77 protein-coding genes and 1 tRNA gene are annotated in these 102300 nt (G+C 71.5%); 40 read left to right on the forward strand and 38 right to left on the reverse strand.

The genetic code is table 11. From position 1 onward, the window contains the following. Window positions 1-57 precede the first annotated feature (57 nt). From ACFWU9_RS24770 to ACFWU9_RS24780, 3 genes are read right to left on the reverse strand one after another with little or no spacing between them, the layout of a single operon-like run. On the reverse strand, window positions 58-294 hold the full coding sequence (locus ACFWU9_RS24770; protein WP_384321953.1) for a hypothetical protein: 237 nt from the start codon (window positions 292-294) through the stop codon (window positions 58-60). Window positions 295-352: 58 nt separating this feature from the next. Further along, complete coding sequence (gene malQ / locus ACFWU9_RS24775; protein WP_384321955.1) at window positions 353-2563, reverse strand: 4-alpha-glucanotransferase; 2211 nt, start codon at window positions 2561-2563, stop codon at window positions 353-355. Then, window positions 2564-2818 (reverse strand): hypothetical protein, encoded by a 255-nt coding sequence (locus ACFWU9_RS24780; protein ID WP_384322094.1) that lies wholly within the window; start codon window positions 2816-2818, stop codon window positions 2564-2566. Between the two features lie 261 nt (window positions 2819-3079). Between ACFWU9_RS24780 and ACFWU9_RS24785 the strand changes: the two genes are divergently transcribed. After that, on the forward strand, window positions 3080-6097 hold the full coding sequence (locus ACFWU9_RS24785) for a beta-N-acetylglucosaminidase domain-containing protein (protein ID WP_384321957.1): 3018 nt from the start codon (window positions 3080-3082) through the stop codon (window positions 6095-6097). 111 nt (window positions 6098-6208) lie between these two features. Here ACFWU9_RS24785 and ACFWU9_RS24790 read toward each other — a convergent pair whose 3' ends face one another. Further along, window positions 6209-6745: an HNH endonuclease gene (locus ACFWU9_RS24790; protein ID WP_189107091.1), complete on the reverse strand. Its 537-nt coding sequence runs from the start codon at window positions 6743-6745 to the stop codon at window positions 6209-6211. Between the two features lie 289 nt (window positions 6746-7034). Between ACFWU9_RS24790 and ACFWU9_RS24795 the strand changes: the two genes are divergently transcribed. From ACFWU9_RS24795 to ACFWU9_RS24860, 14 genes are all read left to right on the forward strand, one after another. Next, window positions 7035-8111, forward strand: coding sequence for a mechanosensitive ion channel family protein (locus ACFWU9_RS24795; protein ID WP_384321959.1), 1077 nt, complete (start codon window positions 7035-7037; stop codon window positions 8109-8111). A gap of 275 nt (window positions 8112-8386) precedes the next feature. Further along, window positions 8387-9553: an ROK family protein gene (locus tag ACFWU9_RS24800; protein ID WP_384322096.1), complete on the forward strand. Its 1167-nt coding sequence runs from the start codon at window positions 8387-8389 to the stop codon at window positions 9551-9553. Between the two features lie 83 nt (window positions 9554-9636). Beyond that, window positions 9637-10971, forward strand: a complete 1335-nt coding sequence (locus tag ACFWU9_RS24805) for an ABC transporter substrate-binding protein (protein WP_384321961.1) — start codon at window positions 9637-9639, stop codon at window positions 10969-10971. Between the two features lie 18 nt (window positions 10972-10989). Then, a complete protein-coding gene (locus ACFWU9_RS24810; protein ID WP_384321963.1) occupies window positions 10990-11931 on the forward strand; it encodes a carbohydrate ABC transporter permease in 942 nt (313 codons plus the stop codon). Window positions 11932-11933: 2 nt separating this feature from the next. Continuing rightward, window positions 11934-12839 carry a carbohydrate ABC transporter permease gene (locus ACFWU9_RS24815; RefSeq protein ID WP_384321965.1) on the forward strand — a complete coding sequence of 302 codons (906 nt, stop codon included), beginning with the start codon at window positions 11934-11936 and terminating at the stop codon, window positions 12837-12839. Between the two features lie 8 nt (window positions 12840-12847). Continuing rightward, window positions 12848-14122 (forward strand): 6-phospho-beta-glucosidase, encoded by a 1275-nt coding sequence (locus tag ACFWU9_RS24820; RefSeq protein ID WP_384321967.1) that lies wholly within the window; start codon window positions 12848-12850, stop codon window positions 14120-14122. Continuing rightward, window positions 14119-15126, forward strand: a complete 1008-nt coding sequence (locus tag ACFWU9_RS24825) for an N-acetylglucosamine kinase (protein ID WP_384321969.1) — start codon at window positions 14119-14121, stop codon at window positions 15124-15126. The genes ACFWU9_RS24820 and ACFWU9_RS24825 overlap by 4 nt, the downstream gene beginning before the upstream one ends. A gap of 438 nt (window positions 15127-15564) precedes the next feature. Then, window positions 15565-16968, forward strand: coding sequence for a hypothetical protein (locus tag ACFWU9_RS24830; RefSeq protein WP_384321971.1), 1404 nt, complete (start codon window positions 15565-15567; stop codon window positions 16966-16968). 11 nt (window positions 16969-16979) lie between these two features. Beyond that, window positions 16980-18044 (forward strand): glutamate ABC transporter substrate-binding protein, encoded by a 1065-nt coding sequence (locus tag ACFWU9_RS24835; RefSeq protein WP_384321973.1) that lies wholly within the window; start codon window positions 16980-16982, stop codon window positions 18042-18044. Window positions 18045-18137: 93 nt separating this feature from the next. Further along, window positions 18138-19466, forward strand: a complete 1329-nt coding sequence (locus ACFWU9_RS24840; RefSeq protein WP_384321975.1) for a hypothetical protein — start codon at window positions 18138-18140, stop codon at window positions 19464-19466. 61 nt (window positions 19467-19527) lie between these two features. Continuing rightward, window positions 19528-22329, forward strand: a complete 2802-nt coding sequence (locus tag ACFWU9_RS24845; RefSeq protein ID WP_384321978.1) for a tetratricopeptide repeat protein — start codon at window positions 19528-19530, stop codon at window positions 22327-22329. Window positions 22330-22332: 3 nt separating this feature from the next. Next, window positions 22333-23829, forward strand: a complete 1497-nt coding sequence (locus ACFWU9_RS24850; protein WP_384321980.1) for a PP2C family serine/threonine-protein phosphatase — start codon at window positions 22333-22335, stop codon at window positions 23827-23829. Window positions 23830-23975: 146 nt separating this feature from the next. Beyond that, complete coding sequence (locus ACFWU9_RS24855) at window positions 23976-25331, forward strand: VWA domain-containing protein (protein WP_384321982.1); 1356 nt, start codon at window positions 23976-23978, stop codon at window positions 25329-25331. 66 nt (window positions 25332-25397) lie between these two features. After that, window positions 25398-26558 (forward strand): FHA domain-containing protein, encoded by a 1161-nt coding sequence (locus ACFWU9_RS24860; protein ID WP_384321984.1) that lies wholly within the window; start codon window positions 25398-25400, stop codon window positions 26556-26558. 19 nt (window positions 26559-26577) lie between these two features. Here the strand turns inward: ACFWU9_RS24860 and ACFWU9_RS24865 are convergent, their stop codons facing one another. Beyond that, a complete protein-coding gene (locus tag ACFWU9_RS24865) occupies window positions 26578-27600 on the reverse strand; it encodes a methyltransferase domain-containing protein (RefSeq protein WP_384321986.1) in 1023 nt (340 codons plus the stop codon). 212 nt (window positions 27601-27812) lie between these two features. Between ACFWU9_RS24865 and ACFWU9_RS24870 the strand changes: the two genes are divergently transcribed. The 5 genes from ACFWU9_RS24870 (at window position 27813) to ACFWU9_RS24890 (ending at window position 36189) form a co-directional block, all read left to right on the forward strand. Beyond that, window positions 27813-28211, forward strand: a complete 399-nt coding sequence (locus ACFWU9_RS24870) for a globin (protein ID WP_384321988.1) — start codon at window positions 27813-27815, stop codon at window positions 28209-28211. Between the two features lie 202 nt (window positions 28212-28413). Continuing rightward, entirely contained in the window at window positions 28414-31809 is a 3396-nt protein-coding gene (locus tag ACFWU9_RS24875; RefSeq protein WP_384321990.1) for an FtsX-like permease family protein, read from the forward strand. Window positions 31810-32056: 247 nt separating this feature from the next. Further along, the gene (locus ACFWU9_RS24880; protein ID WP_384322098.1) at window positions 32057-34873 is read left to right on the forward strand and encodes an ABC transporter permease; all 2817 of its coding nucleotides are present in this window, start codon (window positions 32057-32059) and stop codon (window positions 34871-34873) included. Continuing rightward, the gene (locus tag ACFWU9_RS24885; protein ID WP_384321992.1) at window positions 34870-35991 is read left to right on the forward strand and encodes an ATP-binding cassette domain-containing protein; all 1122 of its coding nucleotides are present in this window, start codon (window positions 34870-34872) and stop codon (window positions 35989-35991) included. The genes ACFWU9_RS24880 and ACFWU9_RS24885 overlap by 4 nt, the downstream gene beginning before the upstream one ends. 12 nt (window positions 35992-36003) lie before the next feature. Beyond that, window positions 36004-36189, forward strand: coding sequence for a hypothetical protein (locus ACFWU9_RS24890; protein WP_384321994.1), 186 nt, complete (start codon window positions 36004-36006; stop codon window positions 36187-36189). Window positions 36190-36529: 340 nt separating this feature from the next. Here the strand turns inward: ACFWU9_RS24890 and ACFWU9_RS24895 are convergent, their stop codons facing one another. The 7 genes from ACFWU9_RS24895 to ACFWU9_RS24925 form a co-directional block, all read right to left on the reverse strand. Next, window positions 36530-37222, reverse strand: coding sequence for a hypothetical protein (locus ACFWU9_RS24895; protein ID WP_384321996.1), 693 nt, complete (start codon window positions 37220-37222; stop codon window positions 36530-36532). Next, window positions 37219-37644, reverse strand: a complete 426-nt coding sequence (locus tag ACFWU9_RS24900) for an acyl-CoA thioesterase (protein ID WP_384321998.1) — start codon at window positions 37642-37644, stop codon at window positions 37219-37221. The genes ACFWU9_RS24895 and ACFWU9_RS24900 overlap by 4 nt, the downstream gene beginning before the upstream one ends. Before the next feature lies 1 nt (window position 37645). Then, window positions 37646-39310 (reverse strand): energy-dependent translational throttle protein EttA, encoded by a 1665-nt coding sequence (ettA, locus tag ACFWU9_RS24905; RefSeq protein WP_384322000.1) that lies wholly within the window; start codon window positions 39308-39310, stop codon window positions 37646-37648. Between the two features lie 302 nt (window positions 39311-39612). Then, the gene (locus ACFWU9_RS24910) at window positions 39613-41037 is read right to left on the reverse strand and encodes an LAETG motif-containing sortase-dependent surface protein (protein WP_384322002.1); all 1425 of its coding nucleotides are present in this window, start codon (window positions 41035-41037) and stop codon (window positions 39613-39615) included. A 215-nt stretch (window positions 41038-41252) separates the two neighbouring features. After that, a complete protein-coding gene (locus ACFWU9_RS24915; protein ID WP_384322004.1) occupies window positions 41253-41807 on the reverse strand; it encodes a single-stranded DNA-binding protein in 555 nt (184 codons plus the stop codon). A 202-nt stretch (window positions 41808-42009) separates the two neighbouring features. Continuing rightward, the gene (locus ACFWU9_RS24920) at window positions 42010-43953 is read right to left on the reverse strand and encodes a GTPase (protein ID WP_384322007.1); all 1944 of its coding nucleotides are present in this window, start codon (window positions 43951-43953) and stop codon (window positions 42010-42012) included. 5 nt (window positions 43954-43958) lie between these two features. Continuing rightward, the gene (locus tag ACFWU9_RS24925; RefSeq protein ID WP_384322100.1) at window positions 43959-45551 is read right to left on the reverse strand and encodes a dynamin family protein; all 1593 of its coding nucleotides are present in this window, start codon (window positions 45549-45551) and stop codon (window positions 43959-43961) included. Between the two features lie 326 nt (window positions 45552-45877). On the opposite strand from ACFWU9_RS24925, the gene ACFWU9_RS24930 reads away from it, so the two are divergent. Next, a tRNA-Arg gene (locus ACFWU9_RS24930) sits at window positions 45878-45953 on the forward strand. Window positions 45954-46360: 407 nt separating this feature from the next. On the opposite strand, the gene ACFWU9_RS24935 is transcribed toward ACFWU9_RS24930, so the two are convergent. The 3 genes from ACFWU9_RS24935 to ACFWU9_RS24945 all read right to left on the reverse strand — a co-directional run bounded on the left by ACFWU9_RS24935 (window position 46361) and on the right by ACFWU9_RS24945 (window position 49719). Continuing rightward, on the reverse strand, window positions 46361-47671 hold the full coding sequence (locus ACFWU9_RS24935; RefSeq protein ID WP_384322009.1) for an MFS transporter: 1311 nt from the start codon (window positions 47669-47671) through the stop codon (window positions 46361-46363). A gap of 335 nt (window positions 47672-48006) precedes the next feature. Then, a complete protein-coding gene (locus tag ACFWU9_RS24940) occupies window positions 48007-48813 on the reverse strand; it encodes an APH(3'') family aminoglycoside O-phosphotransferase (RefSeq protein WP_384322102.1) in 807 nt (268 codons plus the stop codon). A 126-nt stretch (window positions 48814-48939) separates the two neighbouring features. Continuing rightward, on the reverse strand, window positions 48940-49719 hold the full coding sequence (locus tag ACFWU9_RS24945) for a hypothetical protein (protein ID WP_384322011.1): 780 nt from the start codon (window positions 49717-49719) through the stop codon (window positions 48940-48942). 418 nt (window positions 49720-50137) lie between these two features. Between ACFWU9_RS24945 and ACFWU9_RS24950 the strand changes: the two genes are divergently transcribed. Next, window positions 50138-51469 (forward strand): monodechloroaminopyrrolnitrin synthase PrnB family protein, encoded by a 1332-nt coding sequence (locus tag ACFWU9_RS24950; RefSeq protein WP_384322013.1) that lies wholly within the window; start codon window positions 50138-50140, stop codon window positions 51467-51469. On the opposite strand, the gene ACFWU9_RS24955 is transcribed toward ACFWU9_RS24950, so the two are convergent. From ACFWU9_RS24955 to ACFWU9_RS24965, 3 genes are all read right to left on the reverse strand, one after another. Then, window positions 51364-51903, reverse strand: a complete 540-nt coding sequence (locus ACFWU9_RS24955; RefSeq protein WP_384322015.1) for a DUF6630 family protein — start codon at window positions 51901-51903, stop codon at window positions 51364-51366. The two genes, ACFWU9_RS24950 and ACFWU9_RS24955, sit on opposite strands and share 106 nt — an antisense overlap. Window positions 51904-52205: 302 nt before the next feature. Continuing rightward, window positions 52206-53474 (reverse strand): DUF4032 domain-containing protein, encoded by a 1269-nt coding sequence (locus ACFWU9_RS24960; protein ID WP_384322017.1) that lies wholly within the window; start codon window positions 53472-53474, stop codon window positions 52206-52208. A 32-nt stretch (window positions 53475-53506) separates the two neighbouring features. Next, window positions 53507-54787, reverse strand: a complete 1281-nt coding sequence (locus ACFWU9_RS24965) for a damage-control phosphatase ARMT1 family protein (protein ID WP_384322019.1) — start codon at window positions 54785-54787, stop codon at window positions 53507-53509. Between the two features lie 165 nt (window positions 54788-54952). On the opposite strand from ACFWU9_RS24965, the gene ACFWU9_RS24970 reads away from it, so the two are divergent. Next, window positions 54953-55426 (forward strand): PaaI family thioesterase, encoded by a 474-nt coding sequence (locus ACFWU9_RS24970; protein ID WP_384322021.1) that lies wholly within the window; start codon window positions 54953-54955, stop codon window positions 55424-55426. 45 nt (window positions 55427-55471) lie between these two features. Next, complete coding sequence (locus ACFWU9_RS24975; RefSeq protein WP_384322023.1) at window positions 55472-56332, forward strand: class I SAM-dependent methyltransferase family protein; 861 nt, start codon at window positions 55472-55474, stop codon at window positions 56330-56332. Here ACFWU9_RS24975 and ACFWU9_RS24980 read toward each other — a convergent pair. Both ACFWU9_RS24980 and ACFWU9_RS24985 read right to left on the reverse strand, forming a co-directional pair. Further along, on the reverse strand, window positions 56313-56786 hold the full coding sequence (locus ACFWU9_RS24980; protein WP_384322025.1) for a DUF1772 domain-containing protein: 474 nt from the start codon (window positions 56784-56786) through the stop codon (window positions 56313-56315). The two genes, ACFWU9_RS24975 and ACFWU9_RS24980, sit on opposite strands and share 20 nt — an antisense overlap. A gap of 188 nt (window positions 56787-56974) precedes the next feature. Continuing rightward, the gene (locus tag ACFWU9_RS24985; RefSeq protein WP_384322027.1) at window positions 56975-58603 is read right to left on the reverse strand and encodes a von Willebrand factor type A domain-containing protein; all 1629 of its coding nucleotides are present in this window, start codon (window positions 58601-58603) and stop codon (window positions 56975-56977) included. Between the two features lie 388 nt (window positions 58604-58991). Here ACFWU9_RS24985 and ACFWU9_RS24990 point away from each other — a divergent pair, with 388 nt between their 5' ends. Then, the gene (locus ACFWU9_RS24990) at window positions 58992-59891 is read left to right on the forward strand and encodes a DNA-binding response regulator (RefSeq protein WP_384322029.1); all 900 of its coding nucleotides are present in this window, start codon (window positions 58992-58994) and stop codon (window positions 59889-59891) included. 14 nt (window positions 59892-59905) lie between these two features. Here the strand turns inward: ACFWU9_RS24990 and ACFWU9_RS24995 are convergent, their stop codons facing one another. After that, window positions 59906-60784, reverse strand: coding sequence for an ABC transporter permease (locus ACFWU9_RS24995; RefSeq protein WP_384322031.1), 879 nt, complete (start codon window positions 60782-60784; stop codon window positions 59906-59908). After that, window positions 60781-63429, reverse strand: a complete 2649-nt coding sequence (locus ACFWU9_RS25000) for an alpha/beta fold hydrolase (RefSeq protein ID WP_384322033.1) — start codon at window positions 63427-63429, stop codon at window positions 60781-60783. Before ACFWU9_RS25000 ends, ACFWU9_RS24995 begins: the two co-directional genes overlap by 4 nt. A gap of 174 nt (window positions 63430-63603) precedes the next feature. Here ACFWU9_RS25000 and ACFWU9_RS25005 point away from each other — a divergent pair, with 174 nt between their 5' ends. Next, window positions 63604-64020 carry a GNAT family N-acetyltransferase gene (locus ACFWU9_RS25005; RefSeq protein WP_384322104.1) on the forward strand — a complete coding sequence of 139 codons (417 nt, stop codon included), beginning with the start codon at window positions 63604-63606 and terminating at the stop codon, window positions 64018-64020. Window positions 64021-64043: 23 nt separating this feature from the next. Here the strand turns inward: ACFWU9_RS25005 and ACFWU9_RS25010 are convergent, their stop codons facing one another. The 7 genes from ACFWU9_RS25010 to iolC all read right to left on the reverse strand — a co-directional run bounded on the left by ACFWU9_RS25010 (window position 64044) and on the right by iolC (window position 72270). Then, on the reverse strand, window positions 64044-64895 hold the full coding sequence (locus ACFWU9_RS25010; protein WP_384322035.1) for a class I SAM-dependent methyltransferase: 852 nt from the start codon (window positions 64893-64895) through the stop codon (window positions 64044-64046). A 126-nt stretch (window positions 64896-65021) separates the two neighbouring features. Further along, a complete protein-coding gene (locus ACFWU9_RS25015; protein ID WP_384322037.1) occupies window positions 65022-65654 on the reverse strand; it encodes a DUF4291 domain-containing protein in 633 nt (210 codons plus the stop codon). Between the two features lie 125 nt (window positions 65655-65779). Continuing rightward, entirely contained in the window at window positions 65780-67279 is a 1500-nt protein-coding gene (locus ACFWU9_RS25020; RefSeq protein WP_384322039.1) for a CoA-acylating methylmalonate-semialdehyde dehydrogenase, read from the reverse strand. A gap of 50 nt (window positions 67280-67329) precedes the next feature. Next, window positions 67330-69216 carry a 3D-(3,5/4)-trihydroxycyclohexane-1,2-dione acylhydrolase (decyclizing) gene (gene iolD / locus ACFWU9_RS25025; RefSeq protein WP_384322041.1) on the reverse strand — a complete coding sequence of 629 codons (1887 nt, stop codon included), beginning with the start codon at window positions 69214-69216 and terminating at the stop codon, window positions 67330-67332. Next, window positions 69213-70202, reverse strand: a complete 990-nt coding sequence (gene iolB / locus ACFWU9_RS25030; protein ID WP_384322043.1) for a 5-deoxy-glucuronate isomerase — start codon at window positions 70200-70202, stop codon at window positions 69213-69215. The genes iolD and iolB overlap by 4 nt, the downstream gene beginning before the upstream one ends. A gap of 74 nt (window positions 70203-70276) precedes the next feature. Next, window positions 70277-71158, reverse strand: a complete 882-nt coding sequence (locus tag ACFWU9_RS25035; protein WP_384322045.1) for a deoxyribose-phosphate aldolase — start codon at window positions 71156-71158, stop codon at window positions 70277-70279. Then, entirely contained in the window at window positions 71155-72270 is a 1116-nt protein-coding gene (gene iolC, locus ACFWU9_RS25040) for a 5-dehydro-2-deoxygluconokinase (protein WP_384322047.1), read from the reverse strand. The genes ACFWU9_RS25035 and iolC overlap by 4 nt, the downstream gene beginning before the upstream one ends. Before the next feature lie 126 nt (window positions 72271-72396). Here iolC and ACFWU9_RS25045 point away from each other — a divergent pair, with 126 nt between their 5' ends. Both ACFWU9_RS25045 and ACFWU9_RS25050 read left to right on the forward strand, forming a co-directional pair. Next, window positions 72397-73308, forward strand: a complete 912-nt coding sequence (locus tag ACFWU9_RS25045; RefSeq protein ID WP_384322049.1) for a sugar phosphate isomerase/epimerase family protein — start codon at window positions 72397-72399, stop codon at window positions 73306-73308. 254 nt (window positions 73309-73562) lie between these two features. Then, window positions 73563-73760 (forward strand): helix-turn-helix transcriptional regulator, encoded by a 198-nt coding sequence (locus ACFWU9_RS25050; RefSeq protein WP_384322051.1) that lies wholly within the window; start codon window positions 73563-73565, stop codon window positions 73758-73760. A gap of 126 nt (window positions 73761-73886) precedes the next feature. Here ACFWU9_RS25050 and ACFWU9_RS25055 read toward each other — a convergent pair whose 3' ends face one another. After that, a complete protein-coding gene (locus tag ACFWU9_RS25055; RefSeq protein WP_384322053.1) occupies window positions 73887-76208 on the reverse strand; it encodes an MMPL family transporter in 2322 nt (773 codons plus the stop codon). A 153-nt stretch (window positions 76209-76361) separates the two neighbouring features. Between ACFWU9_RS25055 and ACFWU9_RS25060 the strand changes: the two genes are divergently transcribed. Next, on the forward strand, window positions 76362-77096 hold the full coding sequence (locus ACFWU9_RS25060; protein ID WP_384322055.1) for a TetR/AcrR family transcriptional regulator: 735 nt from the start codon (window positions 76362-76364) through the stop codon (window positions 77094-77096). 143 nt (window positions 77097-77239) lie between these two features. Next, complete coding sequence (locus tag ACFWU9_RS25065; protein ID WP_384322057.1) at window positions 77240-77494, forward strand: heavy-metal-associated domain-containing protein; 255 nt, start codon at window positions 77240-77242, stop codon at window positions 77492-77494. Between the two features lie 646 nt (window positions 77495-78140). Here ACFWU9_RS25065 and ACFWU9_RS25070 read toward each other — a convergent pair. The 5 genes from ACFWU9_RS25070 to ACFWU9_RS25090 form a co-directional block, all read right to left on the reverse strand. Further along, window positions 78141-79430, reverse strand: coding sequence for a citrate synthase (locus tag ACFWU9_RS25070; RefSeq protein WP_384322059.1), 1290 nt, complete (start codon window positions 79428-79430; stop codon window positions 78141-78143). A gap of 277 nt (window positions 79431-79707) precedes the next feature. Further along, window positions 79708-81930 carry an ATP-dependent RecD-like DNA helicase gene (locus ACFWU9_RS25075; RefSeq protein ID WP_384322061.1) on the reverse strand — a complete coding sequence of 741 codons (2223 nt, stop codon included), beginning with the start codon at window positions 81928-81930 and terminating at the stop codon, window positions 79708-79710. A 325-nt stretch (window positions 81931-82255) separates the two neighbouring features. Further along, the gene (locus ACFWU9_RS25080; RefSeq protein WP_384322106.1) at window positions 82256-83047 is read right to left on the reverse strand and encodes a sugar phosphate isomerase/epimerase family protein; all 792 of its coding nucleotides are present in this window, start codon (window positions 83045-83047) and stop codon (window positions 82256-82258) included. Between the two features lie 128 nt (window positions 83048-83175). Continuing rightward, window positions 83176-84405 carry a dihydrodipicolinate synthase family protein gene (locus ACFWU9_RS25085; RefSeq protein ID WP_384322063.1) on the reverse strand — a complete coding sequence of 410 codons (1230 nt, stop codon included), beginning with the start codon at window positions 84403-84405 and terminating at the stop codon, window positions 83176-83178. After that, window positions 84402-85553 carry a Gfo/Idh/MocA family protein gene (locus ACFWU9_RS25090; protein ID WP_384322065.1) on the reverse strand — a complete coding sequence of 384 codons (1152 nt, stop codon included), beginning with the start codon at window positions 85551-85553 and terminating at the stop codon, window positions 84402-84404. Before ACFWU9_RS25090 ends, ACFWU9_RS25085 begins: the two co-directional genes overlap by 4 nt. 124 nt (window positions 85554-85677) lie before the next feature. Here ACFWU9_RS25090 and ACFWU9_RS25095 point away from each other — a divergent pair, with 124 nt between their 5' ends. The 3 genes from ACFWU9_RS25095 to ACFWU9_RS25105 all read left to right on the forward strand — a co-directional run bounded on the left by ACFWU9_RS25095 (window position 85678) and on the right by ACFWU9_RS25105 (window position 88749). Next, window positions 85678-86739 (forward strand): LacI family DNA-binding transcriptional regulator, encoded by a 1062-nt coding sequence (locus ACFWU9_RS25095; protein ID WP_384322067.1) that lies wholly within the window; start codon window positions 85678-85680, stop codon window positions 86737-86739. 221 nt (window positions 86740-86960) lie between these two features. Continuing rightward, complete coding sequence (locus ACFWU9_RS25100) at window positions 86961-87935, forward strand: GNAT family N-acetyltransferase (protein ID WP_384322069.1); 975 nt, start codon at window positions 86961-86963, stop codon at window positions 87933-87935. Window positions 87936-87948: 13 nt separating this feature from the next. After that, window positions 87949-88749 carry a sugar phosphate isomerase/epimerase family protein gene (locus ACFWU9_RS25105; protein WP_384322071.1) on the forward strand — a complete coding sequence of 267 codons (801 nt, stop codon included), beginning with the start codon at window positions 87949-87951 and terminating at the stop codon, window positions 88747-88749. Window positions 88750-89154: 405 nt separating this feature from the next. Here the strand turns inward: ACFWU9_RS25105 and ACFWU9_RS25110 are convergent, their stop codons facing one another. Beyond that, a complete protein-coding gene (locus tag ACFWU9_RS25110) occupies window positions 89155-89832 on the reverse strand; it encodes a class I SAM-dependent DNA methyltransferase (RefSeq protein ID WP_384322073.1) in 678 nt (225 codons plus the stop codon). Window positions 89833-90128: 296 nt separating this feature from the next. Next, a complete protein-coding gene (locus ACFWU9_RS25115; RefSeq protein WP_384322075.1) occupies window positions 90129-91556 on the reverse strand; it encodes a S28 family serine protease in 1428 nt (475 codons plus the stop codon). A gap of 2130 nt (window positions 91557-93686) precedes the next feature. Here ACFWU9_RS25115 and lxmK point away from each other — a divergent pair. The 7 genes from lxmK to ACFWU9_RS25150 all read left to right on the forward strand — a co-directional run bounded on the left by lxmK (window position 93687) and on the right by ACFWU9_RS25150 (window position 101917). Continuing rightward, window positions 93687-94745, forward strand: a complete 1059-nt coding sequence (gene lxmK, locus ACFWU9_RS25120) for a class V lanthionine synthetase subunit LxmK (RefSeq protein WP_384322077.1) — start codon at window positions 93687-93689, stop codon at window positions 94743-94745. Next, the gene (locus ACFWU9_RS25125; protein WP_384322079.1) at window positions 94742-95953 is read left to right on the forward strand and encodes a T3SS effector HopA1 family protein; all 1212 of its coding nucleotides are present in this window, start codon (window positions 94742-94744) and stop codon (window positions 95951-95953) included. The genes lxmK and ACFWU9_RS25125 overlap by 4 nt, the downstream gene beginning before the upstream one ends. 63 nt (window positions 95954-96016) lie before the next feature. After that, on the forward strand, window positions 96017-97996 hold the full coding sequence (locus tag ACFWU9_RS25130; protein ID WP_384322081.1) for an ABC transporter ATP-binding protein: 1980 nt from the start codon (window positions 96017-96019) through the stop codon (window positions 97994-97996). Continuing rightward, window positions 97993-98676, forward strand: a complete 684-nt coding sequence (locus ACFWU9_RS25135; protein ID WP_384322083.1) for a flavoprotein — start codon at window positions 97993-97995, stop codon at window positions 98674-98676. The genes ACFWU9_RS25130 and ACFWU9_RS25135 overlap by 4 nt, the downstream gene beginning before the upstream one ends. Continuing rightward, on the forward strand, window positions 98673-99476 hold the full coding sequence (locus ACFWU9_RS25140; RefSeq protein ID WP_384322085.1) for a class I SAM-dependent methyltransferase: 804 nt from the start codon (window positions 98673-98675) through the stop codon (window positions 99474-99476). The genes ACFWU9_RS25135 and ACFWU9_RS25140 overlap by 4 nt, the downstream gene beginning before the upstream one ends. A 72-nt stretch (window positions 99477-99548) precedes the next feature. Continuing rightward, a complete protein-coding gene (locus ACFWU9_RS25145; protein ID WP_384322087.1) occupies window positions 99549-100601 on the forward strand; it encodes an ABC transporter ATP-binding protein in 1053 nt (350 codons plus the stop codon). Further along, on the forward strand, window positions 100598-101917 hold the full coding sequence (locus tag ACFWU9_RS25150; RefSeq protein WP_384322090.1) for an ABC transporter permease: 1320 nt from the start codon (window positions 100598-100600) through the stop codon (window positions 101915-101917). The genes ACFWU9_RS25145 and ACFWU9_RS25150 overlap by 4 nt, the downstream gene beginning before the upstream one ends. 165 nt (window positions 101918-102082) lie before the next feature. On the opposite strand, the gene ACFWU9_RS25155 is transcribed toward ACFWU9_RS25150, so the two are convergent. Then, window positions 102083-102300 (reverse strand): hypothetical protein (locus ACFWU9_RS25155; protein WP_384322092.1); only part of this gene is annotated, 218 nt, incomplete at its 5' end.

The following is a 102300-nucleotide window of genomic DNA, read 5'->3' on the forward strand; positions in this document are numbered from 1 at the left end:
GCACGGCACACCTGTGCCGTGCGGCGCCTTCTTCGAAGAGGAAGGGCGTCCGGGTCGTCAGACCCGATGCTGCTTCTTGGACTTGTCGAGGACCATCACCAGGCCGGCGATCACCGCGAACGCCGCCAGCGGCGTCAGTACGTACAGGCCGAGGGTCTCCGCGACGGTCAGGCCGGGACCCGGGTCGTCGCCGTCGTCGCGGTTGACGGCGAACACGGGAGACGACATGAGCAGCATCATCAGCGTCGTTCCGGCCATCACGGCGCCGGCGCGCAGGGCGTTCTTCTTGTCCACGGTGCCAACGTAGCGAACCCGTGGGGCCGCCGCGCGCCCGGGGGTCCCGTACAAGGTGTCAATCCCCGACAGAGGGGCGCAATACGCCCATCAGGCCGTGCAACCGGGGCGAGGCGGCCAGTTCCTCCAGCGTCATCGGCCTGCCCTCCGCGTCGGCGACCGGCAGCCGCCAGTTCGGGTACTGGTCCCAGGTCCCCGGCAGGTTCTGGGGCCGGCGGTCGCCCACCGCGTCCGGCAGCCAGACCCCGACCATGCGGGCCGGGGTGCGCAGCAGGAAGCGGTAGACGGCGCGGATCTGTTCCTCCTCGTCGCCGCCGTCGGGCGGCAGCAGGCCGAGCCGGGTGAGTGTGCCGAGCCAGTCGGCGACCTCGGCGGAGTCCTCGCGCTGCTCCTCCTCCAGCGGGCGGCCGAGCAGCCCCAGCCGGTGCCGCAGCTCCACATGCTCGCCGGTGAGGCGCGCGGCGGTGGACGGCAGGTCGTGGGTGGTGGCGGTGGCGACGCAGCCCTCGCGCCAGCTCTCCGGGGCCAGCGGGCGGCCGGTGCCCTGCCAGTCGCGCTCGAACCAGAGCACGGACGTGCCGAGCACCCCGCGGCGGTGCAGGGACTCCCGTACGCCGGGCTCGACCGTGCCGAGATCCTCGCCTATGACGACGGCGCCCGCGCGGTGCGCCTCCAGGACGAGGACGGCGAGCATCGCCTCGGCGTCGTACCGCACATATGTGCCCCGGGTGGGATCCGCGCCGGCGGGGACCCACCAGAGCCGGAAGAGGCCCATCACATGGTCGATCCGCAGCGCGCCCGCGTGCCTCAGCAGCCCGCGGAGCAGTCCTCGGTAGGGCGCGTACCCGGTGGCGGCCAGTACGTCGGGGCGCCAGGGCGGCAGCCCCCAGTCCTGGCCGTGGGCGTTGAAGGCGTCCGGCGGGGCGCCCACCGACATGCCCCCGGCGAAGGCGTCACGCTGCGCCCAGGCGTCGGCGCCGTCCGGGTGCACGCCCACCGCGAGGTCGTGGACGATGCCGACGGCCATGCCCGCGTCGCGGGCGGCGCGGTCGGCGGCGGCGAGCTGTTCGTCGGTGAGCCAGGCCAGCCAGCAGTGGAAGTCGACGCGGTCGATCAGTTCGCGCCGGGCCCGGCCGGTCTCGGCCGAGCGGGGGTCGCGCAGCCCGGTGGGCCAGTCGTGCCACTGGGAGCCGTGCACCTCGGCGAGCGCGCACCAGGTGGCGTGGTCCTCCAGCGCCTGGCCCTGCTCGGCAAGGAAGTGGTGGTAGGCGGCTCGCCGGCCGGGGGCGAGCGGGACCTCGCGCACGATCTCCAGCGCCTCGCGCTTGAGCCGCCACACGGCGTCCCGGTCGATCAGCGCGTCCTTCTCCAGGACGGCGGCACGCAGGCCTGCGGCCTGTTCCAGCAGCCCGGCGAGGCGCGCGGTCCCCGGGCCGGTGACGTACGCGTACTCGGGGACGGCCTCGACCCGCAGATGGACGGGGTCGGGGAAGCGGCGCGACGAGGGGCGGTAGGGCGAGGGGTCGGTGGGGTCGCCGGGGACGGCGGCGTGCAACGGGTTGATCTGGACGAATCCGGCTCCCAGCTCCCGGCCGGACCAGACGGCGAGCTCCGCGAGGTCGCCGAGGTCGCCCATGCCCCAGGAGCGGCCGGAGAGCAGGGAGTAGAGCTGGACGAGGAAGCCGTGCGTACGGGGCGGGGGCCCCGGCACCTCGTGCGGGGCGACGACGAGCACGGCGCCCGCCGTACGGCCGTCCGCGGCGACGGCGGCGAGGCGGTGCACCCCGAGCGGCAGTCCGGGCCAGGAGCGGCCCACGGGGGCCGTGAGGGGCGTTCCGGACGCGGGGGCGGGTGCGGCTACGGGTGCGGACGCGGGCGCCGAGGCCTCCGGCGCCGGCCACTCGACCGTGTCGCCCTGCTCCGTCTCGACCCGCAGGAGCGTGTCCGGGGGCAGATCGGCCAGCGCCCGCGGAAGCGAGGGAGGCAGCACCGGCGCGGGAGGCCCGGAGCGCTCCCCCGTGCCGCCGGGACCGGCGGCGGGGGTCTCCGGAGTGGTCCACACGACCACGGTGGGCGGCAGCAGGCGGTCGGCGGCGTCGGACTCGGCACGGGTCAGGGCGTCGTGGATCGCCTCGTCCGTGGACGCGTCGACGCCCAGCGCGGCGAGCACCGCGACGACCGTCTCGTCGGGGACCGGGACGGCGACGTCGGGGCCGGGTGTGTGGACGGTGGCGACACCGTGCAGCGCCGCGAGCCTGGCCAGGCCCATTCAGACTCCTGAGAACTCCGTGCCACCGGCCGTACCGGGCGCGGTCGGCTCGCTGGTGAGGGGCGCGGCGTCGGCGAGCGGGGGCTCACTGGTGAGGGGCGCGGCGTCGGCGAGGGGCGGTTCGCTGGTGAGCGGGCCCGGGGTGTCGCCGGTCAGCGGTCCGGGCAGCGTGACGGCGAGCGGTTCGTCGTCGGCCGGTTCACCAGGAACCGCCTGTTTGGAACGGACGGGGGGAAGCAACTGTGCGGCGGCCATGGCGGGCGCCTCCAATGCTGGCTCGGACAACGGGACACAGCAGCCCTACCCAGTCGGCACGGCCACAGACGTACTGCTCCGGTTAACGTGCCCCGGCTCACGTCGCGTTCCCCGAGCGGCAGTTGACCCTCCCTGCCTATCACAACCCGGCAAATCGGTCACAACGGCCACGCGCATTGACACCTTCACCCCGGGGTGGTGGGCTCGACGCCGATCGGCCGGACGGACATGGATTCGGGGAGCCACGAGGGGAGCAGGGGCGTGCAACTCGGGCGCAGCAGACGGACGGCGACAGCGGTCGCGGTGGCCGTGATCGGCGGACTCCTGGGCACGGCGCCCGGTGCGACGGCGGCACCCGCCGATCCGGGCTCCACCTCGGCCAGCACACCCGACGGGGAGGGCGAGGCGGCGCTGCCCTCCGTCTGGCCCCGCCCCCACTCGCTCAAGGCGTCGGGCCGGACCGTCACCCTCGGTGACGACGTCACCGTCGTCGCGGCCGAGGACGCGGACCCCTACGCCGTCGAGACCCTGACAAAGGCGCTGCGCGAGGCGGGGGTACGTACGGTCCGTACGACCGTGCCCCCGGCATCGGGCCGCCCGGCGCCACCGCCGACCGGCGGTGGCCCGGTCGTGCTCGCGGGCGGCGGCGGCGCCCAGGAAGCCCTCAGGGCCCTGCGGGCACGCGAGCGGACCGATCTGCCCTCCGGCGGCTACCGGATCGCCGTGGGGACCGTCCGGGGCCGCGAGACGATCGCGCTCGACGGGGTGGGCGACGACGGCCTCTTCCACGCCGCGCAGACCCTGCGTCAGCTGATCGTGGGCGGACCCGGCCGGGCCGAGGTCCCCGGTGTCCTCGTACGCGACTGGCCGGGCACCGCCGTACGCGGGATGACGGAGGGCTTCTACGGCGATCCGTGGGGCCATCAGGAGCGGCTGTCGCAGCTGGACTTCATGGGGCGCACGAAGCAGAACCGCTATCTGTACGCGCCCGGCGACGACGCCTTCCGCCAGGCGCTCTGGCGCGAGCCCTACCCCGCCGCCCGGCGGGCCGAGTTCCGCGATCTGGCCGAACGCGCGCGGCGCAACCATGTGACGCTCGCCTGGGCCGTGGCTCCGGCACAAGCCATGTGCATGTCCTCCAAGGACGACGTGAAGGCCCTCACCCGCAAGCTGGACGCGATGTGGGCGCTGGGTGTGCGCGCGTTCCAGTTGCAGTTCCAGGACGTGAGCTACAGCGAGTGGCACTGCGACGAGGACCGGGACACCTTTGGCTCGGGTCCCCGCGCCGCCGCGAAGGCGCAGGCTCGTGTCGCGAACGCGGTGGCCGACCACCTCGCGCGACGGCATCCGGGCGGCGAGCCGCTGACGGTGATGCCCACCGAGTACTTCCAGAACGGGGCGACCGACTACCGCACGGCGCTCGCCGGGGACCTCGACGCCCGCGTGCAGGTCGCCTGGACGGGCGTGGGGGTGGTGCCCCGCACGATCACCGGAAGCGAACTGGCCGGTGCCCGCGAGGCGTTCAGGCACCCGCTGGTGACGATGGACAACTACCCGGTCAACGACTACGAGCGGGGACGGATCTTCCTCGGCCCGTACACGGGCCGTGAGCCCGCAGTCGCCACCGGCTCGGCCGCGCTGCTCGCCAACGCGATGGAGCAGCCGTCGGCGTCCCGCATCCCGCTCTTCACGGCCGCCGACTACGCGTGGAACCCGCGCGGCTACCAGCCGCAGGAGTCCTGGCAGGCGGCGATGGACGACCTCGCGGGCAACGACCCCGAGGCGCGCGAGGCGATCGGCGCGCTCGCCGGGAACGAGTCCTCCTCGATCCTGAGCAAGACGGAGTCGGCGTATCTGCGCCCTCTGCTGACGGAGTTCTGGCGTACCCGTACGGGGGCGCGGGCCGCGGAGAAACCGAAGGCCAGGGACGCGGCGGCGAGCCGGCTGCGGGCGGCCTTCACCGTGATGCGGGAGACCCCGGACCGGCTGTCCGGTACGGCCGAGGGGCGGCTCGACGACGAAGTACGGCCGTGGAGCGAGCAGTTGGCGCTCTACGGGCGGGCCGGCGAGCTGTCGGTCGACATGCTCCAGGCGCAGTCCCGGGGCGACGGCGACGCGGCCTGGCAGGCCTCGCTCAGCCTCGAACCGCTGCGGGAGGCGGTGGCCGCGAGCACGGTCTCCGTCGGCAAGGGCGTGCTGGACCCGTTCCTCGACCGCGCGGCGAAGGAGTCGGCGGCCTGGACGGGCGCCGACCGCTCGGCCGGCCCGGAGGCGCGCGCGACCAGGAGCACCGACGCGTACACGGTCGGGGTGGGCCGTGCCCGCCCCGTGGGCGTGATCACGACCATGACGGAGCCGGGCACGGGCGACGGCGCCTCGGTGGAGGCGCACGTCCCGGGCGAGGGCTGGCGGAGGCTGGGTCCCGTGTCGCAGAGCGGCTGGACCCAGACCGACGCGAAGGGGCTGCGCGCCGACGCCCTACGGGTCACCTGGCCGGACGTGCCCGGCGCGACGACGCCGTCGGTGCGGCGGCTCGTGCCGTGGTTCACCGACGAGCCGCGCGTCCGGCTCGATCTCGCCCGCACCACGGTGGACGCCGAGATCGGCGGGAAGGCCGAGAGCGTGGAGGCGGAGCTGGAGGCGCAGCGCCCCGGCCCGATCAGCGGCGCGCTGACGGCGAAGGCACCGAAGGGCATCGAGGTCACGGTGCCCGAGCGCGTGACGGTGCCGCGCGGCCTCCGTACGACGGTGCCGGTCCGGGTCACCGTCTCCGAGGACACGCCGGCGGGCACCTACCGGGTGCCGCTGTCCTTCAGCGGCGAGGAGCGCACCCTGACGGTGCGGGCTTCGCCGCGTACGGGCGGCGGCGACCTCCTGAGGACGCCGGGCGCGGTGCCGTCGTCGTCGGGCGACGAGACACCCGCGTTCCCGGCCACCGCCGCGAGCGACGGCGACCCGGCCACACGCTGGTCGTCACCGGCCGAGGACGGCGCGTGGTGGCAGGTGGAGCTGGCGGAGCCGGTCCGGCTCGGCCAGGTGGTCCTGAACTGGCAGGACGCCTACGCGAGCGCCTACCGGGTGCAGGTCTCGGCGGACGGCCGTGTGTGGCGGGACGCGGTGCGCGTGGCGGACGGCGCGGGCGGGCGCGAGTCGGTCCGCATGGACGAGAAGGACACCCGCTTCGTCCGGATCCAGGGCGAGCGCCGGGCGACACGCTTCGGTTACTCGCTGTGGTCGGTGGAGGCGTACGCGGTGACGGAGGCGGCGCCGCCCCCGTAAGGGCACCGGTGCGGGTCCCCCTCCGTAGGGAGGGCGCCGCCGGACGCCGGACGGGCACGTGGGAGCGCGCCGGGGCCCGCACGCGGCCCCGGCACGACGAAGGCCCGGATCCTAGGCAGAGATGCCGTCGATCCGGGCCACCGCGTCCTCGGCGCCGAAGGGTTGCAGATACGGCATCCAGCGCGGATCCCGGTGTCCGGTCCCGATGATCCGCCAGGCGAGTCCCGACGGCGGCGCGGGCTGGTGGCGGAGTCTCCACCCCAGCTCCCGCAGATGCCGGTCGGCCTTGACGTGGTTGCAGCGGCGGCACGCGGCCACCACGTTGTCCCACACGTGTTTTCCGCCCCGGCTGCGCGGGATGACGTGGTCGACGCTCGTGGCGACGCTCCCGCAGTACATACAGCGCCCGCCGTCCCTGGCGAACAGCGCACGACGGGTCAGCGGGACGGGCCCTCGGTAGGGGACCCGTACGAACCGTTTCAGCCGTACGACGCTGGGCGCGGGCAGCACCCGGGTCTCGCTGTGCAGGAAGGCGCCGGATTCCTCAAGGCAGATGGCCTTGTTCTCCAGAACGAGGACGAGCGCGCGACGGAGCGGTACGACGCCGAGCGGCTCGTACGACGCGTTGAGGACCAGGACATGTGGCACGGTGCCTCCTTGTACGCCGGCGGCGCGTGGCTCGCGCCGGGACGATCTGTCTCAGTCTCTCCTCATGCCTGGTCGAAACGCCACCACGTCTTGGTAACGGGCTCGGAGTGTTTTCGCCCACACCCGCTCCACAACCCCTGACCTGGCGTGTCCTCGCCCCCGTACCTTCCTGCGACTTCGCCCGCCACCCGCGCGTGAGGAGTGTCTCTGTCTCCCGGACGGCACCGGAGTACTCGCGATGCCCCGTTAGTGTGGTTGGTCCCCGCCCGTGTTTGCAGGAGGTCCCGCCGTGTCCCCGTCCGCCCCGCCGGTCCCTGGCCCGTCGCCCGAGCCCGCCACCCTCGACGAGGCGGCGGACCGTGCCAACGAGGCCGCGGGCTGGGTGGAGCAGAACTGGTCCACCTGGCTGAGCATCGGCCTGCGCATCCTGCTGATCGTGATCATCGCGCTCGTCCTGCGGCACGTCCTGCGGCGCACCATCACCAAGCTGATAGCGCGGATGAACCGCAGCGCCACGGCCGTGGAGGGCACGGCCCTCGGCGGCCTGCTGGTCAACGCCGAGCGGCGCCGGCAGCGCTCCGAGGCCATCGGGTCGGTGCTCCGCTCGGTGACCTCGTTCCTGGTGCTCGGCACGGCCGCGCTGATGGCGCTCGGGGCGCTGAACATCAATCTGGCCCCGCTGCTGGCCTCGGCGGGTGTCGCCGGTGTGGCCCTGGGCTTCGGCGCGCGCAATCTCGTCACCGACTTCCTCTCCGGCGTCTTCATGATCCTTGAGGACCAGTACGGCGTGGGCGACACCATCGACGCGGGCGTCGCGTCCGGAGAGGTCATCGAGGTCGGACTGCGGGTGACGAAGCTGCGCGGCGACGACGGCGAGATCTGGTACGTCCGCAACGGCGAGGTGAAGCGGATCGGCAATCTGAGCCAGGGCTGGGCCACGGCCGGTGTCGATGTGACGGTCCGGCCGACCGAGGATCTGGAGAGGGTCCGCGACGTCATCACGGCGGTCGCCGAGAAGATGGCGAAGGAGGACCCCTGGGCCGAGCGGCTGTGGGGTCCGGTGGAGATCCTGGGGCTCGACTCCGTCCTGCTCGAATCGATGACGGTGCGGGTGAGCGCGAAGACGATGCCGGGCAAGGCGCTGGGCGTGGAGCGGGAGCTGCGCTGGCGCATCAAGCAGGCGTTCGACGCGGCGGGCATCCAGATCGTCGGCGGACTGCCCCTGATGGGCACGGAGGCGGCCCCCGGCGACCCGACGGCCGGTGTGGCCGCGCCGTCGGCCCTGGCGAGCCCCACGTCGCCGCAGTCCCTCGCCGCGGCGCCGATAGCGCCGCAGCAGTCCCCCAACCCCAATCTGACCAAGTAGCCCGCCGACCGGCCCACCGGCCCACCGGCACCGATTCGAAAGTCCGTCGCACACGCGCCCCCGCAGGTAACGCTTTGGTTGCCTCGGGGGCGCTGCCCGTGAACGGGTATTGACTGCCCCCTGACGCCAGGCCTACTTTCCTCCCATCAAATAGGAAACTTTCCTAACAGTGTCGCGAAGTCCGACACCGGGAGAGCAGTCGCCGAAGGGCAGGTGCACACGCCGTGAGCGATCCGTCCACGCCGTCCCCGGGCACACCACGCGTCCTGCGCGCCATGAACGACCGTGCCGCGCTGGATCTCCTGCTGGCGCACGGCACTCTCTCCCGTACCCGGATCGGCAAACTGACAGGCCTCTCCAAGCCGACCGCCTCCCAGCTGCTGGCCCGGCTGGAGGCGGCCGGCCTCGTCGTCGCCACCGGCACCACCGAGGGCCGTCCGGGACCCAACGCGCAGCTCTACGCGGTCAACGCGGGCGCCGCCCACGCCGCCGGGCTCGACGTGAACCCGGAGCGCATCCTGGCCGCCGTCGCCGACATCACGGGCGCCACCGTCGGCCGCTTCGAACTGCCCACCCCGGGGCGGCGCTCGGCGGACAGCGTGGTCACCCGGGTGACCGACGCGCTGGGCGGCGCCGTGAAGGCCGCCGGTCTCGCGCGCGCCGACGTGCACCGCGTCGTCATCGGTACACCGGGCGCCTTCGACCCCTCCACGGGCCGGCTGCGGTACGCCTCGCACCTGCCCGGCTGGCACTCCCCCACCCTGCTGGACGAACTGGCCGCCGCCCTGCCGATGCCCGTCGAGTACGAGAACGACGTGAATCTCGCGGCGGTCGCCGAACAGCGGCTGGGAGCGGCCCGCGGCCACGACGACTTCGTCCTCCTGTGGAACCAGGAGGGCCTCGGCGCCTCCCTGGTCATCGGCGGCCGGCTGCACCGCGGCTTCACCGGCGGCGCGGGCGAGGTCGGCTTCCTGCCGGTGCCGGGCACTCCCCTCGTACGCCAGGTGGTCAAGGCCAACAGCGGCGGCTTCCAGGAACTCGCGGGCGCCCAGTGCGTACCGCGCCTGGCCCGCGGTCTCGGTATCGAGACGCCGGAGCAGCCGTACGCGGACGTCGCCGCCGACCTCCTTACGAAGGCCGCGGCCGGACACGAGGACGACCCGCGGCTCGCCGAACTGCTGCGGCTGTTCGCGCAGCGGCTCGCCACCGGTCTCGCGTCCGTGACCGCCGTGCTCGACCCCGAACTCATCGTCCTCGCCGGCGGGGTGACCGCCGCCGGCGGAGAGCCGCTGCGCGCGCTGGTCCAGGCGGAGCTCGCCGAACTGGCCGCCTCCAGACCCCGGCTGCTCATCGGTGAGGTGCGACGGGACCCCGTGCTGCGGGGCGCGCTGGAGAGCGCCCTCGCGACCACCCGCGACGAGGTGTTCGACACCTCCCGCTGATCCGCCCCTCCCCCGGCCTCCGGGCCCCCTCGACACCCCCCGACCCACCCCTTCAGGACCCGACCGACACCGGGAGTTCCGTCATGCCCACAAACCGCCGTCTGACCGTCTCCGCCGTCGCGGTCGCCGCGCTGTCCGTCCTCACCGCCGCGTGTACGGGGCAGTCGGGCAACTCCGCGTCGGACGACCCGAACGCCAAGACCACCATCACCTTCTGGCACGGCTGGAGCGCGCCGGCCGAGGTCGAGGCGATCAAGGACAACATCGGCCGCTTCGAGGACGCGCACCCGAACATCAAGGTGAACGTCGTCGGCAACATCAACGACGACAAGCTCAACCAGGCGCTGCGCGCGGGCGGTTCGAAGGGCCCCGACGTCGTGTCGTCCTTCACCACCTCCAACGTCGGCAAGTTCTGCTCCTCCGGCGCCTTCGCCGACCTGGAGCCCTTCATAAAGAAGGACAAGATCGACCTGGAGAAGACGTTCCCCAAGGTGCTGCTCCAGTACACCCAGTTCGAGGGCGACCGCTGCGCGCTGCCGCTGCTCAGCGACGCGTACGGGCTGTACTACAACAAGGACGCCTTCAAGGAGGCGGGCATCGAGGCCCCGCCGAGGACGATGTCCGAGCTGGCCGACGTCGCCAAGAAGCTCACCAAGCCCAAGGGCGACAGCTACGAGCGGGTCGGCATGATGCCGACGTACCACGGCTACGAGACGGTCGTCGACCACTACATGTCGAGCTGGGACCACGCCTACTTCGACAAGGACGGCAAGTCCAACATCGCCAAGGACCCCGCCTTCGCCGAGATGTTCACCTACCAGAAGAAGCTGGTCCAGGACCTCGGCGGCTTCCAGAAGCTGGACAAGTTCCGCAGCACCTTCGGTGACGAGTGGGGCGCCAAGCACCCCTTCCACACCGGCCAGGTGGCGATGCAGCTGGACGGCGAGTGGCGGCTCGGCATGGCCGAGGACGCGGGTGTCGACTTCGAGATAGGCGTGGCGCCGATGCCCGTCGCCGACGACGAGGCCGACAGCTACGGCAAGGGCTTCCTGTCCGGCACGATCATGGGCATCGCGCCCCAGAGCAAGAAGCAGAACGCCGCCTGGGAGCTGGTGAAGTACATGACCACCGACACGGAGGCGGTCGTACAGTTCGCCAACGGCATCCGCAACGTGCCCTCCACCTTCGCCGCGCTCAAGTCGCCCGACCTGAAGTTCGACCCGCGCTTCAAGACCTTCCTCGACATCGCCCAGCACCCGAAGTCCAGCACCCCCGACGGCGCGATCAACGGGGCGACGTACCAGCAGACGCTCCAGGACTTCGGCTACCAGTACGAGAAGGGCTCCGTGAAGGACCTCCAGGACGGTCTGGAGAAGACGGCCCGGCAGATCGACCGTGACATCGAGCAGGCCAAGTAGCGGGCGGGGATCTCGCTGATGTCCAGCAACACGCTCCGTGCGAAACGGCGCAGGAGCGCGCTCCGTACGGTGGCGTTCCTGTCCCCCTGGTTGATCGGGTTCTCGGTCTTCTTCGCCTATCCGCTCCTGTCGACCGTGTACTTCTCCTTCATGAAGTACGACGGTTTCAACGCCCCCGTCTGGAACGGGCTGGGGAACTGGTCGTACGTCTTCGGCGACTACCCCATGTTCTGGCCGTCGCTGCGCAACACCCTGTGGCTGGTCCTGGTCATGGTCGCCTGCCGGGTCCTGTTCGGTCTCGGTGTCGGTCTGCTGATCACCAAGATCAAGACGGGCACCGGGGTCTTCCGGACCCTGTTCTACCTGCCGTACCTGGCACCGCCCGTCGCGGCGACGCTCGCCTTCGTCTTCCTCCTCAACCCCGGTACGGGGCCGGTCAACACGATCCTCGGCGATCTCGGACTGCCCACGCCGGGCTGGTTCAACGAGGCGTCCTGGTCCAAACCGGCGCTCACGGCGCTGGCGGTCTGGGGCATCGGCGATCTGATGGTGATCTTCATGGCCGCGCTGCTCGACGTGCCGAAGGAGCAGTACGAGGCGGCCGAGCTGGACGGCGCGTCACCCTGGCAGCGGTTCCGCTTCGTGACACTGCCGAACATCTCGCCGATCGTACTGTTCGCCGTGGTCACCGGGGTGATCCAGGCCATGCAGTACTACACACAGCCCCTGGTCGCGGGCAAGGTCGCCTCCGGTGTCATCGGGGGCTCGGGCCAGCAGTTCGAGCCCGGCTACCCGGACAAGTCGACGCTGACCCTGCCGCAGCTCGTCTACAACCTCGGCTTCCAGCGCTTCGACTACGGCGCCGCCTGCGTCGTCGCGCTCGTCCTGTTCGCCCTGGCCATGATCTTCACCGCGTTCCTGATGCGGCGCCGCGGCGGACTGATCGGAACGGGTGACTGACCATGACCCAGCGACTCCTGGACGCGCCCACACCGCCGGTGAGGCCTTCGCACGCCACCACACCGGCGGCCCGTACGGCGCGGCGCAAGGCGGTGCTGCACTGGATAGCCGTGCACGCGCTCGGTGTGGCCGCCGCGCTGTTCTTCGTGCTGCCGTTCGTCTTCCTCTTCCTCACCTCGGTGATGAGCGACCAGCAGGCGCTCACCCGCGACCTCACCCCGAACAGCTGGGAGTGGGGCAACTACGCCAAGGTCTTCGACACGCCGGGCTTCCTGACCTGGTGGAAGAACACCCTGCTGTACGCCGGGCTCGGCACACTGCTCTCCGTGCTCTCCTCGATCCCCGTGGCGTACGCGCTGGCCAAGTTCCGCTTCCGCGGACGGCAGTTGTCGCTGATGCTCGTCATCTCGATGATGATGCTGCCGCCCCAGGTGATCATCATCCCGATGTATCTCTTCTGGGCGAAGCAGTTCGACCTGTCGGGCACCCTCTGGCCGCTGATCATCCCGATGGCCTTCGGTGACGCGTTCTCCATCTTCCTGCTGAGGCAGTTCCTGCTGACGATCCCCGACGAGTACCTGGACGCGGCGCGCGTGGACGGCTGCGGCGAGTTCCGTACGCTGCTCAGGGTCGTCCTGCCGATGGCGAAACCGGGCATCGCCGCGGTGGCGCTGTTCCAGTTCTTCTACGCGTGGAACGACTACTTCGGCCCACAGATCTACGCGTCGGAGAACCCGGCGGCCTGGACGCTCAGTTACGGGCTGGAATCCTTCAAGGGCGCACACCACACCGACTGGAATCTGACCATGGCCGCGACCGTACTGGTCATGGCCCCCGTGATCCTCGTCTTCTTCTTCGCACAGAAGGCCTTCGTCGAGGGCGTCACACTGACCGGAGTGAAGGGCTAGAAGAACACATGAAGCTCGCAGTAGTGGGTGGCGGGTCCACCTATACACCTGAGTTGATCGACGGCTTCGCCCGGTTGAGGGACACGCTCCCGATCAGTGAGCTGGTGCTCGTCGACCCGGCGGCCGACCGGCTGGAGCTCGTGGGCGGCCTCGCGCGGCGGATCTTCGCCAAGCAGGGGCACCCCGGCACGATCGTCACCACGTCCGACGTGGACGCGGGCGTGGCCGGCGCCGACGCCGTCCTGCTCCAACTGCGTGTCGGCGGACAGGCCGCGCGCCTCCAGGACGAGACCTGGCCGCTGGAGTGCGGCTGTGTCGGCCAGGAGACGACGGGCGCGGGCGGTCTCGCCAAGGCGCTGCGTACGGTGCCGGTGGTGCTGGACATCGCCGAGCGGGTACGGCGCGCCAACCCGGACGCGTGGATCATCGACTTCACCAACCCGGTCGGGATCGTGACGCGCGCCCTTCTCCAGGCCGGCCACAAGGCGATCGGGCTGTGCAACGTGGCGATCGGCTTCCAGCGGAAGTTCGCGAAGCTGCTGGACGTCGCCCCCTCGGCCGTCCATCTGGAACACGTCGGGCTCAACCATCTGACATGGGAGCGCGGCGTACGGCTCGGCGGACCGGACGGCGAGGACGTGCTGCCCAAGCTGATCGCCGAGCACGGCGACGCGATCGCGGCCGATCTGCGGCTGCCGCGCCGGGTCCTCGACACCCTCGGCGTGGTGCCCTCCTACTACCTGCGCTACTTCTACGCGCACGACGAGGTCGTCCGGGAGCTGGGCACCAAGCCGTCGCGGGCCGCGGAAGTGGCCGAGATGGAGAAGCAGTTGCTCGCCATGTACGGGGACCCCGCGCTGGACGAGAAGCCCGAGCTGCTGGCCAAGCGCGGCGGCGCCTTCTACAGCGAGGCCGCGGTCGATCTCGCCGCCTCGCTGCTGGGCGACGCGGGCCGCGTGGGCAGCCCGGTGCAGGTCGTCAACACCTACAACAACGGCACGCTGCCGTTCCTCGCCGACGACGCGGTGATCGAGGTCCAGGCCGGGGTCGACGCCTCGGGGGCGACGCCGCTGGCCGTACCGGAGCTCGACCCGCTCTACGCGGGGCTCGTCGCGAACGTCTCCGCGTACGAGGACCTGGCGCTCCAGGCCGCGCTGCACGGTGGCCGCGACCGCGTCTACAAGGCGCTGCTGTCCCACCCGCTGATCGGTCAGTACGAGTACGCCGAGGGCCTCACCGACCGACTGATCGCGCACAACCGGGAGCACCTCGCGTGGGCGTGAGCCGTACCGAGCCGGCGGCGGGGCGCGGCAGCGTCCTGGCCGTCGACGCCGGGAACAGCAAGACCGATGTGACCGTGATTGGTGCGGACGGATATGTGCTCGGGGCGGCGCGCGGCGGTGGCTTCCAGCCGCCGGTGGTGGGCGTGGAGCCGGCGATCGACCGGCTCGCCGCGATCGTCGCCGAGGCGGCGGCCGACGCCGGCCTCCGTACGGAGGGCATCGCCGGACATGTCTCGGCGTGTCTGGCCAACGCCGATCTTCCGGTGGAGGAGCGGGAGTTGGCGTCGGCCGTGCAGCGGCGCGGCTGGGGCCGTACGACCGACGTGCGCAACGACACCTTCGCGATACTGCGTGCCGGGCTGCCCGGCGGCGCGGAGCCGCGCGGGGTGGCCGTCGTGTGCGGCGCGGGCATCAACTGCGTGGGCATGCTGCCGGACGGCCGTACGGCGCGCTTCCCCGCCATCGGCCGGATCTCCGGCGACTGGGGCGGCGGCTCCGGGCTCTCCGAGGAGGCGCTGTGGTTCGCGGCGCGGGCCGAGGACGGGCGGGGCGAGCCGACGGAGCTGACGCGTACGGTGCCGGGGCACTTCGGCCTCGACTCGGTGTACGCGCTGATCGAGGCGTTGCACCTGGGGCACATCCCGTTCGCCCGCAGGCACGAGCTGGCGCCGGTCCTCTTCGCGACCAGTGCGGCGGGTGACGCGGTGGCCAGGTCGCTGGTCGACCGGCTCGCCACCGAGGTCGTGGCGCTGGCGGGGGTGGCGCTGGAGCGGCTGGGGCTGCTGGACGAGGAGGTTCCGGTGCTGCTGGGCGGGAGTGTGCTGGCCGCCAGGCACCCGCAGTTGGACGACGGGATCCGGGAGCTGCTCGCGGCCCGCGCGCCGAAGGCGGTGCTGGGGGTGGTGACGGCGCCGCCGGTGCTGGGGGCCGGGCTCCTGGGGCTGGATCACACCGGGGCCGGACCGGACGCGCACGCCAGGCTGCGCGCGCACTACGACGGCTGAGCCCATCGGCCGGCGGCCTCTGATCGGCGGGCGTTCGGCGGGCGCTCGGCGGGGTCCGTCGAACGGCCGTCGGGTGCCCGCTCCCTGACACGGCGACAGGTGCGGGCGGCGGTGCGCGCGAGGGTGCGGCCACCGGTGCGGGCGCGGGCGCCCGAAGCGGGTTCGGAGCCGGGCGCCCGAGCCCGGGCGCGCACCGGGCGCGTAGGGCCCGTGGGGCCGCCGGCCCGGCCCCACGGCCGGGAACCGATCAGGGGTTCCTGACGTATTCAATGGGGGGAGCACGGTAGGGGGATCGTGCTCCGCCGGCGCTTGGTCCGCACAAGATCGAGTCAAGGCTTGTGTGGATGCCGGTCCCTGCGGCCATACTGCTGGCCGGGAACCGTCCCTCCGTCCGCCGAGGGGCGCGACGCCGTCGTCAGTGACCGAGGGGGAGGTCAAGTGACATACCCGCCGAATGTGCGCACAGCGCCCGTTCCGGCGCCGACGCACGCGCCCGCGCAGTCGGCTCCACCGCCCGCGCCGCCGCCACCCGCGCGGCACGGAGCCCGGGCCGAGATCAGGGAGCGCCTGCGCGCGGCGGCGACGACGGAGCCGGGCCGGCTCCAGATCATCGGGGCGGTCCTCGCCCTGCTGGTCGTGGTGTTCGGGGCGGTGACGGCCTTCCAGGTCTCCGACCGGGCCTCCGCCGCGCAGGACGTCGTCGGCCGCAGCCAGCCGCTGAGCGCCGACGCGGCGAACATCTACCGCTCACTGGCCGACGCCGACACGGCCGCGGCGAGCGGCTTCCTGGCGGGCGCGCAGGAGCCCGCGACGGTCCAGAAGCGGTACAGAGCCGACATCGACACCGCCTCCCGGCTGCTGGTCAAGGCCGCGACGAACACCGACAGCACCAGCGACTCCGGCCGCCAGATCGCCACCCTCAACGAACAACTCCCGCGTTACACGGGCCTGATCGAGCGGGCGCGGGCCAACAACCGGCAGGGGCTGCCGCTGGGCGGCGCCTATCTGCGGTACGCCAACCAGCAGATGACGAAGGAGATCCTGCCGGCGGCCGAGAGGCTGTACGAGTCGGAGACGGCCCGGCTCGACCAGGACACCGACAGCGCGCGGGTGTGGCCGTTCCTGGCCCTCGGCGCCGGCGTCGTCGCGCTGGGTGTGCTGGCGTGGGCGCAGCGCCGTAACTTCGAGCGGACGAACAGGGTGTTCAACCACGGGCTGCTGGCGGCGACGGCCGCGTCCACCGTGGTGCTGCTCTGGCTGGCGGTGGGCCACACGGTCGCCCGCACGGACCTGAACAACGCCACCGCGCACGGGCAGGCGTCGCTGAAGGTCCTCAACGACGCGCGGATCAGCTCGCTGAAGGCGCGGGCGAACGAGAACCTGACCCTGGTGGCACGTGGCGCGGTCCTCACCAAGGACGGCAAGAGCGACCAGTACGAGACGGACCATCTGAGCAACATGAAGGCCCTCGGCACCGCGCTGGAGGACGCCCGGAAGCTGGCCGACGACCAGGCGGGGTCCGGGCCGGTCGGCCAGGCGCGCGCGGCGGCCACCGAGTGGCAGGAGCGGCACAAGTCGGCGAACGACACCGACAAGGCCGGTGACTACGAGGGCGCGCTGGCGAAGGTCATCGGGGACAAGGACTCGACGGGCGACTCCTTCGACCAGGTGGACAAGGCGCTCGCGAAGGCGATCCAGCACGAGCAGGCGGAGTTCACCGACTCCGCGGAGGGTGGGCGCGACGCGCTGACCGGTCTGGCGGTCGGGGCGGTCGCGCTGGCCCTGCTGGGCGCGGTCGGCGCGATCCTCGGCATCAGCCGCAGGCTTTCGGAGTACCGGTGACAGGGGGAGGCATGACAACCGACGCCACGGACACCAACGGGCGCGAGCCGTACGGATCGCCGGAGACCGGCGGGCGGCCGGCCGGCCGTCGTACGGGGGTCACGATCGCCGCCGCCCTCGCGCTGACGGCGACGCTCGCCCTGCTGCCGCTCTCGCGCGACGACCGCGCGACGGACGCGCGGGAGCCGCAGAAGGTCGCCGCCGACGCGGCGCCCGGAGCCGCCGCAGCCCCGGAGTGCGTCGAGCCGGAGCGCAGTCTGCGGCCGTCCTCCGCGGACGGCGCGAGCATCGCCCGCATCAAGGCGCGCGGCGCCTTGATCGTCGGCATCGACCAGAACAGCTTCCGCTGGGGCTACCGCGATCCCGCGTCCGGCACCATCGAGGGCTTCGACATCGACCTCGCGCGTGCCATCGCCGCGAACATCCTCGGCTCCCCGGAGGACATCATCTTCCGTGCCATCCCGACCAACCAGCGGGTCGGCGCCCTGGAGAACGACACGGTCGACCTGGTCGTACGGACCATGACGATCAACTGCGCGCGGATCGAGCAGGTCGCCTTCTCCACCGCCTACTTCCAGGCCGGGCAGCAGGTGCTCGCGCCCAAGGGCTCGGGCATCACGGGGTACGACGAGTCGCTTTCCGGCAAGCGCGTCTGCTCGGCGGAGGGCTCGACGGCCTACGACGCGCTGGTGAAGAACTCGTTCGGCGCGACGTTCAAGGACAAGGGCGACGAGACCGACCGGGACGAGGACAGGCTGACGGTGCCCAACCAACTGGACTGCTTGGTAAGGCTCCAGATGGGCGAGGTCGACGCGGTCGTCACGGACAACGCGCTCGCGGCCGGTCAGGCGGCGCAGGACCCGGCGGTCGAGTTGGTGGGCAAGCCGTTCACCAAGGAGTACTACGGCGTCGCGGCCAAACTCGGCAACAACGATCTGGTGCGCAGGGTCAACCAGGTCCTCGTGGGGTATCGCGCGGGCGGCGCCGACAGCCCCTGGATGAGGTCGTACAACAAATGGCTGGAAGCCGGGCTGCCGGGGATAACCGCGCCGCCCGCGGCGACGTACAAGGACTGAGGACGGGGTAGCGAGACCGAGGGACATCGGAACGAGGACCGACGACCGAGCGCCGGTGACGGAAGCGGTCAGAGCAGAGCGGAGAGGTGATCGATGGGCGACGCGGGCTCCTTCCCCGGTTCGACGGGGAGGTCGGCCGGTCCGGCGATGGACCGGGACGAGGCGGACCGCGCCCTCGCGCGCCTCGGCGCCGAGCACGAGGCGATCGAGACGTCCCTGCTCGCCCTCCAGGACCACGCGGGCCGCCGGCTCCTCGAAGGGGCGGCCCTCAGCGGTGTCACCAAGGACCGCTGGGCCTCCACCGAGCAGACGATCACCCTGCTGTGGAACTATTTCGACGCCTACTCCGCCGCCCTGCGCGGCGCCCGTGAGGCCCGCGCCCGGCTGCGCTGGCTCAACCAGCAGGATCTGGTGGACCTGACCGAGAGGCTGCGGGGCCGCAGCGTCACGGTCGCGGGCGCCGCCGCGGCCACCCCGTCCCTCGCGGGGCCGGCGAAGCTCTCCGAGCAGTTCACCCTGGCCGAGCTGGTCGCGCGGATGAACGAGCTGTACGCGCAGTCGCTGGACATGGTGGTGGCGTCGGACTCCGTCTGGTCGGCGCTGCCCGCGCGGATAGATCTGCTGGCCGCCGAGCTGAACCGGACCCGTTCGCTGGCGCACTCCGCCGGGGTCCGGCCCGGTGAACACCCGGCGGGCGACGAGCTGGAGGCGATCACCGACGAGCTGAGCACCCTGCGCGCCCAGGTGATCTCCGATCCGCTGGCCTTCTGGCAACCGGTGCACGGCAGTTCGGCGCCGGGCGGCGGGAAGCCCGACACCGAGCGGTACGACCGGGCGGCCCGCGCCCTGGAGGACGTACGCCGGGAGATCGACGCGGTCCTGACGGTGCGTCAGGACTCGGAGGCGCGTCTGCTGCGGCTGCGGGACGTGCTCTCGCGCGCCGACCGTACGCTCACCGAGGCCCGGTCCGCCCGGGGCGAGGTGCTCGCGAAGATCGCCGCCTCCGAGGTGCCCGCGGTGAGCGGACCGTCGACGGCGCTCCAGGAGCGGCTGTCGACCGCCGCCGAGTACCGCAGACACGCGCAGTGGCACCGACTCTCACCGCTCCTCGAGTCGCTGGAGCGGGAGGCCGAGGACGAACTGCACCGGGCGCGCGAGTCGTTGACGGCCGTCACGGCGCCGCTCGCGGTCCGGGCCGAGCTGCGCGGCCGGCTCGACGCGTACAAGGCGAAGGTGGCCCGGCACGGGCTCGCCGAGGACATGGTGCTGACCGAGCGGTACGACGCGGCCCGCCGGATGCTGTGGAGCGCGCCCTGCGATCTGCGGGTCGCCGAGCAGGCGGTGCTGCGTTACCAGCAGGCGGCGGCCGAGGCAGTGGCCCAGCGGGAGTCCGGGCCCACGGACCGCAGGGGGCACGTATGAGCGCCGGCCGGGCACGACACGCACCGCACGGGCTCAAGGGTCTGATCGAACGGGGGGAAAGATGAGCGGGTCGAGGAGTTGTCAGCGCCCCGGCTGTGAGGGGTCGTACGAGGACATGGGCGGCGGTGAGCTGTACTGCGACACCTGCGGTCTGGCCCCGGTCGTCTCGCCGACCGGCATGCTCTCGTCACCTCCCACCGGGATCACCGGCGGCGGCAAGGACAGCAGGTCGAGCGGCGGAAACAGCGGCAAGGGCAGCGGTTCGGCGCGCAGCGGTTCGTCGCGCAGCGGTTCGTCCCGGTCCTCCTCGCGCTCCTCCACCTCACGGCGTTCGGTCTCGGGGCGGCTGTCGCGTTCGCTGTCGGGCCGGCTCTCCAGCCGGTCGGTCTCGGTCCGCAGCTCCGGTACGGCCGCCGGCAGCTCGGCGCGCAACCGGCTGGGGGCCGGCCTCGTCTCCGTACCGGACGTGCCGCGGCCCGATCCGCGCTCGGCGGTGATGGCGAGCCCCGAGGTCCCGGAGCGCAAGCGGTACTGCTCGCGTTCCGACTGCGGTGCGCCCGTGGGCCGTTCGCGCGGTGACCGGCCGGGGCGTACGGAGGGGTTCTGCACCAAGTGCGGCCACCCGTACTCGTTCATGCCGAAGCTGAGCGAGGGCGACATCGTCCACGGGCAGTACCAGGTCGCGGGCTGTCTGGCGCACGGCGGTCTGGGCTGGATCTATCTCGCCGTCGACCGCGCGGTCTCCAACCGCTGGGTGGTCCTCAAGGGCCTGCTCGACACGGGTGACCAGGACGCCATGGAGGCGGCGATATCCGAGCGGCGCTTCCTCGCCGAGATCGAGCACTCCAACATCGTCCGCATCTACAACTTCGTGGAACATCTCGACCAGCGGACCGGCTCCATGGACGGCTACATCGTCATGGAGTACGTGGGCGGCAAGGCGCTCAAGGAGATCGCCAACGAGCGGCGCAGCCCGGACGGCAAGCGCGATCCGCTGCCGGTCGAGCAGGCGTGCGCGTACGGCATCGAGGCGCTGGAGGCCCTCGGCCATCTGCACAGCCGCAATCTGCTCTACTGCGACTTCAAGGTCGACAACGCGATCCAGTCCGAGGACCAGCTCAAGCTCATCGACATGGGCGCGGTCCGCAGGATGGACGACGAGGAGTCGGCGATCTACGGCACCGTCGGCTACCAGGCACCGGAGGTCGCCGAGGTCGGCCCGTCGGTGGCCTCCGACCTGTACACGGTGGCGCGGACGCTCGCGGTGCTGACGTTCGACTTCCAGGGCTATACGAACGTGTTCGTGGACTCGCTGCCGGACCCGGACAACATCGACGTGTTCCGGACGTACGAGTCGTTCTACCGGCTTCTGGTGCGCGCGACCGATCCCGACCCGGCGCGGCGTTTCGCCTCGGCGCAGGAGATGGCCGAGCAGCTGACCGGGGTGCTGCGCGAGGTCGTGGCGCTCCAGACGGGCCGCCCGCGGCCGGCGCTGTCGACCCTGTTCGGCACCGAACCGCGCGTCACGGACACGCAGTTGTTCGCCGGCACCGCGGGGGACGTCTCGCGGCTGGGGCCCCGTCCCGAGCCGGTGCGCACAGGTCTGTTCGGCCGCCGGGACAAGTCGGCGCGGAGCGTTACCGGTTCGGCGAACGGGGCGTCCGGCCGGACCGCGCTGCCGCCGGGCCCCGGCGGGTACACGGGCACGGGCGTTCCCGCGCCGCTGCCCGGCCACCCGGCGATCCAGCCGCCCCCGCCTCCGTTCGGGGCGCCGCCCCTGCCGCCCGGCGCGCCGCGGGCCGGCGTCCCGGCACCCCGGACCGGACCGGGAGCCGGCGCGCCCGGGAGCCCCGGCCTCCCCGCCGTCCCGGCCGTCGAGACCCTGGAGACCGGCGCTCCGCTCGCGCGCATCGACGCGCCCGCCACCGCGCTGGCGCTGCCGGTCCCCCGGGTCGACGCGAACGACCCCAACGCCGGTTTCCTGGCGGGGCTGATGGCGTCCGCGCCCGCCGAGCTGATCTCCGCGCTCGCGGAGGCGCCCACCGACTCCGTGGAGCGCCGGCTGCGTGAGCTGCGCGCCCGGCTGGAGATGGGTGAGCTGGTCACGGCCTCCGAGGCGCTGACGGAGCTGGAGGCGCGCCACGCGGACGACTGGCGGGTCGTCTGGTACCGGGGTGTCGCCTCGCTGGTGACGGGTGAGAACGAGATCGCCGCGCTCTCCTTCGACGCGATCTACGACGCCTTCCCGGGCGAGGCCGCGCCGAAGCTGGCGCTCGCGGTCTGCGCCGAGGTCCTCGGCCAGCTCGACAACGCGGCGGAGTACTACCGCCTCGTATGGATGACGGACCCGAGCTATGTCAGCGCCGCCTTCGGCCTCGCCCGGGTGCAGAACGCGGCGGGGGACCGGATCGGAGCCGTACGGACCCTGGAGTCGGTCCCCGAGGCGTCGATCCACTACACGGCGGCCAGGATCGCGGCCGTGCGGTCCCGGCTGCGCCGCCGTGACCTGCGCGCACAGTCGCCGCTGGCCCTGCCGGGTGCCATGCCGGACGCTCCGCTGATCGACGATCTGAGAGCGGCGGCCGACCAGGTTTCGCGGCTGGGCCAGTTCGGTCTGGACGCCATGCGGCGCGAGCAGTTGTCGACGGAGGTTCTGGGCACGGCTCTGGACTGGGTACTCTCCGGTAGTCCGGGCAACCAGCCCGGACAGACCTCGCTGCTCGGCAGTGAACTGGACGAGCGTGGTCTGCGCTTGGGACTGGAACGCTCGTACCGGGTGCTCGCCCGGCTCGCTCAGCGGGGCGAGGAGAGGATCGACCTGGTGGAGCGGGCCAACCGCTTCCGCCCCCGGACGTGGGTGTGATTGATGTCGCAGATGCGCCAGCCGACAGCCCTTTCGAGGTGTCCCAGTTGCGAGGAGCCGCTGGAGTCGGGCGACCTGTTCTGTGGTGCCTGCGGGTACGACCTGTCGGCCGTACCCCCGCCGCCGCAGGACCACCCCACGATGGTCATCAACGGCGCCCCCGCGTCGGCCGCGGGAGCGGCCTCTCCTGAGGCGCGTACGGGCCGGACGGGTCCCTCGGGCCCTTCGGGTCCCGCGCACGCCGGCGGCAGGGTCGACTGGCCGAGCGCCGCCGGGACGGACGGGACGGCCCCGCCCGCGCCGGTGCATCTGCCCGGCGAGCTGCCGGGGCTCGACTCCGCCGGGGTGCCGCTGTCCGGCCACACACCGGCCGGCCACCTGCCCGCGCCGCCGCCCGCGCCGGGCGCCGCTCCGCCGGCCGGGGACTTCGAACTGCCCGCGCCCGCGGGCGTACCGGCACCGGCGATGCCCGCCGGGGCCGCGCCCTCCATGCCGCATGTCACCGATCTCCCGCAGGCGGAACCCGCCGACCCCCGTACGGCGCCGCCCGCCGCCCCGTCGGGCATGAAGCTCTGCGTGGCCTGCCGCGCGGGCCATGTCGACACCGACGGCTACTGCGAGAACTGCGGTCACGCCCAGCCGCGCGAGCGCGACCATCTGGAGCAGGAGTTGGACGCGGTGGCCGCGGTCAGCGACCGCGGGCTGCGCCACCACCGCAACGAAGACGCGTTCGCCGTCTCCTCGGCCGCGCTGCCGGACGGTTCGCCGGCCGTCATCGCGATCGTCTGCGACGGCGTGTCGTCCGCGACCCGCCCCGACGAGGCGTCGGCGGCGGCCTCCTCCGCCGCCAACGAGGTGCTGCTCGCGTCCCTTCCGCTCGGCACCCACCCGCAGCAGGCGATGCACGAGGCGATCGTCGCCGCCGCCGAGGCCGTCAACCTCCTTGCCACCCGGCCCGGCCGGGACGACGGACGCGAGGCCGCGCACCGCGCGCAGAACGCGCCCGCGTGCACGATCGTCGGCGCGGTCGTGGCGAGCGGGCTGCTGGTCATCGGCTGGGTCGGCGACAGCCGTGCCTACTGGGTCCCCGACGACCGCACCGGGCCGCCCGCCCGGCTGACCGAGGACGACTCCTGGGCCGCCCAGATGGTCGCGGCGGGCCTGATGAACGAGGCGGAGGCGTACGCGGACGAGCGGGCCCACGCCATCACCGGCTGGCTCGGGGCCGACGCGTACGAACTCGAACCGCACACGGCGTCCTTCAAACCGGACCGCCCCGGTGTCGTGGTGGTCTGCACGGACGGTCTGTGGAACTACGCGGAGAGCCCGCAGGAAATGGCACGGGCCCTTCCGCCCGACGCCGCCCAACAGCCCCTGCGCAGCGCCCAGGTGCTGGTCGGCCATGCCCTCGACGGCGGGGGCCACGACAACGTAACAGTGGCCCTCCTGCCGTTCGCCGTACCGCAGCAAGGGGCAGGATCCGCCTACAGCACGGCCTGAGCACCCCACTGCCCGGACCACCGGCCGGACCGGCGGCCCGGACCGGAGCCCCGGTCCGATCCCGGGAGTCCGCCCGCCCGTTGTCCCGCTGCCCCCCTCACGTCTTGTGAACTTTCTGCCAGTGGAGCGTCAAGGAGCCGATACAGATGGCGAACTTCTCCAAGTCGACCGTGCCGCAGTTCTCCGTCGAGGTGTACCAGAACGAGTACTTGCCCGAGGGTGGACGAGAGGTGAACGCGATCGTCACGGTCACGTCCACCGGCGGGGGTACGACCGGCGGGGTGCCCCTCACGGGAGCGTCCCCCAGGGGCACGTCGGCACCCGGCCAGGGCCCGGGCGCGGCCGTGGTGATCATGGTCGACTGCTCGGGATCGATGGACTATCCGCCGACGAAGATGCGCAACGCCCGCGACGCGACGTCCGCCGCGATCGACACCCTGCGCGACGGTGTCGCCTTCGCCGTGGTCGCCGGTACGCATGTGGCCAAGGAGGTCTACCCCGGCAACGGCCGGCTCGCGGTCGCGGACGCCGCCACCCGCGCGGAGGCCAGGAACGCGCTGCGCGGACTGGGCGCCGGCGGCGGCACGGCCATCGGCACCTGGCTGCGGCTCGCGGACCGGCTGCTGTCCTCGGCCGACGTGCCGATCAGACACGGCATCCTGCTCACCGACGGCCGCAACGAGCACGAGACCGCGGAGGATCTGCGCGCCACGCTCGACGCCTGCGCGGGCCGGTTCACCTGCGACGCGCGGGGCGTCGGCACGGACTGGGTGGTGAAAGAAGTCACAGGAATAGCCTCGGCGATGCTGGGCACGGCCGACATCGTCGCCGATCCGGCGGGCCTGGCCGCGGACTTCACCGAGATGATGGAGAACGCGATGGGCAAGGAGGTCGCGGACGTCGCCCTGCGGCTCTGGACGCCCGTCGGGGTGGAGATCAAGTTCGTCAAGCAGGTGGCCCCGACGGTCGAGGAGCTGACCGAGCGGCGTACGGACGCCAACCCCCGTGCCGGGGACTATCCGACGGGCTCCTGGGGTGACGAGTCCCGTGACTACCACGTATCCGTCCAGGTCCCGGAGGCGGGCGTGGGGCAGGAGATGCTGGCCGCGAGGGTCTCACTGATCCTGCCCGCCGCCGACGGTACGTCACAAGTGCTGTCCCAGGGGCTGGTGCGGGCGGTGTGGACCGACGACATGGCGGCCTCGACGTCCATCAACCCGCAGGTCGCGCACTACACCGGCCAGGCCGAACTGGCACAGGTCATCCAGCAGGGTCTGGAGGCCCGCAAGGCGGGGGACTTCGACGGCGCGACGGCCAAACTGGGCCGTGCCGTACAGCTCGCGTCGGACTCCGGGAACGCGGATACGGCGAAATTGCTTTCGAAGGTGGTGGACGTGGTCGATGCCGCGACCGGTACTGTGCGACTGAAAGCGAAGGTCGCGGACGCGGACGAGATGACACTGGAAACTCGCTCGACCAAGACCGTTCGCGTCAAGAAATAGCGAACAGCGACACGTAGCGGACAACAGCGGCCTGCGGGCCGGACGAAGAGAGGGGGAAGCGCCGACATGCCGACCTGCCCGAACGGACACCAGTCGGGTTCCGACGACTGGTGCGAGGTCTGCGGCCATCGCATGGCGGCCGGGGCCGGTGCTCCCGCCGGATCGGTGCCGCCGCCTCCGCCACCGCCGCCCGCGCCCGGTTACGGCTACCCGCAGGACCCCAACGCGACGGCGCAGGCGGAGCTCTGCCCGCAGTGCCGTACGCCGCGTGAGGGCAACGCCCTGTTCTGCGAGGAGTGCCGGTGGAACTTCCTCACCAACACGGCGACCTCCTACACACCGCTGGCGCCCCAGCACCAGCCGGGCGGGCCCGGAGGTCCCGGGGGCGCCCCGCCTCCCGGACTGAACCTGCCGCCGGGCTTCCAGGCGCAGCAGTCGCCGCCCCGGCCGCCGGACCCGTACGACTACCAGGGCTCGCGGCCCTCCCAGCTGAACCGGCCCGCCGAGCCGCTGGCTCCCGATCACCAGCAGGGCCGGCCGGGCGGGCTCGGCCCCCAGGGCGGACCTCCCGGGCCTCCGGGACCCCCCGGACCTCATGGCCAGGGGGGGCCTCCGCCGCCCCCGCCGTACCAGCAGCAGGGTCCGCCGTCGCCGCCCTCGTTCCAGCAGTCGGGGCCGCCGGCCCCGCCGCAGCAGACCGGTGGTGACGACTGGGTGCTGCCGCCGCCCTCGCAGGGGCAGGCGCCCGGGCCGCCGAACCAGTTCCAGCAGGGCCCGCCGCAGCAGCAGCACCAGCAGCCTCCGCACCAGTACCAGCCGCCCGGCAACTGGACCGCGGTCGTCGCACCGGACCGTGAGTACTTCATGGCGATGATGCAGCGCAGCGGCCCCGAGGCGACGGGGCTCAACCTGCCCGCGTACTCACCGGAACAGCATCTTCCGATGACGGGCAACCAGATCACCATCGGCCGGCGTCGCCACTCCGCCGGCGAGTCCCCCGACGTCGACCTGTCCGTACCGCCGGAGGACCCGGGCGTCTCGCACCAGCACGCCGTCCTGGTCCAGCAGCCCGACGGCAGCTGGGCGGTGGTCGATCAGAACTCGACCAACGGCACGACGCTGAACGGCGCCGAGGACCCGATCCAGCCGTATGTCCCCGTCCCGCTCAAGGACGGTGACCGGGTGCATGTCGGTGCCTGGACGACGATCACGATCCGCCGGGGCTGAGAGAACCGGCGGACCGCCGTCAGCGGGGATTCAGTGACCAGGAGTAGGGCCCCGCTGGGTCGTCCAGCCAGGCCCACTGCCGGTCCGGGCCGACCGTGATACCGAACCTCTCCCTCTGGGGGCGCCCCTCGCGCTCCCAGAGGGAGAGGGCCTCGTGCGGGTCCAGGCTGCCCGTGGTGAGCGAGAGCATGAAGCGGAACAGATCGTTCTCCAGCGCTCTTCGGGGCAGTCCGCCGATCCGCTGGAGCACGGGCAGTCCGGGGTCCTCGGGACCGCCGCCCCGCAACGGGACGAAGAAGGCCGACGTGTGCAGGAAGTGCCCCTCCGCGTAACGGCCGTGGGCGGATTCACCGACGTCGAGCGCGATCAGCCCGGTGGAGAACGGCGAGAGGATCCGCGCCCCGTCCGCGCACTGCGCCAGCCAGCCGGAGGGCACGGCGGGCAGTGTGCAGGTCGCGATGATCCGGTCGAAGGGCGCCCGCCGGGGGCAGCCGAGCGCGCCGTCACCCGTGACCACCGAGGGCCGGTACCCGGCTGCGGCGAGATGGGTACGGGCGGACTCCGTGATCTCCGGATCCAGATCGATCGTCGTCACGCGGTCGTCGCCCAGCCGGTGCGAGAGCAGTCCCGCGTTGTAGCCGGTGCCCGCGCCGATCTCCAGGACGGTGTGCCCGTCCCGCACGTCGAGCTCCGCGAGCATCCCGGCCATCAGGGAGGGCTGGCTGCTGGAGGAGATCAGTTCCCCGTCGCGTACGCGGGTGGCCAGCGCCCCGTCGGTGTACACGCCTCTTAGCCAGCGCAGCCGTCTGACCGGGTCGGGGTCGCCGCCCCACAGCCGGTCGTGGCCGCCGAGCCGGCTGACGAAGTAGTACGGGACGAACAGATGGCGCGGCACCTCCTCGAAGGCCGCGCGCCAGGCCGGGTCGTCGAGGACCCCCTCGGCGACCATGCCCCGCACCATGGCGGTACGCGCCTCCACGGCGACGGCCTCCTCCTCGTCGCCCGGCTCGTACTCCTCGTGGTGCTCGCGGTGAACGCCCATGCCTCCACTGTCCTGTGTCGGGGGCGCGGAAGCGAGCAGTACCGGGGTCCCGGACCGGAGGTAACCGGATTCAGGACGCGAAAAGGCGGGTCCCGGGCGGTGGACGGGGGACGGTCGGGGATCTGCCGGAGGTCTGCCGGAGGTCTGTCGGGGCGCTTTCGCGCGGTCCTAGGCCTTACGTACTCGGCCGGTGCGTCTGAGACCATGGACAGGTGAACGAGATTCCGCGCGGCACGCTTTCGGAGCAGACCTTCTACGAGCAGGTCGGCGGCGAGGAGACCTTCCGGCGCCTGGTCCACCGCTTCTACCAGGGGGTCGCGGAGGACCCGCTGCTGCGGCCGATGTATCCGGAGGAGGACCTCGGGCCGGCCGAGGAGCGGTTCACGCTGTTCCTGATCCAGTACTGGGGCGGTCCCCGCACGTACAGCGACAACAGGGGTCACCCGAGGCTGCGGATGCGGCACGCCCCGTTCACCGTCGACCGGGCCGCGCACGACGCGTGGCTGCGGCACATGCGGGTGGCCGTCGACGAGCTGGGGCTCTCGGAGGAGCACGAGACACAGCTCTGGAACTACATGACGTACGCCGCGGCGTCGATGGTGAACAGCTGAGCGACGGGGTCCTGGTCGCCCGTGTCCCGGCCGTCGGTGTCCTGACCGCTCCCACCGTCGGCGATGTCCCGGAATGCGGAACTCCCGTTCCGGACAACGGTCACGATCGTGTCAAAGTCCGCCCGTAAGCGGTTTCGCCGGGCGGGTGCCCTCTGAAAGTATCCGATCTCCGGGGGCGGACGAGGGATCGGCGGGGGGACGCGTGACAGGGTTCGTGTTCCTGCGCGTCCGGGCGCACCGGCTCCTGCTCGCGGCGGCGCTCCTCGCCGTCCTCCTCACCACCTGCGTCCTCTCCGCCCTGACCGCCTTCTCCGGCTCCGTCGGGGACGCCGCCCTGCGCCACACCCTCCAGGGCCGCGAGGCCGCCTCAGCCGCGCTCGTGATCACCGCGCAGGTCCCGGCGAGCGACCGGAAGGCGGCCAACGAGGCGGCGACCGGGGTCGCGCGGGAGTCCTTCGACGGACTGCCGGTCACCGTACGGAAGCTGGAGCGCTCCGGGTCGTACGCGCTCCCCCGCGCACTCCAGGCGCCCGCCGCCCGCAAGGGCGATCCCGACCTCACGCACTTCGCGACGCTCGACCGTTCGCGCGTACGGCTGGTGACGGGCGCCTGGCCCGGGGAGACCGGGACCGGCGGAGGGTCGGACCCCGTGGAGGTCGCGTTCCCCGAGGAGGCGGCGACCCAGCTCGGGCTGGAGGCCGGGACGCGCCTCACCCTCGTCGACCGGCTGGACGAGGAACCCCTCACGATCCAGGTCACGGGCGTCTACCGGCCGGCCGATCTCGGCGACCCGTACTGGACGTTGGACACCCTCGGCGGCCAGGGCGTCCAGACGGTCACCTTCACCACCTACGGTCCGCTGCTCGCCGATCCCGCCCTCTTCGACTCCGGGCGGCTCCCGGCGGGCGACCTGTCCTGGCTGGCCGCCGCCGATTTCCGGGACGTCACCACCGACCGTATGGACGCGCTGCGCGCCGCCGCCGAGCGCGGCCCGAAGTCTCTCGCCGCACAGCCGGTGTTCGACGCCGGGGTGACCGCGCGGACCACCCTGCCGAGCGTGCTCGACCGGACCGAACGCGCCCTGCTCGTGTCGCGCTCCACGCTGCTGATCGTCGCCGTCCAGCTCGTCCTGCTCGCCGCCTGCGCCCTGCTGCTGGTCGCGCGGCTGCTGAGCACCGAGCGGACCGGTGAGACGGATCTGCTGCGGGCGCGCGGGGGTTCACGGCGCCGGATCGCGCTGCTCGCGACCGTGGAGGCGCTGCTGCTGGCGCTGCCCGCCGCGATCTGCGCGCCGCTGCTCGCGGGGCCGCTGACCCGGCTGCTCGCCGAACGGGGCGGTCTCACCGAGATCGGGCTCCGGCTCGGCGACACCTCCACCGGACAGGTGTGGCTCACCGGGGCCGGGGTCGCGCTGGCGTGCGCCGCCGCTGTCGTGGCGCCCGCCCTCGCCTCGGCGGGCGTCACCCGGCTGCGGCGCGGCAGGGCCGGGGCGCTGCCAGGCCCGGTGCGCGCGGGCGCCGACGTCGGACTGCTGGTGATCGCGGCGGTGGCGTACTGGCAGCTGGACCGGCAGACCGCCACATCGGGCGGCGGGGCGCTCAGCGGGGACAGCCGGGGCGAGCTGGGCGTCGATCCGCTGCTGGTCGCCGCCCCCGCGCTGGCGCTGCTCGCCGGCACCGTACTGACTCTGCGGCTGCTGCCGCCCGTGGCACGCCTCGCGGAACGGCGCGCGGCGAGCGGGTCGGGCCTGTCGTCGGCACTCGCGGGCTGGCAGTTCAGCCGCCGGCCGCTGCGCGGCGCGGGGCCCGTACTGCTGCTGGTGCTGGCCGTGGCGACGGGGATGCTGGCTATCGGGCAGAGCGCGTCGTGGGACCGGTCGCAGGATGAGCAGGCCGACTTCAGAACCGGCGCGTCGCTGCGGGTGGAGGCGAACCGGCCGGGCGATCCGGGCCAGGCGGGGATCTACTCCGCGCTGCCGGGCGTACGCGCGGCGGCCCCCGCGCACCGCGCCACCACCGAGCTGTCCGCGGACCGGACGGCGACGGTCCTCGCCCTGGACACCGGCCAGGCCGACGAGCGGATGCTCCTGCGCGACGACCTGTCCGGCGGAGAGGGCGCGGCCCGGCTCCTCGACACCGTACGGCCGCCGGAAACGGCGCGGCCGGGTGTCCCGCTGCCCGCAGGCACCCGGCGGCTCCGGGTGACGATGCGGCTCGCCGACACCACGGCGGGCGACGGGGTGTCGCCGAGCGGCAGGGCTCCGTTCACCACGGTGGTCGTCGAGGACCGTTACGGGATCGGTTACCGCCTGCTCGCGGGCGAGGTGCCCGTCGACGGCCGACCGCACACCGTCACGCTCGATCTGACCGGGGCAGCCGATTCCGTACGCGGTCCGAAAGCGGCGAGCACGCCGCTCACGCCGGCGGAACCGCTCACGCTGACCGGTCTGGTGCTCGACTCCAACGCCCCGCAGGGCGCGGGCGAGACCCACCGGCTCAGCGTCGAGGCCCTGGAGTCGCTGGACGCCGGGGGCGCGGCGCGCACGGTTGACGTCGCCCCGGACTTCCGGTGGCGGGCGGTACGGCTCGGGTCGCTGGAGGGCGAGGCGGACCCCGTGCTGCCGCTGAAGCCGACGGTCTCGGCGGCGGCGCCGCTGGTGGTCACCTACAGGACGGGAGTCAGCCCGCAGGCGGAGAGCTACTACGACCCGGCCCGGAGCACCAGCGTCCAGGTGGACGTGGAGCGCCCCGGTCCGCCCGCCGTGCTGCCCGCGATCGCCACCGACACCTTCCTGCGCGCCGCAGGGGCCAGGACCGGGCAGAGCCTGGACGTCCAGCTCTCCGGCAACCGGCTGCGGGTCAGGATCGCGCGCTCTGTCGACCAGCTGCCCACCACCGGTCCCGGCGCCCTGAGCGCGCGGGCGGCGACCGAGACCGCCGACGGCGGCCGTACGGGCGACGGCGGCGGGCTCCTGCTCGATCTGCGCGCGGTCAACCAGGTGCTCGCCGACCGGCGGGCGGCGTCGCTGGCGCCGACCGAGTGGTGGCTGAGCGCGGCGCCCGGCCGCGCGCCGGGGATCGCCGAGACGCTGCGGAAGCGGTCGGACGTCGATCCGGCGCAGGTGATGGTCCGCGACGAGACCGCAGAAGAACTGCTGGGAGATCCGCTGGGCCTCGGCCCGCGGTCCGCGCTGCTGGCCGCCGCGATCGCGGCGGCGGCGCTGGCGGCCGTCGGCTTCGCGGTGAGCGCGGCAGGGTCGGTACGTGAACGGGGCGCCGAGTTCGCCCTGTTGCGGGCGCTGGGCACCCCGCGCCGGCAACTCGCACGCCTGATAGCCACCGAACAGGGCCTGCTCCTGGCGGTCGCGCTCCTGGTCGGACTGGCTCTCGGCGCCGCGCTGACCAGGGCGGTCGTGCCTCTGGTCGTCCTGACGGGCCAGGCCACCCAGCCGGTACCGCATGTCCTGGTCGAGCTGCCCGCCGGCCAGGTGGCGCTGTTGCTGGCGGGGGTGTCCGTGCTTCCGCTGCTGCTGATCGCGTATCTGACCCTGCGCCGTACGGACCCGGCGGCCACGCTGCGCGAACGGGGAGGCAACTGAGATGCGCGCACAGGGGGAGGGCGGAGGGGACGGCGAGAGCCGTAAGGTCGGCGCGCCCGGCCATGAGGAACCTGGCCCTGGAGCGCCCGGCCCTGGGGGGCCCGGCTCCGACGCTCCGGACACCGACGCGCGCCGCCGTGGCGTACCCGGCTCCGCCGTGTCCCGCCCTGGCGCGCGCCGCCGTCCGCCGGTCGTCGCGCCCTGGGTTCGGACGCGGTTGCGGACCGCGCCCGGGGCCGCCGCCGCGATGGCCGTGCTCGTCGTCCTCACCGCGTATCTGGCCGCCGCGTTCCCGCGTTCGGTCGACGCGTACGAGACGAACGGCCTGCGCCACGACATCCGTACGGCCACGGCCGCCGAGAGCGTCCTGGAGGTCAGCTCCGCGCCTCCCGGCCTCGGCATGCCGCAGAGCGAGCGGGAGAAGATCCTGCGCACCGCCTGGGTGACCCAGGCGCACGGGAACATCACCCGGGGCCTGCCGGCGCCCCTACGGGCCGACGAGGGCGGTTCGGCGTACGGCGTACGGACCTCGGAGCCGGTGGAGGGCACCGATCCCTGGCTGCCCGCGCCGGACAGTCTGCCGCCGATGCTCACCCTCGCCGCTCAGGCCGGCCTCGACCGCCACTCCACCCTCCGCGAGGGCCGGCTTCCCCGCGCGGGCGGCGCGGTGACGGCGGCCACCGGGGAGGTCGAGGCCGCCGTCACGGCCGAGACCGCGAGGGCGCTGCGGCTCAAGGTCGGCTCGGTGGTGCACGTGCCGGGCGTGGACCGGGACGAACTCGGCGTACGGATCACCGGAATCGTCGTGCCACGGCAGCCGGACAACAGCTACTGGTCCGTCGAGACCACACTCGGCTCCCCCGCCCTCGTCACCAAACCCACCAACGACCGCCCCCAGCCCCGCTACTGGCGGGCCTCCCTCCTGCTGGCGCCGGACGCCGCGCCCGTGCTCCTCGGCACCACCGGCCAGCCCCGGATGTACTGGCGGATCGCGCCCGGCATCACGTCGCTCACCGCCCGCGACGCGCCTCGACTCGCCTCCGTCGTCGCCTCGTTGGAGAACGGCCCCGAGCTGACCGAACTGCGCGCCCCGACGGTCGTCGGCCCCGGAGCCGTCGTGACGACGGGACTTGACGAGATCGTCGCCGCGCACCGCACGATGCGTTCGGCCATCGCCCCGGTCGTCGCCGTCGCCGCGCTGGGGATCGGTGCCGTGGCCGCCGTCGTACTGGCGATGGCGGGCGGTCTGCTCGCCGCGCGGCGCCGGTCCGAACTCGCCCTGCTGCGCTCACGCGGCGGATCGTTGGCCGGCATCGGCGGCCGGCTCCTCGCCGAGACGGCGGTGGTCGTCGTACCCGCCGCCGCCGTCGGTCTGCTGCTGGCCGTCCTCACCGTCCCGGAGGCCCGGCTCGCGCCCGCCGTGGGAGCGGCGGGCGGCGCCGCCCTGCTGGCGTGCGCGGCGCTGCCTCTCCGCGCCGTCACGGCGCACCGCAGGCCGCGGGCGCGCGGGGGCCGCGAGGATCTCGTACGGGCGAGGCCCTCCCGCCGCCGCACGATGGCCGAACTGACCTTGCTGGCGCTGGCGATCGGCGCGGTGGTCGCGCTCCGCCGGCGCGGTGCGGGCGGACCCCCGGACCCGGCCGCCCTCGACACGGGCGACGCGGGCGGGGTGGGGGACGTGGACTATCTGGTCAGCTCCGCGCCGATCCTCGTCGGGCTGATCGCCGCGCTGGTCCTCGTACGCCTCTATCCGCTCCCCCTGCGGCTGGTCGGCCGCCCCGCCGGGCGGCTGCGCGGCGCCGTCGGCTTCCTCTCGCTGGCCCGCGCGGGCCGTGCGTCGACGTCGGGGACACTGCCGCTGCTGGCCCTGCTCATCGCGCTGACGACGGCGGCCTTCGGCGGCTCCGTACTCGCCGGGATCGACGGCGCCAGGGAACGTGCCGCCGTGCTGGCGACCGGCGCCGACGCCCGGATCAGCCTCGTCGGCTCGTCGCCGGTGCTGCCGGACGGGCTGGCGGAGGCCGTACGGGAAAGCCCGGGGGTCGAGGACGTGACGGCCGTACGGATCGAGTACGGCGTACCGCTCCCGTCCGACACCAGGGGATTCCGCACCGCGCTCGGCGTGACCATGATCGGTGTGGAGCCGGAGGCGTACGCGCGGCTGGCCCGGCGCACGGGACTCGGGGAGTTCGCGGCCTCCGAGCTGAGGTCGGTGGGCGGGGGCGGCGTACGCGACGGCGGGTCCGACCCGGACCGGGTGCTGCCCGCCATCGCCTCGCCCGCCGTCGCGGAGCGGCTCGGCGACGGGCCGCGCGACATCCAGTCGGCGGCCGGGGACTTCAAGGTGCGGGTGGCGGAGATACGGCCCGGCACCCCGGCGTCCCCGATCGACGACTACCTCCTGGTGAACGCCGCCGATCTCACTCAGCGGGCCCCGACCACGCTCCTGGCCACCGGCGCGACGCTGGACGGCGGGGCGCTGCGGCGGACGGTCACCGAGTTCGGCGGGACGTCCGCGGAGAGCTCGGGCGAGAGAGCGGGCGAGACGTCCGCCGCGCCCTTCTCCGTGAAGCTGCGCGCCGAGGAGCGCAAGACGTTCGTCAACACGCCCATGCAGGAGGGCGCGGAGCGGATCTACGCGGCGGCGATCGCGGCGGGCGCGGGCTACGCCCTGCTGGCCCTGCTCCTTTCGCTGTCGCAGACGGCACCGGAACGCGTCACGTTGCTGGCGCGTCTGCACACCATGGGGCTCACGAGGCGGCAGGGCCGCCGGCTCCTGGGCTTGGAGGTCCTTCCGCAGGCGCTGCTCGCCGCTGTGGGCGGGGCGTTCGTCGGCTGGGTGACGATCGTGCTGCTGGCGCCGGGGGTGGATCTCGTACGCCTCGCCCTCACCACCACGTCGGACATCCCGCTGGACGGGGCGCCGCTCCGGGCCGACACGTGGGCCTTGGTGCTGCCCGCCGTGGGGGTGCTGGCGCTCGCCGCGGCGGTGTCGGTGACGCAGGCGTGGTGGGCGGGGCGGCAAGGATCGATCAACGAACTCAGGGCGGGAGAGAGCCGATGACATCGTCGACCGAGTCCGGGGCGGCTGCTTCTGCCGGGGCTGTTTCCTCCGGTGGGGCGGCTCCCTCTGGCGGGGCTGATGCCTCCGGCGGGGCTGTTTCCTCCGGCGGCGCGACGCTGGAGCAGTTGGGGCGGCGGGCCGGGGGCCACCGCGACCGTCCCTCGTACGGGCACGACGCGCTCATCGCCTGCGACCGGCTGGTCCGGATCTTCACCGCCGACGGGGTGGAGGTGCAGGCCTTGCAGGGCCTCGATCTGCTGGTGGCCGAGGGCGAGTTGATGGCACTGGTCGGCGCGTCCGGGAGCGGGAAGTCGACACTGATGAACATCCTGGCGGGCCTGGACGTCCCGACCGCCGGGGCCGCGAAGGTGGCCGGCCGCGATCTGCTGGGCATGGACGCGAAGGCACGGCTCCGCTACCGGCGTGAGGCGGTGGGCTTCGTCTGGCAGGAGACGGGGCGGAACCTGCTGCCGTACATGACGGCAAGTCAGAACATGGCGCTGCCGATGCAGTTGAGCGGCCGGGACGGGGGGCTTCTGGGCGGCCGTCGCCGTCGTGCCGAGCGCGCCGCGCGGGCCGAGTCGCTGCTGACGATGCTGGACGTCGCGGACTGCCGTGACCGACGCCCGCACCAGATGTCCGGCGGCCAGCAGCAGCGGGTCGCGATAGCCGTCGCCCTGGCCAACTCCCCTTCCGTACTGCTGGCCGACGAGCCGACAGGCGAACTGGACTCGGCGACCGGGGAGCAGGTGTTCGCCGCGTTCCGCCGAGCGAACGAGGAGTTGGGTACGACGATCGTGATCGTCACCCATGACCAGGAGGTCGCGGGCGAGGTCCGCCGGACGGTGGCCATCCGCGACGGCCGCACCTCCTCGGAGGTCCTGCGCCGCAGGGAGGTCGACGCGACGACGGGTCAGGAGTCGGTGGTGGCCCGGGAGTACGCGATGCTCGACCGCGCGGGGCGCCTCCAACTGCCCGCCGACTACACGAGAGCACTGGCCCTGGAACACCGCGTCCTGCTGGAACTGGAACAGGACCACATCCAGATCTGGCCCGACAGCACGAGGCCCGGCGCCCCGGGATCCAGGACGTCGGAGCCCGACACCCCGTCCGAGTAACCGGACCGAGTGATGGCGGGGGTTCCCGCCGGGCCGGGCCTGTACTGGATCTTCGGCACACAGGTCATGCCCCCGGGATCATGGCTGCTCACCGCCGCGCCCGCCATCCTGGCGGCCAACGCGGCGTTGACCGCGCTCCCCGCGTGGACCCACACCCGCGAACCGGCGGGACGCGTCCTCAACACCGAACCCGCGTGAGGGCCCTTCAACGGGGCGGGTCATGCCCCGGGTGACGGACACCCAGGCCGGGGCAACGCCCAGACCGGGGTCACGCTCAGGTCAGCCGACACCCAGGCCGGGACGACACCCAGACCGGGATCACGCACAGGTCAGCGCAACGCCCAGGCCGGGACGACGCCCAGACCGGGGTCACGCGCAGGTCAGGGCAACGCTCATGCGCTCATGCCGGGGTCACGCACGGGTTCAGGGCAACGCCCAGGCCGGGATCACGCACAGGTCAGCGCAACGCTCACGCCGGGGTCACGCACGGGTTCAGGGCAACCCTCATGCCAGGGCAACGCTGAAGCATGGATGGCCATCAGGCCGGGGTCACGCTCAGGCCGCCGATGCCCCCGGCGCCCGTCGCGCGTACGGCGATGGAGCCGTACGGCGTCCGCAGACGCATCCACGCCCCCGCCCGGAGCAGCGCCACCGGGGCGTTCTCCGGCATCGGGCGCAGGAACCCCACCGACTGCGCGGCGTGTACGGCGCGCAGCGGCAGGCCCGTGTCGCCGACCGTGCGGGACCAGATCTCGTGGCCGATTCTGTCCCGTTCCGCGCGGTCCCGGTGCGCCGCGGGCAACGCTTCGTCGCGTGTGCGGAATTCGGCGACGGCCGCCGCGACCGACTGACGCAGCGCGGCGGGTCCCGGCAGGCCGGACACCAGCTGCCAGCCGCCGCGCGGGGGCAGCACCCCGGTCCACGGCGGCCCGGTGACGGCGGCGGGCAGTGCGAAGGAGCCCGTCGACTCGTCGATGGATTCGAGGAGTTCACCGGCGGAGACGGTGGCATCGAGCCGCGCCTCCGCCGTGTCCTCCCGCAACCGCGCGGTCCGGATCGCGAGGACCTCGAACGCCGGTGGCCGCCCGAACACCGCGACCGCCCCCGCGCCCACCTGGAGACGTACCGCCGCGGCCCGGTCGTAGCGGATCAGCCGACCGAGGAAGGCGGCCAGATCCGCCGCCTCCGCCGTGTCGGCGAGCCGCAGGGCCCGCACGGTCGTCGCCGTCATGCCGCGAGCGCCTCCGCGTCGTCCAGGTACTTCACGAGGAACGACTTCTCCTCGGCCGTGATCCTCCGCGGCCGGCCCGCCTGGAGGTCGTACGGCACGACGACCGTCGAGGCCCGCACGTACACCTGGTCCCCGTCCTTGATCTCGTACGCGATCGTGAGCATCGCCGCGCCGATCTTCGCCACCCACAGCTCGACGGTCACCGGCTCGTGCCGGTGGACCAGCGGCAGCTTGTAGTCGATCTCGTGACGGGCCACGACGGACCCGCCCTCGAAGGACGGCGAGCCCTCCCCCGGCGCCAGCCGGAACATGAAGTCGATACGCGCTTCCTCCAGATAGCGGATGAAGACGACGTTGTTGACGTGCCCGAAGGCGTCCATGTCCGACCAGCGCATGGGGCAGCTGTAGTGGTGGCGGGCCATGTCAGCCTCGGGTCAGCTTCTTGTACGTGGCGCGGTGCGGCCGGGAGGCCTCGGCGCCGAGGCGCTCCACCTTGTTCTTCTCGTACGACTCGTAGTTGCCCTCGAACCAGAACCACTTGGACTCGCCCTCGTACGCCAGGATGTGCGTGGCGACGCGGTCGAGGAACCAGCGGTCGTGGGAGATGATCACGGCCGCCCCGGAGAACTCCAGCAGCGCGTTCTCCAGCGACGACAGGGTCTCGACGTCGAGGTCGTTGGTCGGTTCGTCGAGGAGCAGCAGATTGCCGCCCTGCTTGAGCGTCAGCGCCAGGTTGAGGCGGTTGCGCTCACCACCGGAGAGGACACCGGCCGGCTTCTGCTGGTCCGGGCCCTTGAAGCCGAACGCGGAGACGTACGCCCGCGACGGCATCTCGACATGCCCGACGTTGATGTAGTCCAGCTCGTCGGAGACGACGGCCCACAGCGACTTCTTCGGGTCGATCTTGGCGCGGCCCTGGTCGACGTAGCTGATCTGGACGGTCTCGCCGACCTTGATCTCGCCTGAGTCCGGTGTCTCCAGGCCCTGGATCATCTTGAACAGCGTGGTCTTGCCGGCGCCGTTGGGGCCGATGACCCCGACGATGCCGTTGCGCGGCAGCGAGAAGGAGAGGTCGTCGATCAGCACCTTGTCGCCGAACGCCTTGTTCAGGTGCTCGACCTCGACCACGACATTGCCCAGCCGCGGCCCCGGCGGGATCTGGATCTCCTCGAAGTCCAGCTTCCGCATCTTGTCCGCCTCGGCGGCCATCTCCTCGTAACGGGCGAGCCTGGCCTTGGACTTGGCCTGGCGTCCCTTCGCGTTGGAGCGGACCCATTCGAGTTCGTCCTTGAGCCGCTTGGCGCGCTTCGCGTCCTTCTGGCCCTCGACCTTGAGACGTGCCTGCTTGGTCTCCAGGTACTTGGAGTAGTTGCCCTCGTAACCGTGCAGACGGCCGCGGTCGACCTCGCAGATCCACCCGGCGACGTTGTCGAGGAAGTACCGGTCGTGAGTGACCGCGACGACGGTGCCGGCGTACTTGGCGAGGTGCTGCTCCAGCCACTGCACGGACTCGGCGTCCAGATGGTTGGTGGGCTCGTCGAGCAGCAGCAGGTCGGGCGCTTCGAGCAGCAGCTTGCAGAGCGCGACGCGGCGGCGCTCACCGCCGGACAGGTTGGTGACGGCCCAGTCGCCGGGCGGGCAGCCCAGCGCGTCCATGGCCTGCTCCAGCTGGGTGTCCAGGTCCCACGCGTCGGCGTGGTCCAGGTCCTCCTGGAGCTTGCCCATCTCGTCCATCAGGGCTTCGGAGTAGTCGGTCGCCATCAGCTCGGCGACCTCGTTGAACCTCTTCAGCTTGCCCATGGTCTCGGCGGCGCCGTCCTGGACGTTCTCCAGGACCGTCTTGCTCTCGTCCAGCGGCGGCTCCTGGAGGAGCATCCCGACCGAGTACCCGGGCGTCAGGAACGCCTCACCGTTGGACGGCTGCTCCAGCCCGGCCATGATCTTCAGAACGGTGGACTTACCGGCACCGTTGGGGCCGACCACACCGATCTTCGCGCCGGGCAGGAAGCTCTGCGTCACGTCATCGAGGATGACCTTGTCGCCGTGCGCCTTGCGCGTCTTGCGCATGGTGTAGATGTACTCAGCCAAGAGAAACCGTCCGGCAGATCGAGAAGGGCCAATGTGCGGCTCCACCGCGTGAGGGCAGATGGAGCCATCTTGCCGCACGTCCCTCCCTGGGGAGAAACCGCCTGTCCAGGTCTCGGACAGTCCGTCCCGAGGCGCGGGCCGCGCGGGTGCGGTGCCGGCGCCGGCTTCACCGCCGACGCCCCGGCCCGGAGGTCCGGCCCGCGGCCCCGACGCGCGACCGGATTCGTCTGCGCGCCGGGGCCGCTGTCATTGGCGGCCGGTGTCGGGCCGGTCGGCGGGGCGTGCGGCGGTGCCCCGGTGGATCAGTCCTCGACGGAAGGGTCGTTCTTCTTACGGAAGAAGAAGACCGCCGCGCCACCCACCACGACCAGACCGATCGCGACGCCCGCGATCACCGGGGTGGCGTTGGAGGCGCCCGTCTCGGCGAGGTCGAGCCCTTCCGTGCCGACGGTGCCGCCCGCCGTCGCGGGTGCCAACTGGGTGGTGGTCCCGTCGGTCGGCTGACCGGGGTTCCCGCTGGTCCGGCAGTCGAGAACGCCCTGGAAGTTCCTGGCGAGACCGCCCGGCCCGGTGATCGTGAAGTCGTACGCCTGGTCCTCGGCGACCGGCACGGTGACGGTCCTGGACTTGCCGGCCTCGACCGCGTACTCCTGACCGGCGAGCGTGAAGGTGAACCGCTCGTCGCCCTCGTTGACGGCCGTGACGTCGACGCCGCCCTTCGCGCAGTTCTTCTCGGCGGTTATCGCCGGCATCGCGCCCTTCGCGGCCCAGGTGGCGGTGGCCGTCGCCGAGACCGTGGACTCGCTGGAGCCGGCCAGGATCTGCGTCTGGCTCTTGGTGACCCCGGCGAACGCCCTGCCCACCGGTACCGAGGTGGCCGCCTGCACGCTCAACGCGGCGGTGCCGTCGGCCGCGTCCTCGGGTATGTCGAAGTACAGCTGCGACCCGTCGGCCGCTTCGGTCAGCGACTTGCCGCTCTTGTCCGTGATCTTGATGCCCATCGCGACGGCGTCGGCGGGCGGCGAGACCGCGACACTCTCACCGTCCGTACGGACGGTGACCGGCCCGAGACGCTCACCGCTCCGCCCGGAGACCGCGCCGGGCTCCAGGGTGAGCGAGGCCTTGGGCTCGCCGAGGTGGTCGGCGCTCCGCTCCAGCCAGTCGGCCAGCTTCTCGGCCTGCGGGTCGACGGCGTCCACGTCGGCGTTGTCGGACTTGCGCCAGATGGCGACCTGCGTGCCGGCCGCCGCGGTCCTGGCGGTGAGCGGCCCGGTGCCCGCGCTCTCGGCGAGAGCGGCGAGGTCGTCGACCTGGGGGTAGGAGTTCTGCAGGATCCAGCGGATCTGGCCGGCGTTCTTGTTCGCGCCGAGCGAGGTCTGCGCCCAGGGCGTCTCCAGATACTTCGCCTGGTCCTGGGTGGGGTTGTGGATGTCGATGCAGTACGTCTTGAGCTTGCCGCCGCCGTCCACGGTCATCTCGAAGAGCCCGGCGGGCAGTTCGTGCGCCTGGCCGTTCGAGTGGAGCACTGCCTTGTCGTACGTGATCAGGCCGTCGAGCGTGGCCGCGGCGCCACCGCGATGCTGGAGGGATTCGTCGGCCACGGCCGCACCCGCGCCGGCCAGCGAGCCCGCCACGACAAGACCCGAGGCGACCGTCGAGACGGCGAGACGGGCGGCGCCCCGCCTGAGAGTGGTGGGAGCGAAGAACTGAGACAGCGCAGACAACACAGATTTTTCCCTCCGTGCGAGGTCCTCCGCGTGGGACGCGTGGGGGTGATTTCCTCGCCAGCAGACTCAAGTGCCCATGAGTACTCGGGAATCCTATGGACGGCGAAGAGCCCCGATGCCCGTTCGTACGTACCGATAACCGTTCCGAATCGGAATCGTTATCGCCCCTCCCTCCGAGTCTGTTCCTCTATCGACAAATCTCCACAACTCCCCGGTCAGAGTGGCCCGGTCCGCGCCGCGACCGCCCCGACCCGCTCGGCCGACTCGTCCTCTTCGGTCAGCCACGGTTGCGTATGCACCGGTTTGCCGACCGCGCTCCCGCGCCCGTCGCCAACGTCCCCGGCGTTCGCGGCCGTGGCCGCCGAGGTCGCCGCCGACATGTCCACCGGACGTTCCGTCAGGGCCGGGTTCGCCCGTGCCACACGCTTGAACGCCGAGGTCCCCCATGTCAGGTCATGTCCGATCGACACCGCGTCGATGTCCACGAACGTCCTGCGCTGCCCGTCCTTCGCCTCGTCGCGCACGCGCAGTCTGCCGTGCACGACCAGCGGATCGCCGACGTTGACCGACGCGGTGAGATTCGCCCCGAGACCGCGCCACGCGCAGACGGTGTAGAAGCTCGTACTCCCGTCCGTCCAGACCGAATTACGCCGGTCCCAGCGGCGCGGAGTCACCGCGAACCTGAACCGCGCCACCCCGCCCGTCGGCGTTTCCCGGTATTCCACCCCCGTCGCGGCGTTTCCCACCAGCGTCACCACGGTGTCGTTCATGACAGCCCCCCTGTTTCCCGTTCTCCGGCCCCGTCGACCGACCACTTCATGCTGGACCGGTCGGGAAATTTCTGCCGACGCCTGTGGATTACTCACCAGTTGTGGATAACTCCGTCACCCGTTCGTGGCCGCGCCGTACACGGTCGCCCCCATGCGGTCGCCCCGGCCCGGACGGGTCCCGCCCGGACGGCCGCCGGGAGATCTACCTCGTCAGGCCGGACACCGTCGAGTACTGCTCCCGCACCTCCCGGTACCGCATCAGCTCCGCCGCGATCGGATCGAGCACCTTGGCCCGTCCGCATCCCGCAGCCGCCTCCCGCAGCCGCCGCTCGGCGTCCTGCCCGTACCGCCGGGCAGGACCCCGCGCCGCCGCCGCACACGCCCACTCCACCAGCGGCCCGCCGACGATCCCGGCCAGCATCACCAGCACGGGCGGGACGATGCCCGGCGGGAGCACGCCGATGATCTGGCCGGCCAGCCAGAGCCCGCCGTAGATCTGAAGCAGTGTCATGGCCGCCTGCGCGAGCACCGCCGCCGGCCACCAGGCGGGGCGCGCCGGGCGCCCGCTGGGCGGTCCCGCCGTCACCGCCAGTTCGTCCAGGGTCTCCGGCAGCCCCACGGCGCCGCGCACCGCCGCCTCGCGCACCGCCTGCGCCCAGGGCCTCGGCAGCCCTGCCGCCGCGTCCTCCGCGACCGTACGGACGGCCTGCTCGACCCGCTGCCTGGCGGTGAGTTCGTCCTCCACGATCACCGAGGCGCGCGCGGCGCCGCCGCCGGGCGTCCGGCTGCGCTCGTACCAGCGCCACAGCCTCAGCCAGGGCGTCCCGCACGCGCGCCCCGCGTTCCTGCGCCACTCGCGCTCGGCCGCCTCGCCCGTGGCCACCGCGCCCACGGCCCACGCGAGCCGGTCGGCGAACTCCTCACGGGAGCGTTCGCCGAGTCCGGTGCGTCCGTCGGCGACGTACACCGAGCGCAGTCGGGACGCCGCCGCGTCGACGTCGGCGGACAGCCGCCGGGCGGCGGCGTTCCGCTCCTGCACGAAACGGCCGAGCAGCTCGCGCAGTTCGCCCACGCCCTGCCCCGTGAGGGCGGAGATCGGCAGCACGGCGGCGCCCGGTTCGCCGTGCTCGCCGAGCGCCATGCCGTCCTCGTCGAGAAGTCGGCGCAGATCGTCCAGGACCTGGTCGGCGGCCTCCCCGGGCAGCCGGTCGACCTGGTTCAGGACGACGAAGGTGATCTCCGCGTGCCCGGCGAGCGGCCGCAGATAGCGCTCGTGGAGCGCGGCGTCCGCGTACTTCTCCGGGTCCACGACCCAGATGACGGCGTCGACCAGGGCCAGCACACGGTCGACCTGGTCCCGGTGCGCGACGACGGCGGAGTCGTGGTCGGGCAGGTCGACCAGGACGAGACCTTTCAGTTCCTCGTCCCCGTCGCCGCCCGCGAGCGGCCTGCGACGCAGCCTCCCAGGGATGGCGAGCCGGTCGAGCAGCCCGGCCGCGCCCTCGGACCACACACAGGCGATGGGCGCCGACGTGGTCGGCCTGCGCAGCCCGGTCTCCGAGATCGGCACCTCCGCCAGCGCGTTGAAGAGTGTCGACTTACCGCTGCCGGTGGCTCCCGCGATGGCGACGACGGTGTGCCGCGACGAGAGCCGCTGGCGCGTGGAGGCCTCGTCGAGCACGCGTCCGGCCTCGGAGAGCGTGGTTCCCTCGATACGGGTCCGGGAGAGCCCCACAAGCTCGCGCAGGGCGTCCAGCCGTACCCGCAGCGGCCCTTCGTACGCGCCCCCGATGGGCTGGTGGACGTCGGCAGCGTCCGCCGTCGCGTCGTCCTCGTCGATCCCCTCCACACCGACGCCGGCGACCGCGTCGGCGGCGCCCTTGCGTCCGCCGGCGTGCCGGGCGATCAGCCCGTCGTTCCAGCGCCGACCGGTACCGCCGCCCGATTCGCCGTTCCCTCCTCGGCCCCGGCCGCCCTCGCCGCCGCTCGCCCGCCCTCTCCCGCCCGCATCGCCGCCGGCGCCGCGCCCCCTGCCGCCCGCGTCGGCCCCGCCGCCCCTTCGCGCCCTGGAGCGGGTGCCTGTCTGCCCCGCCCCGGTCTCGCCGGGCCCGTCCGCCAGGGCCGTCACATCGGTCACGTCCGCCATGTCGGTCACATCTCCTTCTGCAGTACGGAAAGCGCGGCGATGAGCTCCGCCTGCGGCTCCGGCGCCACTTCGAGCGCGTCGAGGGGAGCCAGCCGCCGGTCCCGTTCCCCGTGCAGTACGTCGTCGATGTACGTCGCCACCAGGTCACCGCCCTTGTCGCGCAGCCGTAGCGCGCCCTGCGCCCCGACGCGCTCCGCGAGCCGCTCCCCCGCGACCCGGGTGCGGTGCCCTCCGAGGAGGACGGCGGCCAGGAGCGCGGCGATGGTCTCGGGGTCGGGCGCGGCGTTGCGTTCGAGGAGCCGTACCTCCTCCTCGGCCAGTTCCTCCACGACCCGGCGCCACCGCCGTACGGCCATCCCGATCCGCTCGGACACCTCCCGGTCCGGCCCCGACGTCCGGACCGCCGCGGACGCCGGCTCGCGCCGCCACGCCTCCGTGACCTGCTCGTCGGCGGCGGCCACGGCGCACTGGAGCAGCGCGGCCAGGCTCTCGACCAGTGAGTCGAGCAGTTCACGCGCCGAGCTGTCCCTCGGGTATCCGCGCCAGCGCGTCCGCGCGTCCCCCGCGAGCACGGCCCCGGCCTTGAGCCGCTTGCGCACCCGCTCGCGCTCGGCCGCGTACGCCTCCTCCACGGCGCCCGTGAGGCGCACGGCGGCGGCGTACTGCGCCGCGACGGCGCCCGCGAGTTCGGGCATCCGTACGTTGAGCGAGCCGATGACACCGGCGGCGGTGCGGACGACGGCCTGCTGCCGGGCCGCCGGATCCCGGACCCGGTGCGTCAGCCAGGCGAGCAGCGGCGCGACGGCCGTCGTGGGCAGCAGCCCGGTGCCGCCGCCGGCCGACTCGGGCAGTTCGGGGATGGTGAAGCGCGGTACGTCGCCGAGGCCCGCCTTGGTGAGCAGAGCCGCGTACTGCCGTGACACCTCGTCAATCACCTGGTGGGGCACGCGGTCCAGGACGGTCACGAGCGAGGCGTCGTACTCCTTCGCCGTACGGAGCAGATGCCAGGGCACCGCGTCGGCGTACCGGGACGCGGTGGTCACCATCACCCACACGTCGGCGGCGCAGATCAACTCGGCGGCGAGAACGCGGTTCCGTACGACGAGCGAGTCGATGTCCGGCGCGTCCAGGAGCGCGAGGCCGCGGGGCAGGGCCACGGCGGTGTCGATGCGGAGCGCCTTCTCGTCGTCCCCGCTCCAGGCCCCGGCCGAGCCGTCCTCCTCCTGCTGCGTCATCCAGACACGTGTCAGCTGCGGAAGGACGCGTACGCCGTCGAACCAGTGGCAGTCGTCGGGGTGGCACACCAGTACGGGTGTACGGGTGGTCGGCCGGAGCACCCCCGCCTCGCTGACCCGGCGTCCCACAAGGGAGTTGACGAGTGTCGACTTCCCGGCCCCGGTCGAGCCGCCCACGACGGCGAGCAGCGGCGCCTCCGGGTCCCGGAGCCGTGGCACCAGATAGTCGTCGAGCTGCGCGAGCAGCTCCTCCCGGGTCTGCCGGGCACGCGGAGTCCCGTCGAGAGGGAGTGGAAGACGCACGGCGGCGACACGGTCGCGCAGCGCGGAAAGTGCGTCGATCAGCTGAGGCCGTACGTCCAAGGTCACCACATGCGAAGAATGCCCAACTTTGGAGCCTTTTTGAAGCGTATAGACATCTCCTGCGCGCCGGTCCAGCACGGGGGACAGACGGGACGAGTGGGGCACAGGCATAACGAGTGCACAACACCCGCTGCTTCAGGCGCGAAAAGCACTGCACGAATCGCACCTGCCTGCGATTATCGGTTCGCTTCACCGAACCTCCACATCGTGCCACGCAGGTGAAGCAACCGGGCCAGGGTGAGCGGAGCCCTATCCTTGTCCCGGCACAGGTCGCGGACCGCACGGACTGCCCCACAGGCACTCCGGGCCCCCGAGGCCACGTTCCGGCCCCCGTAGCTCAGTGGATAGAGCAGGCGCCTTCTAAGCGCTTGGCCGCAGGTTCGAGTCCTGCCGGGGGCGCCACCGACACCCTGTCAGACGGTCCATGTTCTCGCAGGTCGGAGCGGATACGACACCCCTCCCGCCGGGAAAACGGACGCTTTCCCTCCGCGCATGCGAAAGCCCGGTCGAGAGCAGCCGGAGTCTGGCTGGAAGCAGGGCTTCCGCAGACCGTGTCAAGGGCGCGTTCCCGCACTCCGGGTACCCTCCGAAGCCGCGAGCGGGGCTCGCACCGGCGCGAATGAGACGCCCTCCCCGGGAGGGCGGCCGGGGGCAGCCGCCGTCCGCGCGCGGCGTGCGCGCCCCGGCCGGTCCCGATCGGCGTCGAAGTCTCCAGCGAGAAGCGGGCTCCCGATCCGAAGGATTTGAAGATCGCATTCCGTTTGTGAAGGGACCCGCCAGGCCGAGCGGACGGACAGCGGTCGTCCGTCTCACATGGCGGGCGACCCGCCGGTTCCGCGAGGCGCCGGAAGCTCCTTCCCAAGGCGGGCGAGGGGCGAGAACACCATGGACACCGGAGACAGGAAGAGGCCGACGACGGTCAGCAGAAGGCTGGTTCGGGGACCCCAGCCCGCCGCCAGAACGCCGCCGAGCAGGGAGCCGAGCGGAGTCAGCCCCATGCCGACGAAATTGAGGGTCGCGACGGTCCGGCCCTGTATCGCCGCCGGTGTGATCGACTGACGAGCGGCCATGACCGTGACGTCGACCAGCTGGGTGAAGACGCCGAAGAGGAAGTTGATCACCATGAGGCAGGCGATCGTGAAGCCGCTGGAGCCGTGCAGAGCCGGTACGAAAAGCATCACGCCTTCGGCGAGTGCGGCCGATGACACGAGCACCACGCCGTAGCCGAGCCTTCTCGGCAGCCTGGCGGAGAGTACGGAGCCCACGAGCGCGCCCGGACCCATGGCCGCGAGCACCAGCCCCACCTCCGCGCCCGACAGCTGAAGCGTGCGGGGCAGGAAGAGCAGATAGACCGTCATCAGGGCCGCGAAGAAGAAATGGAAGAGGGCCGAGGCGAGGGCCACGGCCCGCAGAGACGGATCTCCGCCGACAAAGCGCAGACCTTCGAGGATCTGCTTCCGCATCCGGGCCGGCCGTGCTGCCGGGGGCCGTGCGACGTGATTCCCCATCGCCTCCTGAGGACGTATTCGCCGGATCGACAGGAACGACAGGGTGAAGAAGAACGCGCCGGCGACGACGGCGATCGGCGCCGAGAGAAGCGACACCAGCGCGCCGCCGAGCGCGGGGCCGCCGATCTGCGCGGCGGATCTGCTGCCCTCCAGCGCGCTGTTTCCCTGGGCCAACTGATCGCGTCTCACCAGTCGTACGAGAGCGGCCTGATAGGCCACGTCGAAGAAGACCGTGAGTACGCCGATGAGGAAGGCGAGGACGAGCAGCACCGGCATTCCCAGTACGCCGAGGAGAAAGGCGACCGGAATGGCGGCCAGGGCCACCGCTCGGCCGAAGTCCGCCCGCACCATCACGTCGCGGGACGACCGCCAACGGTCCACCCACACACCGACGAAGAGCGAGAGCAGCAGGATCGGGACCTGCTGGACCGCGCGCAGGGCGCCGAGTTGGGTGGCGTCGGCGTTCAGCGCCACGACGGCGAGGAGGGGCAGGGTCACCTGGCCGGCCTGCGCGCCGAACTGCGAGGCGGTCTGGCCCGCCCAGAGACTGCGGAAGTCGCGGTCCCGCCAGAGGCTCGGCGAATCCGTCGGTTCGGGGGCGGGCGGCCTCATCGCCGGCCTCGCGACGGGAGGGCGGACGGGGCGGACAGCGCGGATGGCACACGCGGCGCACAGGGCACAGGAACTCCTTGAGTTCACCGAGAACGAAAACCGCCGAAATGGGGCGGGGAAGAGGCTCGCTGTGCCGCGGCTGGAACGGGCAGCACGCGATGACGGGTCGGTCGCGACCTAGGACGTCAACGCGCGCTCGGGTGACCGGGCATATCTCGATTCCTTCCGGGTGAGTTGGTGTGACTCGGTGGACTCAACGGATGCAACGGACGCAACGTGCGCAACGGACTCATGCGGCTCGAAGGACTCAGTGGTCCGCGGTTCATGGCTGCCCGCTACCCCCAGGTGAGCGGGTCGAGATGGAGATAGAACGCCTCCCGGTCACGGTCGAGCGCGATGCCGTACCGCTCGGCGAAGGCGTCGTCCGCGGCGTACGCCTGCCGGTCATCGGCCCATGTCTCGCGGGAGTTGGCGAGAAGCAGGGCGATGTCGGCGTACGGGTCGGCCCGGCCGAGCCGGCCGAGATCGATGAAGCCCGCCACGTCCAGGCTCTCCGGGTCGAGAACGATATTGGGCAGGCAGAGGTCCCCGTGGCAGACGACAGCCTCGGCGGCCTCCTGGGCGAGGCGCTGTTCGACCTGGGGGACGAGGCGGGCGAGCAACTCGTCGGGCGGCGTGCGCCGCTGCTCCTCCGGCAGGAATTCCGGACTGACCGCGCCGCGCGCGACGACGTCCCGCGCGGTGGCGAACATCCGGGTGAGGTCGCGGTCGAACGGGCAGGCCCGCACCGGCACGTCGTGCAAGAGGCGGACGGCGTCGGCGATCCGCTCCCACGCCGCGCGCAGTTCCGGAGCCGTGACCTGATCGCCGGGGATGCCCCGTACGGCGCTCGTCACCAGGCAGGCGGCATCCTGGGTGACCAGCCAGTCGAGTACACGCGGACCCGGGATGCCCTGCCCGCCGAGCCATTCGACGCGGTCGCGCTCCTCCTCCAGGGAGGAGGTGGAGGCGGCAGGCACGCACTTGGCGTACAGCGCCTTCCGCGAACCGTCACCGGAGCGGAAGACACTGGCCTCGGACTCGCCGTCCGTGACGGGCTCCCAGGGGCCGTCGTGGGCGGCGGCGAGCAGCGGCCGGAACATCGCATCGATCACGGCAGTCACAGTAACCAGCGCGAGCCTCGTCGCACCTCGCATTAAACGCGGGGCGCGGGAGTACGTGGCCGGGGCTCTCCCCCCGTGGAAGAACCCCGGCCACCGATCGAGGGCTCACGCCCCGCGCAGCGCGTCCGACGCCATCCCGCGTACGCGTTCGTCGCCGACCGCGATCATGTACGAGCCCAGTCGGCGTACTTCCGGAGCCGCGGAGCGGTGCAGAACCGACACCGCGTGCACCAGCGCCCGCCGTGAGGGCTCGACCTCCAGGACGGTCGTGGCGAGCCGCGCGGCGAGGACCCCGTCGACCAGCGCCACCGCGACGGCGAGATCGACGAGTTGAGTGGCCAGGTCGAACCTCGGCCGCGCCTCGACCGTCCCGGTCAGGGAGCCGACGCCTCTCTCCACCGTCTCCGCGATGTCCGTGCGGAGCAGTCGCACGGTCGACTCGTCCATGAGATCGCCGAGTTGGTCCTCGAAGTACTCGGTGTCGGCGATTCTCACGAGTGCCTGGAAGGCCGAATCCCGCTGCGGGACCGTTCTCTTCTCCTCCGCCATCTCCCTGCTGTCGCCCAAGGCAACGGCGAGTTGGGCGAAGGTGCTGTCCACCGAGAACTTCCGGTCGACGAGCACGTCGTACCAGGGCGCCCGCTTTCCGCACAGCGCGGCCTCGACCACCGCCTGATATCCGGCGAGCTCTCCCCAGGTCGTCAGGGCCACACAGGCAAGGAAGCGCTCCTTGCCGGGCGCCGCCCGGTCGGTCATCACGGCGGTGAGCCCCGGCACCCTCTCCCGGTGCTCGGGGTGGTCGAGTCCGCCGTAAATTATCTCGTCCGTGTCGGACGTCGGACGACGGTCGAAGTCAGTACCGAGCAACTGGTCCAGCCTGGCCATCGCCGACCCCCCTTCGTAAACGACTCCGCTTCCCTGCTGTCCCCGTCATCGTCATCGTCATCCCCGTGATCACCGGTCTCCTGAACGTCCCTCGCGCGTCAGCGAATTGGCCACGTCACCACACGTACATCTGGAGCACCACGCACCTTAGGCCGGGCCCGGGGCCCAGAGACAGGGCTCAAGGGCCCAGGGAGGGCCCAGGGTCCCCCTACATATTTCTCGGGTCCCGTCCAAGGGCCCCCGGAGTAGGGGGTCGATTGGTCCCCGATACGGGCTCCCGATTGGTCCTGGTGACCGGACCGCCGAGGCGGTCGGATGGGAGGAGACGGTCGGCCGGGGACGGTTTCGCCTCCCGAGGACCCGGCCCCCCGGCCCCCGACCGCGACTCCGACTCCTTGATCTCTGGAGGACCCACGCCGTGAACAGCGCCGCGACCGAAGACTTCGACCGATGGATCAGGAGCGACTTCGTCGCCCTCAACACGCGGCTGGAGGAGGCGTACTTCGCGGCCGGGGCGCAGATTCTGCACGACCGCCCGGAACTTGAGGCGGTCAAGCGGAGGATCGGCCGCGAAGGCGCCGCACTGGTCGGGCGGATCAGTGAGAGCGGTTCGCGTCGCTCGGCGCCCCTGCCCGACGAGGAGCGGTACGAACTCCTGGGCTCGGTCGGGCTCTATCTCGGCTCGTGCCGGCGCCATGAGATCGAGGGGCCCCAGTCTGCTGTCTGGCCGCTCGCCCAGGCCCTCGCGTCGTCCCTCGGTGTCGCACCGCGACTCGTCTTCGCCCACCAGGTTCTGTACAACCGGGCGGTCGGGGACACCTTCCGTACCTTCACCTCCCTCGACGACGAACGCCTCTTCATCCTCTACAACGGTCTGTCGGTCCTGGCGTACCAGCGCACGGCCGCCGCGCTGGGACGTATCCCGGGGGTCGGGGTCTCCAGCCCGCTGACGGCGTATCTGCTGCGGGAGGCGCGGTCGGGGCTCGACGACGTCCTGGATCTGGGCAGGACGCTGAGCAGGACGCTCGACGTCGACCGGTTCTTCCTCAACATCAGGCCGTACTTCAAACCGCATCACGTGGGCGGCGCGGAGTACCGGGGCGTCAACGCCGGCGACTTCGCCGCGATCAACTCGATCGATGTGCTGCTCGGCCTCTGTTCGCCGTACGACCCCTTCTACCAGGCGCTGTTGACGGAGAAGTACCCGTACCTGGCGCCCGAGGACCAGGCCACGCTGCGGGCCACCGTGACCACCGAACCAGTGCTGGACGCCTTCCTCCGGGAGACGGAGGCGTGTCCTCCGACGCCGCAACTGCGCGACAACGCCGAGCTGTTCCTCACCGTCTGCCGTCTGCACGGCGCCGCCTCCGCCTTCCACCACCACCGGCTCGTCGTCCCCTTCCTCCAGGCTCCCGCCGAGCGCGCGCGGCAGGAACAGGGGGCCGAGGCGGCCGATCTGACGACGAGCGGGCCGCCGCTCCATGTGGTCATGGGCACGCTGGCACGGCTGGTCGACCTCAGGACGGCGCGCCGACGGCCGGGGGCGGACAGCGGCGCGCGGTCGGCCCTCGACCGACTGCGGCACGCACTGGACACCGCCCCGAGCACGGCCCCGCCAACCGCGCCCGGTGCCGCGCCGACCGGTCAGGCGGCCTTGGCGACGCCCAGGGGCCAGACGGCGAAGCCCGTCCCCTTGGCGAGCGATATCAGCTCGTCGGCCCGGCCCGCGCGCACGCACGCGACGGGGTAGCAGTCCGACTCGATGTCGAGCACGACGAGCGCGGCGCCGACCTCTCGGTAATGCCGGCCGCACGCCTCAAGGAAGTCATGGGTCGGCAGGTCCCACTCGCCGTCGTCGAGGAGCACCCAGGGGTCGGCGGACGGGCGCGACGCCAGCCCGTTCAGCCGGAACCGGATCTCGTCCGTGCCTTCCTTCCAGTCGAACTCCGCGAGCAGTCCGTGCTCGGTGAGCGCGTCCACGAGCGCTATCCACGCAAGCCCCGGAAACGGCTCCGTGATGCCTCGGTCGTCCAGCCGGTCCCCGTACGTGCTCACATACCCCTCGGGGTCGGTGTGGGCGCGCCGCGTCTGGTCGGCGACGGAGGGCTGGTCGGGCGCCAGCAGTGACGCCACCGCGGTCAGGGAGTCGAGAACTCCACCGGCGGCGGAACCGGGTCCGGACATGGCTGTGCTCCTCTTGCGGGCATGGGTGGACGAGTAGTCGGGCGCGTGTCGTTCGGCACCTGAAAACACCTTGCCACAGGGGTACGACAACGGCCCTCGGCCCCGGCAGGCACGGGCCCCGGCCCCCGTGGACCGCGAGATGGGGTGCGCCGATCACGGCGGACGACCAGCGGCGGACGCGTTGTCGCCCGTGGCCCAGCGACAAGTGGCCCGCGCCACACCAATACCCAGGTGTAACCGGCGGGCCGTAGGGCATTCGCACTCCAGGTCCCGCCGCGTTTCCCCCGTCGCGGCGGGGCCGCCTACTTCTGGCGGGACGTCCCATCGGTGTGCGGGCCCGTGTCCTCGCCCGGCCCGGACGGGTCCGCTGTGCGCGGAACTATGGTGGCGACGTAGTCCTCGATGGTCGTGTCCAGACCCACGTCGTGCCCGGCGCTCTCCGACAGGTACCACCGGTGTTCCAGCAACTCGTGGTAGATCTGCGCCGCGTCCGTCGTCCGGCGCAGCTCCAGCGGTACGGCCCGTACGGTCGGCCGGAACACATCGCGTACCCAGCGGTGCGCCAGGACCTCGGGGCGCGCGCCCAGCGGGTCGCCCGGCGCGTAGTCGTCCTGGCCGGCCATCCAGCTCTCCAGGTCGTTGAGCAGACGCCGCGACTGGTTCTCCTCCGCGTCCAGGCCCGTCAGACGCAGCAGTTGGCGCTGGTGGTGACCCGCGTCCACCACCTTCGGCAGGAAGGTGACGGTGTCGCCCATCGGCGACCGCTCCATCTGCATCTCCGCGACATCGAAACCCAGCTCGTTGAGCCGACGGATCCGGCGGTCGATGTAGTGGCGCTTGTCGACCGGGTAGACGGATTCACGTGTCAGCTCGTGCCACAGGTCCTCGTAGCGCCGTACGATCGCCGCCCCGAACGGCACGGGGTCGACCGACGGATGGAGCGACCCGGCGGCCTCCAGGTCCATCAGCTCCCCCGCGATGTTCACGCGCGCCAGCTCTATGTCGTAGTCGCGCTGGCCGGGGCTGAGCGTGGGCTGGATCTGGCCCGTCTCGGCGTCCACCAGATACGCGGCGTACGCGCCCGCGTCACGTCGGAAGAGCGCGTTCGACAGCGAACAGTCGCCCCACGCGAAGCCGGTCAGATGCAACCTCACAAGAAGGACGGCGAGCGCGTCCATCAGACGCCTCACCGTGCTCGGGCGCATGGTCGACTCGAACATCGAGCGGTACGGCAGCGAGCCCTTGAGGTGCCGCGTGATCAGCGCGGACTCCAGCGGCCGGCCGGCCGCGTCGACCCGGCCCGTCACCACCGCGACCGGGTCGACCGCGGGTATGCCCAGCCGGTGCAGATCCCTGAGCAGCCCGAACTCGCGCACCGCCGGACGCTCGGCGATCTCCTTGACCGCGAGAACCTCGGACCCGGCGGACGCGAAACGCACCACGTGCCGCGAGATACCGCGCGGGAGCGCCACCAGGCAGTCGTCGGGCCACTCTTCGAGCGGGATGTCCCAGGGCAGGTCGAGGAGCACGGCCGGCTGCTCCGGGTTGGTCGCGCTGATCTGGAGCGCCATGCCGCCCGCCTCCGAGGTGGGTTGTCGACTTCCTACGTTCCCGGGTTCCCCGGGCCGACCTGGACGAGCGCGTGCGTTCCGCTCGTACGCCAGGCCCGGTTCGCGCCGTCCTGGGCGCCCCCGGCCGCGTCCGCCTCTTCGAGTCGCGCGACGGTGCGCGGGTCGAGACCGACGATCACATCGGACTTCAGGGTACGCAGGGCCACCACCGGCCCCGGGAAGTGGGCCGTACGCGCGGCGAAGGACGCGGTCGGCGGCCAGAGTCGGTCACCGACGAGGCGACGGTAGTTGAGGTCGCCCTTCACGATCGTCAGGACGCCGCCCGCCAGCTCCCGCCGCAGATCGTCGGGCATCTCGCTGTACGGGAACGGCGCGCAGTAGAAACCGTGCGCCCGTACGGCGAGCCGCCCGTCGCCCATCGCGGCCCAGAGCCGCTTGCCCGCCTCGCCCGCGCTGCCGGACGCCTCGGCGATACGGCGGGCACAGTCGACGACGTCGGCCATGGTCGCGTCGGAGACGTAGTACGGATACGGCTTGACGTGCAGGACGACCGCGTCGGCGCGTCCCGTGGTCAGGAGATGGTCGATGAGGACGAGATCGGGGATCAGCTCGCGGCCGGAGTTGTCGGCGATGACATGGACGGTCCGCGCGGAGGCGGACGAGCCACCGGTGGAGAGCCCCGCGGCCGGCGTCCCCTCCGTAGGAAGCAGCGACCACAGCGCCTCGCTGTCATCCGCGACAAGGGGCGGCGGGTCCCCATCACCCTGCACGGCGTCGGCGGTGTCCGCCGTGCCGGTTGAACCGACCGCGAAGCCGAGGTCCGCGCGGTTGCCCCAGAGCGACGCCTGGAGGTACGCGGCGGCCCGCTCCGCCACCGGCCGTTCCGCGAGGGCGTCCAGCGCCGCGAGTTCGTCGTCGACGAGCGAGCCGCGCAACTCGGCCCGTTTGAAGGGCGCGAACGGGTCGGTGCCGTGCCAGGGCCCCGGCGCGAAGTAGCCGACGGCGTCGAGGAGCCGACGGTAGAAGTAGCTCTCGGACCAGAGGAACGGCACGTCGAACCAGGACCGGCCGAAGTACTCCTCGCCCCACACGTCCCACTGCTCCCGGTCGTGCGCGTCCGGGCCCAACGGTTCGATCACGCCCTCAGTACAGGAGCGGAGCAGCGCGTCGAGCGCGCGGTGGCGCTCCGGGGACCACGGGAAGGCGTCCCGTACCTGCTGGATGAGGGCGGGGTGGCGCTCGGCGAGCACACTCCGCGCGAACGAACCGGGTGCGCTGCTCACGATCATTGACGCGTCATCCGCAACTGGCATGGCTTCCCTGTCCTCCGGAGCTGGTCGGTGTCGCCTCGGTCGTCGCCTCGCTGTCGCCGCCGGTCACGGGGACGGCGACCGTCGCACCGTACCCTCCACCATTTCGCCCGGTGGTCATGTCACCGTCGCCCCGCCCGGCCCCTTGTCAGGGCACCCTGTCTCCCTGTGGATGTCACCGAACACGCCCGCGCCCTTCTGGAGCCCGTACCCGCCCATCGCACGGCCGGTATCGAGGTGCTGCGGGCGGCCGACGGAGCGGCGGAGGTCGCGCTCACCACTCCCCACGAGCTGACGAACGTGATCGGGTCGCTGCACTCCGGCGGGCTGGCCGCGCTGATCGACGCGGCCGGACTCGCCGCGATCATCGCGGCCGGGGAGAGCGAGGACGCGTTCCGGGGAGTCGTACCGCTCGGCGCGCGCGCCTCTTTGGAGTTCCTCGCCCCGGCGCGCGGGCGGCTCGTGGCGACGTGCCGTCTGGACGACGAGGCGTCGCGGGCGCTGCGCCCCGTCCTCGCCCGTGAGACGGACCGCGCCCGGCTGACCACGCGCACCGAGGTCGTCGACTCATCGGGGACGCTGGTGTGCAGGGGCAGTTTCGAGTGGAGCGTACGCAGAACTACTCACGCGCCGCCCGAGTAGCCGCGCGGATACCGAGGGCCACGCTCCGGACCGACGCTGTTGCGCATGACGAAGACGAGCACGACCCAGGAACCCCGGCACCGTTCGAACACGGCGTCCCGGAAGCGGACCGGTCCCCTCAACCGGGTGCGCTGGGCGGCGATGCGTGCCCTCCTCGGCACCGTCGGCCGGGCGAGCGCCGGGATCCGCATCGGATTCCGGCACGGCTTCGACAGCGGATCGATGCTGGACTACGTGTACGTCGACAAGGCCGGCGGCTTCCCTGTCGTGGGACACCTCATCGACCGCGTCTATCTGAACGCGATCGGATGGCGTGCGGTCCGGGCCCGCCGCGAGTTGCTGAAAGACGTCCTCCGTAAGGAGATCGCACGGCGCGGCGGTGGGGACGGTGGTGTGCGCGTACTCGACGTGGCGTCGGGGCCGGGGCGCTATCTCCAGGACCTGCTCGCCGAGTACGCGCCCGGCACCCTCCACGTCGAATGCCGTGACATGGACCGCGCGGGTCTCGCGCAGGGCGAGCGCCAGGCGGCCGAGCGAGGGCTGACGGGGATCTCGTACGCGTACGGAGACGCTCTCGACCCCGCGCCGGGCTCTCCCGCGCCCGACCTCATCGTGGTGTCGGGGCTCTACGAACTGCTCCTGGACGACTCCGTCATCGCCGCGTCTGTCGCGCGACTGCGCGGGATGCTCGCACCGCGCGGAGCGCTGGTCTTCACGACTCAGACCCGCCACCCTCAGTTGGAGTTCATCGCGAACGTGCTGCCGAACCGTGAGGGCGTTCTGTGGGAGATGACGTGCCGTCCCGTGGAACTGGCCGAACAGTGGGCCGCTCAGGCCGGGTTCAGGGAGGTCGCCAGCCGGCGGGAGTCGGTGGGGCTGTTCACGGTCACGACAGCGAGGCGCTGACGATCAGGGCGAACCCGGCGACGGCGAGGAGCGTGCGGACGGCGTGGAAGCGGTTCCAGCGGCTCTCGAAGGCCTCGCGGACCGCTGTGTCGGGGTGGGTCTCGGGTGACGCCTCGGAGGACGCCAGGGCGTTGTTGAGCGGGATGTTGCCCGCCACGGTGACGACGTGGTTGAGGACCACACAGATCAGGCCGGCCACCAGCAGCCACAGCTGGGTGTCCGAGCGGTCGTCGACCGGGACGGCGAGCGCGGCGACCGGGAAGGCCACCTCGGCGAGGAACACGAGCAGGAACAGCCCGCGCGGCACCTCCTCGTTGAGCCGGCGCATGGCCGTCACGAACTGGCCGTCCGTCAGCCGGGCCATCGCGGGCATGATCCCGGTGAGGAAGATCAGCATCATGCCGGCGTAGAGACCGGTGAAGACGACGGCGAGCGCGAGCAGGACAGAGGCCATGCCGCACATCATGGCGCGTGGCCGGGGACGGCGCAGCTCCCTTTCCGCGGATGAACCGCCGAAGGGGAGCCGCGCCGCCCGCGAACTTGCCGGAACCACACCGGAACCGGCGCCTGCACCGGGCCGGGGACCGGTCCCGGCCCGGCTCACGCTCCCGTACAGGCCCTTGCTCCCGTAGAGGCTCGCGCTCAGCCGCGGGCGCGGCCCGCCTGATCGATCGCCTCCGCCAGCTCCTTCACCGCGCCGTCCTCGGTGGAGGAGGCCAACGTCCGTGCCCGCTCCTCCAGTTCGCCGAGATCGGGCACAGCGGGCAGACCTCCGTAGGACAACGTCTCGTCCGCCGACTCCCCCCGCAGAGACTCGGCGAAGTACGCGGCGACGGCCGTGACCTGGAGCCGCGGCTTCGCGTCGCCCCAGAGCCGGGCGTCGACCGCGCTCGCGCCGACGGAGCCGGACCGCTCGCGCGGCGCCCGGGTCTCGGGATCCAGCCACCGCACGGTCGCCCTCGCCACCTCGCCGCTCGCACCCGGGCGCAGCTTGACGGCGTACAGAGCCGTCACCGTGTGCCCGGGGCCGACCTCGCCGCCGTCGACCCGGTCGTTCCGGAAGTCCTCGTCGGCGACCGCCCTGTTCTCGTAGCCGATCAGCCGGAAGCTTTCGACCGCGTCACGGTCGAACGCCACCTGGGCCTTGGCGTCCCTGGCGCGCAGTTCGACGTTCATGGGGAGCTGGTCGACGAAGACCTTCCTGGCTTGTGCCTTGTCGGAGACGTACGTGGTGTGTCCGTCGCCCCTGTCGGCCAGCTGTTCCATCAGGGCGTCGCCGTAGTCGCTGCCGACACCGACGCCGAAGAGGGTGATGCCGTGCTCCGTCCGTTCGTCCTCGATGCGTTCGAGGATCGCGTCGGCCTCCGTGTCGCCGGTGTTCGCCAGCGCGTCCGAGAGCAGGACCACCCGGTTGGTCGCTCCGCTCCTGCGGCCTTCGACGGCCTCGTCGTAGCCGGTCTCGATGCCCGCCCCCACGTTGGTCGATTCGGCGGGTTCCAGCTCCTCGATGACGTCGTGGATCCGGGAGCGGCTGTCGGCGACGCGGGTCATCGGCAGCCGGGTCTCGGCCCGGTCGCTGAACGTGACCAGCGCGATCGAGTCGTCGCCGCCCAGCTCGTCCGTAAGGATGCCGAGTGATTCCTTGACGAGGTCGAGGCGGCCGGGCTCGGCCATGGAGCCGGAGATGTCGACGACGAACGTGAGCGCGGCCGGCGGGCGTTCGCCCTTGTGCTCGGCCTGACGGGTGGCCAGCCCGACGCGTACGAGGGACCAGTCGCCCTCGGCCGTCGGCGCCGCCGCGCCGTCGACCGTGACGGAGAAGCCGTCGCCCTCGGGGCGTTCGTAGTCCTGGCGGAAGCTGTTGATGAACTCCTCGGGCCGTACGGTGCCGGGATCGGGCAGCCGTCCCTCGCCGAGGGTGCGGAGCGCGTATCCGTAGGAGGCGGTGTCGACGTCGAGGGCGAACGTCGACAGATAGTCCGGCTCGGGTGCGAACCGCCCGTCCGGCTGGTCGGCCCGCTGTTCCTGCTCGCCCTCCTGCCGCCCCTTCCCCTGCTCGACACCGTCCGCAGGGCCTGCGGCACCGGCGCCCGCCGTGGATCCCGAGCCGGCTCCCGCGCCGGGTGCTTCGCGCGCCGGGGCGTCGATCGACTTCGCGTCCCGCGCGCCGTCGGCCGAGCAGCCGCCGAGGAGCAGTCCGCCCGCCAGCAGCACGACCGTCCCTCCCCGGTACGTCCGCGTGCGGAGCCTCACATTCGTTCGGAGCCTCATCCTCGTTCGGAGCTTTGTCACGGTCCCCCCTGGAATCGTCAGCACTTGTGAATGTGACGGTCGAGAGGGCCCCCCGGACCGGCACCGGAGGTTGCGGATGAATCTCAATGAGGCAACGGGCCAGGGGAGTTGCCCCTCGTCCCCCGGGCGCCTTCCGCGCTCTTGGCCCGAAGTCGTGTACCGGCCGCCGCCGTTGATGCGTGAATCGACGGCGTTGGCACGAAGTCGCCACTCTCTGAACTGGCCTTGTCACGGTGTGCAGTCTCATGAGTACATTAAGTGGCGTACGGCTCCAAGGGGATGGCGGGGGTGGTCAGCCGTGGCACATGTACCAGGTTCAGTACTCGACAGGTCGGCGCTGCCGGGCCGCGCACTGCGGGGGGACGCGGTGGAGACTCTCCGACCGGCGGGCCGTCCGGTCCGCGGCACCCACCAGGTCGCCGCCGCGCTGGCGGCGCTCGTCCGTTCCGCGCGGCGTGAGTTGCTGGCGTTCGACGATCCCCGCACGTCGATGGGGAAGGGCCTGCCGTTGCCGTTCCTGGAGTTCGCCACCGCCTGTGTACGCGCGGCGGCGGAACGGGCTGCCCCAGGGCCGCGGTCCCAGACCCACTGCGAGACGCACGGTGAGGCACACGCCGACGTGAGCCCCGGAGCGGCGTTCCACGGAGCCGGGGGGACGTGCGGGTCCGAGGCGCCGCTCGCGCCGGGGGAGTCGGGCGCCGCGACCTCTCCGCTGCCCGCGCTTCCGCTCACCGTCCGCAGGATCGTGCCGCGCCGAAGCCTGGCGTCCCTGCCGTCCGCGCTGCGGGCCCTCGCGCGCGGGGCACGGCAGACGGACTCGATCCCGTTCAAGATGGTCCTCGTGGACCGTACGACGGCCGCGCTCCCCCTCGACTTCGATCTCCACTTCAACGGGGTGCTGTTGATCAGGGACCCCGTCGTCGTCGGAGCGCTGGTCCGTATTCATCAGCACTGGTGGGACAGCGGCGAGGATGTCCGCGTGCCGGGGGACCCGCCGCCGGGTTCACTCCCCGACCCGTCGACGGGTCCCACGCCGTTGGACACGGAGAGCGGCCGCGGTGCCGGTCCCGAGGCCGGCGTGCTCCCCCGCCAGTTACGGCCCGTCCTCGATGCCATGTTGTGCGGGCTCACCGACGAGGCGGCGGCGGCTCGGCTCGGCATGTCGCCCCGTACGTACAGCCGTCGGGTCGGCGAACTGCTCACCGTCCTCGGCACGACGAGCCGCTTCCGCGCGGGGGCGGAAGCGGCTCGTCGGGGGTGGCTGTGAGCGTGGCCGGGGGCTCAGCTCACGATGTCCTTGCGGGAGAAGTTCCTGAAGGCGAGCGCGAAGAGCACGAGGGCGTACGTCACCGAGATCGCCGAGCCCTTGAGCATGCCGCTCCACTCCACCTGGGGCTGGAGCGCGTCGGCCCAGGCGAACTGCCAGTGCGCCGGCAGGAAGTCCCGCCAGCTCCCGAGCGCCGTCACCTGGTCCAGCACATTGCCGATGATCGTCAGTCCGACGGCGCCACCGACCGCGCCGAGCGGAGCGTCGGTCTTCGTGGAGAGCCAGAAGGCGAGCCCCGCCGTGACCAGTTGGGAGACGAAGATGAACGCGATCACGAGCATCAGCCTCGGCACGGCGTCCACCGCCCCCAGCGAAGCGCCGGTGGGCATCTCCAGCGGCCCCCAGCCGTAGGCGACGGTGCCCGCCGCGAGACCGACGACCGGCAGCAGCACCATCGCCGCCAGACTCATGGAGAGCGCCACCGCCAGCTTGCTCCACAGCAGACGGGCACGCGGCACCGGAGCGGCGAGCAGATAGCGGAGCGAGGACCAGCTCGCCTCGGAGGCCACGGTGTCCCCGCAGAACAGCGCCACGGGCACGACCAGCAGGAAGCCCGCCGAGACGAAGAGGCAGACGGCGGCGAAGTCGGCCCCGGACGAGGTCGCGGTGTCCATGAGGTTCAGCCGGTTGCCGCCCCCTCTCCCGCCGCCGTCCGCGTCGGAGCCCGGTGTCCCGCCGATGGCGAAAGCCACGATCAGTACGAAGGGCAGGGCCGCGAGCACCCCGCCCATCGCGATGGTGCGTCGGCGCTTGAGCTGTCGCAGGAGTTCGACACCGAACGGGAGGGTGCGGCCCGCTCGGTAGCCCGGAGCCGATTCGGTCAGCGTGCTCATGCGGAGGCTCCTGAGATGAGGGTGAGGAAGGCGTCCTCCAGGCGGCGGTGCGGCCCGACTCCGGTCAGCGTCACATCCAGCCGCACGAGTTCGGTGACCAGGGCGTTGGTGCCGGCCCCGTCGAGCTGTACGAGCAGTCCCTCGTCCGTACGGACGGCCGACGCGATACCGGACATGGCGGCGATCTTGTCGACGACCGGGTCGGGCACCTGCCCGTCCGTGGTCACCAGCACGGTGTCGCCCGAGCCGGTGATCTCGGCGACGGGACCCGCCTGGACGAGCCGGCCCCGGTCCATGACCACCAGATGCGTACAGGTCTGTTCGACCTCGGAGAGGAGATGGCTGGAGACGATGACGGTCCGGCCGTCGGCCGCGTAGCGGATCATCACGTCGCGCATCTCGCGGATCTGCGGCGGGTCGAGGCCGTTGGTCGGCTCGTCCAGGATGAGCAGGTCCGGCAGGCCGAGCATGGCCTGCGCGATCGCGAGGCGCTGCCGCATGCCCTGCGAGTAGGTGCGTACGGCGCGGGCGAGCGCGTCACCGAGTCCGGCGATCTTCAGGGCCTCTTCGATGTGCGAGTCCTCGGCGGGGCGGCCGGTCGCCCGCCAGTACAGCTCCAGGTTGTCCCGTCCGGACAGATGCGGGAGGAAGCCGGCGCCCTCGACGAAGGAACCGACGCGGGACAGGACGGGGGCTCCGGGCCTGATGGAGTGCCCGAAGACCCGGATGTCGCCCTCGTCGGGGGTGATGAGGCCCATCAGCATGCGCAGGGTCGTGGTCTTGCCCGCGCCGTTCGGACCGAGGAGCCCGAGCACCTGGCCCTTCTCGACGCGGAAGGAGAGGTCCCGTACGGCATAGCGGTCGACGGACTTGGCGTAGCGCTTCGAGAGATCCGTGATCTGGAGGGGTACGTGGGCCAGTGCCGGATCGGGCGCCGGTGCGCTGACGCGGCGGCGCGCGGTGAGCAGCAGCAGGGCGGCGATCAGGGCGCCCGCCAGCGGCAGTCCCCAGACCCACCAGGCGAGGGTGGGCGCGGCGGTCGCGAGGGCGGGGGCGGTGGGGACGGACAGGTCGCCGTCCACCGTGACGGTGTAGGTGGCGGGGGCGGCGGGTGAGGCGTAGGCGAGGTCGGTCGCGGCGAAGACGACCCGCAGCCGGTGCCCGGCCTCCAGTTTGTGGTCGATGGCCGGCATCGTCACGTCGACGGTCCTGCCGCTGCCTTCCTTGACCCCTTCGACCCGGACCGGGGTGACGAGTTGTGAGGGCAGTACCTGCTGACGGCCGTCGGCGGAGACGTCGTACACCTTGCCGAAGAGCACCGCGTCGTCGGTGTCGGCCTTGACGGTGACCCGGACGGTGGGTGAGCCGGTGATCTGGAGCGAGCGGTCGAGCGGCGCGGAGTCGAAGCGGGCGAACTGCCCGGGGAAGTCGAGGGCGATTCCCAGGCCGAACGTGGTCAGCTGCGACAGTCCGCTGCCGAGGCCGGGCACGGTGGAGATGGCGGGCGGGCTCGCGCCCGCGGGGTTGTCGAACGACTGTGGGTTGCCGGAGAGCGGGATGTTCGTCGTACCGCTCCGCAGTCCCGGATAGCTGTCGCTGGTCGCGCCCCGCAGCAGGACCTCGCCGTCGGTCGAGTCGACGCCGCCGGTCCGGCTGACACGGAACGCGGGCCCGGTGTCGGTGGCGGTGTCCTTCTTGAGGTAGCGGTCGAACCAGGAGGAGATACGGCTCTCGATACGGCCGGTCTCCGCGGTCCCGCTGTCGTGGCCGCCGGCCATCCAGTCGACGGAGACAGGGGCGCCGTTGGCCTTGATCGTCTTCGCCATGGCATCGGACTGCGCGAGCGGGAAGAGGGAGTCGGTCTGCCCCTGGATGATCAGCGAGGGCACCTTGATCCGGTCGCCGATCGCGGAAGGGCTGCGTTCCGTGAGTAGTTCGCGGGCCGCCGCGTCGGGTTTCCCGGAGACGGCGACCCGGTCGTACATCTCGCAGAGCTGCTTCTCGAAGGTGTCGCAGCCACCGCCGGTGGAGAAGAAGATCCCGGACCAGAGCTTCTTGAAGACGCCGTTCGGGAAGAGCGAGTCGGCGAGATTCCAGTAGGTGATCACGGGCGCGATGGCGTCGACGCGGGGGTCGTACCCGGCGCCGAGCAGTGAGATCGCTCCTCCGTAGGAGGCGCCGCTCATCCCGACGCGTGGGTCGCCGTCGGCGTCGAGCTGGACCTCGGGCCGCCCGGCGAGCCAGTCGATCATCCGGGAGACGTCTTTGACCTCGTGGGCGGGGTCGTTGAGTCCGATCTCTCCGGTGGACTTCCCGAATCCCCGTGCGGACCAGGTCAGTACGGCGAATCCGTCGCGCGCGAGCTTCTCCGCCTGCTCGCGTACGTCGTCCTTGCTGCCGCCGAACCCGTGGCCGAGCAGGACGGCCGGCCTGCGGTTGTCGCCGCCGCCGTCACCCGCGGTGAAGTACGAGGTGTCGATCCGCGCGCCGGGCATCCGCATGGTCTGGTCGACCCGGTGCACGGTGGGCGCGCTGTCCGAGGCGACGGCGGTCCAGGTGCCGGCGCCGACGAGCACGGCGGCCACGGCCACTCCCGCGAGCCATCGTCTGCGCAGCCGTGGCCGCCGGGGGGTTGGGATCTCCATGCTTGAACCCTAAACGGCACCGCGAGCCACCGGCGCTTACACCGGTCGGAACTCAGGGGCCTCCGCGAGGAGTACGCGGTAGCGTCGCCGTACACCTGGCGCGGTACGCGAACCCCGAGGTTCCGTAGGTGACGCGCCCGCTGACGCCCGAGGGAGACGGCCCGGATGACCGACATGGAGATCCGCCGGGCGACGACGGTCGCCGAACTCGTCGCCGCCCCGCAGCTGTACGACCGAGCGCCCCGGGCCGAGTGGGCCGAGCGCTTTCTCGCCGCTCCGGGACATGTGCTGCTGATGGCCTATGTCGAGGGCGTCGCGGTCGGATTCGTCTCCGGTGTCGAGATGCTGCATCCGGACAAGGGCGTCGAGATGTGCCTCTACGAGCTGTCGGTCGACGAGCCGTACCGCCGCCGGGGCATCGGGCGGGCACTGACCGAGGCACTGGCGGACATCGCGCGCGGGCGCGGCTGCTACGACATGTGGGTGGGCGTGGACACGGACAACGAACCGGCGCTGGCGACCTACCGGGCGGCCGGTGCTCGTGACGAGGGTCGCTTCGCGATGCTGACCTGGGAGTTCCCGCACGCCTAGCTCCGGGCGAGCGAGAGGCCCGCTCAGGGGCGCTCGGCGGTGACGAGCCAGAGGCGGCTGGTCAGCCGTACACCCTGCCGGGTCTCGAAGGCGTGGAAGGCTTCCGTGGCGGCGTCGTGCGCGCGCGTACGCGTCCGCTCGTCGGCCTCGGCGAGGGCCAGCCAGTGTTGCAGGGGTCCCCAGCCCATCAGGAAGGCGGAGGCGTCGGAGGCGTCCTTGCCCCAGTGCTGGGTCAGCGCCATGGCACGCAGACCGATTCCCTTGAAGCCCGCCTCGCTGAGGACGCGTTCGGTGTGCGCGGGGTCGGCGAAGGAGGCGGGCTGGTGTCTGCTGTCCTCGTTGAAGGCGGGCAGTGTGACCTGGGTGCCGATCGCGGCGAAGATCACCGCCTGGTCCATGAGGCTGAAGGACTGGGGGCAGACGAACGCGAGCCGCCCACCGGGCCGTAACGCTCTTCCGATGTTACGGAAAGCGGCGGCGGGATCGGCGAAGAACATCACGCCGAAGCGGCTGACGGCGATGTCGAAGGACTCCTCCTCGAAGTCGTACACCTGCGCGTCGCCCTGCACGAACGTGACGCCGTCGATCTCCTCCGCCGCCGCGGACTCCCTGGCCCGCGCCAGCATGGGCGCCGACAGATCGATCCCGACGGCGCGAGCCCCCCGCCGGGCGGCGAGCCGGGTGACGCGTCCATTTCCGCATCCGACGTCCAGGAGCCGGTCCCCCTCCTTTATGCCGGCCGCTTCGAGCAGCGGAACATTGGCGGTGTCGTTCAGATTGTCGTACCGATCTTGGTGCTCTGCCCAGTGCCTGCCCTCATAGCCGTTCCACGCCTCGGCCTGGGCTGAATTCACCATGTCCGTCATGCCTTCCATACTGCCGCTCCTCCCGGGTTGGACACATAGCATGGCGAGAACTCGACGCGCTGGGCGCGCCGGTTTCACAGAGCCGCTCGCGGAGCAGGCCGCCGAGCAGGCGGCTTCCCCGGTGGTGGCGGCGGCTCATGGACAGAGGTGCCGCAGCAACTCGCCGTCGGCCTCGGCCGGATACGGCGTCTCGACGGGCAGCAGCCCTTGCGCGGCGGCGACTTCGCCCTCGCGCACCAGCCCATGGACGCGCCGCGCCAAGGGCGTCACGTCCCTGACGGAGACAATCCACTCATCGGCGTACCGCCGCACGGCCTCCCCGGAGAGCCCGAGCTGCAACGACCGGTACGGCAACGCCTGAAGCCGCACATCCCGCTCGGGATCCCACTGCACCCGCGCGGGACTCCGCTTCAACTCGCGCTGCCACGAGGCCCGGTCGGCGTGCACGTCCGAGTCGTAGTGGGACAGGCAGGCGTGCCGCAACGCCCACTCGAAGCCCTCACGGGTGATCTCGACGGCGAGGACGGTCTCCTGGCCCTCCTTCAGGCCCCAACCGCAGCGATACATCATCCAGAGGAAGGACGGTTTGATCCATGTCATCCTGTCGCGCTTCCAGGCGCCGGGAAAGCGTCCGTCGCGCGCCGCCGGGAGGCCGATCGCCGGGCGGTACGCCTGGTGGACGGTGATCGTCGACGCGGTGTGGTGCGCGCGGATCCGGTACTTGGGCTCAGGGGTTCGCGCCGGCTGTGGAGTGGTCGCTGTTGACATGGGGACAGCGTGGTGCGGACGGCGTCCTGACGGCCACCTGTTAAGAAGGCGGCGGAGCGCTGCGACGGCCCGCGCGGAACAGGGGAACCGGGCGGGCCGTCGCGGTCCTGGATGGGCGTCCTCGGTCAGTGGTTGCGGGGGAAGCCGAGGTCCACGCCCGACGGAGCGTCCGCCGGGTCGGGCCAGCGGGTCGTGACGACCTTGCCGCGCGTGTAGAAGTGCACGCCGTCGTTGCCGTAGATGTGGTGGTCGCCGAAGAGCGAGTCCTTCCAGCCCCCGAAGGAGTGGTAGCCCACCGGCACCGGGATCGGCACGTTCACACCGACCATGCCCGCCTCGATCTCCAGTTGGAAGCGGCGGGCCGCGCCGCCGTCGCGGGTGAAGATCGCCGTGCCGTTGCCGAAGGGCGAGGCGTTCATGAGGGCGACGCCGTCCTCGTACGTCTCGGCGCGCAGCACGCACAGCACCGGGCCGAAGATCTCGTCGCGGTAGGCGTCGGAGTCGGTCGGGACATGGTCGAGGAGCGACAGGCCGATCCAGTGGCCGTTCTCGTAGCCGTCGACGCGCAGGCCGGTGCCGTCCAGGACGACTTCGGCGCCCTGTGCGGCGGCGCCCGTCACGTACGACGCGACCTTGTCGCGGTGGGCGGCGGTGATCAGCGGGCCCATCTCGGAGGCCGGGTCGGTGCCGGGGCCGATCTTGATCTTCTCGGCGCGTTCGCGGATCTTCTGGACGAGTTCGTCGCCGATGGCGCCGACCGCGACGACCGCCGAGATCGCCATGCACCGCTCGCCGGCGGAGCCGTACGCCGCCGAGACGGCCGCGTCCGCCGCCGCGTCCAGGTCGGCGTCCGGGAGGACCAGCATGTGGTTCTTGGCGCCGCCGAGGGCCTGGACGCGCTTGCCGTTGGCCGAGGCGGTGGCGTGGATGTAGCGGGCGATCGGCGTCGAGCCGACGAAGGAGACCGCCGCGATGTCCGGGTGCGCGAGGAGGGCGTCGACCGCCGTCTTGTCTCCGTGGACGACGTTGAGCACCCCGTCCGGCAGCCCCGCCTCCGCGGCGAGTTCGGCGAGCAGATTCGCCGCCGACGGGTCCTTCTCGCTCGGCTTCAGTACGAAGGTGTTGCCGCAGGCGATGGCCAGCGGGAACATCCACATCGGCACCATCGCGGGGAAGTTGAACGGTGTGATGCCGGCGACGACGCCCAGCGACTGCCTGATCGAGGAGACGTCGACCCGGTGGGCGACCTGGGTCGACAGCTCGCCCTTGAGCTGCGTGGTGATCCCGCAGGCCAGCTCGACGATCTCCAGCCCGCGCGCGACCTCGCCGAGGGCGTCGGAGTGGACCTTGCCGTGCTCGGCGGTGATCAGCGCGGCGATCTCGTCACGGTGCGCGTCGAGCAGCGCGCGGTAGTTGAAGAGGATGCCGGTGCGCGTGGAGAGGGAGGACGTGCCCCAGGTGCCGTACGCGGCCTTCGCCACCGTGACGGCCGCGTCCACCTCCTCCGTCGAGGCGAGGGCGACCCGCGTGGTGACCGCGCCGGTCGCCGGGTCGGTGACCTGGCCCCAGTTGCCCGACGCGCCCTCGACGGTCTTGCCACCGATCCAGTGGTTGACGGTCTTCATTGACTGCTCCTTCGGGTCCATCGAGTCCGGCGATACGGCGGTACGCCGTGTCAGAGGTGGCGGCGGCGGGCCGCGGCCTTGCGGTCGTACTCCTCGCGTGCTGTGACCGCGGGCGCGCGGGTCGCCGTCTCGGCCACGGGGACATCCCACCACGCCTGCGCGGGAGGCGCGCCCGACACAGTGTCTGCCCTTTCGGTCTCCACGTAGACACATGTGGGGACGTCGGACGCGCGCGCGAGATCGAGGGCTTCGCGCAGGTCACGGATGGTTTTGGCGCGGATGACGCGCATCCCGAGGGAGGAGGCGTTGGCGGCGAGGTCGACGGGGAGCGGATCACCCGTGTAGGTCGGCGAGCCGACCGTGTCGGCCTCCCGGTAGCGGTACGCCGTACCGAACCGTTCCGCTCCGACGGACTCGGAGAGTCCGCCGATCGACGCGTAGCCGTGGTTCTGGAGGATCACCAGCTTCAGGGGGAGGCGTTCCTGCACGGCGGTGACGATCTCGGTGGGATTCATCAGATACGTGCCGTCGCCGACCAGCGCCCAGACGGGGCGTCCCGGGTCGGCGAGCATCACGCCGATCGCGGCCGGGATCTCGTAACCCATGCACGAGTAGCCGTATTCGACGTGGTACTGGTCGCGGGACCGGGTCCGCCACAGCTTGTGCAGGTCGCCGGGGAGCGAGCCGGCCGCGTTGATCACGATGTCCTCGTCGGTGACGAGCGCGTCGAGCAGCCCCAGTACCTGTGGCTGGGTGGGCCGGAGAAGATCCTCGGTGGTGTCGTACGCGGCGTCGACGCGGTGCTCCCAGCGCTCCTTGTCCTCCGTGTACTCGGTGGCGTAGGCGGCGCCGACCCGGTGGTCGGCGAGGGCCGTGGTGAGGGCCTCCAGGGCGGTACGGGCGTCGGCGACCAGCGGGGCGGCGGCCAGCTTGTGGGCATCGAAGCCGGTGACGTTGATGTTGAGGAAGCGGACCGCCGGGTTCGAGAAGAGCGTCGCGGACGCGGTGGAGAAGTCGGACCAGCGGGTGCCGACGCCGATCACCAGGTCGGCGGTGCGGGCCAGTTCGTCGGCGGTGGCCGTGCCGGTGTGGCCGATACCGCCGACGTCCGCGGGGTGGTCGTGGCGCAGCGAACCCTTGCCGGCCTGGGTGGAGGCGACGGGGATGCCGGTCGCCGTCGCGAAGGTGGCCAGCGCGTCCTCGGCGGCGCTGTGGTGGACCCCGCCTCCGGCGACGAGGAGCGGACGGCGGGCGGCGCGGACGGTCTCAACGGCGTCGGCGAGTTCGTAGGGGTCGGGGCCCTGCCTGCGTACCCGCCAGACGCGCTCGGCGAAGAACTCCTCCGGCCAGTCGTACGCCTCCGCCTGGACGTCCTGCGGCAGGGCGAGGGTCACCGCGCCCGTCTCGGCGGGGTCGGTGAGGACCCTCATGGCGGCGAGGGCGGCCGGGACGAGCGCCTCCGGCCGTGAGACACGGTCGAAGTACTTCGACACGGGACGCAGCGCGTCGTTGACGGACACGTCGCCCGCGTGGGGCACTTCGAGCTGCTGGAGGACGGGGTCGGCCGGGTGCGTCGCGAAGATGTCGCCGGGGAGCAGCAGCACGGGCAGCCGGTTGATGGTGGCGAGGGCGGCGCCCGTGACGAGGTTGGTGGCGCCGGGGCCGATGGAGGTGGTCACGGCGTGGGTGGAGAGGCGGTTGCTCTGGCGGGCGTAACCGACTGCCGCGTGGACCATGGCCTGTTCGCTGCGGCCCTGGAAGTACGGCATGTCCGGGCCCGCCTGGACGAGTGCCTGGCCGATGCCCGCCACGTTCCCGTGGCCGAAGATGCCCCAGGTGGCCTCGATCAGCCGTCGGCGGTTGCCGTCGCGTTCGGTGTACTGGCGGGACAGGAAGGCGATCAGTGCCTGGGCCACGGTGAGGCGGCGCGTACTCATCGGTGGGTCTCCTCGTCCTTGTCCTCGAAGTCCTCATAAGGAGGTTGGTCCGGTCGTCCCTGGGACGGCCCTTGCGGACGGGCCGCTCGCGGGGCTCCGTACATCGGCAGTCGGGGATCGACCGGCAGGCCGGGCCAGGTGTCGCGGATCCAGCCGTGCTCGGGATGGTCGCGGATCAGCCACTGTCTGGTCTCGCCCGGTCCCGCCATGACGTTGAGGTAGTACATGGCGCGGCCGGGGGCGGCGATGGACGGGCCGTGCCAGCCGTCGGGGATGAGGACGGTGTCGCCGGTGCGGACCTCCGCGAGGACGTCGGTGCCGCCGGGCCTGGAGGGCGAGACGCGGTGGTAGCCGAGGCCGCCGTCCTCGATCTCGAAGTAGTAGATCTCCTCCAGCTCGGACTCGACGCCGGGGTGGTTCTCGTCGTGCTTGTGCGGGGGGTACGACGACCAGTTGCCACCGGGTGTGAGCACTTCGACGGCGATCAGCCGGTCGCAGTCGAAGGTGTCGGCCGCGGCGAAGTTGTTGACCTGGCGGGAGCAGTTGCCGCTGCCCCGCAGTTCGACCGGAACCTCCGGTGCGGAGCCGTAGCGAGCGGGGAGTCGTCGCTCGCACTTCGCTCCTGCCAGGGCGAAGCGGCCTCCCGCACCGGAGGCGATCTGGGCGTGGGCGTCACGCGGAACGTACGCGAAGTCCGTGACGGAGCTGAACACGCTTTCTCTGCCCAGCAGTTCAAAGATCTCGCCATGCGTGTGCACCGTACAACCGCCGTTGAGCGGAAGCACGATCCACTCACTGTCCCCGCTGGCCAGCGTGTGCGTGCCGCCCGGGGGGAGCTCAAGGACGCGCAGGGCGCTGTGCGTCCAGCCGGCCCGCTGCGGCTCGATGTCGAGCGCGTACGGCCCGTTGGCCGCGCCGCCCGCGCGTACATGCCGTTCCAGGAACTCGCCGTCGGAGCCCGTGTCGGTGTCGGTGTCCGTCGTCATGGTCGTTCCGTATCCCTCCGCACGTCTGCCTACTCCCCCCGTTACCCCTACGGCCGCCGCGGTCCGGCTGCCCCCTACAACAGGCCCACCGCGGTGTCGACGGCCGCCGCGACATCGCCGTCCACCGGGTAGAGGAGCGAGCGCCCCACAACCAGGCCCTGGACCGTGGGCAGGCGCAGGGCCTTGCGCCACTTCTCGTACGCGGCCTCCTGGTCGTCGCCGATCTCGCCACCGAGCAGGACGGCGGGCAGGGTGGACGTCTCCATCACCCGTGCCATGTCGTCGGGATTCTCCGTGACGGGCAGCTTGAGCCAGGTGTACGCGGAGGTGCCCCCGAGACCGGAGGCGATGGCGATGGAGCGGGTCACCGCCTCGGCCGTCAGGTCGTTGCCGAGCCGTCCGTCCCTGCGCCGGCAGATGAACGGCTCGACGAAGACCGGCAGCCGGCGCTCCGCCATGTCGTCCACGGCGCGGGCGGCCGACAGGAGGGTGTCCGCCGTGCGCGCGTCCTCGTAGTCGATACGGAGCAGCAGCTTGGCCGCGTCGAAGCCGAGGCGGGCGATGTCCTCGGCGCGGTGGCCGGTGAAGCGGTCGTCGAGTTCGAACGCGGCGCCCGCGAGGCCGCCGCGGTTCATGGAACCGACGACGACGCGGTCCTCCAGGGCGCCGAGGAGCAGCAGGTCGTCGAGTATGTCGGAGGTGGCGAGGACGCCGTCCACGCCAGGGCGTGACAGCGCGAGACAGAGGCGCTCCAGCAGGTCGACACGGTTGGCCATGGCAAGCCTGCGGTTGCCGACGGCCAGGGCGCCGCGCGCCGGGTGGTCGGCCGCGACGATCATCAGCCGTCCGCCGGGGCGCAGCAGGGGGCGGCGGCTGCGGCGTGCGGCGGCCTCGGCGACCGCCTCGGGGTGGTGCGCACGGATCCGTACGAGCTCGGACGCGTCGACGCGGGTCACAGGGCGGCCTCCGGTGGCAGCGTTCCCGGCGTGGGGACGGGGCCGCCGCCGAGGACCTGGACGACTTCCCGGGCGTACGGCATGGCGGAGGAGCAGGCGAGCCGGGCGGCGACGATGGCGCCGGCGGCGTTGGCGTACCGCATGACGCGCTCCAGCTCCCAGCCGGCCAGCAGTCCGTGGCAGAGGGCGCCGCCGAAGGCGTCCCCGGCGCCGAGGCCGTTGACGACCTCGACGGGCACGGGCGGCACCTCGGCGGTCGTTCCGTCGCGGTGGACGGCGAGGACGCCCCTGGGGCCCTGTTTGACGACGGCCAGTTCGGGTCCGGCGGCGAGGAGCGCGCGGGCTGCCGCGTACGGCTCCCGCTCCCCGACGGCGACTTCGCACTCGTCGAGATTTCCGACGGCGACGGTGGCGTGGCGCAGGGCTTGTGCGTACAGGGGCCGGGCGGCAGCCATGAGGGCGTGCGGATCGTCGGGGACGCCGCCCCGGGCGGTGGGCTCGGAGGCCTCGTCGGGGCCGGAGCCGTCGGCCGGCACCTTCCAGAACATCGGGCGCCAGTCGAGATCGAAGACGGTGATGGCGCTTCCGGGCCGACGTCCGGTCGGCCGCTCCTCGGGGGCGCGTGCCCGCGCCTCGCTGCGTGTACGCAGGGCCGTCAGCGTGGCGGCCCGGCTGGGCTCCTCGCACAGCCCCGTGCCCGTCATCCAGAAGATCCGTGCCGCCCGGATGGCGTCCAGGTCCAACTCGTCCGGGTGGATCTCCAGATCGGGCGCCTTGGGCTGCCGGTAGAAGTAGAGAGGGAAGTCGTCCGGGGGGAAGATCTCGCAGAACGTGACCGGCGTGGGCCACCGGTCGACCGGTGTCACCCACCGGTCGTCCACCTCGAACTCCCGCAGGGCGTGGTGGAGATAGTCCCCGAACGCGTCCCGTCCGGTGCGGGTGATGACCGCGCTCCGGCGGCCGAGCCGGGCGGCGGCCACCGCCACGTTCGTCGCCGAACCGCCGAGGAACTTCCCGAAGGTGTCGACCTGCGCCAACGGGACTCCGGTACGCAGCGGATAGAGGTCCACGCCGATCCGCCCCATGGTGATCACGTCGTACGGCTCAGGCATGCGCGTCCCCTCGTTTCGACGGCCGGTGACAGGTCTAATGCTCCCTCCCGACCTCTGTCAACGTTTTGTCCTTACATTCGGACGAAGGCTTGACACTCTTCTCGGACGGCCGGAAGGCTGACCGCCATGACCTCCTCCGTACCCCCGCTGGACCGCATCAGGGTCGGGTCGGCACCCGACTCCTGGGGCGTGTGGTTTCCCGACGATCCCCAGCAGGTTCCCTGGCAACGATTCCTCGACGAAGTGGCCGAGGCCGGCTACGAGTGGATCGAACTCGGGCCCTACGGCTACCTCCCGACCGATCCGGCCCGTCTCGCCGAGGAGACGGCCGCGCGCGGTCTGAAGGTGTCGGCGGGCACCGTGTTCACCGGACTGCACCACGGCCCCGCCGTCTGGGACACGACCTGGGCGCATGTCGCCGACATCGCGGCGCTCACCAGGGAGATGGGCGCGGACCATCTGGTCGTCATCCCGTCCTTCTGGCGTGACGACAAGACGGGGCAGGTGCTGGAGGACCGGACGCTCACCCCCGCGCAGTGGCGCGACCTGACGACTCAGACCGAACGGCTCGGCCGTGAGGTGCGCGAGCGCTTCGGGCTGAACATCGTGGTCCACCCGCACGCCGACACGCATGTCGACAGCGAGGAGAACGTCAGCCGTTTCCTCGACGCCACCGATCCCGACCTGGTCTCACTGTGTCTGGACACCGGGCACTACGCGTACTGCGGTGGCGACAGCGTCAAGCTGATCGAGACCTACGGGGAGCGGATCGGCTATCTGCATCTCAAGCAGGTGGATCCGGAGATCCTCGCCGCCGTGATCGCGGACGAGGTTCCGTTCGGCCCGGCCGTGGGACGCGGCGTGATGTGCGAGCCGCCGACGGGAGTGCCCGCGCTGGGACCGGTGCTGACGGCGGCCCAGAATCTCGATGTCGACCTCTTCGCCATCGTGGAGCAGGACATGTATCCCTGCCCGCCCGACAAGCCCTTCCCGATCGCCGAGCGGACGCGTCGCTTCCTCCGCTCGTGCGGCGCGTAACTCCGCACGCCTGTCGAACAGTTGGGTCATTGCTTCCCCCATTTCCGATGCGTCGCTTCTGTCACAGAGATCCGCTCAACGTCACGCATATCTCCATTACGCGGGTTTTCCGTCACAGGGGCGCGACAGCCCCTCCCTCTTCGTCACTCTGCGTCGTTCAACGGGCAAAGGCTCAGTGATCACCAGCGTCTCAGTCGCAGCTCTCCAGACGGCCCCCCGGCCGCCGCTGCGGCGGACGCAGGGAGGTGCCACGCATGACGGACAGAAGTCTCTGGTCCTACAAGGAGATCGCCGCACACATCCGAGTTCAGCCGGACACCGTCCGTTCGTACCGCAAGCATGGTCTGCTTCCGCGCCCGGACCATGTGGAGAACGGCAAGCCCTACTGGTACGCGGACACCATCCGCGCCTGGGTCGCCAAGCGCCCGGGGAACAGAGGCCGCAGAGAATGAGCGACGGGATCTGACCCCCGCGCCCGTTCCGTACAGCGACCGGCTCCGAGGGGGCTCCGTACCCCCACACCTCCGTGGTGGGGGTACGGGGCCCTCAGCCGTGACGAGCGCTCGGTCCGCTCGGACTCAGACCCCGGCCTTGTCCCGCTCACCCGCCCCGGCCAGTGCCCCGCCGGTACCGTCCGACGCCCCCGACCCGCCGGCGCCGTCACCGCCGTCACGGCCGTCCGTGGGGGGCGCCGGACGGGACCCGCCCTCGCTGACCCCGAACCGGTCGTGGAAGCGGCGCAGCGGCGCCGGCGCCCACCAGGTCGCCCTGCCCGTCAGTTTCATCACCGCCGGGACCAGCAGGCTCCGCACCACCATCGCGTCCATGACCACCGCGAGGGCGATACCGAGCCCCAGCATCTTGGTGTTCGTGACGCGCGAGGCGCCGATGGCGACCATGACCACCGCCAGGATCACCGCCGCCGCGGTGATCAGCCCTCCAGTGCGCTGAAGCCCGAAGACGACGGACCGCTCGTGGTCACCGCTGCGGTCGTACTCCTCCTTGATCCGGGATATCAGGAAAACCCCGTAGTCCATGGAGAGTCCGAAGGCGACGCAGAACATCAGCACCGGAAGCGTCGTCTCTATGTCACCCGTGGAGGTGAAACCGAGCAGCCCCGAGAGATGGCCGTCCTGGAAGACCCAGACGACGGCTCCGAACATCGCCGTGAGACTCAGTGCGTTGAGCGCCACCGCCTGGATCGGGATCAGGACACTGCCCGTCAGCAGGAAGACCAGCAGCAGGGTCACCACGACGATGATGCCCGCGGCCAGGGGCAGCCGGTCCGCTATGGCGTCCTTCGAATCGACGAGCACGGCGGCCGTACCGGTGACCGAGGTGTCGAAGGCCGCCGGTTCGGCCCGGAGTTCACGGACGAGCCTCTGGGACTCCTGGCCCACCGCCTCACCGCGCGGCAGCACGGTGAAGTATGCGTGGTCGCCGGAGACGACGGGCCCGTCGACCCGCAGCACATCCGGCAGACCGGCCACCCGGTCGCGGTAGTCCGCGTACTCGGCGGCGGTCGCCCGGCCTTCGCCCAGCACTTCGAGCCCGCCGCCGGGGCTTCCGGAGAAGCCGTCCCTGATGTCCTCCTGGACCACCCGGGACTCCGCGCCGGACGGCAGCTGCCGGTCGTCGGCCGTCCCGAACTTGACGCCCAGGAAGGGCAGTCCGAGCAGCACCAGAGCCGTTGCCGTCCCGATGGCGAAGAGCGGAGCCCTTCGCATCACCAGAGCGGCCGTACGGCCCCAGCCCCGGCCCGCCTCGGCTGCCACCGACGCCCCTGCCGGCCGGGGTCCGTCCGGCGCCTCGTCGCCGGGTGCCGAGCCCTTACGCCCCCGGGTGAACAGCCTTCGCAGATCGAGGGAGTTGACCCGATGGCCGAGAAGCATCAGCGCGGCCGGCAGCAGGATCAACGCGGCAGCGGCGGCGAGCAGCACCACCGCTATCCCGGCGTAGGCGAACGAGCGCAGGAAGTACTGCGGGAAGACCATCATGGCCGCGAGCGACACCGCGACCGTCAGCGCGGAGAAGAGCACCGTCCGCCCGGCGGTGCGGAGCGTGGCGCCCACCGCGTCGCGCACCTCCACCCCCTCGGCCAGTTCCTCCCGGAATCTGCGCACGATGAACAACGCGTAGTCCACGGCCAGTCCGAGCCCGAGAGCCGTGGTGAGGTTCTGCGCGAAGACCGACACATCCGTGATCTCGGTGATCCCGCGCAGCACGGCGTTGGTCCCGAGTATGGCGACGATGCCGACACCCAGCGGCAGCAGAGCCGCGATCGCGCTGCCGAAGACCATCACGAGCAGGACCAGCGTCACGGGAAGGGCGATCAGCTCGGCCCGCAGCAGATCCTCCTGGATGGTGTTCTGGATGTCGTGCCGCACCGCGACCGGTCCGCCGACCGAGACCTCCAACGATCCCCGCGTGCCTCGGAATTCGGGCGCGATCCGCTCCAGGGTCTCGCCGGCCTCCTTCTCCTCGCCCACGATCCTGGCGGCGATCAGCGCCTCGTCCCCCTTCTCGGCGCGCAGCGCGGGCGAGCGCGTCTGCCAGTAGGACCCGACGCCTACGACGCCGTCCTCGGCGGCCAGCCGCTCGGTGAGCCGCTGGGCCTCGGCGGCGACGGCGGGATCGTCCACCCCTCTGTCGCCCGCGTCGACGAGGAGCAGCAGATTCGGCTGGGAGGCCGGGAACTCACGCTCCAGCGCCTTCGTGGCGTAGGTCGACGAGGCGGCGGGATCCTCCCACCCGCCGCTGCCCATCCGGTCGCCGACCCCGCTCCCCGCGACGACCGCCAAGGCCGTGATCACCAGGGCGACCAGCAGCGAAAGCCGTGGGCGCGCGGTGACGAACCGGGTCCGGCCGCCGAGTCGCGACCCCCTGTTGACTTCGGACATAGTGCGGTGTCCCCTTCAAAAAGACCCAGGGCATGGGCCAGCGACTGCCATAGAATGAAAAACGCGAGCGATCGCTCGCATTCACCAAGAATGCGAGCGAGGACTCGCATTTGTCAACCGTCGCCAACCGATCGAGGGACCCTGGGAGTTCACGTGCCTGATGCGAGGAGAGACGAAGTCGTGGAGCGAGACGTCCAGGACAGCGCGGCCAGGAGCGGCGGGGCCGCCGACGAGACGGAGAAGCCGCGCCGCCGCCAGGCGCGCGGCGAGCGTCGTATCGCCCAGCTCCTCGAAGCCGCCGGCCGCGTCTTCTGCACGACCGGCTACACGGGCGCGAGCACCAACTCCATCGCCCGGGAGGCCGGCGTCTCGCCCGGCACGCTGTACCAGTTCTTCCCGAACAAGGAAGCGATCGCGGTCAAGCTGGGCGACGTACTGCTGGATCGCTGGCGCACGACGCACGGCCAGGCGTTCACTCCCGCCCATATGGAGCTGCCGCTCCCCGAGATGCTGGACGCCGTCCTCGATCCGCTGATCACGTTCAACTGCGAGAATCCGGCGTTCGTCGTCCTGATGCACGGATCCGAGATCCCGGGACAGATGGCGGAGGAGCACGACGCCCTCCACTCCACCGTGCTCACCCGGGTCGTGGAGATCCTGGGCCACTACCTCCCCGACGCCCCACGGGCGGAGCACACCAGAACGGCGGAGTTCATCTTCGTGCTGTTCAAGGGCGGTCTGGATCTGATCCTGTCGCACGAGGGCGCGGAGCGGGAGGCGTACATCCGGGAGCTGAAGCTGGCCATGTTCCGCTATCTGGAACCGCTCGTCGGTGACACGCACCCCCACTGCCCGTCACCGCTGGAGACCACGGCACCGGACTCCTGACCCCGCGGACGGCCGGGCGCCATCGTCCGGCATTCGCCACCAATACCCCCTAGGGGTATAGTCGGAGACATCGGGGCGCCGGGGCGTTCACGCGACCCCCTGACGCACCTGGTTTCGCACGCCCACCCCCGGAGGAGAACGCCATGACCGCAGAGACGAAGATCGAGTCGGAGACCGCGACGGACGCCGTCACCACGGTGTACGCGGTCACCGGAATGACGTGCGGGCACTGTGAAGGCGCGGTCACCGACGAGATCTCCGCGCTGAGCGGCGTCACGTCCGTGAAGGCCGAGGCCTCCACCGGTCGCGTGACCGTGATTTCCCAGGCTCCGCTGGACGAGAGCGCCGTGCGCGCGGCGGTCGACGAGGCGGGCTACGAGCTGGCGGGCCAGGCCTGAGCGACCTCGTCCCGGAGGCCGTACGCGACCGGATCCGAACCCGGTGACGTACGGCCTTCGGCGGTTTCGGCGCCCGCCAGGCCGCAACATCCCTGCTCAGACGGATGATCGGAGGGGGCAGCGGCCCCGCGTTTCATCTGTTTTCGTAGCAACCAACAATTTGCGATCGGCCTCCTTCACATGAGGCACAGGACCTTCACAAAGAGATCTAGATCACATAGATTTGGGGGTAACCATCCGGGCAGCTCGCGAGTCTAAGAGGCGATGCCGAGAACGTCTTGGGGGACGTTCATGAGATGTCTTGGGGGATGTCTCAGGCAATCGTTGGCCGGGGGACGTACAGCTGGGGAGCTTTGAGCGGCCCCCCTGGTTGTTCGGACCCCGGCAGACCGCGTGAAACTGGCTTCTGCCGGCAACCGCAGACGCCCGGCCCGGATCCCGTGGGGGGAATCCGCTCCGGGGATATGGGAAGCGCCCCGCTATACCGACCCGTGGGGGGATCGGGAAGCGGGGCGCTTTCTGTTGCGCTCCGACGGACTCCGGTTCCGCGAGCCCCTGGTGCGCACCGGGGGAACCGCGCCGCCGGTGTGGACCGCGGGAACCGTGTGGACTGTCGGCGCGACCGCGAGGAGCGTCGGGCGACGGCTCAGCGGCTCTCGACAGGAACGAAGTCGCGCAGGACCTCGCCGGTGTAGATCTGGCGCGGGCGGCCGATACGGGAACCCGGCTCCTTGATCATCTCGTGCCACTGCGCGATCCAGCCGGGGAGGCGGCCGATCGCGAACAGCACGGTGAACATCTCGGTCGGGAAGCCCATGGCCCGGTAGATCAGCCCCGTGTAGAAGTCCACGTTCGGGTAGAGGTTGCGGGAGACGAAGTAGTCGTCGGAGAGGGCGTGCTCCTCCAGCTTCAGCGCGATGTCCAGCAGCTCGTCGGACTTGCCGAGCGCCGAGAGGACATCGTGCGCCGCCGCCTTGATGATCTTCGCCCGGGGGTCGAAGCTCTTGTAGACGCGGTGGCCGAAGCCCATCAGACGGACGCCGTCCTCCTTGTTCTTCACCTTGCTGATGAAGGAGTCGACGTCGCCGCCGTTGGCCTGGATGCCTTCGAGCATCTCCAGCACCGACTGGTTGGCGCCACCGTGCAGCGGGCCCCAGAGGGCGCTGATGCCGGCGGAGATCGAGGCGAACATGTTCGCCTGCGACGAGCCGACCAGACGCACGGTGGAGGTCGAACAGTTCTGCTCGTGGTCCGCGTGCAGGATCAGCAGCTTGTCGAGGGCCGAGACCACGACCGGGTCCAGCTCGTACTCCTGCGCGGGGACCGAGAAGGTCATGCGCAGGAAGTTCTCGACGTAGCCGAGATCGTTGCGCGGGTAGACGAAGGGGTGACCGATCGACTTCTTGTACGCGTACGCCGCGATCGTCGGCAGCTTGGCCAGCAGCCGGATCGTCGAGAGATGGCGCTGCTTCTCGTCGAACGGGTTGTGGCTGTCCTGGTAGAAGGTCGACAGCGCGCTGACCACGGAGGACAGCATCGCCATCGGGTGCGCGTCACGGGGGAAGCCGTCGAAGAAGCGCTTCACGTCCTCGTGCAGCAGCGTGTGCTGGGTGATCTCGTTCTTGAAGGACGCCAGCTCGTCGACCTTCGGAAGTTCACCGTTGATGAGCAGGTAGCCCACCTCGAGGAACGTCGAGCTTTCGGCCAGCTGTTCGATGGGGTAGCCGCGGTACCGGAGGATGCCCTCTTCACCGTCGAGATAGGTGATGCCGGATTTGTAGGCGGCGGTGTTGCCGTAGCCGCTGTCCAGAGTCACCAGGCCGGTCTGGGCCCGCAGCTTCCCGATGTCGAAGCCCTTGTCGCCGACGGTGCTGTCGATCACCGGGTAGGTGTACTCGCCATCGCCGTACCGCAGTACTACAGAGTTGTCGCTCACGTCATCCCTCACCGACGTAGTGCCTCTTCTTCGAGGTGCCCTGACTGTCTCTACCATCCCCCATTTGGCTCAGGAGAGTGCACTCGGGGTCGACCATTAGGCCTATTCGCGGCACTGAGTGCCGCCAACTTTCACATCCTGCCCCCTTCGCCCCGGTTCCGAAAGTCCGGGGTGGGCATTCCTCCCGCGCGGCACTCCCCTGGAGGGTGCTCCAGCGCGCACCGGAGGCACCGCCGGCCGTCCGGCCCGAGGCCCGCTCACGCTCCGCCGGAACCGGCTAGAAGCCGCCGGCCTGGAGGCTGCCCGAGAGCCGGTGGTCGAGCGCGGTGAAGCGGCGGCCGGCGGAGCCCGTACGAACGGCCTGCCCTATCGCCTTCCGGGAGCCCACCAGGACCACGAGCTTCTTGGCCCGGGTGACCGCCGTGTAGAGCAGATTCCGCTGGAGCATCATCCAGGCGCCGGTGGTGACCGGAATGACCACCGCCGGATACTCGCTCCCCTGTGAGCGGTGGATCGTCACCGCGTACGCGTGCGCCAGCTCGTCCAACTCGTCGAAGTCGTACGGCACTTCCTCGTCCTCGTCCGTACGCACCGTCAGACACTGGTCGTCCAGGTTCAGCGAGGTGACGACCCCGACCGTGCCGTTGAAGACCCCGTTCTGCCCCTTGTCGTAGTTGTTGCGGATCTGGGTGACCTTGTCCCCGACGCGGAAGACCCGGCCGCCGAGCCGCTTCTCGGGCAGTTCGGGACGGGCGGGGGTGATGGCCTGCTGGAGCAGGCCGTTGAGGGCGCCCGCACCGGCCGGACCGCGGTGCATCGGGGCCAGCACCTGGATGTCGCGCCTCGGGTCGAGCCCGAAGGTGGCCGGAATGCGGCGGGCCGCGACGTCCACCGTGAGCTTCCCGGCCTCCTCCGTCTCGTCCTCCACAAAGAGGAAGAAGTCACTGAGTCCCTGGGTGATGGGCTGAACCCCGGAGTTGATGCGGTGGGCGTTGGTCACCACACCCGACTGCTGCGCCTGCCGGAAGATCCGGGTCAGCCGCACCTGCGGGACAGGCCCTTCCTCGGACAGCAGGTCCCGCAGCACCTCTCCCGCCCCCACCGACGGCAGCTGGTCCACATCACCGACGAGCAGCAGATGTGCACCGGGTGCCACCGCCTTCACGAGCTTGTTGGCGAGCAGCAGATCCAGCATGGACGCCTCGTCGACCACGACCAGATCGGCGTCGAGCGGGCGGTCCCTGTCGTACGCGGCGTCTCCGCCCGGTTTGAGTTCCAGCAGCCGGTGGACGGTGGAGGCCTCGGCACCGGTGAGCTCGGCGAGGCGCTTGGCCGCCCGGCCGGTGGGCGCCGCCAGGACCACCTTGGCCTTCTTGGCCCTGGCCAGCTCGACGATCGAGCGGACGGTGAAGGACTTTCCACAGCCCGGCCCGCCGGTCAGGACCGCGACCTTACGGGTGAGGGCGAGCCGCACCGCCGCTTCCTGCTCGGGGGCCAGCTCCGCGCCTGTGCGACCCGCGAGCCACGGCAGGGCCTTCTCCCACACGACGTCCTGGAAGGCGGGCATCCGGTCCTCCCCGGCGCGCAGCAGCCGCAGCAGCTGGGCGGAGAGGGACAGCTCGGCCCGGTGGAAAGGCACCAGATAGACAGCCGTCACCGGCTCGCCCCCGTCGGGGCCCGGCACCTTCTCCCTGACGACCCCCTCCTCCTCGGCGGCGAGCTCGGCGAGGCAGTCGATGACCAGCCCGGTGTCGACCTGGAGAAGCTTCACCGCGGCGGAGATGAGCTGCTCCTCGGGCAGGAAGCAGTGCCCCTGGTCCGTGGACTGCGAGAGGGCGTACTGCAGTCCGGCCTTGGCCCGGTCCGGGCTGTCGTGCGGGATGCCGACGGCCTGGGCGATGCGGTCAGCGGTGAGGAAGCCGATGCCCCAGACGTCGGCGGCCAGCCGGTAGGGCTCGTTCTTGACGACCGAGATCGAGGCGTCGCCGTACTTCTTGTAGATGCGGACGGCGATCGAGGTGGACACACCGACGCCCTGAAGGAAGATCATGACTTCCTTGATGGCCTTCTGTTCCTCCCAGGCGGCGCCGATCAGTTTCGTCCGCTTGGGTCCGAGGCCGGGGACCTCGACGAGCCGCTTGGGCTCCTTCTCGATGATCTCCAGGGTGTCGACGCCGAAATGCTCGACGATCCGCTCGGCGATGCGCGGACCGATGCCCTTGATCAGACCGGAGCCGAGATAGCGGCGGATGCCCTGGATGGTCGCGGGCAGGACCGTCGTGTAGTTCTCCACCGTGAACTGCTTGCCGTACTGGGGATGCGAGGCCCAGCGCCCCTCCATGCGCAGCGACTCCCCCGGCTGCGCACCGAGGAGCGAGCCGACCACGGTCAGCAGATCGGCGCCACGGCCGGTGTCGACACGGGCGACGGTGTAGCCGTTCTCCTCGTTGCTGTACGTGATCCGCTCAAGAACGCCTTCGAGCACGGCCAGATTGGACATGATCCGACGCTACCGCTCGGGTACGACAGCGGGCCCGGCCTGTGGACAACTCCCGGTCGGGCAGAGCCCCGAGGGGCTCTCCCGAGAAGCTTTAGGGGCCCGGTCCCCAGGACCGGGCCCCACGCGCTCCCCCCTCCGAACAAGGCTTCCCGATCCCCCCGGACCCCTCCCCGGAAGCCTTGATGCCCTATACGACCGCCGTCACCGCGAAAGGGTTGCACGACTGCGGGCAGTAATTTTTCTTGGCACCAGAAAGGACGACAGAAGATGACAGAAGTGATGATTTACCTATGAGGGCGTCTTCGTCGCGACAGGGTGGCCTCCCTTACAGCGCATGCCTCACATACCGCTCCGCGACGTCGGCCAGCAGCTCCGCGCCGTCACGCACCCACAGGGTGTCGTTGAAGAGCTCGACCTCGATCGGCCCGTCGTAGCCGGCCGCGTCGACGCGTTCGCGCCACGTCCGCAGATCGATCGCCCCGTCGCCGATCAGGCCGCGACCGTTGAGCACGCCTGCCGGCAACGGGGTTGTCCAGTCCGCCAGTTGGAAGGAGTGAATCCGGTTCCCCGCCCTCGCGATCGCCGCCGGGGCGCGGTCGTCCCACCACACGTGGTAGGTGTCCACGACGACCCCGACCTGCTCGACGGGGAAGCGTTCCGCCAGCTCCAGCGCCTGGTCGAGGGTGGAGACGACACAGCGGTCGGAGGCGTACATCGGGTGCAGCGGCTCGATCGCCAGCCTTACCCCACGCTCCCCGGCGTACGGCGCCAGGACCTCCAGCGCGTCGGCGATGCGCTCCCGCGCGCCGTGCAGATCGCGGCTGCCGGGCGGCAGTCCGCCCGACACCAGGACCAGGGTGTCGGTGCCCAGGGTCACGGCCTCGTCGATGGCCGCGCGGTTGTCGTCCAGGGCATCGGCGCGTGCCGCGGGGGCGATCGCCGTCAGGAAGCCGCCGCGGCACAGGGTGGTCACCGCGAGACCGGCGTCGCTCACGAGCTTGGCCGCGGCCTCCACGCCGTACGCCTGCACGGGCTCGCGCCACAGGCCCACTCCCGGGACGCCGAGCCGTACGCACGCCTCGACGAGCTCGGGGAGGGTGAGCTGTTTGACCGTCATCTGGTTGATGCTGAAGCGGCCGAGGTCGCCCGGCGGTGCGCTCGCACCGGCGCCGCCCGCCGTGGACGGGTCGGCGGGCTCGGTCACCTCGGACGACTGGTTCACGTGGGCAGGCTGGTTCATCTCGGTCACTGGTCCACTCCGTACACGCCGAGCAGGGACGTCATGCGGGCCGCGGCCACCGTCGGGTCCGGGAACAGGCCCAGCCCGTCGCCCAGTTCGTAGGCCCGCGCGAGATGCGGCAGCGAACGGGCCGACTGGAGGCCCCCGACCATCGCGAAGTGGTCCTGGTGCCCGGCCAGCCAGGCGAGGAACACGACACCCGTCTTGTAGAAGCGCGTGGGCGCCTGGAAGAGATGGCGGGACAGCTCGACCGTGGGGTCGAGCAGTTCCCGGAAGCCCTTCGCGTCACCCGTGTCCAGGACGCGTACGGCCTCGGCGGCCACCGGCCCGAGCGGGTCGAAGATGCCCAGCAGCGCGTGGCTGAAGCCGCGTTCGTCGCCCGCGATCAGCTCGGGGTAGTTGAAGTCGTCGCCCGTGTAGCACCGCACGCCCTGCGGGAGCCGTCGGCGCAGCTCGACCTCGCGGCGCGCGTCCAGCAGCGAGACCTTGATCCCGTCGACCTTGTCCGGGTGTTCGGAGATGACCTGGAGGAACGTCTCGGTGGCGGTGTCGAGGTCCGTGCTGCCCCAGTAGCCGTCCAGCGCCGGATCGAACATCGGACCGAGCCAGTGCAGCACGACGGGTTCGTCCGCCTGGCGCAGCAGATGGGCGTAGACGTCCAGATAGTCCTCGGGGCCCTTGGCGGCGGCGGTGAGAGCCCGTGAGGCCATGAGGATGGCCTGGGAGCCGGTCTCCTCGACGAGCGCGAGCTGCTCCTCGTACGCCGCTCGCACCTCCTCCAAAGAATGTGCTCCCGGCGCGAGTTGGTCGGTGCCCACCCCACAGGCGATCCGGCCGCCGGTGGACCGCGCCTCCGCCGCCGAACGGCGGATCAGCTCGGCCGCTCCGGCCCAGTCCAGGCCCATGCCGCGCTGCGCGGTGTCCATGGCCTCCGCGACGCCGAGCCCGTGCGACCACAGGTGGCGGCGGAAGGCGAGCGTGGTGTCCCAGTCGACGACGACCGGTGCGCCCGGGCTGCTGTCGGCGTACGGGTCGGCGACGACGTGCGCGGCGGAGAAGACCGTACGGGAGACGAGAGGGGCCGCGTCGGCGCCTCTGGTCGTGAAGGGGGCGGGTTCGGGGCGCGGGTGGTACGTGCGCAGCCCGCCGTCCGCGTCGGGAAGCCGTAGCCCCTGCCCCGGCTTCCTTACGGAGGCCGGGGCGGGCGACGCGGAGGATGAGGTCGGGGTCGTCACAGCGAGAGCTCCGGTACGTCGAAGCGGCGCCCCTGCTCCGAGGACTTGAGGCCCAGTTCCGCCAGCTGTACGCCGCGCGCGCCGGCGAGCAGGTCCCAGCGGTACGGCTCGCCGAGTGTGACGTGGCGCAGGAAGAGCTCCCACTGCGCCTTGAAGCCGTTGTCGAACTCGGTGTTGTCCGGGATCTCCTGCCACTGGTCGCGGAAGGACTCGGTGGCGGCCAGGTCCGGGTTCCAGACGGGCTTGGGGGTGGCGCTGCGGTGCTGGACGCGGCAGCGGCGCAGCCCGGCGACCGCCGAGCCGTGGGTGCCGTCGACCTGGAACTCGACGAGCTCGTCCCGGTTGACGCGTACGGCCCAGGAGGAGTTGATCTGCGCGACGATGCCGCCCTCCAGCTCGAAGATCCCGTAGGCGGAGTCGTCGGCGGTGGCCGCGTAGGGCTTGCCCTGCTCGTCCCAGCGGCGCGGGATGTGCGTGGTGACGTGCGCGGAGACGGAGTTGACCCGGCCGAACAGCTCGTGCAGGACGTACTCCCAGTGCGGGAACATGTCGACGGTGATGCCACCGCCGTCCTCGGCCCGGTAGTTCCAGGACGGCCGCTGCGGTTCCTGCCAGTCGCCTTCGAAGACCCAGTAACCGAACTCGCCTCTTACGGAGAGGATCTCGCCGAAGAAACCGCCGTCGATGAGGCGCTTCAGCTTAAGCAGGCCAGGAAGGAAGATCTTGTCCTGGACGACACCGTGTCTGACGTCGGCACTCTGGGCGAGGCGGGCCAGGTCGAGGGCGCCTTCGAGGTCGGTGGCGGTCGGCTTCTCCGTATAGATGTGCTTGCCGGCGGCAACGGCTTTCTTGATCGCCTCGACCCGCGCGGACGTCACCTGCGAGTCGAAGTAGATGTCGACGCTGTCGTCGGCGAGGACGGTGTCGAGGTCCGTGGACCACTCGGTGAGGCCGTGCCGTTCGGCGACCTCTCTGAGGGCGTGCTCACGGCGGCCGACGAGGACGGGCTCGGGCCAGAGCTCGTCACCGTCGCCGAGGTCCAGTCCGCCCTCTTCGCGGATCGCGAGGATGGAACGCACCAGGTGCTGTCGGTACCCCATCCGCCCCGTGACGCCGTTCATGGCGATCCGCACTGTCCTGCGTGTCACGAAGTTCCCTCCATACGGCCGTAGCAAGCGCTTTCTATAGGGTATGAAGCTAGCCTGCCGAAAGCGACCGGACAAGAGTCCGGCGCCGATCCGCCGCGTCACCCACCTTCCGGAGGAACCGCCGATGACAGTCACCCTGGCCGATGTGGCTGCCCGCGCCCGGGTGTCGCCCGCCACCGTGTCCCGCGTGCTGAACGGCAACTACCCCGTGGCCGCGACCACCAGAGAGCGCGTACTGCGGGCGGTGGACGAGCTGGACTACGTGCTCAACGGGCCGGCCAGCTCGCTCGCGGCCGCGACGTCCGATCTGGTCGGGATCCTGGTCAACGACATCGCCGACCCGTTCTTCGGGATCATGGCCGGGGCCGCGCAGACCGAGATCGGCGGCCAGGAGGGGAGCGGCAGGGCCGGTGGCGAGAAACTCGCCGTCGTCTGCAACACCGGCGGCTCCCCGGAGCGGGAGCTGACCTATCTCACCCTTCTCCAACGCCAGCGGGCCGCCGCCGTGATCCTCACGGGCGGGGCTCTCGAAGATCCCACGCACATCGCGGCGATGTCGGCCAAGCTGACCAAGCTCGCCGACGCGGGGACGCATGTGGTGCTGTGCGGGCGGCCTCCGCTGCCGGGCAGCAGCGCGGTCGTCGCTTCACTGGCGTTCGACAACCGGGGTGGCGGGCGGCGGCTCACCGAGCATCTGCTGGCACTGGGGCACCGCAGGATCGGATACGTCGCGGGTCCGGCGGAGCGCACCACCACCCGGCACCGCCTGGAGGGTCACCGGGCGGCACTGACCGCCGTGGGGCTGACGGACGACCAGGGTCCGCTGACGGTGCACGGCCCCTACGACCGGCGCTCGGGCTACGAGGCGACGCTGGAGCTGCTGCGGCGTGCGCCGGACCTGACGGCGGTGGTCGCGGCGAACGACACGGTGGCGCTCGGGGCCTGTGCGGCGGTGCGCGACCAGGGGCTGCGCATCCCGCAGGACATCTCGGTGGCGGGCTTCGACGACCTGCCGTTCTCGGTCGACGCGGTACCGGCGCTGACGACGGTGCGGCTGCCCCTGTACGAGGCGGGGGCGCGGGCCGGCCGGCTCGCGATGGGGACGGAGGCTCCGCCGCCGGGCGGGATCGCGACGATCGCCGCGGAGCTGATGGCGCGGGCTTCGACGGCGCCGCCGCGAGGGTGAGGAACGGGTGAGGGGTGAGGAACCGGGTGGGGGGCGTGGTGCGAGTGGGGGGCGTGGCGTGGGAGCTGCGGTCGGGGGCGGTGGGGCTGAGGGCGGTTGGCGGGGCCCGGGCGGAAGCGGGGCGGGTGGGTTCACCCGATCGAGTGTCTTGCCGATCTTGGCGGCCCGAGCGTACCGTTGACTGAGTCAAGAAAAATGAATGAGCGAAGGGTCGGGGGACCATGACCATTCAGGAGATCCGCGCGTTCAACCGCTTCTACACGAACCTCATCGGCGCGCTGAATTACAGCAAGCACCTCTACACGCCGTACACGCTGACCGAGTCACGGCTGCTGTACGAGCTCGCGCACACGCCACGTACGGATGCCGCCGAGCTCCGGGCCGAACTGTCGCTGGACGCGGGATATCTGAGCAGGATGCTCACCAAGTTCGAGCGGGACGGCCTGGTTGAGCGCGCTCCGTCCGAGCAGGACGCCCGGCGGCAGCGGATCACGCTGACACCGCAGGGGCGCGGGACGGCCGCGCTGCTCGACGAACGCTCGCGCGAGGCGGTCGGCACGCTGCTGGACCGGGTCGAGCCGGATCAGCGCCCGCGCCTCGTGGAGGCGCTTCGGACGGCCAGGGAGCTGCTGAGCGCCGGCGAAGCCGCTCCTGACGGCCGCCGGGCGTCCGCCTCGCGGCGCGAGGGGCCCGTGCTGCGTGAGCCGGTCCCCGGCGAGCTGGGCTGGATCGTGCAGCGGCACGGCGCGGTGTATGCGGCGGAGTACGGATGGGACACCGCTTTCGAGGGTCTGGTCGCCAGGATCGTCGCCGACTTCGCGGCGGATCACGACGAGCGGCTGGAGCGGGTGTGGATAGCCGAGCTCGACGGGCGGCCGGTGGGCTCGGTGATGTGTGTACGGGACGAGTCGCCCGGCACGGCGCGGCTGCGGCTCCTGCTCGTCGAGCCGGAGGCGCGCGGACACGGCCTGGGAGAGCGATTGATCGAGGCGGTAGTGGATTTCGCGCGCGGTGCGGGGTACCGGGAGGTGGTGCTGTGGACCAACGACGTCCTGACCGCTGCGCGAAAGCTCTACGTACGGGCGGGGTTCAGCCTCGTCGCCGAAGAACCGCACCGGTCCTACGGAGCGGACCTGGTCGGCCAGGACTGGCGGCTCCCGCTCCTCGACGAGTCCGTCGTGGACTCTCACTCGTGAAAGGAAAGACGGAGTGAAATTCGCCTTCTCGACCCTCGGTGTCCCTGGCCTCCCCATCCCCGAGGTCGTCGCCCTGGCCGAACGGACCGGCTACCAGGGGGTGGAATTGCGCGCCCATCCGGAGGAGCCGGTGCATCCGGGCATCGGGGCGCGTGAACGGGCGGCGGTGGTCGATGAGTTCAGGCGGCACGGGGTCGAGATCCTCACCGTCGCGGGCTATGCGCGGGTGGCCGCCGAAGGGGGCGACGAGGAGGAGTTGCGCCGGGAGCTGGACGAACTGATCTGGCTGGCGCGGGATCTGGGCGCCTCGTACATACGCGTCTTCCCCGGCGGCGGCGACCAGGACCCCGAAGCCGCCGACGCCACGGCCGCCCGCCGACTCGGTGCCGCGGCGCCGCTCGCGGCGGAGTCGGGGGTACGGATCCTGCTGGAGACGCACGATTCCCATCGCACGGGCGCCGACGCGATGCGCGTCCTCGGTCTCGTCGGGCACAAGCAGGTGGGTGCGCTCTGGGACGTGATGCACACCTGGCTCGGTGGCGAACGGCCCGTCACCAGCCACGCGTCGCTGTCACCGCACCTCGGCTACGTACAGGTCAAGGACATCGCGTCGGCGGAGGACACGACGCCGCTGGCGCTGGGCGCGGGGGTGCTGCCGCTGGGCGAGTGCGTCGGGCTGTTCGCCGGGGACGGGGACGACGGGTGGCTCTGCTGGGAGTACGAGAAGCGCTGGTACCCGGACGCGGCGGACCTCCCCGACCAGTTGGCCCCCGGCCGCGAACACCTGGAGGCGCTGCTCGCGCGGGGGCGCTGAGGGAGCCCGGGGCGCGGAGGGAGCCGGGAGCGCTGACGGGGTCCGCGGGCGCGCCAAGGGAGGCTCTGCGGGCCGGGACCGGCGGGCCGAGACCGGCACCGGACCGGCGGGCCTGGACCGGACCAGCGGGCCGAGATCCCGAGCGGAACGTGCCCGACGAGACCAGGGGCAAGACCGGCGCGCTGAGACCGGGGGCACGGCGGGACCGGGGCCGGACCGGGGCTGGGGCCGACTGGCCGGGACCCGGACCTGCGGACCGAGGTCCGGGGCGGGACCTGCCGGACGAGACCGGGGGCCGAGACCCCGAGCGGGACCTGCCCGACGAACCCGGGGCCGAGACCGGTGCGCTGAGATCGGGGCAGGGCTGGTGCTGGAGGGGGGGGGACCCGCTGGGCCGGATCGGGGTCAGGGCTGGGGCTGGGGGGTTGGCAGAGGGGGCTTGTGGGCGAGGAGTTTGGCGTGGGGGGTTGTCTCGCCGTCGTAGGGCTCGCGGACCAGGCGGGCGGGCACCTGGAAGCCGGCCTGGTTCAGCAGCTCGGTGACCCGGTCCGGGGACAGCCTGCGGAAGTCGAGGCTGACGCGGTGGCCGAACGCCTCGTCGTAGTGCCGGGGCTCGTCGCCCACCTGGAAGGCGAGGAGCAGTCGGCCTCCGGGGGCCAGGACCCGGTGGAACTCCGCGAAGACGTGAGGCAGTTGCTCCGGGACGATGTGGATGATCGAGTACCAGGCGACGAGGCCGGCGAGCGAGCGGTCCGGGAGGTCCAGGCCGGTCATCGAGCCTTCCTCGAACCGCACGTCCGGGTAGGTCCGGCGGGCCATCGCGACCATCACCGGCGACAGGTCGATGCCGGAGATGTTGAGCCCGAGCGTGTGCAGATGGGCGGTCATCTGGCCGGGACCGCTGCCGACCTCGACGACGGGGCCGCCACCGTCGGCGAGTACGTACTCGGCGAAGGTGCCGAGCATCGCGCGCCCGTACGGGTCGGCGCCGGGGTGGTCCTTGCTGAGCTCGGCGTAGTCGGCGGCGATGGCGTTGTAGCCGTCCCGGGTGTCACGGATGAAGGAGGGTTCGAGTGCGGTCATGGGCGAGGAGGTTAACCGGCGGCCCGCCGGAGGCGGTTGAGGGGGGGTGGGGTCGCGTTCGGGCTTACGGCACCTTTTCCTTTAAATCGGCGGAATCCCCACCTCCTGGGAACCGCAGGGGCCTCCCGTACGTCCTATTTCATGTGCTCCCGTCGGCATTCCGCAGCGCGGTGTCGGCCCTCGTACTCACTGGCTACGATCGCTGACTCCCCTCTCCAGGCCGCCTGTGGCCGGGCAGCACACCGCCACCGGTGCGCCCCCCTTGTCTGCGCCGGTGGCGGTTCCGTGCCTGCGGACTACTGACGGAGTGTCGGCATCCGCTCCAGGTTCTGCTTGTCGAGCTTCGCGTCGAACGCGGCCAGCGGCTTCGCCTTCTCGGCGTCCTGCTGTACGGCGGCCGGTGCGACGTCCGCCCAGTCGAGGATGCGGGCCGTGGCCTTCGCCTCTTGGTCGTCCACGAGGCCGGCGACGTTGGCGCCGTGGTTGGCGCCCGGGGCGGTGTACACGTAGCTGTCACGCGCGCCGTGGCCCAGGCGGAAGCGCTCGGCGCCCCACGGGTCGTTCTCGCCGTAGACGAACAGCATGCGGTCCGCGTGGTGGCGGACCCAGTTGTCGACGGACGCCATCTCCCACGGGCGGAACTTCATGGGGATGTCGCGCGGGACGAAGTTCCGCGGCGGCTGGTAGCCGTAGCGGCTCAGGTTGCCCAGGTGGGGCAGCTTGACCGTGGGCGCGCCCAGTTCGGTGCCCGCCTGGTAGTAGTACGGCGTGTACCCGGCGAGGCCCTGGTCGGTGTAGAAGGAGAAGCCGGAGATCGCGTCGATGATGTTGTAGATCTCCTCGTCCGACGCGGTGGCCGGCGGGATGTCCGCGCAGTCGGCTTCCAGGCTGTACTGCCAGAAGGCCCACACGAAGTCGAGCACAACGGCCTCGTACGCCTTGTCGAGCGTGCCGACGGTGGTGAAGGTCGCGCCTTCCGCCTCCGCCCACGTCGCGTACATCTTCTCCAGCGGCTCGCGCCTGACCAGCGCCTCACGCTGTACGGCGTTGAGCTTGTCGCGGCACTCCGCGGTGCCGACCTTCTCGAAGAAGCGGTCGTAGGCGGAGTCTTCCTTGTTCACCACGTCGTTGGGCGCGACGTAGGCGACGACGCCGTCCATGTCCCGGGGGTGGAAGCGCTCGTAGTACGTGGCGGTCATGCCGCCCTTGGAGCCTCCGGTGGCGAGCCACTTCTTCGGGTAGATCTTCTTCAGCGCGCCGAAGATCCGGTGCTGGTCCGCGGCGGCCTGCTCGTAGTCGAGCTTCGACCAGTCGGCGGGCTGGGGCCGGGACGGGGTGAAGAAGCGGTATTCGAGCGACACCTGGTTGCCGTCGATGATCCGGGTCGGCTCACTGCGGCTCGGGTTGGTGGACACGCCGTACCCGCTCGTGAAGAACACGGTGGGACGGCTGGTGTCCTTGTGCAGCAGCGTGAGGCGCTGCTTGAAGGTTCCCTTCGACGGCCGTTTGTGGTCGACCGGCTGGGTGTAGTTGAGGACGAAGTATCGGTAACCGGGGTACGGCTTCTCCTCGATCAGGCTCATCCCCGGGATGGCGAGGATCTGGTCCTTGATGTCGGGGGCCGCGGATCCCGCGTTCCCCTCGGCGGCCGTTGCCGCCCCGGCCGCGCCCAGCGTGCCGACGAGCAGCACGAGCGACAGCAGCCATCTCAGCGCCTTGCGCATTCACACTCCCTGTGTTCATGACAGACGCCCGCGAACCTAGCCGGGGAGGCACCCGCGCCGCCAGCCCCCACGAGGCGCTCGCACCCGGATGGCGCCTCGCACGCCCCGCGCACACGCCCCCGCTCGCCGGCACGGACGGGGCGCGGGCGAGACGTGAGCGAGTCGCGAAGAGGACGCGGAGGAGGCGCGGAGGGAACGGAGGGGGCACGGAGAGAGGGTGGAGAAACGTTCGGAGATCGAAAACGGACCGGTTCCGGGCGCTTCGGAGCACAATTCGGGGCGCTGTCGGAAGTGGGCTCGCCGACCTCCACCGACGCTTAACACGGCTGTCACAACAAGGCCATCGGCTTTCCTCCTCGTAACCGCCGGGGCGCCTCGCCATGCCCGGAATACCGCCTTCACACACCCGTCCCGGGCGGCTTCGCGCCCACCTTTCGGCCGTTTATCAACCGGGCTCAGGATGGCCCGAATTGGTTGCCTCGGGATCGTTTCCCCCTCGTGGGACGCGCCCTTCGGGCACCGCGAGGGGACCTTCTTGGCGCGTCTCGACCGGTCGCGGGCCGCGTCCGCGACGGATCCGGCCGGACACCCCGCGGAGGTACCCAGTCGCGACGTTCCGGACATCACGGCACCGACCAGACTCATGACGGAGCACAAAGGATGCTGTGATCTGCGTCACATATTCCGGGCGTGTCGCATACCCCCCGGGCGCTCTCCGAAGGAGCGGAAAACTGAAGCTGGGAGACCGTTCGGGCACCCCCCGGACCGACCGGTGACGGGTCGACAGCACAGCGCGATCACATCCCGCCCTGTTCACCTCCCCCACCGGACCGTTTGAACATACGAAGTGGAGGCGAGGTGGAGGGGTGTCATGGCCGCGGGTGGCCGACGTCTCGCCCACCTCGCACACGGGGGAGAAAACTCTCCCGTCACGGGCGGACGGACCGGATTACCACTCCGGTCCGATGACTGAAACGGGGGAAGGAATTGACTGACACGTAGACCGGAAATCCATACTTCTCGGACCACGCTCGAACGAACCGGATACAGCAGCTCTTCCGGCGGCAGCACTGCGAACGGGCTTCTTGTCTCGGGCCGTCGAGCATCTCGGAATCCGGCGCCTCACCGTCGGACAACCGTGAGGTTGATACAGGTGAATCCACGAAGTGTCCTCAGAGCCCCCCACCTCGGACTGGAAAACGATCACTTGAGAATCCTTCAACTCGTCTCGCAGGGCTGCACCATGGCGCAGGTCGCGCGCAGGATGGGAATGAGCGACCGCACACTGCGCCGAAAACTGCGGACAATATGCGAACGGGTCGACGTCGAGACGCCGATCGAAGCGGTCGTGTGGGCCGTACGGCGAAGAATCGTGTGAGCCTCGCCGAATCCACGCCCCGACGCCCGTGAATCACAGCACCACGCGGTATCGCACAAAGCATCACCCACCGCGTACGGGCGACGAGAATACGTAATTCTCGGTTCGGACATGTGGGCCCGGAGCGGCGGCGTCGAGTGACGGTTAGCGGAGGAATCGTCACCGACCGCCGTTCGTAAGCCCGGACCTCGGGCCGCCTTCCACGCGGGATGTTTTTCCCCCTGACTCGCGCGGAGGCGGCCCGACGGTGCGTCCGGGGGCGGCCGGACAACGGGCCTGGCAACCGGCTTGGCAACCGGCCTGGCAACGAGCCTGTCAGCGGCCCGGCCGCGCACCGACTCAACAGGAAGCACGGCCGGTCGGGGGCCGGCCCACGATCAACGGGGCAGCGGACGCCCGCCCCTCGGCCCCACACGGCCAGCCCGCCCCAGCCCCGCCCCCGGACGGCATCCGCACGGGCATCCCGACGGCATCCTGACGGCATCCCGAAGGCGCTCGGGAGGCGAGGGGGCGGCGTTCGGAGGGGGGTTCGGAAGGGCTGGGAGCGCTCACGGGGGACGGCCGTGTACGGCCCGTCCGGGGTGGCCCGGCAGTCGTGCACGTTACCCACCGAGCCCCGCCCCGGCCGGGCGTGGCCGATGGCGGTCAATTCGTTGTCCGCCGACGGCGTCCCGCGATAGAAATCGGCTGTGGCAGGCGAAAAGATTCAATACCCGCAGGGCCGGTCTTCCGCGTCGGCTGTCGACAGTCCCGTGGACGCATCGGTCGAACAGCTCCTCGTCCAGCTCGACTTGGGTTCACTCAACGCCTCGGAGGTTTTCTCCTACCCCGGCCGCAACGACAACTGGTCGGGCGTGACCGACACCGGCAAAGCCGTATTCGTGAAGCGCCTCAAAGGGAATCCGAAGGAATCCCTGAAGCGCTACCGGCGGCTCATGTCATTCGAGCGCCTGATGAATCGCGGCCAATCCCCCTTCCCCCGCCCCGAATTCCTGGGCGGCGACGAGGAAGGGCGCCTGCTGGTCTTCGGCATGCTCGACGACATCCGGTCGGGCAGCGAGCTCGCCGCGGAGGACGAGTTCACCGAAGCCACGTCCGCCGAGGCCGGCCGTACGGTGGCCGCCCTGCACCAACTGCCGTTCCTGCCCGAGGACTTCCCCGAGCCGGATCCGCACCCGTACCCGCCCGTCGAGGATCTGCGCTCGCTGCCGCTGGAGCACTACGTCAACGCCACGGGCGCGTTCATCCAGGGCTGGGGGCTGCTCCAGCGCGACGCGGCGCTGCTCGACGGGCTCGAACGGCTCCGGGCGACCGAGTCCGAGGCGGCGCGCGTGCCGATCCACGGTGATCTGCGACTGGATCAGTTCCTGGCCACGGAGAGCGCGCTGTACGTCAACGACTGGGAGGAGTTCCGGCTCGGTGACCCGGCGCGTGACGTCGGGGCGTACGTCGGCGAATGGCTGCACCGCGCGGTGCTGCGGATCCCCTCGCAGGAGACGGACGACGCGTTCTCGGCGACGCTCACCCACGAGGAGGTCGTGGCGCGCGGGAGCGAGGAGCTGGAGCGCGTACTGCCGCTGATCGCCGCGTTCCACCGCGGGTACCGCGAGGGCGGGGCCCCCGAGGACGAAGGACTCGTCGTACGGGCCACGTCCTACGCCGGATGGCATCTGATCGACCGGCTGATCGCCTCCACCAAGGAGAACGGCCGCCTGTCGGCCATCGTCAGGGCGGCGGCCGGAATCGGCCGGACCGCGCTGCTTGATCCGCGGAGCTTCGTCTCCACGGTGGGACTCGGGGAGGCCGCATGAGCACAGTCACGGGCACGGCCGAAAGCACGGCCAAAGGCACAACCACAGACACGGCTACGGCCACGGCCACAGCTCCCGCAGGTCGCGCCAACGCGAACGCCAACGCCGCTGCCAGCGCCAGCCCCGGCGTCGATCCGGAGCTGACCGACGCCCCGCCCCTCCTCTCCGCCGGACTCCAGAGCGCGCTGGACACCGTACGGATCGCGGAGGACGGCAGGACCGCCTGGATCGGCGACGACGAGGTGACCGCCGAGTCCCCCTCCGCGATGCGCTTCACACTCGCCCGCGCCCTCTACGAGGTGCTGCACACCGGCCGCGGCATACGTGACCGCAAGGCGCCCAAGACCCTGCGCGCGCCGGAGTACGAGACCCGGATCGCCGAGGCGACCCCCCACGCGACGACCGTCGCGCCCGCCGTCCTCACCGGGCGTCGGACGGCCGCCGGCCGCCGCGTGGTGGAGATCGACGGTCTGCGCCTGAACGTGCCCGACTCCGTGACGCTGCGGGAGACCGGCCGTACGGTCGGCGACCCGGCGCGCCCCGTGGTCCTGATGGGACTCCCGTCCGCCCGCCCGCTGATCTCGCCGGGGTTCTTCCTGGTGGACAGCGGCAAGGGCCGTACCGGCGGGGGCGATCTGCTCCGCATGTATCTGCGGGTGGCCGACGCCGAACAGGCGCCCGCCCTCTGGAACGCCGTACTGAGCACGCTGGAGAGCCGGTCGGCGATCTACCGGGCGAAGATCATCTCGAACCCGGCCAGCCTGCCGCGGAACGACGGCATGGTCGTCTATCTGAGTGCCGAATCCTGGGGCGTGGTCGACGCGTTGACCGAGAGCGCCCTGGCCACCGGGCTGCCCGAGGGCCCGCCTCCGTCGTTCGCGCATGTCGTGGCCCCAGGCGTGACGGCCGCCTGGGAGCCGAAGGACGACCGCACCGGCATGCGCGGACTCAGCTTCGGCGAGCACCGCTCGCACGTCGTGGCCCGCGCGTTCGTGGCCGCGGCCGAGCAGGGGCGTGAGCGCCCGACGGCCGCCGAGCTCTCGGCGGCCTGCGCCGCGGCCAACGTGGACCCCGCCGACCCCGCCCGGAATCTCGACTCGGCGGCCTGGCCCTGGACGGCCACAGGCTCCGCCGTCCCCGAGGCCAGCGCCGACCGCGTGGCCGACCCCGACACCAACACCACCCCCGGGGCCGCCGCCGCGCCCTGAACCGTCGGCCGTGCGACCCGAAAGTGACCGGATGCACCCGCACGCTTGAGGAGTACCACCACCATGGCCAAGGCAGAACCACGTCCGGCCGGCACCGACGAACTGCGTGTCTTCGCCCAGCTCCTGGAGGGCCGGAAGACCGCCGTCGCCGGTGCGGTGGTGATGAGCATGCTCTCCGCCGTCGCCACGCTCATGCTCCCCCTCCAGGTCCGCGACCTGGTGATCGCCCTCGGCCAGGACGAACGGCCGATCCGTCCGATGCTCGCCATGGCCGGTCTCGCGCTCGGCGCGGGCCTCGCGTCGGCGATCGGCTCCTTCCTCCTCGCCCGCGCCGGTGAGGCCCTCGTCTCCGAGGCACGCTTCCGGATCGCCGCGCACATCCTGACCCTGCCGCTACGGCGTGTACGGCGCGAGGGAGCCGGCAATCTGGTCGCCCGTGCCAGCTCCGACAGCTCGCAACTGCGCTCCGTGGTGGACGTCGGCGTGGCGCAGATCCCCTCGTCACTCTTCCTGGCCATCGGCACGCTGATCGCCATGGGCCTGCTGGACTGGGTCCTGCTCCTGGTCGTCCTCGCCACCTTCACCGTCGCCGGGCTCGGCATCTTCGCCTGCGTACGGGCGATCCGCAGCGGCGTGGAGAGGCAGCAGAACGCCATCGGCTCCATGTCCCAGCAGATGACGGCCGCCGTGCTGTCGCTGCCGACGGTCAAGGCGTTCCTGGCCGAGCGTCAGGTGGCATCCTCGCTGGGCCACAGCGTCGACGACGCGCGCAAGGCCGCCGTGTCCGTCGCGCGAGTGAGCGCGCTGGTCGGTCCCACGATGCAGTTCGGCCAGCAGTTGTCGATCGTCGCGGTCATGGTGGTGAGCGGGGCGCGGCTCGCCTCCGGGGATCTGAACATCGGCGAGTTCGCCGCGTTCATCGTCTATCTGCTGCAACTGGTGTCGCCGCTCACCCTGTTGGTGTCGGGCTTCGCCCGTATGCAGGCCGGCCTGGCGGCCCGCGGCCGGCTGAACAGCGTTCTCATGATCCCGTCGGAGGACTCCGGACCCACCACCGCGATCGAGCCCTCACCCACCGCGCCGGCCGTGGAGTTCGACCGGGTCACCTATGTCGACGGCGATCGCACGATCATCCACGAGGCGGCGTTCGCGGCGCCCGCGCGCGGGCTGACCGCCATCGTCGGCCCCTCCGGCGCCGGCAAGACGACACTGCTCGGCCTCACCGAACGTTTTCTGCTGCCGGACTCGGGCCGGATCTCGGTCTGCGGTTTCCCGGTCGAGGAGTGGCCGCTGCACCAGCTGCGCGGGCAGATCAGTTACGTCGACCAGAGCTTCACCCTCGTCGAGGGCACGGTGCGCCGGAACCTCCAGCTCGGCCAGGACACCGCCGTACCGGACGCGGAGCTGTGGCGGGCGCTGGAGACACTCGGGCTGCGGGCGGCCGTGGAGGCGCTGCCGGACGGACTCGACACCGAACTGGGCCGCGCCGAGGACCTGTCGGGCGGCCAGCGGCAGCGGCTGGCCGCCGCCCGCGTACTGCTCCGGGAGACCCGCGTCGTCCTCTTCGACGAGCCGACGTCCCAGCTCGACAGCGAGAACGAGGAGCGGCTGCGGGCGCTGATGCGTGAACTCGCCGCCGAACGCGCGGTGATCGCCGTCGCCCACCGCATCTCGACCGTCCAGGACGCCGATCTGATCGTGGTCGTGGACGAGGGGCACATCGTCGACCGGGGTACGCACGAGGAGCTGCTGACGCGCTCCGCGCTCTACCAGGAGCTGGTGCACGGCCAGGCGCTGCGCGGCGGCGAGGCCGGGCGCGTGCCCGCCGGAAGCACCACCACCGCACCGACCGCGGTGCCCGCCGGGACCACCGCCGCCGCACCGGCCGCGGAGGAAGCCACGGCGACCGCTCCCGCCCCCGAACCCACCACCACCACGCCCCCCACGGACCCGGCGCCCGCGCCGGAGACCGCCCCCGTTCCCGAGCCCGCGCCCGTGGCGGGTTCGGGGGCGGGAGCGGGAGCGGGAGCGGCGGCCCGGTGACCGCCGGAGCGGGTGTGCCCGAACCGGTGGGGATACGGCGGCTGCTGGTCGTCGGTACCGGGTCGGTGACCGCCGCCCATCTGCCGTTCTGGGCCAGCTGGCTGAAGATGGGGCAGCCCGGTGTCGAGGTGCGTTACGTCCTGACGGGGGCGGCCACCCGGTTCGTCACCCATGAGGCGCTGGTCGCCATCGGCGGCTGCGAGGTGCTGGCGGACCGCTGGCCCGAGGAGCCCGAACCCCGCGCCCGCCATGTGGATCTGGCGCAGTGGCCGGACGCCGTGGTGGTCCTGCCCGCGACGCTCAACTATCTGGCCAGGCTGGCGCTCGGGCTCGGTGACTCACCGTCCGTCCTCGCGCTCCAGTGCACCGAGGCCGCGATCGCTCTGGCGCCCGCGCTGCCGCCCGGAGGCGCGCAGAGCGCGGCGTACGCGGAGCACTCCGCCAAGCTCGCCGGACGCCGCAACGTCGTGGTCGTCCCGCCGCACCCCGGCCGCAGTACGACCAGTGGCCGGCGCGAGGCGTGGGCGCCGGCCTCCTTCCCCGAGGTACTGACCGCCGCGGACCGACTGCGGGCGGAACTCGCGAAGTCGGCGGAGCACGCCGAGCAGGCGGAGCAGGCCGAGCAGGAACACGCATCAGCGGAAGAGCGGAATCAGCGGAATCAGAGGGAGAGAGCATGACCACCGAAGCACCCCAGCAGACCGGGAACCGTACGAACGGCTCCACGGCCTCCCGGAAGAGCAACGGCAGCAGCGCGTACGGCGAGGCGCTGGCCGACGTGTACGACTCGCTCTACCCCACCTCCGGCCCCGCCATCGACTCCATGATCACCTTCCTGGACGAGCTGCGCCCCGCCCCCGCCTCGCTCCTCGAACTGGGCGTCGGCACCGGCCGGTTGGCCATCCCACTGGCGAAGCACGGTTACCGCGTGCACGGCGTGGACGCCTCCCCCGCGATGCTGGCGAAGCTCCACGAGAACGACGCCACGGGCGAGATCACCAGCTCGGTCGCCGACTTCAGCGCGCTGGAGGTGGAGGAGCGGTACGACGTCGTCCTCACCGCGCTCAACACGTTCTTCATGCTCCCCACCCAGGAGTTGCAGATCAGCTGTCTGCGCGGGATCCACGACGCGCTCGCCGACGACGGGGTCGCGGTCTTCGAGACGTACAACCCGCAGAACTACCACCGCCTCACCGAGGCGACGACCCAGATCGGCCATCTGGCCCCGGACGCGCTGCTGTTGGACACGGTCCAGGTCAACCGCCAGCTCCAGTCCGCCCTCGTCGTCCACACGATCCTGGGCCCGGACGGGCTGCGGAAGGTGCCGGAGGTCAGCCGGTACGCGTGGCCCGCGGAGTTCGACGTGATGGCCAGGCTCGTCGGGCTGCGGGTCACGGGCCGCTGGGCCGGCTGGGACCGGAGCGCGCTGTCGGAGCTGACGGAGAAGCACATCGTCGTGGTGGAGCGTCAGAAGGCATGACAACCTTGACGGAGTGATGTGTTAACGCAATACTTCAGCGAGTTAACACATCACCGTCGGAAGGTGTGGCACATGGCTACGGCAGCGCTGGAGGTCGACCGCGTACGGAAGAGCTACGGCAAGCGCCGGGCCGTCGACGACATGACCTTCGAGATCCGCTCCGGCGAGCTGTTCGGCTTCGTGGGAAGCAACGGGGCGGGCAAGACCACCACGATGCGGATCATCCTCGGAGTGCTCACGCCCGACGCCGGGGAGGTCCGCTGGCTGGGCCGTCCGGTGGACTTCGCGGCCCGCAGGCAGTTCGGCTACATGCCCGAGGAGCGCGGTCTGTATCCGCGGATGAAGGTCGCCGAACACCTGCGGTATCTGGGTGAGTTGCACGGCATGTCGCGGGCCGGGGCGCGGGCGGCGGCCGACCGGTGGATCGAGCGGCTGGAGGTGGACTCGTACGCCTCCGAGGAGGTCCAGAACCTCAGCCTCGGCAACCAGCAGCGGGTCCAGCTCGCGGCGGCCCTCGTACATGAGCCGAAGGCGCTGGTGCTGGACGAACCGTTCTCCGGGCTCGACCCGGTGGCGGTGGACGTGATGCGCGACGTGCTGGCGGAGAGGGCCGCCGAAGGCGTGCCCGTCATCTTCTCCAGCCACCAACTGGCCCTTGTCGAACGGGTCTGCCACCGGGTCGGCATCGTCGGCGGCGGGCGGCTCATCGCCTGCGGGACGGTCGAGGAGCTGAGCGGGAGCGCCGAGCGCCGGCTGCTGGTCGACGCTCCCGGGGCGGACGAGAACTGGGCGGCGGGGCTGGCCGGCGTGGAGGTCATCAGCCGCGAGGGCACCCGCACCCGGCTGCGGCTGGCGAAGGGCGCGGACGACCAGCAGGTGCTGCACGCGGCGCTGGCCACGGGGCCGGTGTCCGCCTTCGTATCGGAACAGCCGCCGCTGACCGAGCTGTACCGCGATCTGGTGACCAGAGACGACGCGGCGAACTCCGCCGCCGAGGGCCCGACACCCACGGCAGATGCCACGGACACGACGGACGCGTCGGTGGATGCCACGGACGCGGCCGGCGGGGCGGGCAGGGTCGAGACGGTTTCGGCGGGCAGCGGGAGCGAGGGCGGCGGGCGATGAGTACAGAGGCACAGGCGGACGCGAACGCGCACGCCGCCCCGGGCACGGACAAGGACCCGGGCACGGACACCGGCGCCACGGTACGGGGCGGTGGCACGGCGGCCCCCGGCGGCGGCCCCTCCCCCGATCCGGGCGCCCTCTCGGCGCGCCGGGCCGTCGGACTGGTCGCCAAGCGCGAGATCAACAGCCGGATGCGGACGAAGTCCTTCGTACTGAGCACGCTGGGACTGGTCCTCGCGCTCGGCGTCTACACCCTGATCATCCTCTTCTCCAAGGAGGGGCCGACCAAGGTCGGTGTCGACCAGGACACCGCGTCGATGCGCCCGATGCTCACCGCCGCCGCCGACCGGGCGGGCGGCCTGGACTTCGAGTTCGTCACCGTCGACGGCGCCCGGGCGGAGACGCTGCTGCGCGACGGGGACGTCTCCGCCGTGATCAGCGGCGACACGGCGAACCTCACGGTGACCGTGGAGCGCGAGACGGACGAGGATCTCCTCGCCCTCGTGAACGCCGCCGTGGCCGAGGAGCGCACCACGCGGGAGCTGGAACGCGAGGGCGTGGACCCGGTGGACTTCGCGGAGCGCGTGGCGTCGTCGAGCCTGGAGACGAGGACGCTGGAGCCTTCGGAGAACAGCGCGGCCGAGCAGTTCGCGCTGATCCTCTCCTCCACCGGACTCCTGTACTTCTTCTTCATCGTCTACGGGATCATGCTGGCGCAGGGCGTGGTGGAGGAGAAGACGAGCCGCGTGGTCGAGCTGCTGCTCTCCAGCATCCGGCCCTGGCAGCTCCTCGCGGGGAAGCTGATCGGTGTGGCCGTGGTCGGTGTGACCCAGCTCGTCCTGCTCGGCGGGGCCGCCGTCGTACTCGCCGAGGGCACCGGCGCCATCTCACTGCCGACGGCGGTCGGCGGGACGCTGGTGACGATGGGCGTCTGGTTTCTGCTCGGTTTCTTCCTCTTCGCCGCGATGCTGGCCGCCGCCGCCGCGCGCGTCTCACGGCAGGAGGACCTCCAGGCGGTGGTGCAGCCGGTGATGGTGCTGATCACGACGCCGTTCGTGCTGGGCATCACCCTGCTGAGCAAGAACGCGCACGACCCGGTGATCGAGTGGGTCTCGCTCGTACCGCCGCTGAGCCCGATCCTGATGCCGGCGCGCATGCTGCTGGGCATCGCGCCGGCGTGGCAGGTGGCCGTGTCGCTGGTGCTGGCCGTGGCCGCGCTGGTGGGTCTGACCCGTGTCGCGGGGCGGATGTACGCCAACAGCGTGCTGCGCAGCGGCTCCAGGGTTCCGCTGGCCGACTCGCTGCGGATGCGCTGACCGCGGGCCGCCGACGTACCCGTGTCTCCCTGTCCCTCGTCCGTCCCTGTCCCTCCTGCCCCGTCCGTCCCTGTCGCCCCTGCCCCGTCCGCCCGCCGGGCCCGCCGCTCCCCACGCGTGGCACCCCGGCCCGATCCCCCCACCCGCCCCACTCACCCCGGCACTTCACCCCACACCCATATCCCCGAGAGCCCATTCCCCCCACCCCCACCCCACCCTCATCACCACCCCACGGGAGTACGTCATGAGCAGCGCAGTCTGGATCGCCATCGGAATCGCCCTCCTCGTCGCCGTCGTCGCCGGGATCAGCAAGAGCAGGAGCTGATCCCCGCCCGACACCGCACCACCGACCGAGGGGCCGGCGTTCCCGGGAATCACCCGGG

The sequence above is a fragment of the Streptomyces sp. NPDC058653 genome (genome assembly GCF_042716895.1).
Classification (GTDB): Bacteria; Actinomycetota; Actinomycetes; order Streptomycetales; family Streptomycetaceae; genus Streptomyces.

Coding starts and splice junctions, on each gene's coding strand:
- malQ (WP_384321955.1), bottom strand. CDS start 2,563: ATGGGCCTGGCCAGGCTCGCGGCGCTGCACGGTGTCGCCACCGTCCAC.
- ACFWU9_RS24780 (WP_384322094.1), bottom strand. CDS start 2,818: ATGGCCGCCGCACAGTTGCTTCCCCCCGTCCGTTCCAAACAGGCGGTT.
- ACFWU9_RS24800 (WP_384322096.1), top strand. CDS start 8,387: ATGAACGACCGTGCCGCGCTGGATCTCCTGCTGGCGCACGGCACTCTC.
- ACFWU9_RS24805 (WP_384321961.1), top strand. CDS start 9,637: ATGCCCACAAACCGCCGTCTGACCGTCTCCGCCGTCGCGGTCGCCGCG.
- ACFWU9_RS24810 (WP_384321963.1), top strand. CDS start 10,990: ATGTCCAGCAACACGCTCCGTGCGAAACGGCGCAGGAGCGCGCTCCGT.
- ACFWU9_RS24815 (WP_384321965.1), top strand. CDS start 11,934: ATGACCCAGCGACTCCTGGACGCGCCCACACCGCCGGTGAGGCCTTCG.
- ACFWU9_RS24820 (WP_384321967.1), top strand. CDS start 12,848: ATGAAGCTCGCAGTAGTGGGTGGCGGGTCCACCTATACACCTGAGTTG.
- ACFWU9_RS24835 (WP_384321973.1), top strand. CDS start 16,980: ATGACAACCGACGCCACGGACACCAACGGGCGCGAGCCGTACGGATCG.
- ACFWU9_RS24840 (WP_384321975.1), top strand. CDS start 18,138: ATGGGCGACGCGGGCTCCTTCCCCGGTTCGACGGGGAGGTCGGCCGGT.
- ACFWU9_RS24845 (WP_384321978.1), top strand. CDS start 19,528: ATGAGCGGGTCGAGGAGTTGTCAGCGCCCCGGCTGTGAGGGGTCGTAC.
- ACFWU9_RS24850 (WP_384321980.1), top strand. CDS start 22,333: ATGTCGCAGATGCGCCAGCCGACAGCCCTTTCGAGGTGTCCCAGTTGC.
- ACFWU9_RS24855 (WP_384321982.1), top strand. CDS start 23,976: ATGGCGAACTTCTCCAAGTCGACCGTGCCGCAGTTCTCCGTCGAGGTG.
- ACFWU9_RS24860 (WP_384321984.1), top strand. CDS start 25,398: ATGCCGACCTGCCCGAACGGACACCAGTCGGGTTCCGACGACTGGTGC.
- ACFWU9_RS24865 (WP_384321986.1), bottom strand. CDS start 27,600: ATGGGCGTTCACCGCGAGCACCACGAGGAGTACGAGCCGGGCGACGAG.
- ACFWU9_RS24880 (WP_384322098.1), top strand. CDS start 32,057: ATGGCCGTGCTCGTCGTCCTCACCGCGTATCTGGCCGCCGCGTTCCCG.
- ACFWU9_RS24885 (WP_384321992.1), top strand. CDS start 34,870: ATGACATCGTCGACCGAGTCCGGGGCGGCTGCTTCTGCCGGGGCTGTT.
- ACFWU9_RS24890 (WP_384321994.1), top strand. CDS start 36,004: ATGGCGGGGGTTCCCGCCGGGCCGGGCCTGTACTGGATCTTCGGCACA.
- ACFWU9_RS24895 (WP_384321996.1), bottom strand. CDS start 37,222: ATGACGGCGACGACCGTGCGGGCCCTGCGGCTCGCCGACACGGCGGAG.
- ACFWU9_RS24900 (WP_384321998.1), bottom strand. CDS start 37,644: ATGGCCCGCCACCACTACAGCTGCCCCATGCGCTGGTCGGACATGGAC.
- ACFWU9_RS24915 (WP_384322004.1), bottom strand. CDS start 41,807: ATGAACGACACCGTGGTGACGCTGGTGGGAAACGCCGCGACGGGGGTG.
- ACFWU9_RS24920 (WP_384322007.1), bottom strand. CDS start 43,953: ATGGCGGACGTGACCGATGTGACGGCCCTGGCGGACGGGCCCGGCGAG.
- ACFWU9_RS24935 (WP_384322009.1), bottom strand. CDS start 47,671: ATGAGGCCGCCCGCCCCCGAACCGACGGATTCGCCGAGCCTCTGGCGG.
- ACFWU9_RS24940 (WP_384322102.1), bottom strand. CDS start 48,813: ATGTTCCGGCCGCTGCTCGCCGCCGCCCACGACGGCCCCTGGGAGCCC.
- ACFWU9_RS24945 (WP_384322011.1), bottom strand. CDS start 49,719: ATGGCCAGGCTGGACCAGTTGCTCGGTACTGACTTCGACCGTCGTCCG.
- ACFWU9_RS24955 (WP_384322015.1), bottom strand. CDS start 51,903: ATGTCCGGACCCGGTTCCGCCGCCGGTGGAGTTCTCGACTCCCTGACC.
- ACFWU9_RS24960 (WP_384322017.1), bottom strand. CDS start 53,474: ATGGCGCTCCAGATCAGCGCGACCAACCCGGAGCAGCCGGCCGTGCTC.
- ACFWU9_RS24965 (WP_384322019.1), bottom strand. CDS start 54,787: ATGCCAGTTGCGGATGACGCGTCAATGATCGTGAGCAGCGCACCCGGT.
- ACFWU9_RS24975 (WP_384322023.1), top strand. CDS start 55,472: ATGACGAAGACGAGCACGACCCAGGAACCCCGGCACCGTTCGAACACG.
- ACFWU9_RS24980 (WP_384322025.1), bottom strand. CDS start 56,786: ATGGCCTCTGTCCTGCTCGCGCTCGCCGTCGTCTTCACCGGTCTCTAC.
- ACFWU9_RS24985 (WP_384322027.1), bottom strand. CDS start 58,603: ATGAGGCTCCGAACGAATGTGAGGCTCCGCACGCGGACGTACCGGGGA.
- ACFWU9_RS24995 (WP_384322031.1), bottom strand. CDS start 60,784: ATGAGCACGCTGACCGAATCGGCTCCGGGCTACCGAGCGGGCCGCACC.
- ACFWU9_RS25000 (WP_384322033.1), bottom strand. CDS start 63,429: ATGGAGATCCCAACCCCCCGGCGGCCACGGCTGCGCAGACGATGGCTC.
- ACFWU9_RS25005 (WP_384322104.1), top strand. CDS start 63,604: ATGGAGATCCGCCGGGCGACGACGGTCGCCGAACTCGTCGCCGCCCCG.
- ACFWU9_RS25010 (WP_384322035.1), bottom strand. CDS start 64,895: ATGGAAGGCATGACGGACATGGTGAATTCAGCCCAGGCCGAGGCGTGG.
- ACFWU9_RS25015 (WP_384322037.1), bottom strand. CDS start 65,654: ATGTCAACAGCGACCACTCCACAGCCGGCGCGAACCCCTGAGCCCAAG.
- ACFWU9_RS25020 (WP_384322039.1), bottom strand. CDS start 67,279: ATGAAGACCGTCAACCACTGGATCGGTGGCAAGACCGTCGAGGGCGCG.
- iolD (WP_384322041.1), bottom strand. CDS start 69,216: ATGAGTACGCGCCGCCTCACCGTGGCCCAGGCACTGATCGCCTTCCTG.
- iolB (WP_384322043.1), bottom strand. CDS start 70,202: ATGACGACGGACACCGACACCGACACGGGCTCCGACGGCGAGTTCCTG.
- iolC (WP_384322047.1), bottom strand. CDS start 72,270: ATGCCTGAGCCGTACGACGTGATCACCATGGGGCGGATCGGCGTGGAC.
- ACFWU9_RS25045 (WP_384322049.1), top strand. CDS start 72,397: ATGACCTCCTCCGTACCCCCGCTGGACCGCATCAGGGTCGGGTCGGCA.
- ACFWU9_RS25050 (WP_384322051.1), top strand. CDS start 73,563: ATGACGGACAGAAGTCTCTGGTCCTACAAGGAGATCGCCGCACACATC.
- ACFWU9_RS25055 (WP_384322053.1), bottom strand. CDS start 76,208: ATGTCCGAAGTCAACAGGGGGTCGCGACTCGGCGGCCGGACCCGGTTC.
- ACFWU9_RS25065 (WP_384322057.1), top strand. CDS start 77,240: ATGACCGCAGAGACGAAGATCGAGTCGGAGACCGCGACGGACGCCGTC.
- ACFWU9_RS25075 (WP_384322061.1), bottom strand. CDS start 81,930: ATGTCCAATCTGGCCGTGCTCGAAGGCGTTCTTGAGCGGATCACGTAC.
- ACFWU9_RS25080 (WP_384322106.1), bottom strand. CDS start 83,047: ATGACGGTCAAACAGCTCACCCTCCCCGAGCTCGTCGAGGCGTGCGTA.
- ACFWU9_RS25095 (WP_384322067.1), top strand. CDS start 85,678: ATGACAGTCACCCTGGCCGATGTGGCTGCCCGCGCCCGGGTGTCGCCC.
- ACFWU9_RS25100 (WP_384322069.1), top strand. CDS start 86,961: ATGACCATTCAGGAGATCCGCGCGTTCAACCGCTTCTACACGAACCTC.
- ACFWU9_RS25110 (WP_384322073.1), bottom strand. CDS start 89,832: ATGACCGCACTCGAACCCTCCTTCATCCGTGACACCCGGGACGGCTAC.
- ACFWU9_RS25115 (WP_384322075.1), bottom strand. CDS start 91,556: ATGCGCAAGGCGCTGAGATGGCTGCTGTCGCTCGTGCTGCTCGTCGGC.
- ACFWU9_RS25125 (WP_384322079.1), top strand. CDS start 94,742: ATGAGCACAGTCACGGGCACGGCCGAAAGCACGGCCAAAGGCACAACC.
- ACFWU9_RS25130 (WP_384322081.1), top strand. CDS start 96,017: ATGGCCAAGGCAGAACCACGTCCGGCCGGCACCGACGAACTGCGTGTC.
- ACFWU9_RS25140 (WP_384322085.1), top strand. CDS start 98,673: ATGACCACCGAAGCACCCCAGCAGACCGGGAACCGTACGAACGGCTCC.
- ACFWU9_RS25145 (WP_384322087.1), top strand. CDS start 99,549: ATGGCTACGGCAGCGCTGGAGGTCGACCGCGTACGGAAGAGCTACGGC.
- ACFWU9_RS25150 (WP_384322090.1), top strand. CDS start 100,598: ATGAGTACAGAGGCACAGGCGGACGCGAACGCGCACGCCGCCCCGGGC.